Raw genomic sequence first — 115,343 nt, 5'->3', positions numbered from 1 at the left:
TAGTAAAACATTAATGTACTTGGCAAACTGTTTTCTATACTCATTGTTCTCTTCAAGTAAATGAATTAAAACAATTAAGGAAACAGGCTTTTCTTTATCTATATTATTTGGTCAGAAGAAATGAACCAGTTTGGCAAGTAAATCTACCTGCGCAGATATATTTTCCCAAGACTCATCTTTGAAATAAGTCTCAAATAGATTATTTAAATCCTGTTTTTTATCAGCCATGGTTAGTTAAAGTACTAATTTTATTTGCTTTAAAGTATAAAGCAGATAGATTATCTTGTTTTTAACCAACCAGTGATACTAAGTCGTTCTTCGTTTATGACCTCTTTTACTTCATGTTCTAGGCGTTGACTTTCAAAAATGACAACTCTACCTGGTAAAGGATGTACTATAATTTCTGGTAAGTTTTCTGGGTACAATGCTAGCTCGCCACCATTGGTAGTTTTCCAAGTGTGATCGTTGAGGTAGCAAACCATAGAAAGCTTACGTCTATCGTCATTTTGAAACGTATCTATATGTCTTTGATAAAATGTGCCTGCAGGATAAACTGCGTAATGAAATTCTTGATGTAAAAGACCCATAAAACAGGTTTTGTTCAAGTAATTTTTAAAATCGCTGATACATTCAAAAAATCTTTGTTCCACATAATCTGCTTTCTGTTCATCAATCCATTGGATATAATCTCCACGGATAGTTTTCTCTATAGATTCATTGACTTTATTACCAATAGCGGCTTTTTTTAGACCACTTTGATTATACAGAGCTTTAATTTTTTCTCTTAAAAGGTCAACCAGATGTTCTTCAATAAAAGAGTCGCAAATAGAAAATCCTTTTTCCAAAATATCAGAAATGATGTTTTCATACAGAGGATTTTCCTCAAAAGAAATAGACTCGGTCAAAAGTGTTTTAGTCATTAATAGTCGTAAAAGTTCAGTCTTTAAATTTAGCTTATAAAATAATAATCTGATATTATTTTTTCATCGATTAATTTCTAAATCAATTTTTTAAATCCAGTACCTTTGCAATAATATTTGAAATCATGGCAAAAATTAGAATTACAAAACAATTTACTTTTGAAACCGCTCACGCGCTCTACGGATATGACGGGAAGTGTAAAAACGTTCATGGACATAGCTACAAACTAGATGTGACAGTTATTGGAGAACCCATCACAGATATGGATAATGTGAAATGTGGAATGGTCATTGATTTTGGGGATCTCAAACGAATTGTGAAGACTGAGGTTGTAGACATTATGGACCATGCTATTTTACTCAATAAAAACACGCCACATTTAAAGCTTGCGGAGCATTTGAAATCTTCTGGACATGATGTTGTATTAGTAGATTACCAGCCTACAAGTGAAAATATGATAGCCGATTTTGCTAAAAAGATTTCTAGAAAACTAGATAAAAATATCATGTTACACTCACTCAAGCTGAGAGAAACAGGAACTGCTTTCGCAGAATGGTATGCTAGTGATAATGCTTAGAAATCTATTTTAAACTTTGAATTAGCATCTTCCTCTTCTTCTGATGATTCATCACAGTCAATCTGAATACTTAGGTCATCAGGTTTTTCGAACTCTTCCTTGGAAACGTTGAGACTTTCATCAGCGTAAACGTCTTTCATATACATGCCCCAAATCGGCAAAGCTAAAGTAGCTCCCTGTCCGTAAGCAATTGTTGGAAAATGCACACTTCTATCTTCTCCACCTACCCAGACGCCAGTAGCAAGGTTGGGTACCATACCTATAAACCAGCCGTCACTTTGATTTTGAGTAGTTCCTGTTTTTCCAGCGATTGGATTTTCAAAAGCATAAGGATATCCGGTCACGGCTCTCTTGTAGGCTTCCGTGTTTTTTGCATATTCAGAATCGAGTCTTAATCGTCTACCCGAGCCAAATTCAGTTACTCCTTCCAAAAGTTTTATTGTGACAAAAGCAGATTCTTCACTCAATACATCACGACTTTGAGGTTGATGTTGATAGAGAATAGTTCCATTTTTATCTTCTATGCGTTGTATAGCATAAGGTTTTACATAAACGCCTTTGTTTGCAAATGTGCTGTAAGCAGACACCATATCATATACACTTATATCTGCTGTTCCCAAGGCTATGGCAGCAACAGGGTCTATTCTTGAAGTGTCAATACCCAATTTATCAATCAAACTGATTACACTTTCTGGCCCAGTTTTATTTATAACTCTTGCAGTAATGGTATTGATAGATTCTGCGAGAGCCTGTTTCAAAGTTTTTACACCACCATAATCGTCACCACTATTGGAAGGTGTCCAGTCCTCCGTTACTCCGTGTCTCCCTTTTGGAATGGTAAAAGGAGTATTAGGATATTGATCACAAGGAGACAGGTGCAATTGATCTATAGCAGTTGCATAGACAAATGGTTTGAAGGTAGAACCGACCTGTCGTTTAGCTTGTTTAACGTGCTCGTATTTAAAAAATTTATAATTCACACCGCCTACCCAGGCTTTTATCTCACCAGTTTGTGGTGTCATGGACATCATCCCAGTATTCAGGAATGATTTATAATATCTAATTGAATCTTTTGGCGTCATCAATGTATCAATAGGACCTTCCCAGGAAAACAGGCGCATCTCTCTTTTTCTATTAAAGGTTGCCATAATAGAATCTTCTGCTATTCCTCTTCGTTTCATGGTTTTGAAACGATCAGAGTTTTTCATTCCTTTCTGAAGAATCTTTTCTATTTCTGAAGCATCAATATCTCTAAAAGGAGCTGTTGTATTATTCTCATTTTGACGATTAAATTCCTTCTGAAGTTTTTTGAGATGTTTTTCAACTGCTGTTTCGGCATAAGTCTGCATTTTGAAATCTACAGTTGTATAAATCTTCAATCCATCTCGATACATACTAAATGAACTTCCGTCTGGTTTTGGATTATCGTCTATCCAGTCTTTCATAAATTCTTGAACGTATGCTCTAAAGTAAGTAGCAATACCGTCATCGTGTTGCTCTGGAGAAAAGTTGGTGCCAAGAGGTAACTTTTGTAATGAGTCTTTTACACTTGTAGTTATAAACTCATTTTTCTCCATTTGTCTTAATACCTGATTTCTTCTTTGTTTAGAATTATTTTTAAATTGATCTTTAACAGGATTATAGAGAATTGGATTTTTCAACATTGCTACAAGCGTAGCAGATTCTTCTAATGTAAGGTCTATAGGTTCTTTTGAAAAATAAATTCTAGAAGCAGAACGTATTCCAACAGCTTGATATAAAAAATCAAACTTATTGAGGTACATGGTAATTATCTCATTTTTAGTATATTGTTCTTCCAGTCGAATAGCGATTACCCATTCTTTTACCTTCTGTATAATTCTATTGAAAGTCCCGCTTTTATTAGGGTCTGTGAATAGAAGTTTAGAAAGCTGTTGAGTAATTGTACTTGCGCCACCTTTCTCTCCAAGATAAATAGCAGCTCTCAAAGTTCCTCTTGCATCTATTCCGGAATGGCTATAAAATCGTTCATCTTCTGTTGCAACTAGTGCGTTGACCAGATGATCTGGCAGATCTTCATAATTTATGGGCGTTCTATTTTCTTTAAAATATTTACCAAGAGTTTGCCCATCTGCAGAAATCACTTCGGTAGCCAGATTGGTTTCTGGATTTTCAAGCTCTTCAAAAGTCGGCATTGGGCCCAATGCGCCCCAGCTAGCTAGAAGAAAAATAAAAACGATACTTAGAATTCCTATAAAAAACAATATCCAAAAGCCAAGAATATATTTTCTGAATCCCTTTTTTGGTGATGATGTTTTACTCATAATAATTTAAAAAAAGCATTAATTTTCAGCCTGTTTGGTTGTCTCCAAATGTATGCCAAAGTCCATTATTCCCTGCAACGTATCTAGCGCTTCTGTTTTTCCAAATTTACGCATAGCGTGCTTTACTTCTACTGTGTAGTTCCCTTTTTCAGTAAAAACTACATTTGATTTATACCATAATTTACTCTCTTTTACACTTCCAAAACCATTACCCATGAGTTTTCCGTCGGGATAGGCCATTTCATATTCCAAAGTGTCTCCAATCTGTTTTCCATTTGGAAAAGAAATATTTGCAATTAGGTATAAATTACTGAATTCGTAGTCTTGATTCACTCTGGTATTAAAAAATAAATGATAAGGTTTTATAGTGTCCGGTGCTTTAAAGTTAAAGACCAAAGTATCCGATTTTGACCAGCCATCGGAAAAACTTTCATATTCTGAAAATATTATATTTTCCTTACAACCAACAAAACAAATACAAAAGCCAACTAGGAGATATAATTTATGAGTTCGCATTGTTCTTTTTCGACTTCTTATGTTTACTAGATTTTCTTTTGTTTTTCGTTTTTTTTCGTTTTGGTTTATCAAAACGGGTTAAACTATCTTGACCAAATGAATTAGAAAACTCTGTCTTTTCAGTAGCAACTTCAGAGGTAAATTCCTCTAGACTTGCCACAGGGTTTTTCTCTCGTTGTGCTTTCAAAATCACTTTTACAGCGTCTGTATCCAGCTCAATCCAGTTGTTGTATTCTTTTTCGTAAGCGTACCAAAGTTTTCCTTTAAAAATGTCAATTTTCTGACAAACGGCATCACCTTTCTGGGTGGTTAATTTTTGATCTTGTCTTGGAAAATCTTTCAATGCTTCAAGATAAGTATCTAATTCATAATTGAGGCAACACTTTAATTTTCCACATTGTCCAGCAAGTTTAAGTGGGTTTAGTGATAATTGCTGATATCTTGCTGCAGAAGTTTTCACGGTCCTAAAATCAGTTAACCAGGTAGAACAACAAAGCTCACGACCACAAGAGCCAATGCCTCCAAGTCTCGCTGCCTCTTGTCTAAATCCAATCTGGCGCATCTCAATTCTGGTCTTAAATTCGTAAGCAAATTCTTTAATCAGTTGTCTAAAGTCCACACGCTCTTCTGCTGTGTAATAAAAAACAGCCTTGGAACCATCGCCTTGAAATTCGATATCGCTTATTTTCATTTTCAGATTGAGGCGAATAGCGATCTGCCTGGCTTTCACCTTCATTGCATCTTCGCGTTCTCTGGCAGTTTGCCAAACGTCAATATCCTTTTGAGAGGCTTTTCTATAAACTTTGCCCACTTCATTAGAAGTAGGATCTGTATTTTTCTTTTTCATCTGTACTCTTACCAATTCTCCGGTAAGCGTAACAATGCCAATATCGTGACCTGGAGAAGCCTCAGTGGCAACTATATCTCCAATGGAAAGCGTCAAATTTTCTGTGTTTCTAAAAAATTCTTTTCTACTATTCTTGAATCTAACTTCGACGCAGTCAAAAGCTACCTGATCTCCAGGCAGCTCTACATCAGATAACCAGTCAAAAACCGTTAGTTTATTACATCCATCTGTTCCGCATGTCCCGTTATTTTTACAGCCTTTAGGTTGGCCATCCTTTCCGGTCGAGCAACTGCTACATCCCATAAATTATATATATTGAAGCGCTTCTTAAATTAAAACGCTGAAGATTAATTATTCTTATTTAGAAATTCAAAGATACCAAATAATTACTAGAGACATTATAATGCTTTTTCCGACTTATTCTGAATTTAATAGCGTGTAGATTTAGTTTTTTCGATCTTTGCTTCAAAAATTAAATTAGCTTGAAACACCCCATATACATCAACGGTTTCGGATCCATTTCTGCTTTAGGTCATGATCAAGAAACAATCTTGGAGAATTACCAAAATGACTCTACCCACTTTTCAAAATTGGAATGGGAAAATACCTCTGTCCTAGGCGCAAGTCTTTTTGTATCTTCTTCAGAAAAAATCGAAAAACTCTCTCAGGAAAACACCAGATATAAAGATTTGGATAAGTCTGTGCTCATGGCGATGCATTCGGCTAGAAAAGCGATTGCTGGATTGAAATTTCAACCCCGATCTACGGGAATCAATATTGGTTCGTCTCGTGGTGCTACAGCCTTATTTGAAAATCATTATAAAGATTTTCTGGAAGGTAAAAAACTGTCACCATTGACTTCTCCTACGACGACTTTGGGAAATATTTCATCTTGGGTAGCTCAAGATTTGGGTGTCGATGGCCCTAACATAAGCCATTCTATCACCTGTTCTACAGCTCTGCATGCCATGCTCAATGCCAAAGCCTGGTTGGAAGCCGGAATGTGCGATATGTTTTTAGTAGGCGGTTCTGAAGCGCCACTTACAGAATTTACAGTTGCTCAAATGCAAGCTTTGAAATTATATTCAAAACTTGAAACTGAATTTCCATGTGAAAGTTTAAAGTTGGACAAACTTGAGAATTCCTTGATTCTTGGAGAAGGTTCTGCGACGGCTGTCATGTCAAAAAATCCAGAAAACGCTTTGGCTCAAATCACAGGGTTTGGTTATGCTACGGAACAAATCACTCACAATATTTCTATTTCTTCGGATGCTAAATGCTTTCAGAAATCTATGAAAATGGCATTGGAAGAAGCTGGGAAAACTGACGTAGATGCTGTGGTTCTTCACGCTCCAGGCACCAAAAAAGGAGATCAGGCAGAGGTGAGTGCCATTCAAAAAACATTTCAAGAAGTTCCCTTACTCACCACTAACAAATGGAAGCTAGGTCACACCTTTGGTGCTTCAGGAATGTTGAATATCGAAATGGCTTTACTGATGTTGAACACAGGCGAATTTTTCGAAAATCCATTTTATAAACAACCCAAATCTTCAAAACCTATTCAATCCGTTTTGGTGAATGCCGTAGGATTTGGCGGGAATGCAGTGAGTATTTTGCTAGAAAAACCTAAAATTTTATAATTAATTTGACTCAAATATTTTTCAGAATAGATAATACAACTAGTTTTTTCTATTTTTGAATCATTAAATAATATACCATGACAAGAAACGACTGGACTAAGGAAGAGATTTTAGACATTTACAATAAACCTTTAATGGAGCTGCTATATGATGCAGCAACCGTACATAGAAAACACCACGACCCAAATAAAGTGCAAGTTTCAACTTTGTTGTCTATTAAAACTGGCGGTTGTCCAGAAGATTGTGGCTATTGTCCACAAGCGGCTCGTTATCATACAGATATTGAAGGAAATGATTTGATGAGCGTTTCTCAGGTGAAAGCGCAAGCTTTGAGAGCAAAAGCTTCAGGTAGTTCTAGAGTTTGTATGGGTGCGGCCTGGAGGAATGTGAAAGATGGGGAAGAGTTTGACAACGTTCTGGAAATGGTGAGAACTATCAATAAACTAGACATGGAAGTTTGCTGTACTTTGGGAATGGTGACAGAAAATCAAGCACAACGTCTTGCTGAAGCTGGACTTTATGCTTACAATCATAATTTAGATTCTTCAGAAGAATATTATAAAGAAGTAATTTCTACAAGAGGTTACCAGGATAGATTGGACACAATCGGTAACGTCAGGAAAAGTAATGTGACTGTTTGTAGTGGAGGCATTATTGGTATGGGTGAATCTCTTGATGATAGAGCAGGCATGTTGGTCGCTTTGGCAACTTTGAATCCTCAACCAGAATCTACACCGATTAATGCACTGGTACCTGTTGAAGGAACGCCTTTAGAAGAACAACAAAAAGTATCCATCTGGGAAATGTTGCGTATGGTAGCGACGACTAGAATTGTAATGCCAGAAACACAAGTAAGACTTTCTGCTGGCAGAACTGATATGAGTAGAGAAGGTCAGGCGATGTGCTTTTTTGCTGGTGCTAATTCTATTTTTGCAGGTGATAAATTATTGACCACGCCAAATCCTGATGTAAACGAAGACATGGAAATGTTCAAATTATTAGGACTTGAGCCTCAAAAACCATTTGAGAAAAAATCTCAGCCACAATCGGTTTCAGCAGAAGAATCACAATACCAACCTCTTGGCGAAAAGCCAAAATGGTCAAGACCAGGTCATACGATAGAACGTAATGTCGAGGCAAAACAAAAGGCTAAGACTAAAATTTAGTTTTTTTTAAACCTATTTTTAAGTTGCAATAAGCTTCATTTTGGTTAATCCCAAAATGAAGCTTATTTTTGTATATTATGAAGTCTAACCAAAAACTCAATCTTCAGGCTGTCGATAGAGTAAAAACCATTTCTCCAAAGGATTTTGTAGAGAAATACGTAAAGCCTCAAAAGCCTGTCGTAATAGAACAACTTACCCATGAGTGGCCGGCTTATAAGAAGTGGTCGCTGTCTTATCTTAAGGAAATAGCTGGTGAAATTGAAGTGCCTTTGTACGATAACAGACCAGTATCCGCAAAGGATAAATTCAATGAGCCTCATGCCAAAATGAAGCTGAAAGACTATGTAGATCTTTTAAAAAAAGGACCAACAGACTATCGGATATTTCTTTTCAATATGATGAAAGAAGTTCCTGAACTACAGGAGCATTTTAAGATGCCAAATCTTGGAGTCAATTTCCTGAAGAAACTGCCTTTTCTGTTTTTTGGTGCAGAAAACTCTTCAGTTTTCATGCATTATGATATTGATTTTGCCAACATTCTTCATATTCATTTTGAAGGAAAAAAGCGCTGCATTATTTACCCACCTTCAGAAACTAAATACCTTTATAAAGTACCAAATGCGCTCATAAGTCTAAACGAGATCGATTTCAATAATCCAGATTTAGAAAAATTCCCAGCCTTAAAATTGGCGAAGGGTTACGAAGCTTATCTGGAACACGGTGAAGCCCTATATATGCCAGAAGGTTATTGGCATAACATGACTTACCTTACTCCAGGATTTTCTATGAGCTTAAGAACTTTACCCAGAAGTGCTAAGAATTTAAGTAAAGCAGTTTACAACTTGACCATTATGAGAGGTTTTGAAAATATAATGCGAAAACTTAAAGGTGATCAATGGATAGAGCATAAAAATAAGGTGGCTTATACTCGACAAGAGAGAAGGATAGAGAAAGAATTACATGGGGAGTAAATCATTGATAACATCATAAATCAACTCAGTTTCGTAGCCTTTGTAAGCTAAATGCTGGTAAAGTTTTTGCCTTTTCTTGTAGTCGTTAGGATCTTTTAATGTCCTTAGTTTTTGCTCAGATAATTTCCTCAAAGTCTTGAGGTAATCATCTTCATCAATCTCAGATAAACCTGCTTTTAGGTTGTAGGCAGAAATATCTTTAGCTTTCAATTCTTTTGTAATTCTTAATCGGCCATATTTTTTTATTCTGAATTTGCCACGGGCATAACTTCTGGCAAAGCGTTCTTCATTAAGGAAATCTTCTTCAATGAGTTTGGTGATGATGTAGGCTTTAGCATCTTCATACATTTCAAGATCGTAGAGTTTTTGCTCCACCTCTTGGTGACAACGATCCTGGTAAACGCAGTAATTCATCACTTTGAGCAGGGCTTCATCTACTGTAAGGGATTTCTTGGGTTTGAAGTTTTCTTTTGGCATTTTAAAATAATGTGTTTGCAAAAGTACAAAAACAAAAAACCCCATATTCTCAATGGAATATGGGGTTTTAAAAATTATATCAACAACTTAAACTTTGATGACTGATCCGTCTTGGTCATAAAAATGATATTCAAGGTAATTGTAAGCATCTCGTGGTTGGATTTTCACCCATTTTTTGAAATCAAAAAACCACTTGCTTCTTGGAGAAGGAAACCCTTTCATAAGATAGGCTGCTATAAAAGGATGTGCTGTGAGCGTTATCTTTTTATTTCCTTTTTTCAAGATCTTTTGTAAATCTGCATTTATTTTGTTTACAATTACAATAGGAGCTTCAATCTCCCCGTCGATATTTGGATCTTTTTCACGAGTTTTTATGTTCATCTCTGGACGAACACGCTGCCTTGTGATTTGGATTAACCCAAATTTACTTGGAGGTAAGATTTTATGTTTTGCTCTATCATCGCTCATCTCATCTTTAAGATGTTCGTAAAGTTTTCTTCGGTTGTCTGGGTTGTTCATATCGATAAAATCTACGACTATGATTCCCCCCATGTCTCTTAATCTCAACTGACGCGCTATTTCTGTTGCGCTTATCATGTTGACTTCGAGTGCTGTATCTTCTTGATTTTTTGCCTTATTGCTTCTGTTTCCACTATTTACATCTATCACATGCATTGCTTCTGTGTGCTCTATAACTAGATAAGCTCCTTTTTTCATGGTTACGGTTTTACCAAAAGACGTCTTGATTTGTCTTTCTATGCCATACTTTTCGAATATGGGAACGTTAGAATTATAATGAGAAACAATAGATTCTCTGTCTGGAGATATTTTTCCGACATAATCTTTTATTTGTGTAAATGTAACATCATCATCTACACTTATAGATGTAAATGAGTCGTTGAACATGTCTCTTAATATTGATGAAGCTTTATTAAGCTCACCCAAAACTTTAGAGGGTTGATGTGCTTTACTTAGCTTTTTGCACATATTCTCCCATCGTTTCATCAAATTTTGAAGGTCTTGGTCAATTTCAGCGACTTTCTTGCCTTCTGCAACAGTTCTGATAATGACACTAAAACCTTTGGGTTTAATACTTTTTACTAATCGCTTGAGCCGATTTTTTTCTTCTTTGCTTTCAATTTTTTGCGAAACTGAAACTCTATCCGAAAAAGGGACCAAAACGATATAGCGCCCTGCAAGAGAAAGTTCACTGCTTAATCTCGGGCCTTTTGTAGAGATAGGTTCTTTTACTACTTGTACAAGAACAGATTGATTGGAGTGTAGCGTATCTGCTATGGATCCGTTTTTATCGATTTCTTCTTCAAAAGGAAAATCCCTCAAAGAGAAACTTTTCAATTGATTGGAGGTCGCTTTTTTTACAAACTTCAACATTGTTTTGACGTTTGGGCCTAGGTCATGATAGTGTAAAAAGCCATCTTTTTCATAGCCTACATTTACAAATGCAGCATTGAGACCTGGTAAAGCTTTTCTTATTTTTGCTAAGAAAATATCACCAACAGAGAAATCGAATCCTTCTGTTTCTTTATGGAGCTCTATAAGCCTTCCATCTTTTAATAAGGCAAAATCTACAGCGTCGGAACTAGAACGTACTATTAATTCCTTATTCACGCTTATTAGATTTTAGGAGTCTATAATAATTTACAGACTAAAATTATACATAAGTAATCCTAACAATTCTTTTCAGAAAAAGGATTACAATTAAAATAATATAGAAATTCAAGGAGTTGAACTTCGATGTCAAAGAACGTATCGAATAAGAAAAAGTAGTTGAAGAACTACTTTTTCTTGTGACGGTTAGCTCTACTTCTCTTTTTTCTTTTGTGAGTGGCTACCTTATGTCTTTTTCTTTTCTTACCGCTTGGCATAGGCCTTGTTTTTTTAGATTATTAAATTTATTTTATTTCAACGTTTTCTTTAACTCCATCTACAAATACTTTTGCAGGTTTAAATGCTGGAATATTGTGAGCTGGAATTTTAATCGTAGTATTCTTTGAGATATTTCTACCTGTCTTTTCTGCTCTGGTCTTTACGATAAAGCTTCCAAAACCTCTTAGATACACATTATCTCCACCTTCTAAAGAATTCTTTACCTCATCCATAAAGGTTTCTACAGTAGCTTGAACTTCATTTTTCTCTAAACCGAGTTTTTCCGAAATGTTAGCTACAATATCTGCTTTCGTCATAATTCAAAAATATTTATTCAGGATTAATCTTATATTTTTTTGAGTTTGCAAATATAAGTAATTTATCCGCAATATATAAATACAATGCTCTAAATAGTAGGCGGATATGAATTATACTTGCAAAAAACTTGAAATGAATTTCTCTAAACGTCTGCTAAATTGGTACAAGGTTGAACACAGGGATTTGCCATGGAGACATACCAAAAACCCTTATATTATTTGGTTAAGTGAAATTATATTACAGCAAACCCAAGTCAAGCAGGGTCTGCCATACTTCCAGAAATTTGTATCGAGATTTCCAACGGTTCATGATCTAGCAGATGCAAGTGAAGATGAGGTTTTAAAATTATGGCAGGGTTTGGGGTATTACTCAAGAGCGAGAAATCTTCATTTCACCGCTCAGTATGTTAGTAAAAACTTAAATGGAGATTTTCCTGATAATTTTAAGGAGCTTAAAACATTAAAAGGAATAGGTGATTATACAGCTGCCGCAATTGCATCATTTGCTTTTGAAGAACCTGTAGCAGTAGTTGATGGAAATGTGCAACGTGTCCTCTCTAGGTATTTAGGAATTTATACTCCAATCAATTCTACAGAGGGTGTAAAAGAATTTAAAACTAAAGCTCAAAAATTACTAGACTCTTCAAATCCTTCAATTTATAATCAGGCAATAATGGAGTTTGGAGCCTTACACTGTAAACCCAAATCTCCAAAATGTATGTTTTGTGTTTTTCAACACGACTGTACCGCTTTTCAGCAAGGTATTCAAGATGAATTACCAGTTAAGCTTAAGAAGACCAAAGTGAAAAAACGATATTTCAATTATTTGGTACTTTCAGATTCAGAAGGAAATACAATCGTAAAAAAAAGAAGGGGAGCAGGAATTTGGCAAGGCCTTTATGAATTTCCTCTTATCGAGTCCGAAAATCCACAAGAAATTCCTACTTCTGAAGAAATAAATGAGGCGACAGGAATGCCTCTTGCAAGGATTGAGAAAATAAAGATTTATAATGAGGAGCCCGTCATTCATCTTTTATCCCACAGAAAAATACTGTCGACTTTTATTGAAATTGAGATCAATGGGCAATTATCCGATTTGAAATTTTCAAATAAATTTGAAATTTGTAAAATAAAAAACTTGAGGCAACTTGCTGTGCCAGTGCTAATTCAAAATTTTATAGAATCTGAATTTCCTATTGCATAATTCTTTTTCTTACATTTACATAAATTTAAAATTATGGCAGGAACACTCAACAAAGTTATGCTTATTGGCCATACAGGCGATGAGGTGAAAATGCATTATTTTGAAGGCGGAAACTGTATTGGACGTTTTCCTCTGGCCACGAATGAAGAGTACATCAATAAAGCGACTAACGAAAAAGTAAGCAATACCGAATGGCATAACATTGTTGTGAGAAATAAGGCTGCTGAAATTTGTGAAAAATACCTCAAAAAAGGAGATAAAGTTTACATCGAAGGACGCATAAAAACTCGTAAATGGCAAGATGACAAAGGTATGGACAGGTATTCTACAGAAATACAATGTTTAGAATTTACCTTTTTGACACCAAAAGATGGTGCTAATTCTGAAAGCGCGGGAAACCCCCAAGCTTCTCAACCTAAGCCTAATCCGAAACCTTCACCAGCTCCTAAAGCAATGGAAGAGGAGGAAGACGATTTACCTTTTTAAAACAAAAATTCTTTAAATTTTGGAACCCGGTCCCTCGAGTTACATCTTATTTTCAGTAATTGAATTTACAGATGTATTCAAAATAATATTTTTCTTTATTCTGCTTGTATCTTCTGCACTTATTTCAGGTTCGGAAGTCGCACTTTTCTCCTTGAAGCCATCAGATTTTGATGTTAAAGAAGGAAATGTGTCGAAGCAAGAACAGATCATTATTAACTTATTAGATAAACCCAAGAAATTATTAGCTACGATTTTAATAGCTAACAATTTTATAAATATCGCTATTGTTCTACTTTACGCCTCAATTAGTGAGACTTTTTATGGAGATAGTAACACCTTGTTTTTTGGCATAAGTCTCAAGTTCCTTATTGATGTAGGTTTAGTTACCTTTCTCATCTTGATGTTTGGTGAAATATTGCCCAAAGTTTATGCCAACAGAAATAATGTAGTTTTTGCTCATTTCATGTCAGTGCCCTTGAGTATTCTAGATCGACTTCTTACACCACTAAGCGTCCCAATGCGTTCCGTAACCAATTTGATACAAAATAGATTTGGTAAACAAAAAACCAATCTGAGTGTTGATCAGTTATCTCAAGCTTTGGAACTCACAAGTGAAGATGATACTTCAAAAGATGAGAAGAAAATTCTTCAAGGGATTGTATCTTTTGGAAATACAGATACCAAACAGGTCATGCGTCCCAGGCTTGACATTTTTGCGCTTAATGTGGAGCAAACTTTTCATGAAGTGGTAGAAGAAATTATGGAAAATGGATATTCTAGAATTCCTGTTTATGAAGATAATGTAGATAATATCACAGGAATATTGTATATCAAAGATTTATTACCACATCTCCAAGAAAAGAATTTTGAATGGCAAAATCTAGTTAGAGAGCCTTACTTTGTTCCAGAAAACAAAAAATTAGATGATCTTCTTGCCGATTTCCAGGAACAAAAAAACCATTTAGCCATTGTAGTTGATGAGTACGGAGGAACAAGTGGTTTGATATCTTTGGAGGATATTATCGAGGAAATTGTAGGAGATATTAGCGATGAGTTTGATGATGAGGATGTGATTTATTCTAAAATTAATGAATCCACCTACGTGTTTGAAGGAAAAACACCACTTAAAGACTTCTATAAAATATTAAAGCTAGATGACCTTAAAAGTGAAGAATTTGAGTCCAATAAAGGGGAGGCTGAAACTCTTGCTGGTTTTGTACTTGAGTCTTCAAAGGGCTTTCCAAAGAAAGGGCAAATCATTGCTTTTAGTAATTTCGACTTTACCGTTGAAGCTTTGGATAGCAAACGAATAGTTCAGCTTAAAGTGAAGATCAATAAAGATAAAATTGCAGAAAATGCGTAGTTTTTTTCTAATTCTCTTTTCAGTTTTTATATCCTCTTGTAGCGATTCTACTCAGCCTAAACCATCTGGTTTTTTAGCCTTAGATTATGAAGATTCTAAATATAGCAGAGTGAATCTCGATTGTCCCTTTACTTTCGAAAAAAATGACTTCTCAAACCTGGAAAAAAACAATCCAAATCAACCCTGCTGGTTAAATCTTGATTATCCTAGGATGAATGCCAAAATCTATCTGACCTATTCTCCAGTTGAAAATAATTTAAGAGAATTGCTTATCGATGCCCAAAAACTACCTGAAAAGCACACTATAAAAGCGGATATGATAGAAGCTAGTGTTTATCAAAACGAAAAAAATCAGACCTTCGGTAATTTCTACGAGGTTGAAGGTGACGCCGCCTCGCAAGCTCAATTCTACATCACCGACAGTACGTCTCATTTTCTTACAGCCTCTTTATATTTTGAAGTAAAACCTAATTACGACTCTATTCTTCCTGCAGCTAGCTACCTGAAGAAAGACATGAGACACCTGATTGAAACACTGAAGTGGAAATGAGGACCTACATTAGCTAAAATAATTGTAATTACAATGCTCTGTCAATCAGCTTAATTTAGATTTATCCAAAAATATTTAAAAAATGAAAACATCAATACTATGCTTAGCCTTGAGTTTAATTGCTTTTGTAGGCTGTAAAAACTCAAACTCTAATGAAAAAGAAACTGAAAAAAAAGAAATAGCTCAAACTTCAGACCAGGCAATTACTGAATTTGATATTACTCCAATTTCCCATGCTACAGCAGTTTTCGTAATCGATTCAACTGTATTTTATATTGATCCTGTTGGAGGTGCTGAAGCTTTTGAAGGTCAGCCTTCACCAGATTTGATTTTGGTCACTGACATTCATGGGGATCACTTCAATCAGGAAACACTTGAAGCGGTTGCAACTTCGGAAACCAAAATCATTGTGCCACAGGCTGTAGCAGATCAAATTGAAGGAGAACTTCCTAAACAGTTAATTATATTAAATAATGATGAGGCAAAAAGCTTAAATGGCTTCAATATAGAAGGCATAGCTATGTATAATCAGGGCGATGAAGACAAAGTATATCATATCAAAGGTAGAGGCAACGGTTATGTCATTGAAAAAGGAGAGATGAGAATATATTTCTCTGGTGATACTGAAGGTGTACCTGAAATGAGAGCTTTGAAAAATATTGATAAAGCCTTTGTGTGTATGAATCTTCCTTACACTATGGATGTGGAAGCCGCTGCAAAAGCCGTGTTAGCTTTCCAGCCTACTGAAGTTTATCCTTACCACTACCGCGGACAAGGAGGTTTGTCTGATGTAGAAAAATTTAAATCTCTCGTAAATCAGGGCAATGAAAACATCCAGGTTAATCTTTTGAATTGGTACCCTTCGGTAGACTAGAACTCACGATCATATAAATTAATTTTCCAGGCTTTGATTCTCATCAAAGCCTGGAAAGTTTTAACCCGATTTTATTAAAAGTGTTAAAGAATAAAACTCACTTTTGCAAAAAAAAATGGTTTGAATGCAAATTCCTTAAAGTGGATTTTTCTTTTTTCTCTAGCACTATTGTGGGGAAGCTCTTTTATCCTCATTAAAAAAGGCTTAGTGGGTTTGTCCCCATTACAGCTCACCGCTTTACGAGTCTTGATTACAGGTGTTTTTTTAGGTATTATTGGCTTTAAGAAAATTAAGCAAATTCAAAAATGGCAATGGAAATGGATTGCTATTTCTGGCTTCATTGGCACCATGTTTCCCACCTTATTATTTTCTTATGCTGAAACTGAAATCGATAGCGCTATTGCTTCTATTCTGAATTCAACAGTGCCCTTGCTGGCACTAGTGACCGGAATTCTATTTTTTAGCAATCAGTTTATCAAAAAGCAATTTATTGGAGTAGTTATTGGCTTAGCGGGTTCTGTGCTTTTGATTTTAGCAGGAGCTTCACTTAATCCCAATCAGAACTATTGGTTTGCTGTTTTACCAGTAATAGCTTCTCTTATGTATGCTTTCAATGCTAATATTTTAAAATCCTACTTAGAAAAAATTTCAGCACTCGGTATCGCTACAGGTTCTTTTCTGATTTTAATTCCGTTTGCCCTTGGGATATTAGCTTTTACGGGATTTTTTAATGTAGAGTTTCTAGCCCAGGAAGACGTACAAACCTCTTTACTTTATGTGACCGTTTTAGCGCTTTTCGGAACGGCGCTTGCCAAAATTATATTCAATCGGCTTATTCAATTATCCAATGCTGTATTTTCCACATCTGTGACTTATCTTATTCCGGTAGTAGCTTTATTTTGGGGATATTTGGACGGAGAACAATTCAACCTTTTTCAGCTTGCCGCTGGTGGCGTGATTCTACTTGGTGTTTATATTTCTAACCGGAAGAAGAAAGCTAAGAAGACGAAAGTTTTTGATAAGACTTAAAACCATTTTTTTTTGATAATCAATATGTAGAATTCAGTACATTTTATCTGCTTGAATAGGCACATTGATTTTGATATAACTATTTTTTGGCTAAAATTTTGAAGCAAATACCACTTTTCCCTTTGGTTGATGATATCCTTTTTATTTCAAAAATGGAATCCTGGGCACATATTTATTTCTCTTTCCTTTTTGACTTTTACGGACATTTATAATAATCAAAACTAGATTATACAGGTAAAGTATTTTTAAAACTATGCCTACTAAAGAAAAATCTACCAGTAAGACCGGTAAAGAGCTTAGGGCTTTAAAATTTAATGGAACATAGGATCCTCCCGATGCTATTATTACAACAATAAATAAAGTTAGGGTCCAGGTGATTTGAAAGCTGATTAATTTCTTACCTGTACCCTCTACCCATTTTATTTTTTCTCTTTTTAGAATCCACATCACCGTAGGTATGATGATTCCCAGAAAGGGCTGAATAAAAACGCTAAGCGCACTTAAATTCATAAGAGTTAAATACCCTTTATCTTCAGCCTCTGTCCATTCCAGCACATCATCTGGTGTTACACCGAGCGCCTGGGTTAATTTTATTAAAGTATCACCCCTGGGAATGGATTCTCCTTTTTCGATTCTTTGAATTGTTCTTAAACTCAACCTTGATTCTTCTGATAATTGCTCTTGTGAAAATCCTTTTCGGGTTCTTAGATCTTTAATCTTGTTTGCTAAGTTTTGATTGTTCATGTTTCTTTATTTAATTGTTCTTAGCAAATTTATCAGTTAGTCTAATTAAGCCTTGCGTCAATAGGGTGACAATCTTATGACACTTTTGTCTTAGTATAGCAAAAGGGCTTATTTAAGAGCTTGCCTTTGATTTTGTGGCGGAAAACTTCAGGGATTTTTTCTCTCATATTTTCAACATATGCCTTCTGCGAAGTTGGATATAGCTATGCTCCTGAATTTCGTAATTGTGTTATGTCACCTTTATAAACTTCGTTTAAATATTCGTTATAGGGATCATTTCTTTTATAACTAAAATAGTTTTCAGCTTTGTCTAAATGAAGTTCACTTTTGGTCAAGTCTCCATTTTCTAAATAAATTTTAGCTAATCCTAGATGCGCTTCTACGGTATATTTTGATTGGTTTAATGCTTTTTCAAATTCTATTTTTGCTTTGTTGTAATTCCCTAATTTATATTCTGAAAGTCCGGTGTAAACAAAAGTCTGAATATCAACCCAGTCTTCTCCATGATTCTCTATACTTCTTTCGAAGCATGTCATCGCTTCATCATATTTCTGTAATCCGTAATATGCTTCTCCTCTTAAGAAGTCAATATCTTCACCCCAAGGTGTATCTATAAAACTTGGAGTTAATGAATCCAAACGATTAAAATCCTTCAAAGCGCCATTAAAATCTCTTAGGAATCGAAGTTTCATATAGCCCCTGTAACCTAAATGCATTATAGGATCTAGCTCTACAGCTTTGTCGAGAAGTTGGAAACCTTGCTTATAATAGCCCCGTTTGTTAAAGGGAACTGATTGCTCAAAATAAATTTGATGATTAGACGGGTCCTGATATTTAAGAATTTCGAACATGGATTGAGAAAGATAAACTCCCTGAAAATGTGACGCAAAATCATATCTCTTATCTTTTGCTGAAAAAACCAATAGATAGATGACTGTAAGAGAAAATAAAGTTAGTAAGGATGCTAAAATTAACTTGAGTATTTTGAAAAACTTTTTCATTGGCTAGAAAATATCTATGATCTGATGATTTCTTATTTTAAAGTTCAATACATAATAACTATCGTAGGAACTATATTCATTTTCTGCGGGGTTCCAGTCTTCTAAACTAAGCATAGCCTTTTCTATACTTTTAAGTTTTTCTAAATTGGTTTCAACCTCTTCTAAATTTAAATCAGTTGACAGAGATCTGAATCTGCCTATTTCTCCTTTACAATTCACAATAAATCGGAACGTTATAAGTCCTGAACTTTCAAATTTCAGGTTTTGTAAGTCACTAAGAAGTTTACTTTTGATCGCTTTTTTTCCTCCTTCGTAGTTGGTATTCATTCCATAATAATTTGAAATTATATCTTCATTACAAACTTTGAAATCAGGATCAACCTCGCTATTGGCGCTTAATTCTCCTATAGTATGCGACATTTGGTAAACAACCCAGCATGTCATTATAAAAGCTATGACAGCGCTAGTTAATAGGAAAATATTTGTTTTATTTTTCAAATGATAAGTTTTCGCTTTTAGTCATAGTTGGGTAAATCAGTTATGGTAAGTAGCAGGAGTAAGGATGCGGATTTGTCTTTTTAAGCTTTTATTTTCTGGTTTATAAAATTACACTTTTTCGATAAACCCTTATTTCAGATGAAACGATGTTAACTTTAGTTTCTCTAATTCAAATTATTTATTTCACTATGTAAGAGTATTAAATGATTAATAGACATATCAATTAATGGTTCGAACATAAATGCATTAAAATGAATATTTTCAGGAGTCATCAGGTTAACCTTATCTAAGGTTCTAATTGAAGGGCTATTGGGATTTTTTTTACAATATTTTCCATACAAAAATTGAGTCTGATTTTTTTTGATTTCATTTAAATCAACTTCTGGTAAGTTATCGATTAGATATTTTTCTGCTTCTAGTCTAATTGCAATTGCTAAACAAATTTTATTTTCAAGAGCAATTTCATCAACATCTTCTTTTGTAATTGAATTTGCGGTATTGATAATAAAATCGATTAGATTTTCATCCCTAAAATCTATTTTTTTATCATGCAGTTTTGCTAATCTATTTTTAAAAATATCGAAGATTTGTCCCACATCTAAATTATCTGATCCTTTCTTTCTATGAAGACAACCTGTAAGAGTCAAATATTCTTCATTCTTCTTAGATTCACTGTATTCAATTAGATTTCTAACGAAAGGTATCAATCCAATAAAAAACTTTGGTTTCCGGTAATTTTTAATGAAGAGATCAAAAATATCATTCACATATTGCCCTTCATGAAGTGTAACTTCATTCATCAGATTTTTAGTGGTCATGAGAACTTCACTTTTGTCTCTGTTCAAGTGTAATCTAGAAGCAACCGTACGATAAAAATCAAAATTATGAGTTAAAATAATTGTCTTAAAAAGTCCTTGTTCATGTATTTCTCTTATATATTCAATTATTGCAAATTTATTTTTGTAATCGAAAGAGTCTGCAACATCATCAAAAATCAACAAGTTTTTATTAGTGTTTAATTTTCTAGCTTCAATCTCAAATAAAAAATGAAGTAAAAAATATGCTCTTTGCTCACCTTTACTTAATATTGTAAGTAAACTTTCTCGATTTTGTTCAATAGCATCTTCTCCTCTGTCCGAGTAATCAAAATTTAAATTAGCAGTTTCTTCTTTTAATATTATATCTTCTTGATTTTTAATTTTGACCTTAAATGGAACGTGGAATCTAGAATTAAAAGTTTTAATAATCTTTGTCCAGAGTTCAAACTCTTTTTTTGAATCATTAACAATTTCTTCTAATCTATTTTTTTTGCCTTCATATTGAACTATTAATTCTTCTGCATCTTCTTTAATTTCGGAAAAGTAATTAATCCACATTTCTTGTTTAAACTTTTCGTATTGCTTCAAATTAACAAGAATTAGATTGTTTTTTTCGATTACTTTTTTAAAGGATCTTAGCTCAGCATTAGACCCAATCGCTTTATCTACTTTTTCGAAAGATTTTTTAAGTTTTTCATCATCTAAAATTTGCTGAACTTCTTCTTCAACTAAGTTTTTCAAATTTTCAGCATTTTTAATTTCAGTACCGTCTTCTAAGATAAATTTATGACCTGCATCAAAAAAAGAATTATCTTCAATTGATTTTATAATAATATTTGCTTGGTAGGTGCCAAATGTGTTATTTACAGATTCTTTAAAAAACTTGGACTTCGATATGATACTTTTGTAATCACTAACGTACTGATCTAGAATAACTTCATTTTTATCAAGAAATTTTTTTACGTTACCTTTTTTATCAAAAACGTCGTTATATCTAAACTCATATTTTTCAAACTCAATTTTGAGGTTTCCAATTTGATTATTTAATACTTCAAAAAAATTATAATTTTCATTCTCTGAAAACGTATTAATAAACTCAGATTCACAATCTGTACTTTGGGAGATTACTTTTAGTTTTTTGATGAACTCAACCTTAGAATCATTTAATTCCTTATATATCTTATCATATTCTTCCTTTAAATCTTTACTTGCTAAGAAACTGCTTATTTTATTTGATGCATCAAAGCTATCGTCCTCAGCATTTATAACTAGTATATCGCTTGGTTTTACTTCAGATTCATCATTTAAAATTTCATATCTAGAAACTCTCGATTTATAGATTCTATCACATGGCTTCTTTTTGGGATCATCTTTTGAAATAAGCTCAAAGGTTTTTGCAAAAGATGTTTTCATTGTGCCATTCGGAGCATAAATCAAATATGTATTACTTTCTTCAAATTCAAATTGATGATTTAATTTTCCTATTCCAAAGCAATTTTCAAAGTTAATTTTAAGTTGTTTCATTCAAGTATTTTTGTCGGAAATTACCGTTAACACGTTATACCTCCCTAAAATACAATTTTATTTAAAACAGTTACGAATTATAGGAGCTTTGCTAGTTTTAGTCATTTAAGAGAAAGGGTTTAAATTAGTCACTTCACCTTCAGTAGACCTTCCTCATCAAACTGGAGGTTGAGGCTAACTATAATGCACTAAGAAATGTATTGTAGAAACTTCAATGCATCTTAAAACAAAATCCCCCTAAACCTTCAAAAGCTTTAGGGGGGACTTATAAGTAAACTGATAAAGAATTTTTATTTAAACTTCAGGACCGGTGAGCGGCCTTTTTTGAATTTCTTATTACCAGCGGGTCTACCGGATCTTAAGCGTTTTTGTTCTTCGTAAGGCAATTGGATGATGTCTTTGCAGTCGGTTGAGCAGCAGCCTTGCATTTCCTGGGCGCAGTCCTCGCATTGAATAAACAACAAATGGCAGCCGTCGTTGGCACAGTTCACGTGCGTATCGCAGGCTTTTCCACACTGGTGGCATTTGGCAATGACATCGTCGGAAATCTTCTCGCTACGGCGATCGTCAAACACGAAGTTTTTGCCAAAGAACTTGTTTTCCAGATTCTTATCTTTTACCTGTCTGGCGTACTCGATGATGCCGCCCTCGAGCTGATAGACTTTTTTGAAGCCCTTGTGTTTATAGTAGGCACTGGCTTTTTCGCAGCGAATGCCGCCGGTGCAATACATCACCAGGTTTTTGTCTTTTTTGTGGTCTTTGAGGTCAGCTTCGATGATGTCCAGCGACTGGCGAAAGGTGTCCACATCGGGAGTGACGGCATTTTTGAAATGACCGATCTCGCTTTCGTAATGGTTACGCATATCGACTAGAACCGTGTTGGGATCTTCGATAAGCTCATTAAATTTCATCGCATCGACATGCACGCCTTTGTTAGTGACATCAAAAGTGGAATCATTAAGACCATCGTGAACGATTTTGGGTCTGACTTTTATCTTTAGCTTTAAAAAAGCTTTGTTGTAGTGTTCAATGGCAATGTTTAGTCGAACATCCTTCAAGAAGTCAATACTGTCTAAGAATACTTTAAACTCCTCAAATTTTTTGGCAGGAACAGAAAGCTGAGCATTGATGCCTTCGTAGGCAACATTAATTCGACCCAGGACATCTAGTTTATTCCAGTTGACAAATAGAAAATCTCTAAACTCTTTAGGATTCTTGAGTTGGTGATACTTGTAAAAAGAAAGGGTAAGACGTTCTTCACCAGCTTGTTCTATAAGCTGTTCCCTTTCTTTTGAACTTAGTTTATTGTACAGTTGCATGCTATACTAATATTAAGGTTAAAAGAAATGATTTAAAAATACAAAGGTATGATTTTTAGGATTTATGATATCCGATTTCTGATTAACGATTGTCGATTTCTGATTTATGAATGATGATTTGAAACTAAGAATCTTGTTATGAGGTAGATTATTGCTTGGTGTTGACACCCTTTGCCTTCGGCATTTCCCTCGAGGGAAAAAGTTACAATGATACTTAAGGTTTATTATTTCTAGTGTGTTTTTCTTCCCTTGAGGGAAGATTAAGATGGGTGTTTTTTGATGTGGTAGCTTTTAATTTTGTGATCAGTTAGATTTTCTTGCTGGTTAACACCCTTTGCCTAACGGCATTTCCCTCGAGGGAAAGGACCACACTTGATTACATAAACATTTTTTTTTTGAATTAAACCTCTTCCTTTGAGGGAAGACCGAGATTGGTGTTCAACGCGTGATAGAAAAAGATAAATAACCTTAATGCTTCGAAAAAACAACCTTAGCCTCCGGCATTTCCCTCAAGGGAAACTTTAAATTAGAATTTCTTTTATTCATTTTGAGTTAAGTTCTCTTCTCTTGAAGGAAGATTATGATGGGTGTTTTGAAAGAAATATTTAAGTGTTCAACTCATCAATCAACTTTTTTAGATGCTGAATGACCTCGGGTAAATTACTGAGAATTTGGTCATTTTTATACCGAACAAATCGAACGCCTAGCTTTTCAATTCTGGCTTGCCTTAAGCCATCTTCTAAAGCTCTATTATTATGACTGCTCCCATCAATTTCTATGGCAAGGCCAATCTCTTTAATATAGAAATCAACAACATAATCTAAAATTGGCATTTGTCTCCTTACCACAACACCGAGTTTAGAACCTTTCGCTGCACTCCATAGCACCTTCTCCGCTGGAGTCATATTTTTCCTCAATTCTTTGGCAAGTTCTCTAGAAGCTTTAGTGTACGGTAAGATGTTATGATTTCTCATGGTTATCAAGGCTTACATTTTAAAGATAATTCTTTTTTGAAACACCTTTTTCTTTAAGCAATTCCTTGAAGGAAAAAAGTCAAAATTAAATTTCAGGCCTTTTATTTAGAGTCAGAGTTTCTTCCCTTGAGGGAAGATTAAGATGGGTGTACAACGCGTGATAGAAAAAGCTTAATAACTCTAATGCTTCGAAAAGCACCCTTTGCCTTCGGCATTGCGCATCTATACCTCTATGATAAGATAAGAATCAACCGGTCTTAAATGAGGCTAGTTAAAACTAGTATGTTTTAGTTTTAGCCCCTCGACCTTACTAAGGATAAACTTAAAAGGAGAACCAGCTTAATTATTATAAGTCGAAGCTTTTAAATAGATACCTATCCTCTCGAAGACTTAAATAGCCAAGTATAACTCTATTGTTAAAATATGTAATACTTTCAACCTTTATATTCCTTTCGTTCACTTCCTTATAGTCATCAATTCTATCAAAAACATTTTTTTCAATCTCACCTTCACTATGATTAAACTCTTTATCAAACAAGCATTCAATTCGAGTTGATCCTGTGTTTGAGTAGAGACCATAAGCATAGAATGTAGGATTAAAACTTACAGTCATTGCTCCAAATGTACCCATAGGTACTGCTCCAAACCCTGGCATCATCATACCTCCACCAGAGGTTTGTTTTCTTATTCCTCCAATGGTTATATGGTATTTATCCTTATTTCTGTTTATTGAAATTCCGTTGTCTTGACTGGACATTTTTCTAAGAAGTTTTGAAGTTTTTTCCATTTTTCTGGTACTACCAAAGCTATACATAGAACCCTCTTGCAGAATTTGAGAGTTTTTGAACTCAATTTCCTCTTTTTTACCTACTCTTAATGTTTTAATAAGATCTTCAGGTTGTTCAATGGATTTAATGTCAACTATCAATTCCTTATTATTTGACATGACCTGTGCAATTTTGTCCTCAAATAAAAATGAATTGGATTTTCCTCCCCATTCATTTTTTAACCTAGATTTTTTAATGATTCTAACTTTTGGTTCAAATTCTGGATAATCGAAATTGAGAAGTATCGTATGTTCTAAATCACCATCTAATGTCCATACAAATCCATTTTCATATTCATACATTTTATTTGGATTGGCCGTGATTTCAATATTATTTGGTATTTTATTGTTAACTTTTACCAAATCTATATTCGAAGTGAAACCCTTTGCTTCAATAATATAAGAGCTTAAATAATTATCTTTTATTCCACTCATTCTTAATTGTTTGGTCAAAAAGATTTCTTTTACTGAAGACTTACCATCAATTTTATACTCCCATTTTTTTAAACTGTTATTATTACTGATATCTATAGTATAAATAATACAGCGGTCTGAAGTACAGTAGCTTTCTACAAATCTGTCTGTTCTTTTTTCTATATCGTATTCTGCTTCCTTTGTTTTTCCTGTTGTGAAATCGTATTGTATATAAGCAAACTTATTTCCTTTATCATTTTTTTGAATGAGTAACAACTTATTATTCTTAATAATGTGTCCAATAATTTCTTTGTACTTCCTCTTTAAGCCTTCAGAAGTAATTCGATTCACAAGTGTTCCTATACTATCAAATTTAAATCCGTGGGTTACTTTATCTTCTTCAAGTATGGCATAATAGGAATTGGTTTTTGAATCTTCAATAAGATAAGCGTCTTGAATCTTCCATCTTGACTGGATATCACTCGCATTAATTTCCAGGAAAGGATATTGACCAAAACAGGTATTCACAAATAATAACAGTAGAATAAAGTTAGCTTTCATTTAATTAAATTTAGTGTCAACGTTTTAAGAACTACCTCGAAATACAACAAGGAATTCCAGTGCTAAAAATATATTTTACAACTTAAACACCACAATATTTCTAAAAGTATTTGTGAAAGTTTTTTAGTATTTGACATAACCCACTAGAATCGCCAATAATATCTTATTAATAATCATTCAACTCAAATTTCTGAAAAGCAGTCAATTTGAAGCTTAGACATTCTTTTTCTTTTATGTGTTGCTAATCAGAAAACACAGCCATAAACACTTCAGCCTTGGATCGTCCTACCTGTGCTTTTAATTCGTCTACTGAAATTTTTCCAATTTTATACTGAAGCTGATCCTGAATGCCTTCCAAAATATCTGTGTTGAATTGAAAAGTGTCAAGGTCTTCTTTAGCATAAGACGAGATATAAACTTTGATAAGCCTTTCAGAATCAAACTTGATGGCGTGCTTTTGATTGGCTTTTGAATACGGATACGCATAGTTTCTTAGCAATGACGTCAAATCTGAAAGCACAGCACTAGCCGTAGGAATGCTTCCTGCTCCTTTGCCTTGTAGAATTTGTTGTTGTGCAAAATCAGCATTGATTTGTATAGCATTATTTTCAAACTCTATAGTCGTCATCGCTTCTTTATTTGGTATGAACTGAGGAGCTACATACGATTCAAGTTTTCCGTCTTCAATCTTGGAATGACCAATCAATTTGATGCTGAAATTCTTTTCCTTGGCAAATTCAATATCTTCAGGTTTAATATGGCGTATGCCTAAATTCAAAATATCCTCTGGAGTGTTCAAAACTCCAAATGCATGGTAATTGCTAATGATAAGTTTGAACTTAGAATCCCAGCCATCGATATCTAAAGTAGGATCAGACTCTGCGAAACCGTGCTTTTGAGCATCTGTAATAACCTCATCAAAAGGCTGTGGATTTTGAAATAAACGCGTCAGCACATAATTGCTGGTCCCATTGCTTATGGCTTTCAGTGACGTTAAGGGGTCGTAACCGAAGGACTCTTCCAAAGTTCGTATAACAGGAATACTTCCACAAACTGAAGCTTCATAAAGCAAACTCACGTTCTGTTGTTGAGCTAAAGTGATGAGTTCTTCAAAATGCTCAGCAAGCATTTTTTTGTTGGCAGTAACTACATGTTTCTTTTGTTCTAAAGCTTGTTTCACTATAGAATACGCAGCTTTTGAGTCGTCTATCAGTTCCAGGACAACATTGATATTTTTATCATTCAAAATATCTTCAGCGTTATAGCTAAAGTATTTTGGATCGATAGATCTTGGTTTGTTTGGTTTTTTAACGACGATGGTTTTAAGTTCTATTTCTGGACTAGCTTTTTTCTTGAGAACATGGTATATTCCAGAACCTACGCTCCCAAATCCAAACAGTCCAATTTTAAGTTGTTGTGGCATTGGTTATAGTTTAAAATGTTTTTTTTAGTAATGATTTTATCTTTTTTACTTCAATAAGAAATCCGTCGTGGCCATAAATAGAGTCGATGATTTCTAAGGCACTATTGCTTGTGTGCTTAGCTAAAAATTTCTGTTCTTCTACTGGAAATAACAAATCACTTTCGATCCCGATGACCAGCGTTTTGGCTTTGATCTTTGCTAAAGCCTTTTCCTGACTTTCTCTGTTTCTGCCCACATCATGACTGTCCATAGCTTTGGATAAATACCAATACGATTTCGCATCAAAACGTTTCGAAAGCTTTTGTCCCTGGTAGTTTTGATAGGAAGATGCTCTAAAATCGTCTGTCGTATTTTCTTTATCAATTTGAGTTACTTTATACGTATTGTAATTTCTGTAACTCAATAAAGCAATAGCTCGTGCCGCTTCCAAACCCTTTTTACCAGAACCTTTTTTATTTTCAAAAAATGTAGAATCAGATTCTATTGCCATACGTTGAGTCTCATTCAAGGCTATTCCCCAAGACGAGTGCCTGGAGCTAGTTGCGAGTAAAATCAAATTCTTGATTTTACTGGGCTCTTGGATAGCCCATTCCATGGCTTGCATTCCTCCCATAGATCCACCTATCAGGTATTGAATTTTTGATATTCCAAGATTTTCTCTTAAGAGGTCCAGACTTTTGGTAATATCTCTAATGCTAAATTTTGGAAAATCCAATCCGTAGGAAGTCTTTGTTTCTGGGTTGACGCTTTGTGGGCTGGTACTTCCATAACAAGAACCTATAATGTTTGCACAGACGACAAAATATTCATCCAGATCAATTCCTGTTTCCTTATCAAAAATACCTGCCCACCATTCTTCGGGATGGGCATTCGCCGTCAAGGCATGGCACACCCAGATGACGTTGGATTTGTCTGCATTGAGTTGACCTAAGGTATTGTAAGCCAACTTAAACTCGGATAAAGTCTGACCGTTTTCAAGCTTGAAAGTGTGTTGATATATGAAGGTTTTATGCATAAACTTCCTCCTTATAGGATGAGGTGTTGATGTGATAGTGTATTGGAGTCTCATTGCTCAAATTATCGTTGATAGGACATCTTTTCTTTACGTTTTTCAGCAGAAAATCAACGCTTTCCTGTGTGGCGTTCGTCACAAAGTTGATTTCGACATCCAAAGATTGGAAACCAGCTCTACCGTCTTCGCTGTGACCCAGGAATTTTGCTGCATCAATATTTCCGTTGATATTAATTTTGAAATCGTAAAGTTTTATACCCAATTCTTTAGCTACCAGATTGATAACTACATTGAGGCAACCTGCGTAACCTGCCAATAGATATTCCACAGGATTAGCCGCCAAATCTTGACCGCCAAGTTCGTTGGGCTCATCTACTAAAAAGTTGAATTGTCTGGAAGCTCCTTTGTATAAAGTTGAGTTGATACTAGATCCGTTTATTGAAAAGTTTGAAATACTCATTTTTTAATGTTTTTAAAGTTGTGAAAATGCCTGATCCAAGTCAGCGATTATGTCGTCTATATGCTCAATTCCTACTGAAATTCTGAGCAATCCTGGAAATACTCCAGCCGCTTTTTGTTCAGCTTCATCGAGCTGTTGGTGTGTGGTTGAAGAAGGATGAATAATCAAAGTTTTAGCGTCACCTACATTGGCCGTGTGTATGATGAGCTTTAATGAATCTACAAGCTGGTCTGCTTCTTCTAAAGTCGCCTTCAGCTTAAAAGATAAGACTGCTCCAAACCCGCGCTGCAGATACTTTTTAGCATTTTCATGATAAGGTGAGCTTTCCAGTCCAGGATAGTTCACGTATTCTACCTTAGGATGTTTTTCCAGATATTTGGCGAGTTTTAAAGCGTTTTCAGAGTGGCGCTCGGTTCTTAGGGATAAAGTTTCCAGCCCTTGGAGAAGTAAAAAGGAATTAAAAGGGCTTAATGCTTGGCCAAAATCTCTTAGACCTTCCACTCTGGCTTTAATGGCAAAAGCGACATTAGGCAGCCCTAGTTCGTTGTCTTCACCAAACACCTCCCAGAATTTAAGTCCGTGATAACCTTCAGAAGGCTCAGTGAATCCAGGAAATTTGCCATTACCCCAATTAAAGTTTCCTGCATCTACGAGAATTCCTCCTATGCTATTGCCGTGCCCGCCAATCCATTTTGTCGCAGAACTCGTGACGATATTGGCGCCGTGTTTTATGGGTTGAGAAATTGCTCCGCCAGCCCCAAAAGTGTTATCTACAATAAGAGGGATCTCGTGTTTTTGAGCAATTTTAGCAATCGCTTCAAAATCTGGGATGTTGAATTCTGGATTACCTATAGTTTCCAGGTAGATGGCCTTGGTTTTATCATCAATCAAAGCCTCAAAAGAGCCTGGCTCATCTCCATTGGCGAAACGAGCATCAATTCCAAGTTTTTTGAAGGTAACATTGAATTGGTTGAAGGTTCCACCGTAAACATAGGAAGTAGAAACAAAATTATCACCAGTTTGTAACAGTGTGGTTAGAGCCAAAAACTGAGCGGCAATACCAGAAGATGTAGCCACTGCAGCAACACCGCCTTCGAGAGCAGCAACCCTCTTTTCAAAAACATCTGTAGTTGGATTCATGATTCTCGTATAGATGTTTCCAAACTCTTCCAGTCCAAACAGCTTAGCTGCATGTTTTGAATTTTGGAATTGATAAGAAGAGGTTTGATGTATTGGCACTGCAATAGAACCCGTTGTTGGATCAGATTGTTGACCTGCGTGAAGTTGTAAACTTTCAAATTTTAAAGTAGTAGGCATTTTTATTGGTATTAAAAAGATTATAAAATTGATATACTCGAATCACCTTCAGAAGTAAAGGGTTGAGTTAGATAGAAATCTGTGGGAGTGAGCCTATGCGCACATATAAGAATAGCACGACATAGGCGTGTGCATTCGCATTGTAGATGTACAAGGAAGTAATGTTGAAATTAATTCAAAATTGAATTGAATAGATACCGCGGTGTTTAAAAAATACAAGTTCATTTTCTTATAATTTATATGTCCCTACTTGGGCAGGAATTAGCACCTTTTCAACACTTTGTTGAGGTTGCCGAGGGTCGCGGAGCCTGTCTCTCGCCTCTTCTTTATAAATCATACACCAGAAAAATGGTAGATGATGATGCAAATATAATTCAAGCTTTTGAGATTCAACTATTAAAAAAGGCCTGACATGTTAAAGTATGTTAAAATAATAGTCGTTAATTTTTTGAAATGAAAAAAGCCCCGTTGTGGGGCTTTTTCTAAAAAGTTGTAAAAAACAACAAGGTTTGGCTAATTCGTTGTTATACATTTTTAATCTTTTGTAATTAATCAAAAATTAAACAACGTCAGCCCCCGTCGATTTTACAGCTGGACACAGTCATAAATGAGACTGAGATACCATGTGTATTAGTTATAGATGTTTTTATAAGAAATTTCAAATAATAGTCTTTAATAGATAGATACGCAAAACTTGGAATGGTTGCGTAAGTTAAGTTCAATATTAAAAAGAAATACTATTTTTACAAAAACGAATTCAATATAAATATGGCAAAAGAGAATAGCGAGAAAGATGCAAAGTTAAAAGCGCTTCAATTGACTTTGGACAAGCTAGATAAGACTTATGGAAAGGGTACAGTTATGAAAATGAGCGACCAAGCTGTACAAGATGTAGAGGCAATTTCTTCAGGTTCTTTAGGTTTGGATTTAGCTTTAGGTGTTGGTGGGTATCCAAGAGGTAGAGTTATAGAAATATACGGGCCGGAATCGTCTGGTAAAACAACGTTGACGCTTCATGCTATTGCTGAGGCTCAAAAAGCTGGTGGTATAGCAGCTTTCATCGATGCAGAACATGCTTTTGACAGAGCTTACGCTAAGAACTTGAATATAGATATAGATAACCTTATTATATCACAACCAGACCATGGTGAGCAAGCTCTAGAAATTACCGAAAACTTAATCCGTTCTGGTGCTATCGATATTATTGTAATTGACTCTGTAGCAGCTTTAACTCCAAAAAGCGAGATTGAAGGAGAAATGGGAGACTCCAAAATGGGTCTTCATGCAAGGTTGATGTCTCAAGCTTTGAGAAAAATGACATCTACTATTAGTAAAACCAATTGTACTGTGATTTTCATTAATCAGTTGAGAGAGAAAATTGGTGTAATGTTCGGAAATCCTGAGACAACAACGGGTGGTAATGCTTTAAAGTTCTATGCCTCTGTACGTCTAGATATAAGACGTTCTACTCAAATTAAAAATTCGAATAGTGACGTAATGGGTAACAAAACTCGTGTAAAAGTTGTCAAAAATAAAGTAGCTCCACCCTTTAAGATGGCAGAATTTGATATCATGTACGGAACTGGAATTTCAAAAATTGGTGAAATAATTGACATTGGTGTTGATTATGAAATCATAAAAAAAGCAGGATCCTGGTTTAGTTATGAAGACACTAAACTTGGTCAAGGTAGAGATGCAGTTAAAACATTACTTCTAGATAATCCAGAACTTATGGAAGAACTAGAGGTCAAAATAGTTGAAGCTATAAGAGTAGCAAAATCTGAAGACTAAATTTACTTTTATATAATTTTAAAGCCGATGACATGTCATCGGCTTTTTATTTGTTTAACAATGACGCAACCTTACTATTGAAATAACATCTTTTATGAAATATAGTAAAATGAAAATATCAGGTAAGTTATTCATTGCCATTTTTTTAGGTTCAATTATCTTGGTAAGCTGTGATGTAAACGATGATGGGTTTTTTCAATCCACTCAAGTTTCGAGAATTTTAAGCGCCGATGTTCCTGACACTATGGTGGTTGGCGAAACCTATACTTTGGGTATTGCTTATGAAAAAGACTCAAATTGTCATACGTTTTCTAACTTTCAGACTGTAAATCAAGGAGATAGTTTGTTTTTTGTACGAGCAATTACTACTTTCACACAAAATGGTAATTGTAACCTAGATCCTGAAGAAGCTTTAAGAGAAGCTGATTTTACAAATGATTTCGAGTCTAACTTCACTTTTAAGTTCTTGAAAGATAGAGATAGTTTAGGGGACTTTATTTATTTAAACAAAGAGGTGATCGTGATAGAAGAATAAATGGAATTAAAGAATCTAATAAAGCGTTGTAAACAAAACGACATAGCTTCCCAAAAGCTTTTGTACGAGATTTTTGCTGATGTGCTTTTTAGTATTTCTTTAAAGTATTCAAGAAATTATTCTGAAGCTGAAGATAACTTACAAGATGCTTTCATTCAAATTTTTGAAAAAATCCACCAGTTTAAACATAAAGGTTCTTTTGAGGGTTGGCTGAAACGTATAACTATCAATATATGTCTACAGCGATATAGAAATCAGAAAGTATTTGAACTAGTGAATGAAGAAGCTTTGAAAGCTGAAGATGTTTACGTAGAAAATAACAACTATTCTTTACAGTTTCTATTAAGTTGTATACAAAGCCTTCCAGACCGATATAGAATGGTATTTAATTTATACACGCTTGATGGATTTTCCCATAAAGAAATTGCTTCTAAACTCCAGATTAGCGAAGGAACTTCCAAATCAAATCTTTCTAGAGCAAAAGATATTTTAAGACGAAAAATAACTCAGGCAAATATCGATGGGGTTTATTCCCGAAAAGTTGATCATAATTAAATGAAATCTTCAAAATCCATAGAGCGATTATTTCAAGAAGGTCTTAAGGACTTTCAGGCTTCTCCATCTCATAAGGTATGGGATGGTATTGAAGAGAAATTATCAGGAAAAAAGAAACGTAGACGATATTTGCCTTTTTGGTGGCAAGTAGCATCTGTAGCTGCAGTTTTATTGATTTTCAGTTCCATTGGTGCTTTCTATTTTCACTCTTTCGAAACTAAATCACCAGTATCATCTAAAGAAAATTCAAAAATCAGAAAAACACCAAACTCTTTAGAAGTTATCCCAACCCAATATAGATTTTCGTCAATCAATAATAATTTATCAACTTTTGAAAATTCAATTGAGAATAGTTTTGCCTTTCAAATATTAGAAACAAAAACAGTCAATCAGACTACTAGTCTAAGACAGACGCCAGACTCATTTATAAATAACAAACTTACAGAAAGGTCATTCTTAACAGTCAATCAATTGAAAAGTTCTGAAATAAACCGCATTTCAAATTCTTTGATGGCATCAACACTTCTTGAAAATGAATCGAAAGATAATTTATTTTTCTATGACAATACTGAAGAGAAAGAATCCTTGTTTGATATTTTAGAAGAACATAATGTTTTAGCAGTTGAAGATGATGAGTCAATTGATAAGCCTTGGGAGGTGAAGCCAAATGTAGCTCCGGTTTTTATGAATTCCTTAAATGGCGGAAATCCTATAGAACCAAGTCTTCAAGGAAAGACAGCTAGTAGCCCAAACGTTTCTTATGGTGTAAATGTAGCTTATTCCATCAATAAAAAAATTAAAATAAGAACAGGAGTTAACCAGGTAGCAATGGGTTATAATACTCAGGACGTGATTTTAACCACAACACTGACGCCATTTGCAGCTAACAATTCAAGTTACATCAAAAATAATTTCATAGGTGAAGTATCCTTGATATCTGCTGTCAATGACAGAACGCCTATTAGTGAATCTACAAACTCGCTTAGAGTTCAAGCGATGGAATATAGCCCTGTTGGATCAATCAATCATGAGCTAGGCTTCTTGGAAGTTCCTTTGGAAGTGGAATACTCAATAATAAATAAGAAGTTAGGAATTCACTTGTTAGGTGGGGCTAGTACTTATCTGCTAAATAATAATGAAATCTTCTTTGAAGAAAACGGACGTTCTTCAAGTATTGGTGAAGCAGAAAATCTTAACAATTTAAGCTTTAGTGCTAACTTTGGCTTAGGAATGGATTACAATTTTTCTGAAACTTTATCTTTTAATATAGAGCCTAAGTTTATGTATCAAATCAATACATTCCAAAACACCAACTCCAGCTTTCAGCCCTATTTCTTCGGAATTTATTCTGGTATAAAAATTAAATTTTAGAATTTATTTTTCAAAATAGATGTAGCTTGTTGCTTATGTAAGTAAAAAAATTAACTTTGTTTTTATGAGAGTAGAAGAGTATATAAAACAATTACTATACAGATATGATTGCGTTATCGTACCTGAATTTGGAGCTTTTATAATCCAAAAAAAAACTTCAAAATACTATTCTCACGTACACAAATTCACACCTCCTTCCAGAAAAATCACTTTTAATAAGGCTATTCAAAATCATGACGGACTTTTAGCAGAAGCAATTGCTAAAGGTGAATCAATGGATTTTGAAAGTGCTAAACAAAAAATACAAAATTTCGTAGATGATTTTGGATCTGCTTTAAAAGCAGATAAAATGATACAAATTCCTGAGTTAGGACAATTCAATCTTAATGAAGAAGATAAACTGTCTTTTGAGCCCAATCAAAATATAAACTTCTTTACTGACTCGTTTGGCCTTGAAGAATTTACAATCGATAAAATTTCTGAAACAGAACACATACAAGAGCCGATTGTTGATGAAAAAATAAAGACCTTAAGCACTCTACAGGAAAATTCAGAAGAAAGGAGGCGCAGACCTTATCTCAAATATGCAGCAGTAGGAATTATTGCTATGGGTATAGCTGGCTTTGCAGGTATATATCAGTATAATAATTATATCATCTCATACAATGATTCTGAAGCTCAGAAAGCTGAATCACTTTTACAGGAACGAATTCAGAGTGCAGAATTCAATTATACTCTCACAGAACTCCCTCTCGATGCTACTCAAATTGAAACAGTAAAGCCTAAATATCATGTTGTAGCAGGTGCTTATAGAGTTGAGTCTAATGCATCTAAAAAAGTAGAGCTTCTTAGAGAAAAAGGCTATGAAGCATCTATGATCGGAAAAAACACCTATGGTTTGTATCAAGTTGCGTTTGCGAGCTTTGTTGACAGAGGAAAAGCTTTAGCACAGTTAAGAAAAATTAAAGCAATTGAAAATCCAGACGCGTGGCTTTTTGTCAATCAATTTTAAGCTTGGGTTAACACTACAAATCCTATCTTTGTAAAAAATATTACATGGAAGTAAAATATCCTGAAGACTCCAAAACCACACTTACAGATTTAGTTTTGCCAAGTGAAACAAATCCTCTTAATAACTTATTTGGGGGTGAATTACTAGCTAGGATGGATCGTGCTGCAAGTATAGCTGCAAGAAGGCATTCAAGGCGAATTGTTGTTACTGCCTCAGTAAATCATGTTGCTTTCAATAAAGCTGTGCCTTTGGGGAGTGTTGTTACTGTAGAAGCTAAAGTTTCAAGAAACTTCAAAACTTCTATGGAAATTTTCCTTGATGTCTGGATTGAAGATAGAGAAAGTGGAAGAAGATCTAAAGCCAATGAAGCTATATATACTTTTGTTGCAGTAGATGATACCGGTAATCCAGTCCCAGTACCTCAAATTGAACCACAAACAAAACTTGAACAAGAAAGATACGATGCCGCCTTGCGGCGCAAGCAATTAAGCTTAGTTTTGGCAGGTAAAATGAAACCTAAAGATGCAACCGAGCTCAAAGCTCTGTTTGTAAACGATAAATAAATATTCTATGTACGAAGTAATACAGATTGTTCACTCTTATTGGGCTTATTTAGTTGTTTTAGTCCTTGCACTAGCAACTTTTAATGCGATCATCAAGACATTAGGCAAAAAACCATTTGGTCCTCAGGATTTTAGGATTTCCTTATTCACTCTAATTGTATCGCATTTGCAGTTGCTTATAGGGCTTGTTTTGTATTTCGTTAGTCCGTATTTCAACGCGTTTTCTGAAGTTGGGATGAAAGGTGTTATGCAAGACAGCACATTAAGATTATACCTTGTTGAACATCCGCTGACGATGATCATAAGTATTGTTTTAATTACAGTAGGTTACAGCAAGCACAAAAAGAAACTAGCTTCTAATAAGAAGTTTAGAACCATTGCTATTTTTTATGCATTAGCCTTGTTGCTCATGCTTTCAAGAATTCCTTGGAATGCTTGGTTTTAAATCAATACTATTATTAAGGTCCTGATTTAAAATTAAGGAACTTTTCAAAAGAAAGACATTTACACGATTTTAGTTGAAGAAGTTTTAATTGAATTTTTAGTATACTATGATGAAATTGTATGTTTTCTAATATATCTCTGTTTAGTAATTACTAAGTAATATAAGTAACTAAAAAAGCCCTTTAAAATTAATTAAAGGGCTTTTGTTGTATAATAGAAGTTTACTACTACTTAAGCGTCAAATGGAGTGACATATACAAATGACTTATCGTCTTTTGTTTTCTTGAAATGTACTGTTCCATCTACTTTAGCATGTAATGTATGGTCTTTTCCAGCATATACGTTGTCGCCTGGTTTGTGAGCAGTTCCTCTTTGTCTCACAATAATATTACCAGCAACGGCAGCTTGTCCTCCAAAAATCTTCACGCCTAAACGTTTTGATTCTGATTCTCTTCCGTTTTTTGAACTTCCAACACCTTTCTTATGTGCCATGATGTTTAGTTTTTGTAATTATTTTACTTACTTAATGCTTCAATTAACTCAGCTTTTTTTAAAGCGGAGTACCCTTCTAGACCTCTTTCTTTGGCCATTTCTTTAAGCTCAGCAACTGTGTGCTTGCTCAAGTCAGCTGTTTCTTCTTTAGTTTCTGCTTTCTTAGTTTCTTTGGTATCTTCTTTTTTCTTAGAAGATGAAGCAGTTTTTGAAGAACCTCCAGAAACAGATATGTCTCCAATTTGGATTTCAGTAAGATACTGGCGGTGACCATTTTTCTTACGGTATCCTTTTCTTCTTTTCTTTTTGAAGACAATGACTTTGTCTCCTTTCAAGTGCTTAACGACTTTTGCGCTAATGGAAGCACCATCTATAGCCGGGGCGCCTAGAGTAATGTTGTCTCCGTCTGCATGTAAAAGAACTTTGTCAAAAGATACATCTGCACCTTCTTCTTCTTTCAAACGGTGAACAAACACTTTCTGGTCTTTTGCAACTTTGAATTGCTGCCCTGCTATCTCTACAATTGCATACATAGTGTTTAGTTATTTAATTTTTACTAAATAGTTTGCAAATATAGTATTTTAAAAATAAAGGGGCAATCAAAATTTTAAATGAAAATATTAGTCTTTCAGTTTGTGTTTAAATAACTGCATAAAGGAAAGTGTTAAGACTACAGTGGTTGCAAATCCTGATAGTAATACAGTAAAACTAAAAATACCAACACCAATATTATATGACTTAGAAAAGGTTTCAGCAATATTACTTATGAAATTTGGATCTACTTCTGTGACATACACAGCCATAAAAACAGTAAAAATAACTGTTGCTAGAAATCCTGTAACTATTCCAGCTTGAAATCCTTCTGTATAACTATAATTAGATTTTAGTTCAATTCTTTTATATCTAATGGCTTCATAGATAGCAAAACCAGTAATTACTCCATTAAATAAACTAAAAAAAGGATTGGTGTGCAAACCAAATAAGGACAAAACCAAAAAATAGGCTATTAAAGAGGAAGCCAAAGCTATTCCAAATCTTACAGAGAGTACAAATCGATTCATATGTATGTTTTATTTGCTAATATATTAAAATTACTAATGTTAAGAAATTTTCTTCTTGAATTAATAAAGTCTTAAGGCTTTTAAAAAAAATAAAATTGAATTCATAATTGTTGTAACAAATTATCTATTTTTAGACCTACTAACTATAATCTAAACAAATAGAAAAATGACTAAGACTATTATGTTATCAGTTTTTGTATTTTTTATCACGCTGGCGCAGGCCCAGAAGGTAGAATTTACAGAATATGACTTGGACAATGGTTTGCATGTGATCTTACATCAAGATAATACAGCGCCAGTTGTTACCGTTGGAGTAATGTACCACGTTGGTGCAAAAGATGAAGCTCCTGGAAGAACGGGTTTTGCACATTTCTTTGAACATCTTCTCTTTGAAGGAACCGAAAACATTGAAAGGGGTGAATGGTTTAATATTGTTTCTGCCAATGGTGGAAGTAATAATGCGAACACTACGCAAGACAGAACTTACTATTACGAAACGTTTCCTTCCAATGCTTTAGAATTGGGATTATGGATGGAGTCTGAAAGAATGTACCATCCTGTAATCAACCAAATAGGGGTTGATACTCAAAATGAGGTAGTGAAAGAAGAGAAAAGATCTAGAATAGACAACGCTCCTTATGGAAAAGTTGCTTATTCCACAGGAATTAATCCTTATATGTTTGACAAGCATCCTTACAAGAACTCTGTCATAGGTACTATGGCTGATCTTGATGCTGCAGAACTTGATGAATTCAAAGCTTTCTTTGAAAAATATTATATTCCAAACAATGCTACTCTTGTTGTAGCTGGTGATATTGATATTTCTGAAACCAAAAAAATGGTGAAAGATTACTTTGGACCTATCGCTTCAGGACCTGAAGTGGAAAGAGTTGATATCACAGAAGATCCAATTGAAGAAAAAATAATCGCAACAGATTATGACAGCAACATTCAATTGCCACTTACAGCATTAGTTTACAGAACACCTTCTATGAAGGATAGAGATGCTTATGTATTGGATATGATTTCTTCAGTGTTAACTGACGGAAAGAGTTCAAGAATGTACAAAAGAATGGTAGATGACGAGAAAATAGCTCTACAGGTATTAGCCTTTGCTAGAAGTCAGGAAGATTACGGTACTTATTTAATTGGTGCTTTGCCACTTGGTGATACTGAACTTTCTAAATTAAGAGACGTGATGGATGAGGAGATTGAAAAGCTTCAAACTGAATTAATTTCAGAAAGAGAGTATCAAAAACTTCAGAATAAATTTGAAAATAGATTTGTGAATTCAAATGCTAGCATTCAAGGCATCGCTTCTTCTTTAGCAACCTATCAAATGCTTTATGGAAACACAGATTTAATCAATGAAGAAATTGATATCTATAGAAGCATCACTAGAGAGGAAATAAGAGAGGTAGCAAAGAAATATTTGCAAGAGAACCAAAGACTTGAATTAGATTATTTACCTGAACCAAATGAATAAACATATCACAATGAAAAATATAATTGCAATACTATTAGTATGCTTGGTTGGCACTAGCATGTCTGCTCAAATTGACAGATCTCAAATGCCTAAACCAGGGCCTGCTCCAACCGTAAACATTGGAGAGCCAGATACTTTTACATTAAAAAATGGCTTAAAAGTATTAGTTGTAGAAAACGATAAACTTCCTAGAGTGTCTGCTAGACTTATTATAGATAATAGGCCTTTTACAGAGAAAAAACCCGGAACACAAGCTATGGTAGCGAGTCTTTTAGGAACTGGCACTGAAATGACAAGTAAAGATGAATTTAACGAAGAGATCGATTTTCTTGGAGCTAGTATAAATTTTGGTGCAGAAAGTGCTTATGCTAGTTCATTATCAAAATTTTTTCCTAGAATTATGGAGTTGATGGCAGAAGGTGCCTTAAAACCAAAGTTCACTCAAGAAGAATTTGAAAGCGAAAAAGCAAAACTTATTGAAGGCTTAAAATCAAATCAAAAAGATGTAGGAACTATTGCTAATAGACTTAGCAGTAGCTTAGCTTATGGCTCTAATCACCCTTACGGACAATATACATCTGTAGAAAGCGTAGATGATATTACTTTGGAAGACGTTAAAAATGTTTATAAAAACTATTTTGTTCCAGAAAATGCATACTTGGTAGTTGTTGGTGATATCACTAAAAAAGATGCCAAGAAAATTGTAAAAGAAACTTTTGGAGATTGGAAAAAGGCAACACCGCCTAGTACTACAATTCCAACAGTTAAGCCTGCTCAATACACTCAGATTGACTTTGTAGACATGCCAAATGCAGTACAAAGTGAAATTATAGTTCAAAATACTGTAGATTTAAAGATGGCAGACGAAGACTATTTCCCTGTATTGGTTATGAACCAAATTTTAGGAGGTAGTTTTGGTAGTTACCTCAATATGAATTTGAGAGAAGACAAAGGCTATACTTACGGAGCTAGATCTAATGTTGGTGCGAATAGATATGCTTCAAGATTTAGAGCTTCTGCAAGTGTAAGAAATGCTGTAACAGATAGTGCTGTTGTGGAATTTGTAAAAGAAATTGATAGAATTCGTAATGAGAAGGTAGATGCTGATAAGCTGGAAGATACCAAGAAGAAATTTGCAGGGTCTTTTGTGATGAGGCTAGAACAGCCTTCTACGATAGCTAATTATGCTCTCAATATTGAAACTGAGAACCTTCCGGAAGATTTTTACGAAACGTATCTTGAAAAAATCAATGCGGTAACGCAGGAAGATATTCAGCGTGTTGCCAAAAAATATTTGAAAACAGATCAAATGCAAATCGTTATTGCTGGTAAAGGTTCTGAAGTAGTTGAAAATCTTGAAAAAGTTGAATTCAAAGGAAAGAAAATTCCTGTGTTGTATTTTAACAAAGAGACAGAGAAAGTAGACAAGCCAGAGTTCAAAAAAGAACTGCCGGAAGGCTTCACCGTTGAAACTGTTTATAACGACTACATCGCTGCTATTGGTGGTGAAGAGTCAGTTTCTAAAGTGAATACGATGATGATGAAAGGTAATGCTAGCTTTCAAGGGATGGCACTTACGCTCATAAGAAAATTGTCTAAGGAAGGAAAAACTGCCGAGGTTGTTCAGATGAATGGGAACACACTGAGTAAACAAGTATTTGACGGTGAAAGCGGTTATGCCGTTGTTCAGGGTCAAAGAATAGATCTTAATGAGCAGCAAACTAAAGACAGCAAAGTTACTGCTGGTCTTTTTCCTGAACTTAACATTTCAGAAGGAGCAGAACTTGTAGGAATTGAATCTGTAAACGGTGAAGATGCTTACGTTATTAAACTGACAGACAATGTGAGAGAGTTCTACAGTGTAGATACTGGGTTAAAACTTGGTACTGAAACTACTGCAGAACAAATGGGTCAAAAAATGACATCTATGATTTCTTATGTAGATTATAAAGAAAACAATGGTGTTTTGGTACCGATGACATTTAGTCAAAACTTAGGACCGCAAACTGTTGATTTTAAAATGGAAGAAGTAAAGTTCAATGAAGGGGTTAGTCCTGCTGATTTTGAGTAAATTTTAAGTCTTTTGAATCTTTAATCCCGCTACTCAGCGGGATTTTTTATTTTAAAAGCTTCACCACCTTCACAATCACACTTTCTACACTGGTTTTAGTCGATACAAAAACAGATTCAGAATAGAGTTTTGCTTGCCTGGCAGTAGTTTCTCCGATGCAAATCACTTGAGATTTTGAAGAGGGGTTTCCTTTAAAAAAACTATCCACTCCGGAAGGACTAAAGCATAAGACTGCATCGAATGTTCGGTTGAAGGGTTTAGGTATTTTTATAGTCTTGTAAACGAAAATCTCTGTTAGGTTGATTTTTGCTTTTTCAAGTGCTTTAGAAAGTTCAGGCCTTCGTTGTAGGCTTCCAAAAAAAGTAAACGAAAGTTCTGGATGATTTTCAATAAGTTGTTGAGCTAAGGCGTTTCCATTTTCAGCAATGATTTTGACATCAAATCCAAGAGATTTTAGCTTTAAAGCTGTTTTTTCACCAACACAAAAGCAAGCTCCTATTTTAAAATCTTTGATTAACTCCACCGTTGTCTGACTGGTGATAATGACATTCTGGTAACTTTCTTCGGAAATTGATGTTGGTAAGTCTAATGCTTTAGTTTGTATGGCATTGTATTCAGTAAGACTTAGGCCAGCATTCAGTAGCAGGTTTTTTTGAGAGGGGCTAAGCAGTTTTGTAGAGAGAACAGAAGGCATCTTATAAGATTTTCCGAAGTTCTTTCATCAATCGGTCACCGCCTTGTTTCAATACCAAATCTGCACAGTGTTTTCCAAAACCATCCACGTGGTCTAAAGCTATAGATTCTTCGATTATGTATTTTTCTTTTCCATCAAGGCTAAAAAGCCCAGCTTTTAGTTTTAGTTCATTCCCTTTAACTGTAGCTAAAGCTCCAATAGGAGCTGTACAGCCGCCTTCTAGAGTTTTCAGAAACTCCCTTTCCACTTTGACCGCCAAAGCAGTTTCAGAATGGTTTATAGGAGTTAAAGCAGTTTTGCAAACAGAATTTGAATCCATTGTTACCACCAGCATCGCACCCTGAGCTGGCGCAGGAATCATCCAGTCCAGTTCGATGTGGTTTTCTGGTTTCAAATTGATACGTTCAAGACCAGCCGCCGCAAATATGGCTCCAGTCCATTCATTATCCTCAAGCTTCTGTAAACGTGTATTTACATTTCCTCTTAAGTTTACTACTTCATGCTTAGGATATTTACTAAGCCATTGTGCTTTTCTTCTCAAACTTCCTGTAGCAATAGTTTTTTTTGTAGAAAAATCTTTCAATCCTTTATGAATAAGTATGTCGCTGGTGTTTGCTCTTGGCAAAACTGCAGCTTCTACAACGCCTTTTGGTAAAGCAGTAGGAACATCTTTCATCGAGTGTACAGCAATGTCAATATCCCCTTTTATCAAGGCGACGTCTAGCGTTTTAGTAAAAATTCCTGTGATTCCCATTTCATAAAGCGGTTGCTCAAGGTTGAGGTCTCCAGTAGATTTGACTGGTTTAAGAATCGGGTTGTAGCCTTCACGTTCTAGAAGTGATTTTACTTTGTGAGCTTGCCATAAAGCTAGCTCACTATCACGAGTTCCTATTCGTATAGTTTTTGACATAAAGAAATTGAGTTATAGGAGAGTAATTTAAGCTTTATCAGAATCAGTTTCCAATTCGAAGACTTTTTTAAGTAAAGCGATGCTGTCCTCAGTAGAACCATTGGCGTTTCTCAAGTGACTTGCGAAACTTCTAGTAATTTTATGAATGACGCGATCACTTATGAGTTCGGCTTGTTCCTTATCAAATTTACCATTCTTCTTCCCTTGGTAATCTAATTCTTCTTCTTGGAAAATTTTGAATTTTTCTTTCAAAGCTTTTATAGTAGGAGCAAATTTTCTTGTGTCCAACCACTCATCAAATTCCACTTTCACCTCTTCAATAATAGCTTCTGCATCAGGGATAAATGCCTTTCTTTTAGACAGGTTTTCATCGGTGAGTTGTGATAGATAATCTAAGTGAAGAAGCTTTACATTAGCCATTCCTTCCACATCTTCAGCGACATTTTTTGGTATGGAAAGATCCAAAACCAAAAGGTCTTTTTTAGGATAAATCAATTCTTTAGTGATGGTTGGAGATTGAGCTCCAGTGGCCACAATAAGAATATCTGTAGAACGTATTTCTGATTGTAATTCTGAAAAATCTTTAACTATCAAATTGAATTTGCCAGCGATTTCTTCAGCCTTATCTTTAGTTCTGTTGATTAAAGTTATATTTTTATTGCTGGTATGTTTTACTAAATTCTCACAAGTATTTCTACCGATTTTACCTGTGCCAAAGAGTAAAATTTTTCTATCCGACACATGTTCAATATGATCAAGAATATATTGAACTGATGCGAAAGAAACAGAAGTTGCACCTGACGAAATTCTAGTTTCATTTTTAATCCTACGGCTAGCCTGAATAACAGAATTGACTAAACGTTCCATAAAATGATTAATCATTCCTTTTTTCTTGGATAATATAAAGGCAGATTTTATCTGACTAATAATTTCAAAATCACCAAGGATTTGACTATCAAGCCCACCGCCAACTCTAAACATGTGGTTGATCGCAGCTTCATTTTTTAAAACATAACCATTTTCAGAAAACGTTTCCTGATCGCCAATACTAAATTCACATAGTAAATCAATAAGTACATCTTGCTCATCTGCAAAAGCATAAATCTCCGTTCTGTTGCATGTAGAAGAAGTGACTACAGAGATGAGACCAATAGATTTAGCCTTGTCTAGCAAAGCTTTTCTTTGATCAATATTTAAATTGAATTTACCTCTAGTCTTTGCATCAGCTTTTTGATAGCTAATACCTATGACGTAAAAGTTTTTATGTTTAGAGACGTTATATTTCTGCATTCTTTGATTCCAAAAAATATGGTGTACAAAATTAGAGCATAAGTGTAGTTAAAAATAACGCTAAAAGTTCCTTTTTTGTCGTTTGACGTATTTTTATCCTAAATGTGATAAATATCAGTTCAATTAGGTATTTTTGTAACAATAGTAACCAATTAGAGCTATGCTAATTAGAATCGTTCTAAATAAAATACAATATTAAATGGCACTAATGTCTGATAAAAATGTCGCTGGAGGTTCAGAGAAATTTATTGAGATAGAAGAAGGGATATCCATCTTATCGATTAAAAATGATTCTGACCATGAAGAATGTATTACACATAATATAAGTGCAGACTTTATTCAATTTCATTTTTGTGTAAAAGGTGAAATAAAATTCAATTTTAATGAAGGGCGTTATGCTTTAAATATAAAAGAAGACAGTTCATTATTACTTTACAATCCAGAAAGAGATTTACCGATTAATCTTGAAGCTATGTCAGAATCTTGGTCGGTTTCTATTTTAATATCAATTAAAAAACTCCACACTTTGTTTTCGGCTGAAGCCAATTATATTGATTTTCTTACTGAAGATAATCGCGATAAGAAATTCTACAAAGAAGTTATGGTTTCACCAGCTATGGCCGTGATTTTAAGTCAAATATTGAATTTCAATTTACATCCCTCAGTCAGAAAAATATATCTAAAGGGGAAAGCTTATGAATTAATAGGGCTTTATTTCAACCGACCTGCAGAAGCAGATATCGAACAATGTCCATTTCTAGATGATGAAGACAATGTGAAGAAGATAAAGTTGGCAAAAACCATCATCTTACAACGTATGACAGAGCCTCCAACTCTGCAAGAACTTTCTGATGAGGTAGGATTAAGTTTAAAGAAACTGAAAGAAGGATTTAAGGAAATTTATGGAGATACGGTTTTCTCTTTTCTGTTTGATTATAAAATGGATTACGCCAGAAAATTGCTTGAAAAAGGTCAGCATAACGTGAACGAAGTCGGGCTAAGTATAGGTTACAGTACTGCAAGTCATTTTATTTCTGCTTTCAAGAAAAAATTTGGGACTACACCCAAAAAATATATTCAGGGGTAATCACTTAATAAGTAATCGTTTGTTGGTGACTTCAAATCCTGAAAGGACATCCCTACAAAATCTGTAGCCCTGCAGGTCAATAAAAAATGTTTCTACAACTGTGCCTTTTAAATCCTTTAAACTACCCAGCAATAAAAAATAAACTGATGGTGAAGTGTACAAAGGGATTTCAGTTCTAGTACTAGTGTTCACAAGAATATTATAAGATTCAAATCGATGAGCTAATGTATCTTTTGGTTCGATACGAATGTGCTTTAATTTCTTATTATCTACAATCGTATCTTTTACTTTATCCATTCTGAATTTACTTCTAGCTTGTTTTATGGATTCTGAAATGTTTGGGACCCCTTCTCTAAAACCCATCATGATATTATTCGCTCTCAAGAAATCCGTTTTTACAAATTGATTGACTGCTATATAATTTCCATAATTAGTTAATTCCACGGATATAACTTCGTTTTCAGTATTATTAAAATTCAGAAATGATGTATTGTCTGTATTGTTTCCATAAAAGGCTTTGTCGTAAATTACTGTTCCGATGGGATGCTCACATTCTTGATGTTCGAAGTAATGTATCCTATTGAAAAATAACTTGTCTTGGCTATACATCTTACTGTTCAAAGGAATTATAAGAATAAACGCAAGGATGAGTTTTAATTTCATAAGTAATTATTTTACTGAAACAAATTTAGAATCTTTATTGTAGAATCTCCAGGGTAACTCTGCATCTTCTTCTGCATAATCTATACCAATTCTCGTTGTTTCTTTAATACTTGATGGTTTAAACTTCATATCTTCTATCCAAATGTAATCACCTGTTATGCTAAATGTATTATGTGATTTTGAAATTCCTAATGCTTTGGAAACATTTCCAGGGCCAGAGGTCAGCGTTTTATCCACTTTGGCTTTTCCTCTACGCTCTTTCATTGTTTCAATGCCCTGATTTGGCTCAATAGCTCTTACTAAAATAGCATCAGCATTTCCTTTAGTATTAGTAACGATATTAAATAGGTGATGAATACCGTAGCATAAATACACATATGCTATTCCACCAGATTCGTACATGACTTTTGTTCGCTTGGTAAATCTGCCGAGATGAGCGTGGCAGGCTTTATCTCCCTTTCCAGCATAAGCTTCAGTCTCAGTGATAAAACCGGAGGAAAGAACTCCATCAATACAAGTATTTAATTGCATACCTATTAAATCTTTTGCGAGAAAAACTACATCGTCATTTTCAAAATAAGTTTTGGAAAGTGGTTGGGGCATAAATCTAATTTTAATTTTAAAATAACTAAATTTCGAACTCAAACATTGACTTCCTATGAAAACTTTAATGTTCTGTTTTATAATGATGATAACTATGGTACAAAATTTAACTATTTACGATTTTGAAGAAAACAAAAATCTATCAGATTGGATAATTGTGAATGATAGAGTTATGGGTGGAGTTTCACAAAGCTCAATTCAACTTAATGAAGATGGAAATGCGGTTTTTTCTGGTCAGATCTCTTTGGAAAATAATGGCGGATTTGCTTCAGTTAGATATGAAACAACGATTAAAAATGTTCAGAATTATTCCTATGTGAATCTTAGAGTGAAGGGTAAAGCTTTTACTTATCAATTCAGAATTAAGAAAAGCCAAGGTGAGACGCACTCTTATGTTCAGGAATTTGAAGTGACTCCAGAATGGAAAACTGTTCAATTAAAACTTTCAACCTTTTACCCAAGATATAGAGGTAGAAGTTTAAATTTGCCCAACTTTGAAGCTGATGTAATTCAGGAAGTTGCCGTATTGATAGGAAACAAAAAGAAAGAAGAATTTCAATTAGAAATCGATAAGATCTATTTATCCAAATAAAAATTTATGAACGAAGCCGATAAAAAATTTGTTGACAACTGGGAGAAAATTAAAAGTCAAGGCAAAGCAAAATACATCATCAAACACGGTGTGGGATTTGGAATTTTGATATTCGTTGTCAACTTAGTTATAAACTATTGGGACAAATGGGGACAGTTGAGTAATACCGACTTTTTTGTACAACTAGCCATTTCAATTTTTTTAGGAGGTGGGATTTATGGTATTTTTTCCTGGACCTTGAATGATTATATTTATCGAAAGAAACTGAAGGATAATTGAGGTTTCCTATAAGATTTCACCTCGTGCACAGTTTTTTTTAGGTTGAACGCACTAAATGTCAGGTCGAGCGCAGTCGAGACCTTATTTTACTTAGAAAACTTAAAAAAACCTCTCGACTGCGCTCGAGGTGACACTTAATCATTATTATACTTGGAATGTGTTGCGTTCCTGCATTCTGATAAAATTTGCAACAAGTCAAAATCTCCATTTGCCAAAGCATATTTTTCTTTGCACTCCATTTCTTGATTTTCTTCTCAAAATATATAGCTTGATCTACCTCATTAAATTCCTGTTGGAAAATAAGTTTGACAGGTCTTCTTTTAAAAGTAAAACAACTCATATTTAAACCTTTTTGGTGCTCTTCTACGCGTCGGCTCAAATTATTGGTTATTCCAGTATAAGTTTTGGAATCAGAGCATTGTAATATGTAAACATAGTATGTTTTCAACTTTTTAATAAATATTAAAAGTAGCTAACTTGAAAATCAACATCTAATTTAAATATAAAGTTGAGAATCCTGAAAATTAATTAAACAACTAAATCTCACTCTGGAATCATAGCTTTCAAATCTTCCAAAGTATTAGCATCTTCAATTTTTTTGTCTTGTCTCCAGCGAAGAATTCTAGGAAAACGAGTGGCGATACCACTCTTGTGACGTTTGGATTCGGCGATGCCTTCAAAGGCAATTTCAAACACGTGCTCATGTTCCACACTTCTCACGGGACCAAATCGCTCAATGGTATTTTTCTTGATCCAGGCATCTACTTTTTTAAATTCTTTATCGGTAAGCCCGGAGTAGGCTTTGGCAAAAGTGACCAATTCGGTTTTATCGTCATTCCACAAAGCAAAAGTGTAATCTGTAAATAAGTTACTTCTTCTGCCGTGACCCCGCATAGCATAAGTAAGCACCGCATCAATACTAAAGGGATCTGACTTCCATTTCCACCAGTCTACCTTTTTACGGCCAACCCCATAGCTGGAATCTGCTCGCTTTATCATGAGTCCTTCAGACTTGATGTCTCTTGCTTTCTCTCGCTCTTTTGCCATTTCTTTCCAAGAGGAAAACCGCATAGTTTCAGACAGGTGGAAAGGTTTTATTTGAGTGGAACACTTCGCAAAAAGTTCATCTAGAATTTCTCTACGCTTTTCAAAAGGGGTAGACCGAATGTCTTCCCCCTTGTGTTCCAAAATGTCGTAAGCCTTCAATATAACAGGTAGCTTTTTCAGAAGAGATTTGCTTATATTTTTACGACCTATTCTGGTTTGTAAATCTTTAAAATCTCCAATATCATCTCCTGGATATGGTAAAATTTCACCATCGAGTACAGTTCCATCTGGAAGGACTTCAGTAAACGCTTCAAACTCTGGATATTTATCGGTTACCAATTCTTCGCCACGACTCCACACAAAAAGCTGTCCTTTTCTCACAATCAGTTGCGAGCGAATCCCATCCCACTTGTGTTCAGCGATCCACTCTTCTGGATTTCCAAGTTCTGACGCATCCTCTTCAATAGGGTAAGCCAGATAAAAAGGATAAGGTTTGGACAAGTAATCTGCTTCATTCTCTTCTAAAATCAATTCAGAATAAGAGATTTTATTCGGATCCCAGTTTCCCATTAGTTTGAAGGCTAGAATATCTTCATCGATTCCTGTTGCTTCGGAAAGTGCGCGTGTCATCAACTTCTGACTTACACCTATCCTGAAACCTCCAGTTATTAATTTGGTAAATACAAAACGCTCATAATAATTCAGCTGACTCCAATTCTCAATGAGGTATTCTTTTTTTTCTTCTTCTGATTTTGGTTTGAGTTGAATTATTTCTTGTAGGTAATGGCTTAAACTTTTTTCGGTAGTTTTTACTTTTTCGGGAACGACTAAAGCGATGGTTTCTGCAAGGTCACCAACAATGTGATAGGATTCTTCAAAAAGCCATAAAGGAATATCTGCCAAATCTGAAGCATAACCTCTTATTAAAGTACTGTTGACAGGTCTTGGAGGTCTTCTGTGGGATAAAATGGCAATGGTCCAGACCTTGTCAGAATCTGAAGCTTTTTGAAAGTATTCACTCAAGGCTTCCACCTTTCTATTGGTTTTGTTCGTACTATCTATCGTTTTTACCAATTGAGCAAAATCCTTCATACACCTTTAATCTGTCGTCTGGTCATCTCCTGATTTTGATTTTAGAAGTCTATTGATGTAAGAATCATTTTCGTTAGAAATTTTTTCAGCAAGATCACTTCCAAATAATTGTCTAGCCATGGTAGCCTTTAGATACTTTTCTAATACATGACTCGTGCTTCCGAAATTGTAATTCATATTGAAGTCGCCCAGATATTGAGTATATTGATCTAGAACTTCTTCTGTAATGAGGGTTCTTTCCAAAAAATCATCTTGAGAAAGTGAATTGTAAAATTTTCTATTTTCATCCAACAAGTCAAAAACAAATCGGTCCATCACTCCGCCCTCATACATGAATTTTATGTCTTGAATGGCTTGAGAAGAGTTCCTAGGCACAAAAATATCTGGGATTATTCCACCACCACCGTAAACAATCTTACCTTCTGGTGTTTCATACCTTAGAGAATCATCAGTAGCGATGCTATCTTTACTTAAAAGCTCACCATTGGAATAGCGTTCCATGTATTTAGAGTAATATGCATCGCTATTACCATTTTCGTATGGTCTCTGTATAGAACGACCTGTAGGAGTGTAATATCTGGCAACAGTTAATCTTACAGCGCTTCCATCACCTAGGTTCATCTCTCTTTGTACGAGACCTTTACCAAATGAACGTCTGCCTACAATAGAACCTCTGTCGTTATCCTGAATAGCGCCAGCAACTATTTCACTCGCTGAAGCAGACTTTTCGTCTATAAAAACAATTAAGTTTTGATTTTCATATTCGCCCCGTTCACTGGAAAAAGTCTCATTTAAGTCACCGTTTTTGTTTTTGGTGAATAACAGTAATTTTCCATCTGCAATAAATTCATCTAGAATAAGGGTCGCTTGTTTTAAAAACCCACCCCCATTACTTCTAAGGTCCAATATGACACTCTTCATTTGTGGAGTGGAAAATTGTTTCATTTTAGACTTGAATTCAGTGTAAGTAGATTCAGCAAAGCGATTGATTTTTATATAACCCAAAGTATCATTGACCATGTAGCCCGCATCAACACTGGTGAGCGGAACAACACCTCTATTGATTTCAAAATCAAGTAAATCGTTTTCTCCGAGTCGTTTTACTTTTAGGTTGACTTTAGAATTGGCGGGACCTTTTAAAATGCTGGTCAGCGAATCGTTACTCATATCATTACCAAACAAGGGAATAGCATCAGCATATAAAATTCTATCACCAGCCTCCAGCCCTGCCTTTTCTCCTGGACCTTTTTCCAAAGTTCTTATAACGGCAATCGTGTCCTTGATGGTATAAAAACTGATACCAATTCCAACAAAATCGCCGCGCATATTATCCTGAACATAGTCATAGTCTTGACTAGAGATGTAAGCAGAATGCGGGTCTAAGTTTTCTAAAATGGAATTGACTGTGATATCTACAATGCTATCTGTATTGACTTCATCCACATACTCTTTGTCGATGAAATTGATGAGTCTATTTAATTTCTGTTGTTTGGAGGAAGAATTGGCAAAGGAATTTTGTTGGAAATTCAAAATATCTCCAAGTAATATTCCAGCTACAAATACTACTGAAATAAGAATCGGTAGCATTATTTTCATTCCTCTATTCATTCTTCAAGATCTTCAATGTGTTCTAGTTTTACTCCGGCTTTTCTTAAAAAATCTAAACCAGAATTATCTTTATATACCACTTGATAAACAACACGAATTATGCCAGCTTGATGTATCAATTTGCTACACTCTTTACATGGTGACAAGGTGATGTAAAGCGTAGCGTTTTTGGAGGATTGCGTGGAAGCTGATACTTTCAGTATTGCATTTGCTTCCGCATGTAGTACATACCATTTGGTAATGTCTTCATCATCTTCACAAGAGTTATCAAAGCCACTCGGTGTACCATTGTAACCATCAGAAATGATCATGCGATCCTTTACAATAATGGCTCCCACCTGTTTACGCTTGCAATGGGATAATTTTCCCCATTCTCTAGCGATTCGCAAGTAAGCTTTATCAAATTTGAGTTGTTTTTCTGTTGTCATTCGGAAAATAAATTCGAATATAAAACTTATGGGTCTTTACAAGCGTTAAGAAGCTGCTTAAATTTACTTAAACTCTAATATATTGATTCTGATAATGTTTAGAAAATCCAATTGTCAATAAGAATTGGTAGTGTCACGCCCAGAACCAGAGAGGAAATGACCAAAATCCAATCTCTCTTTGAAAATCTAAAAACATTTTGAACTATAAAACTTAAGAGCAGTACTACAAAAACTACCAAAATTTGTGCTAGTTCTATACCGAGGGCAAATTCTACCAACATGAGAAAAATATTATCCGCGCTTTTGGCAAGCATATTGAAATAGGTGGAAAATCCAAAGCCATGAACCAAACCAAAAAAGAAAGTCACAAAATAAAGGAAGTTAATTTTGCTTTTACCTTTTGATTTTCCTGCAGTAAAAATATTGTAAATCGCAGTAAAAATAATACTTACAGGAATTAAAAATTCGATAATATCACTGTTAATCCTCAAAATATCATAGGCTGATAGAGCCAATGACAAAATGTGACCTATAGTAAAAAGAGTCACTAGCCAAATCACCTTTTTGCTTTGTTGAAATGTATAAGAAGCGACTAAAACCGTAAGAAATAGCACATGGTCATAAGCGTTCCAGTCTAAAACATGATCAAAACCCAGTTTGAGATATAGCCAAAAATCGTCCATTTAGTAAAAATTATGTTTAGTTGATAAAAATATATAAAAATTGCTTCTGAACTTGCTTTTGAGAATCTAAATGCAAAAATAGTAGACCTATGATTTCTACACGTCTCAAATTTGTTTATTTTTGTTGTCAATGGGGGATTAGCTCAGTTGGCTAGAGCGCCACGCTGGCAGCGTGGAGGCCATCGGTTCGAATCCGATATTCTCCACCAAAACCACTTCGAAAGAGGTGGTTTTTTTGTTTTTAAAATAAGACGTAAATTTTCCAAGAGCTTTGGAAATAGTTCGTTACTATGCAATATTTTACTTACATATTAGAATCTTTGAAGGACGGCCGATTTTATATCGGCCAGACTCAAGATTTGAACAAAAGACTTGAAGAGCAGAACAGGGGGTTTTCTAGATGCACTAAACCCTACAGACCCTGGAAGTTAATTTGGCAACAAAGCCTTAACACCAGAAAAGAAGCATATCAACTTGAGCAAAACTCAATCAACGTACATCCCATTTAAATAGTCTTTTTCTACAGGGAGTCTTTTAATTTCCATTTGTATAGGAATACTATCGTTTAGAGTTCCGGTGATGAATGTATAGTCTTTGAATTGAGCATCAATATATTCGATGGGATGATTGGTTGTCGACCAAAACCTCATAAATAAATCCTCATTTTCAATAGTATAGCTGCCATAATGAATGCTGTCGTTGACTGATAAAACAAGTATATTATTTTTTTCAAAAAACAGCATAGGTGTAGAACCAAGTGTTCCTTTCTTAAATTCAATAGTTTTGTTTTCAATTTCCGTATTCTTAATCTCATAACTTCCAATAAGATTGTAATCAAACGAAGAAATGACCACGAAGGAAAATATGAAATAGGCCACTGGAAAAAGGATGACATAACCAATGCGAAGTTTTTTCCAAATAGTATTTTTAACCGAAAAGGCTTCTCCACTTAGTTTACCACCCAATTCTATAAAAAATTTATACAAATCCTTTCGGTACTCAAATAGTAAGGCTATAGTCAATACTAAAGTCATGGTGATATGTCTTTTAACCTCATACACCATATCAAATTCAAAGTTTATAATGAAAACATTTAAGCACACCCCTAAAGAGATCAGAAGCCCAAGTAGTCTTGTTCTTTTAAAGACTATCAAAACACCTACTGCCAATTCTGTAAGCCCTATAAAAATATTGTAAGCATACGACCTTCCAAAGAAGGACATCATAAGTTCTGGTTTAGGTAGTTCTGCTAAGGGGACAAAAGCTCTGTAGTGAGACATTCTAAATTGCATCTGAAGCAGCTTTGGTATAGCAAGCACTATCATATCTATGGACAGCAAAATAATAGCCAGATATTTAGCGAATGTGATGACTTTTTTAAGGGTGATGTTTGTCATTTTATATAGATCAATTGTTATCGATTTTTATAGGTTTTTGAATTTGATTTAATCAGCAAATAGGGTATGCCTAGAATCAAAGCTAAACCTAAAGCGTAAAATTCATAATCTGAATTACTCGTCCAATAGGCTTCTACCAACCCGGTAATTACAATAAAAGCCATTCCAAACATTACGTTATTCATCAAATTTGCAATGCCTTCTACATCGTACTTTTCTTTTTCTTGCTTGGTCATGGTGTTGTAGCCAGCAATCAAGGAATACATTTTTCCATACTTTATCAAAATGCCAAGAAGGATAAACACTATAGGAACTGCAAGCATAAGCTGATGTTTTAAAGAACTAAACAAGAATTCTCTGATTTAAATATATAGATTGAATAGAAATATAATTCTATAAAGATCTAATCTACTAAAATTTGACTTTTAAAACTAAATTATTTTAAGCCTGTCAAAATCCTATCTTTAGCCCTTCAGAAAAAACCATGAACAGAACCTTAGCAAGATACAGACAGACTGCCTTTGGTCAATTTGTAGTTCGGCATCAAAAGTACGCTCCTGTGCTTTTCTTTATCGGAGGATTTATTTTTGATACGCTTACTTTAGGACGAATAGACCGCACCTACGATACGGTCGTGCTTTGCTCTCACATGATTTTTTTATCCCTCACCCTATATTTATATAATTTAGTAGATGATGGTAAATGGAGAGACACCTTTATAGATCGTTTTTCTGAATATTTTCCGCTGGCTATACAGTTTTTCTTTGGAGGGCTTTCCAGTGCATTTGTGATTTATTTTTTTAGAAGTGTATCCATGTCCAAAACTATGGCATTCTTTATTTTGCTGGTTCTGCTCTTGTTTGCCAATGAGTTTCTAAAAAAGAAAATATCCAACAAATACCTTCAGTTTAGTGTTTATTTCTTTATAAATTTTACATTTTTTGCCTTTATGATTCCTATGTTGATAAAAGAAATGAACACTTTTATTTTTATCATTTCTGGATTTATAAGTTTTGCTAGTACGCTTGCACTCATTACATTCATTTACACTTCAAGCCCAAGTACAAGGCTGGAAATAAGCTTAAAAAAATTGATAAGTCTTATTCTCGTTTTATATGTATCCATCAACGTGTTTTACTATTTTAGTTTAATTCCTCCGGTCCCACTAGCGATGGAAACTGGACTGGTGGCTCATGATGTCCAAAAAAATGATAATGAATATAGCGTCACCTATGAAAAAGAGGACTGGTATATATTTTGGCGATCACACCAGATCAATTTTCATCGTGAAGCTGATGAACCTGTATACGTATTCACTTCCATTTTTGCCCCAACCGACTTAAACAAATCAGTTTTTCACCGGTGGAAATGGTACAATCCTGAAACTAATAACTGGGAGGTAACAGAAGATATTGGATTTGAAGTTACTGGCGGACGTGGCCGGGGTTTTCGTGGATATACTTACAAAAACAATGTTAGGGAAGGGCAGTGGAAGGTTCATGTCATTACTGAAGAAGAATTGTTAATCGGTGTTGTTGATTTTGTGATTAAAAACACATCAGAATCTCTACAAAAAGGTCTGATAGAAAAATCATTTTAAAGAAATCTAGCTAATAATACCTTTATAAAATTTTCAAATCAATGGCTCATTTTTGGTGACTGTATTTAATTTCTCAAGGATTCAATGGCATACCATAATCTTTGCTGCGCTTGATCCTGAGAGCCAAAAATACTCCTGTATTGGTTTAAGCTTTGACCCAATACAATCCAATGTGGTGTGCCTTTGCATTCGAAGTAGTTATAAGCTTCTGCTTTAGGGCCCATGTAAATGTCAAAAAAGTGAGGCTTTGGTGGTGAAAATGTCAAGCATTTCTGTTTTAGGAAACAACTGGTTTATAAGATTTTATTGCTAGAGAATCATTTTTTTAAAAACTGAATGTTTTGATCCACAAATTTTCCAACGGAGAGTCCTTGTTTTTTTCCCTCATATATTGCGGATTTATAATGAATGCCTCCGTAAAGCCTGCTAATAATAGCTTCATCTGCAGCAGATTTAAAAGATTTAAATGATCTGGTTGGCAGACCATAAGACACTTCTGTCGAATCTTCAAATTCAAAATTATCCCCAAAAATTGTGGTTAGAACTTCTGCAGATGCACTGGAAACAACAGAGTGTCCACTCGTATATTCTGGAAATGGAGGGGTTTGTAAAATCGGTAACCATTCTGGGTCTATCTGTTTATTAATAAGCGTTTCTGGTCTTACCAGATTGCTTCGGTATTTTTCGTCCCAACAGCTTATAAAAGCATCAGCTATACCGATAGATGTTTTGGTCTGTGTATATACGGTCTTTGCAAAATTTGCATCAGTTTTTTCATTAGCAATTTTACAAATGCCAATCCAATGTGCTCCAGGTGTTATTTTTTTTTCAGCAAACATAAAGTGCCCTTTGTTTACGGACACAAAAGGATTGCAGTCCCAAAATCGGGCAATTGCAATTTCTTCACTATCATCTCCTTTTTCCCTAATGTCATTATTAATTTTATATACAGACATGACTTCTTTATGAAATTGAGAACCAGGGTCCATTGAAAATTCTGGGGGTCTAACAGGTTTAAACTGCGATGCAGAGTCTAATATAAAAGGCCTTAATTTATTCCAATGCGGCTCAATCCCCTTCATATATGCTGGCGGAGTAGGTTGCCAGACCGAAGGATCATCAGAATATATGTTGTATTCTGGCATGGTACGGGTTTCAATATAACCATCTTTGTTCATCCATTTGATGATCTGTTCGGAGATTTCTAAACCATAATTTTTAGCTGCTTCAAACTCTTTTGGGTTTGTACCTTTCCATACCTCATAAAGACTATCTCTGTAGCTGATCATCATTTCTTTAGAAAAAACCAATTCTTTAGACACATTAAAATGAGCTATTAAGGCTGCAAGATTGAGGTTAATTTTATTTTCATCAGAATTTATTTTAAGTGCTTTTAAGCCGTTCAATTGTGATGTGAGAGTTTGATAATCTTTACTATTTTGATTAAGCGTTTCGTAAGCTGCTATATTTGGATATACATAAATTCTACTGGCTACAGGTGGAGAAAATATATCGTGAACCATAATTTCAGTAAGCTTATCAATTGCATTGTGATAATCTTGTCTTTTTATGATTATAGACTTGTCCTCTTTTTGGCAAGAAGATAAACAACAAGTTATTACTAAAAATATGCTAAGAATTATTATTCTCATTTTCGAAACTCTTTATTTATATGAATAACATTTAATTGTACCGTTATTGGGCACAACAATCAGTAATTTAAAATTCTTCATACTCAAATTTTCAATCTCTTTTATCTGATTATTGAACGGTTCTATACCTAGATCAGAAACAAAATCATAGTTGCTTTCATGTTCAGTCAAAAGACCTTTTAAAGCAGTGTAAGCTCCATGGTATGTATTTACCCGTAATGAATTACCACCCACCATCAACTGGTTTTTAGCATTGAGTTGTAATTCAGAAAAGCTTGTTATGGGTGCTAACTGAAAGTCATCTGAAAAAGGAATAAATCTATTAAATTCTCCATTTTCGTTTAATAGATAGCCCGAAGCTAGGGTTTCAACCTTATAACTTTCAGCTTCTTTTAATGAACCACTAGTCATAACTTCTTCGATGTTTTTCCCAGCCATACTCTTGTGATCTAGAAACCTTTTGCTCATCACATTCATTTGTGAAGCAAGCTCATCCTTGGTGTTTAATGGATAGTATTCACCATCACTATTATATGCTATAATAACTTCTTCTACACCATTTTTATCAAAATCTGAATAATACATCATCAACGGCCCATCAAAGTTGAGGTTGAATTTGGTGTTTAATCCCCAATTTCCAAATAAAATATCTTCATCTCCGTCTTTGTCAATATCAAAAAATGTCGCCGTTTGCCATAAGCCATTGAGCTTTTCTGGGAGCTTCATTTCTTTCAATTTTCCGCCATTATTTATGAAGATGTACGGGCGATCCCATTCTGTTGTGATGACTAAATCTTTTGTACCATCTGCATTGACATCATACCATTTTGCATCTGTTACTTTAGAATTTAGCTTGAAATTCTCATCTTTTGTAAAATGACCCTTTCCATCATTTTTTAAGATGTAAGAGTCTACCATTTCACCAAAATTTCCCAATTGAGAATAATTTCCAACAAAGAAATCTTGATCTCCATCTCCGTCATAATCATAAGCGATTACTGTTGAGGTTATAAAACTATCTTTAGGAATATTATTTTTTGCTTTTATGAAAATACCGTCATTATTTATATATAGACGGTCCGATTTATAGTTTGGATTTTTATTAGCTCCTGAGGCTACATATAAATCTAAATCTCCGTCATTGTCCACATCACCCCACACTGCAGCATTGTCTTCAAAATTCATATCTTCAATAAACGCTGGCTGATCTGACTTTTCGAAACTCAAGCCATTATTCAATAGCAATTGTGCTGGTTGACCTGCAGCATTGCCTAAGAAAACATCTTCATAACCATTATTGTCAACATCGGCAATAGCAACAGCAGGGCCAAGTGTAGATACTTTGTAAGGAATAAGTTTCTCCTCAGCAAAGTCATTATAATTATCTTCTTTGTGAGTGAAATTTATGAGGTCAACTTTTTTGAATAGGTTATTTTTTTCTTGATTATCATAATTATAAACCTGTCCACCTTCTTGGAAATTTACAATTAGCGTGGAGTTTATTTCTGGCTGAGTAATAACTTGATAGTCATTATTAGGCCAGATGACTTTAATAGAATCAACTTCCACGGTTTCACCAAGACCAAAATGCAATTTGGCTTCTACGGAAGATAGGAAGCCTCTGGATTTAAATAACTGTTTGAGTTGAGTTTTTCCGTTGCTGTATACTATTGCTTTAGAACCAACACCTTCTTTATTTCCTGCTAAATAGTTCAATTTTAAGTTGAGGTAATTTGCTTTTTCATTAGTCGTATTTTCAAAAATGGAAGCCGTTTGGTTAAAGTTGTTTGTGACCAAATCCAAATCTCCGTCCAAATCTAAATCCACATAAATGGCACCATTAGAAAGTTGTGGTTCATTTTTAATCCAATTTCCAGTCCGGTTTTTGAAAGTTTCAGAATTACCTTGAAAAATTTCATTGGCTACATTACCACTAGGCATTTTATCAATGGAGTTATATAGCCATTTCAAGCCTTCGTTTTCGCTCCTTCCTTTAAAGGCACTTGATACATATTTTTTAAAATCTAAACTGTTTGGCCTGCGTAAAATACCGTTTGAAATGAATAAATCCTGATGGGTGTCGTTGTTAAAATCAGCAAATAGGGGTGCCCAACTCCAGTCTGTATCAGCGACTTCGTTCAAAAGAGCAGTTTCTATGAAATAGTCTCCATTTTGATTGATCTGAAGCATATTTCTTGAGAATTGATCTTTGTAACCTAGTTTTTTAAGATGTGCTTGCATATTGAACATAGCATCATCGCCTTCAGTTTCTTTCAAAAGATGTTCTTCTTTAGGCAGCATATCCAAGGTTATCAAATCCTGATACCCGTCGCCATTAATGTCTGCAGCATCGCTCCCCATTGAAAACCTGCTTATCGTCGTGAAAGCTTTATCAAGACTTTCTTTGAATGTGCCATCCTGGTTATTGATATAGTAATAATCATCTTCATGAAAATCATTACAAACATAAATGTCGTCCCAGCCGTCGTTATTAAAATCTGCAATCGTAGCACTAAGGCCATAGCCATTGACACCTCCAAAAATATTTGCTGATTCGCTTACATCTACAAATTTACCGTTATCATTTCTGAGTAAAACATCACCAACATTTGGCGCGCGTTCGTTTCTTAATTCTGCTCTACCGTGTGATAAATTGGTGTGGACAGCATGATTTACAATGTAAACATCTAAATCAGCATCTTTATCGTAATCGAAAAAGTAAGCTTGAGTAGAGTAGCCTTTAAAATCTAAACCATAAGATTTAGCATCTTCTGTAAAGGTACCATCGCCATTATTTATAAAAAGTTCGTTATGTCCAGTAAAGTCCAACAATCCTGAAACAGCACAAACATAAATATCAAGTAAGCCATCATTATTGATGTCTACCATAGTTACACCTGTATTCCAGCTTGCGTTTCCTTTAATATTAGCTTGCTCTGAAACGTCTTCAAATTCTAGGTTCCCTTTGTTTAGATATAGTTTATTCTCACCTGTATTAGCTACAAAAAACAGATCTGGTAAACCATCACCATTTACATCACCTGTTGCCACACCTCCTCCATTGTAATAATAAATATAGTTGATGATGCTGTGCTCAGCATCTTCTGTGACCGTATTTTTGAAATTGACACGGCTTCTTTTTACAGGGACTTCTTTAAATAAAAAGTTGTCGTCAGATTTATTTCTGCAACTCCAAAAAAGGATAATGGAGAATAATAATGTTAAGTTAAATTTCGCTTTAATAATAGTTATATTTTAAGTCAAAATTATGAATTATTTTTTTTAAAAACAAGCGTGTTTAATCAATAAGATGAGAATCAATTCAAAGGAAAGTAAATTTTTTCAACTATTGGTAAATTATAAAACTTGGACTAAAAATTTGATTTACAATATTTTATAAATGATAGTCACTCTTACTTTGATAATAATTTACCTGAGGATTGACTTTTGATGATAGAATTAAAGGTGTTTAGGAGGTTAAAGAAGTCATTAAATCTGTAAATATGAAATTATGATTTAAAACCAAAATATATCTTAATTTCTCAAGGATTCAATGGCATACCATAATCTTTGCTGCGCTTGATCCTGAGAGCCAAAAATACTTCTGTATTGGTTTAAGCTTTGATCCAAAACAATCCAGTGTGGTGTGCCTTCGCATTCGAAGTAATTATAAGCTTCTGCTTTAGGGTCTATGTAAATTTCAAAAGGTGAGGCTTTGGTGGTGAAAATGTCAAGGATTTCTGTTTTAGGAAAGGATTGATTTCCAAAATTGGTATGAATGACAATCAAGTTTATTTCAGGAAATTCACGAGTTAATTCATAGGCAAAAGGAATGGCTCTTCCAGTACAACCTAAGCAATAGGTATTGTAGAAAAGGATAAGGTTTATTTGCCCTTCCTTTAGTAGATTATGAATAGAAAGTATTTCATTTTCTAGTGATTCGAGTTGAATTTCCATTTTGAGTTTAATTGAAGTGCTTTTCTTTAAAAAAAGAACAAATTTACGACGTTCACTAATTTATTTAATAACTTTAAAACCTAGCTTAATTTAAATTTTAAATAAACCATATCAGAATGAACATCAAAAAAGTTTTAGTTGCCAACAGAGGAGAGATTGCTATAAGAATTTTTCGGGCTTGTACAGAAATCGGTATAAGAACAGTTGGAATTTACACTTATGAAGATAGATATTCTTTACATAGATACAAAGCCGACGAATCTTACCAAGTTGGTGATGATAAAGAACCCCTGAAGCCTTATTTAGACATCGACGAAATTATTCGTGTTGCCAAAGAAAACGGTGTTGATGCAATACATCCTGGTTATGGTTTTCTTTCTGAGAATGCAAAATTTGCCCAAGCTTGTGAAGATAATGATATTGTTTTTGTAGGGCCTAAAGTAGATGTTCTGAAATCTTTAGGCGATAAAGTAACCGCTAAAAAAGTAGCTATCGAGAATGAGGTTCCCATCATTGAAAGCAACAAAAAGGATTTGACCTCTCTAGAAATCGCTACAGAAGAAGCAGAACGAATTGGTTTTCCTTTGATGCTGAAAGCCGCTTCTGGTGGTGGAGGTCGTGGAATGCGAGTCCTGAGAAGTATGGATGAGCTCGAAAATGCTTACGGCGAATCAAGACGTGAAGCCAAAAATGCCTTCGGTGATGAAACGGTTTTTCTTGAAAAATTCATAGAAAATCCAAAGCATATCGAAATCCAGATTGTTGCCGACAATCATGGAAATATCCTTCACCTTTTTGAAAGAGACTGCTCTGTGCAGCGACGCTATCAAAAAGTAATTGAATTTGCGCCTTCCAAAGATTTAGATGAAACGGTCAAGGACAATCTTTATAAATATGCTGTTAAAATTTGTAATGCGGTAAACTATAACAACATTGGAACCGTAGAATTTCTTGTGGATGATGACGGAAGTATTTATTTTATTGAAGTGAATCCACGTGTCCAAGTTGAACATACAGTGACTGAAGTGGTGACAGGGATAGATCTGATTAAAACTCAACTTTATATTGCCGATAATTACAAACTATCCGATGAAGAAATAAAGCTCCCTAACCAAGAATCGGTTTCTATAAATGGATATGCAGTTCAATGTAGAATTACTACAGAAGATCCTAAAAACGACTTCAAGCCAGATTATGGGACAATTACGACTTACAGAAGTGCTTCAGGGTTTGGAATTCGCCTAGATGCCGGAAGTGTTTACCAAGGGGTGAAGATTTCACCATTCTTCGATTCGATGCTGGTGAAAGTATCTGCAAGCAGCAGAACTTTGGATGATGCTTGTAGAAAAATGCGTCGTGCCTTGGCAGAATTTAGAGTGCGTGGGGTGAAAACCAACATGGCTTTCCTCGATAATATATTGAAAGATGCGACTTTTCGTGAAGGAAAAGTAACAGTGAATTATATTAAAAACACACCTGAACTTTTCAACATCAAAGAGCCTAGAAACCGAGCTACCAAAATGGTTCATTTCTTAGGCGATATAACGGTCAATGGAAATACAGACGTAAAACATACTGTTGATAATCCGAATTTTTTAAAACCTGAAGTTCCTAGAACAGCTAAGACAGAGCCTCATCAAAAAGGCACAAAAGATTTATTGACAGAACTTGGCCCAGAAGAATTTTCGAAGTGGTTATCTAATGAGAAGAAAATTCATTTCACAGATACAACTATGCGAGATGGACATCAGAGTTTGCTGGCAACACGTATGCGAACTTATGACATGCAAAAAGTCGCAGAAAATTATGCTAAATCTCATCCTGAAATTTTCAGCATGGAAGTTTGGGGCGGAGCGACCTTTGATGTTTGTATGCGATTTCTGAAAGAAAATCCATGGGAGCGACTCAAACTTTTAAGAAAAGCAATGCCAAATATTTTATTGCAAATGCTTCTAAGAGGTTCCAATGGTGTGGGTTATACCGCTTATCCAGACAACTTAATAGAGCGATTTGTGACAGAATCCTGGGAAAATGGTATCGATATCTTTAGAATTTTCGATTCTCAAAACTGGATGAAATCTATTGCTCCCTGTATAGAATATGTGAGAAAAAATACAGGTGGTTTAGCTGAAGCTTCGATGTGCTACACGGGTGATATTATGGATCCTAACCGAACCAAATACACTTTAAAATATTATACTCAGTTAGCTAAAGATCTTGAAAATGCTGGAGCCCACATCTTGGCAATAAAAGATATGGCTGGATTGCTCAAGCCAAATGCAGCGAAGGAATTAGTGTCTGCTTTAAAATCTGAAGTCAAGATTCCTATTCATTTGCATACTCATGATACTTCGTCAATGCAAGCGTCTACATATCTCAATGCTATTGAAGCTGGTGTAGATGTCGTTGATGTTGCGCTTGGAGGCTTGTCTGGATTAACTTCGCAACCCAATTTTAATTCTCTGCTCGAAGTGTTGAAATATCACCCAAGAGAAAATAAAATGGATACCGAAAAGCTCAACGAATACTCTATCTACTGGGAACAGGTGAGAACTTACTATTACCCATTTGAGTCTGGATTAAAATCTGGAACGGGTGAAGTGTATAAGCATGAAATTCCAGGAGGGCAATATTCCAATTTGAAGCCACAGGCAGAATCATTAGGTCTTGCCGATAGATTCCATGAGATCACAGATATGTATGCTAAGGTGAATGAGCTTTTCGGAGACATCATCAAGGTAACTCCAAGCTCTAAAGTGGTTGGTGACATGGCTCAATATCTAGTCAGTAATAACCTAAGTATTGAAGATGTTTTAAAAGATGGGGAGAATCTTTCTTTTCCACAGTCTGTGGTGAGTTTTTTCAAAGGAGATTTGGGTCAGCCAGTTGGTGGTTTTCCTGAGAAAATACAGAAGATCATTTTAAAAGGAGAAAAGCCATACACAGATAGACCTAACGCACATTTGGAGCCAGTTGATTTTGAGAAAGAATTCAAAGAATTTCAAAATATATTTTCGGACGACATGGATAGAGTGTTAGAGTTTACAGACTTTTTATCTTATAAATTGTATCCAAAAGTATTTACAGAAGCTTACAATCATCACCTTAAGTATGGTAGTGTTTTTAATATTCCAACCAAGAATTTTTTCTACGGAATGGAACCAGGAGAAGAAATTGTTGTAGAACTTGACCGCGGAAAAACTTTGCTGATTACGCTTGTTTCTGTAGGAAGAACTGATGATGATGGAATGGCTACTGTTTTCTTTAAGGTTAATGGACAAACGCGAAATATCCAGGTTAGAGATGAAAATGTAAAAGTTGAAAAGGTTTCTCACAAAAAAGCAGATAAGTCTGATGAAAAACAGATTGGGGCGCCGCTTCAGGGCTCACTTACAGACATACTTGTGAAAAAAGGGGATAAGGTGAAGAAAAACCAACCCTTATTTATCATCGAAGCTATGAAAATGGAAACAACCGTTACTGCCAATGCGGAAGGTGAAGTGAGTAATATTGAGCTTAAACCTGGAATTATGGTATATGCAGATGATCTGGTTGTCGAACTTAAGTAATTACAGTTTAATTTTATTTACAAAGCCCTTTCAAATTGAAGGGGCTTTTGTATTTAATTTATTCAAATCTCTAAGCATTAAAACTTATTGTAAAACCTTCAGTTGAATCTTTAAAAACAGGACGTAAGTTTCAAGTGATTATTTAGTTTGAAGTTAACTTGCTTTACATTTTTAATCTATGTAAGCCCAAAATCACCAGAAATCAAACATTTAAAAAAGATTTACAGCCACTTGTAAAGCACCATAATCCTGCAGACTGTTCCACATGACTGTTGCAGAAACTGGGATGGAATACCGGTCAAAGACCTTTAAGGTTTTGGAATAGGTAGCGCCATAATTATTGAAGCCAGTTTTATCTCCATAAAAATGATTGTCACTTACAAATGAAAAGGCTGCACCAACGTAAAGGCTAAGGTTCCAATCTTTACCATCTGTTACTATATAGGAAGCTTCCACATAATTGGTAAAGGCATTTCTTAAGTCTCCGCTGGAATTGACGTAAGTGTCCCTTCCCTGTACGATAGTGCTCCATGAGGTTTGTAGTGGGAAATTCTCAAAAGCATATGTAACAGAAACATCGATGAAGTGTGAGGTTTCTGCTCTGTCATAATTAAAAATTTGTGCATCAGGAAAATCTGTGTAGTTATTGATATCCCAAATGGCAAACGTCCAGGTTTCGTGGCTGAAGGATATGTAGTAATCAAACTCAGTATAATTTCCTGCGAAACCAACACCACCCCAAAGTCCAGCTTCAAACTTCCCGCTTTTTGAAGTGTAATATACATTTGCTGCTGTCATGGCTTCATCTGTTACACGATAGCCTCTCCATAAATGCATGTTTTTGACAGTGAGATTGAATTCGAAAGGGCGATATTTATCCTCAGTTTCTAAACTATCCTTCGGAATCAAATCTGGAATTGATCGATCATCTCCTTGTGCATAAACCGAAGTAAATGCAAAGAGGAATCCAATCAGACTGTATTTTCTGATATTGTACACCATAAATATATCTTTTAACTTAGGATTAAATGAAGAAATGTGGCAAGGGCAGCCCCTATAAAAGGACCAACAACTGGAATCCAACTGTAAGACCAGTTACTATGCATTTTTCCATTAATAGGAAGTATAAAATGCATGATCCTTGGACCTAAATCTCGGGCAGGATTTATAGCATATCCTGTTAAGCCTCCAAGAGATAAACCAATACTCCAAACCACAAAAGCGATGGGAATTGCACCAACAGCGCCTAATCCCACCGGAACGCCTTCTTCACTTTGAATTTCTGCTCCTGTGATAAAAAAGACAGCGATAATAAGAACAAATGTCCCTATAATTTCACTTAGTAAATTCCTAAACCTATTGGGTATAGCTGGATCTGTACAAAAGATGGCGCGTTTTCCAGCAGGGTTGTCTGTGGCGTCAAAGTGATCTTTAAAAAGCACATAAACAGTTCCAGATCCTAACATGGCTCCTATCAGCTGAGCGATAATATATACAGGCACTTCTTGCCAAGGAAAACTTCCTTCTATCGCCAGCGCCAGAGTTACAGCGGGATTGATATGTGCTCCACTGTAAGGTGCAGAAATAAAAACGCCAATAAAAACACCCATAGCCCAGCCTGTGGTTATCACCATCCAACCAGATCCGCTACTTTTAGTATCCTTCAATACAGAACTGGCAACCACGCCTCCTCCTAAAAGAATTAGAAGTCCTGTTCCTAAAATTTCAGCTATAAATGGAGTCATAATTATTTGGATTTACTCCAAGATTGCAAGGCATCTATAGCTCTGTACCAGCCTTTGATTCCTTCCTGGATGTCGTTTTGATTTTCTGTAGGTTGAAACTTGATGTCTTCTCTCCATATGGATTGAATTTCTTCCATATTTTGCCAAAATCCAACCGCCAGTCCTGCGAGATAGGCGGCACCTAAAGCGGTGGTTTCTGTTATTTTTGGCCTTATCGTTGTAGTGTTTAAAACATCAGATTGAAATTGCATCAACATATTGTTGACCGTTGCTCCACCATCTACTCTCAATTCTTCTATATCGATTTCGGAATCAGCTTCCATAGCTTTTAGGATGTCCATAGTTTGGTAGGCGATGGCTTCCAAAGAAGCTCTCGCAATATGGGCATCTGTTGTTCCGCGGGTAATTCCAAATATGCTTCCTTTTGCATCTTGGTCCCAGTACGGGGCTCCAAGTCCAGCAAACGCAGGAATAAAATACACACCGTCAGAGGATTCTACAGAAGTTGCTAGATGTTCTACGTCGTTAGACCTTTTGATGACTCCTAAGCCATCGCGTAACCATTGCACAACAGCACCTCCTATAAAAATGCTGCCTTCCAAAGCGTATTGAGTCTTGCCATTAATTCTCCAAGCGACTGTGGTCAATAATTTGTTTTTTGAAATAATGGGTTGATCTCCAATATTCATCAACATAAAACATCCTGTACCGTAAGTGCTTTTTACCATCCCTTTTTCTGTACACATCTGTCCGAACAGCGCTGCCATTTGGTCCCCAGCAATTCCCGCAATAGGAATTTTTGATGCAAAAACGGTGGTTTTGGTATGACCATAAACCTCACTTGAGTCCTTCACTTCTGGAAGCATAGTTTTAGGAATATTAAATAATTCCAATAAATCATCATCCCATTCCATAGTATTGATGTTGAAAAGCATGGTTCTGGAAGCATTAGTCACATCGGTCACATGCAATTCTCCTTTAGTAAAATTCCAGATAATCCACGAATCTATTGTTCCAAGGATGAGGTCGCCAGCTTCTGCTTTTTCTCTGGCACCTTCTACATTATCCAAAATCCATTTTACTTTAGTGCCAGAAAAATAAGCATCGATGATTAAGCCTGTTTTTTCCTGAATCATTTTTTCTTTACCTTCAGCTTTAAGCTGATCGCAATATTCTGAAGTTCGCTTGTCCTGCCAAACGATAGCATTGTATATAGGGTCGCCTGTATTTTTATCCCATACCACAACGGTTTCACGTTGATTGGTGATTCCCATTGCAGCTATATTTTTCCCATTTAGCCCTTTTTTGGTAGTTGCTTCAGCAGCAACACCTGCCTGTTTGGACCAGATTTCTAATGGGTCGTGTTCCACCCAGCCTGGCTTAGGAAAATATTGGGTAAACTCTTTTTGGGCAACAGAATATATTTCTCCTTTTTTATCGAAGACAATTGCCCGACAACTTGTTGTACCCTGGTCTAAAGCTAAAATGTATTTTTCCATAAATGATGATTTTTAAAATTTATACTGAATTTGATACTGCCAGCTTGAAGGATGGTTATAAACTATAACCTTTAGCTAGAGTGTTATAGTCGTCAATCTGTTGGTTGATCCATTGCTTGTCTTTGTTGAGTTCCTTAGCTAAAATTTCAGCTACTTTTGGCGCCATTTCGATAGATTTTTTGGCATCTAAGAACAGAACTCTTACCCGTCTAGCTAGCACATCTTCTACGGTTCTTGCCATTTCATGTCTGGCTGCCCAAAGCACTTCCACATTCAAATACTCCAAGTCAGGATGAACCTTTTCACCTAGACTGGAATCTTCTGAGATCAATTTGTGCAGATGAGCCTGATCGGTTCCATAAACATAAAGGTGATTATTTCTTTCCTCAGTTTCCATGGCGCCATGAATAGAGAGCGTTTCCGTTACACAAGCTTTTTTAGATAGTTTACCTAATTCGATAACTTTATCTAAAGTATCTTCCGCCATTTTTCTATAGGTTGTCCACTTTCCTCCAGTAATGGAAACCAAACCCGTGTCGGATACCAAAATTTTGTGCCCTCTCGAGATTTCTTTCGTCTTACCAGTTTCATCTTCTGGAGCAGCGAGAGGTCTTAAGCCCGCATAAATACTTTTAATATCTTCTCTTGTTGCCTTCTTCTCAATAAATCTATTGAAAGTTTCAAGGATAAAGTCAACTTCATTTTCAGTTGCATTGGGCTCTGTGGAGTGCTTATCTACCATTAAATCTGTAGTTCCCACAATAACCTTATCGTGCCAGGGCACAGCAAAAAGTACTCTGCCGTCATCTGTTTTTGGAATCATAATAGCGTCTTCACTTGGAAGGAAACTTTTATCAAAAACAAGGTGAACCCCTTGACTGGGTTGAATTCTTTTTTTCGCACCAGGCTTATCCATCTGTAAAATGTCATCTGCAAAAACTCCAGTAGCATTTATTACTGATTTACCTTTAAATGTATGCTCTTTATGAGTTTCTTGATCGATGGCAATAACGCCAGATACTTTATCATTTGTATTTTTGGTTAGATTATTTACTTTAAAGTAATTCAGTAGTGAGCCACCTTTTTCTATCGCAGTTTGTGCAATATTGATAGCTAATCTGGAATCATCAAATTGACCATCTCGATAACTTACACTTCCTTTAAGTTTATCCTTTTGAATTGTGGGTAGCTTTCGAATTGTTTCGTCTTTGCTAACGTGTTTAGATGCACCAAGACTTAATTTTCCTGCAAGAAAATCATAGGCTTTGAGACCGAGAGTGTAATAAGCACCTTCCCACCATTTATAGTTAGGAATTAAAAAGGTTTGATTTTTAACGAGATGGGGCGCATTTTGTTCCAATAGACCACGCTCTTTCAATGCTTCTGTAACTAATGAAAAATTGGCCTGTGCCAAATATCTAACACCGCCGTGAACAAGCTTCGTGCTCCGGCTTGAGGTGCCTTTGGCATAATCCAACTGCTCTAGAAGTAATGTTTTGTAACCTCTAGTTACACTATCTAAAGCAATACCTAGGCCTGTAGATCCTCCGCCAATCACAATAACATCAAATTCGTCTACCTGTTTTGCTTCATCTATAAGGTTTTTTCTGTCAAAAATTCTCTCCGCTTTCATTTTGTTTTATTTCGAATACATAACAAATGTAATAAAAATATAACAAAACGAAAGTAAAATGACAAAAATAATAATAAATCGAAATATAAATAAGATGAGTTTTTCATAAAAGCCTTGTTAAGCCATTAAACCCTTGCATTATCTTTCTATATTTGTTGCAACAAAACGAAACAAAAGTGAAACGCCATAAGTCAATATTAGAACAGCTAGACAAAGACAACTATGTAAGTGTGCAACATTTATGTGACTTATTTGAAGTCTCCGCTGTAACGATAAGAAAGGATTTGAAATTTCTTGAAGACAAGGGTTTATTATTTAGAACACATGGTGGAGCTACTTCTCAAAATCCTTATATCATTGACAGGCACGTTAGTGAAAAGGAGAAACTTAATGTGACCGAAAAAGAAGCTATTGCAAAAGCGGCTGTAGAGTTGATCAAGCCAAATGACTCTATTATGATTGCTTCTGGTACTACAATGCAAGCCCTAGCAAAAGCATTGACCATTGAAGAACAGCTCAATATCACCACATCATCTTTGAATGTTTCTTTGGAATTAACCAAATCCCCTTATTACGATATTTTACAATTGGGTGGAACAGTAAGACACAGCTCGTCTTCTGTGACGGGACATTTTTCTCAAGCTGTGCTTGAAAATATCTCTTGTAATCTTTTGTTTCTAGGCGTCGATGGAATTGATATTAATCATGGCTGTACCACTACTAGTCTTGAAGAAGCGATGCTGAATAAGAAAATGATAGCATCTGCTCAAAAAGTGATTGTCCTTGCCGATTCTTCAAAGTTTAATAGAAAAGGCTTTGGTAAGATTTGTGATCTTTCAGAAATACATCACATTATCACAGATTCCGGAATCAGTGATACTTTGGCTCAGGAGATTAAGAAGTTAGGTATTCAATTGACTTTAGTTTAAAAACGTATTTTTTATCGAAAACTCAGAATCAGTAATTCCCTTCTCCTATCCTAGAAAGAATTAAATGGGTAGTAGGTTCACCAAAATTCACGAGTTTATCTATAAACTGTTGCAGGTGAAGCTGGTCTTTTAAGGCTATCCTGATGTACAAATTATGCTGTCCCGTAATTCTAAAGGCTTCCTTAACTTCTGGATAAGACTCAATTTCAACCAAAACTGCCTTAAGCCTTCCGCTAAAGATTTTTAGCATAATGAAAGCTTCCAGATTGTTGCCTATAAGACTTTGGTTAAGCTGGAGCGTGTATCCCTTTATCAATCCTGAATCTTCCATCTTTTTCACTCTTTCTCTTACAGAAGAAGGAGAAAGGGAGATTTGTTTTCCAATTTCAGCGTAAGAGAGTCTTGAGTTTGTTTTTAAAACATCGATTATCTTGAAATCTATTTCGTCTACCATTGAATCTAGTGTTTTAGAGTAAAAATACTTGTTTAATTCGATAATCAATTGGCTTAGCCGTTGATTCGCTTTCACAAAGCAAGTTCGATAATTTAAATTTGCGCTTTTAGAAAAAACGAGAAAAGATTTGGAATTATACGTCTTGATTATCCTCGCCATTGCGATATTTTGCGGGTTTTTTGTTCAGTCTTTAGTCGGTTTTGCAGGTTCTCTGGTGGCTTTGCCTATTCTTCTTTTTGCGGTAAAATTGCCGGATGCTATCGCCTATGTTTCTATTTTTTATTTATTTTCAAGTTCATACATGGTGTACAAAGAATGGCGCAACATAGATAAAGATGCCATTGTGAGGCTTATTCTGGCGTCCTTGATAGGCGTTGTCCTGGGAATAGTAGTGCTTACGTATTCCAAACCTGTCATTTTGCAAACAGGACTAGGTGTTTTTATTCTACTATACGTTGGATATGTACTCCTCGGAAAGAAAGAGCTAGCTTTAGGTAAAAAAGCTAACTGGACTTTTGGGATGATGGGTGGATTTTTCTCTGGTGTCTTTTCTACTGGGGGTCCGCTTTATGTTATCAGTGTAAAAAACACAGTAAAGGAAGCCAAAACGTTTAGAGCAACCATGATTGGCGTATTAGCTTTAATCACGCTCATCCGGATTCCTGCATTGAGCGTCAGCGGTGCTTTAAATCTGCAGCATTTGCAAATGAGTGTAATGGTTTTGCCAGTTTTCTTTTTAGCTCAATTTTTGGGTATAAAATTCTTTCCAAAAATCAATGAAGTACAGTTTAAAAGAATGTTGCTAGTCATCTTATCGCTTTCTGGATTGGCGTTGATTTTTTAGTTTATTACAATGCATTGTTGCCCGTAATTGAGCTACTATCTATATATGTCATGTTTAGGTTCGAGTACTTCAATACTTCAGCATAAACTCAGTCGAGAACAAGCCACATCTCGATACTTCGACTATCGATCTATAAAGATATGGTTATGGCTAAAATTTAAGAAACCTTACAAACACTTTTTTTAGAATTAAATGTTTTAGAGCCTTTACTAACAAAACTTTCAATCCTATCGCAAACCCTTCAGTTGAAACTACCTGCCCAGCTAGAGGTTAAAGTGATTTGAAGGCTTTAAGCTAGCTTATTCTAAACATTAACCTACCAAAACCCAAAATCAGAAAAAATCTTATTCCGCCTACTCTTTATAGCATCGTGAATTTGAGTAAATTTGTAACTTAAATTTGAATTATGTCTGAAGAGAAAAAATCTTTGAATTTCATTGAGCAAATCATTGAAGAGGATTTGAAAACCGACTATACCGTAAGCGACTTGAAATTTCGCTTCCCTCCTGAGCCTAACGGTTTTTTGCATATTGGACACGCGTCTTCGATTTGCCTGAACTTTGGTTTGGGTCTCAAATATAATGCACCCGTCAATTTAAGATTTGATGATACCAATCCGTTGAAGGAAGAGACCGTGTATGTGGATTCCATCAAAAGTGATGTAAAGTGGCTGGGCTTTAAATGGGCGGAGGAATGTTATGCTTCAGACTATTTTCAGCAGTTGTACGACTGGGCGGTAGAGTTGATAAAGGCTGGTGATGCGTATTTGGATAGCCAGTCGTCTGAAGAGATTGCCGCTCAAAAAGGAACACCAACACAACCAGGAACGGCGAGTCCTTACAGAGATCGCTCTGTGGAAGACAACTTACAGCTTTTTGAAGCCATGAAGAACGGAGAAACTGGCGAAAAAGCCCACGTGCTCCGTGCTAAAATTGATATGGCTTCGCCCAATATGATTATGCGGGATCCTGTGATGTACAGGTGTTTGCACAAAGCACATCACCGCACAGGAAACGACTGGATGATTTACCCGATGTACGACTGGGCCCATGGCGAATCTGATTTTATTGAATCGGTATCTCATTCGTTTTGTACGCTGGAATTTTTACCCCACCGCGAGCTTTATAACTGGTTTGTAGAACGCTTGAGCAAGCCAGGAGAACTAGTTCCCAAACAACGCGAGTTTGCCAGACGTAACTTGAGTCATACCATTGTAAGCAAACGAAAGTTAGCTCAGCTTGTGGAACAAAATATTGTCACCTCTTGGGATGATCCCAGAATGCCAACGATTTCCGGATTGAGAAGACGGGGTTATACGCCAGAATCCATCAGAACTTTTGCGGATAGCATTGGCATCGGCAAACGTGAAAACATGATAGATGTGGCGCATTTGGAGTTTTGTGTGAGAGACGATCTCAACAAAAAAGCGCCGCGAGTGATGGGTGTTATGGATCCTTTGAAAGTGGTCATTACCAATTATCCCGAAGGCAAAGAGGAGTGGCTCACTGCCGAAAATAATCCTGAAGATGAATCTGCAGGCGAACACGAAGTTCCTTTTTCCAGAGAATTGTACATCGAGCAGGAAGATTTTAGAGAGGAAGCCAATAGAAAGTTTTTCCGATTGAAATTAGGTAAGGAAGTTCGATTGAAAAACGCCTACATCATCAAAGCTGAAGATGTTATTAAAGATGAAAACGGTAAAGTTCTGGAAGTCCATTGCACTTACGATCCTGAAAGTAAAAGCGGAAGCGGCACGGAAGCCTCTAAGCGTAAGGTGAAAGGCACTTTGCACTGGGTGTCTATTCCACATGCTGTGGAAGCTGAGGTAAGACTGTACGACAGATTGTTTACAGTGGAAGATCCCACTGCCGATAAGGATAAAGACTTTTTAGACTTCGTCAATCCTGAATCTTTGGAAGTCAGTAAAGCTTACGTGGAGCCTTATTTAAAATCGGCGAAGGCTGAAGATAAATTTCAGTTTCAACGCATTGGGTATTTCTGTGTGGACAGAGATTCTACATCAGAGAAGCTAGTGTTTAATAGAACGGTAACGCTGAGGGATAACTGGAAGAATAAGTAAAGCTTTAAAAGCTTGCTAAAAACTCTTTTGAAGTTAAGACAGGTAGTTTTGAGCTTTTAAAATCCTTTTTGTTTCTAGTGATGATTACATCAACATCATTTTCTAGAGCTGAATAATATTGAAGTCCATCTTCAAAATCAGGAAAGCTTTCATCGCTGAGGGCAAGCTCTGTGATTTTATCATTCAATGGCAAAAGTTCTACTAGTACCTTAAACTTTCGTAGTATTTCTTTGGCGTCTTTCGTAGATCTCAACTTGCTCAGTATGTAATTTGTGTTTGCAAAGGTTAACGATAATATGGTTAACTTAAGCTTGTCCTGATCTGCTTTAGAAAATAATTGAGCAGCATCGTCATCAAATCCTTTTCTTTTAGAGAGTAAATCAATAACGATATTGGTGTCAATCAATAGCTTTTTCATTTATATTTCTCTATTAAAAAGCGAGTATATTCTTCCTTTTCGTCAAAATTATCATCTATTGAAATGACTCCACTAAGGCTTTCTACGAGAGGTGTAATCTCTGACGGTTTAGTTTTACCTGATAGAGAATTTAAATAAGATTCTATGAGTTTGGAAAGACTGGTTTTATTTGACTTTGCGTAAAGCTTTGCAGCTTCAATTATACGTTCATCTAAGCTTAAAGTTAGTTTCTTATCCATATAAACCATATTTTACGTACAAATATAAAATATGTTTACGTAAAAAGCAGTTTTGAAAATTTATCGACTTACATTGATTTGAAACGTATAGGTCTTAGTTTCAAAAACCTGGTTTCCGTTTCTATCAGTAGGGGCAAGAATTTCAACATAATCTTCGCCGAGGTAGCCTTCTTCGGGTTGGTATGTATAGATAATCTCACCAGTATCTGGATTTCTGTCTAGCTCACTTATTTTGAAATTTTGAGCTTGTATTTTAAAACTGGAGCTTTGGTCATGACGGTATTCTCCTAAACTTGTCTCGACTACATTATTACCAAAACCAGAGTTTGAATTACCTACGTTAATTTCATAAAAAGTAGCAGGTTCCCCGGTATCTGGATAATCAATATCATCGTCCAGGAATAGCTCTGAGCAAGATGCCAAGCTGATACTTATAACTAAGAGAAGAAAGATTCTTTTCATGAGATCGGTTTTAATATCAAGTGTTGGAAATACCTCTCCTCTTGCATCCGACGAGCGGAGCGAGAGGAATGCATAAGGCTAGAACTGCCTTTTTAAGGCAGTTCTGGGTGAGGCTTATTTTTCCACCAAACTCCCGTCGGCAAATAAGGCAAAACGGCCACTGTCGCCATGAGTGAATTCAGCTTTTGGCCAGGGCCAGCCACCAAAATGCGTGCGCTGGTATTCGCCGATGATGCCATTCATTTCTTCACGTGTATTGGCTACAAAAGGGCCTTGTTGTACCACAGGTTCGTTGATGGGTTTTCCTTGAAGTAAAAGCAATTCAGCTTTTTTATTTCCGTTGACTAATTTCAATTCTTGTGAGGCGTCCAGGTCTAACGAATGTCCTTCAGGAATTTCAAAGCCTTCCGTTTTTAGCTCTTCACCTTCATAGAAAAACAACACCCGATTGCTATCGGCATCGCCAGCAGGAAGGGTGAATTCAGCACCAGCTTCCAAGGTGATTCTCCACACCTGGATGTCGTTTTTATCTTCTGCTGCCAGAGAATCTGGAGTCGGTTCTAAGGCTTTTTCAGACTTATAACTTCCAGCGATAACTTTGACTTTGATAGCTTTTCCGTTCTCGTCCTGTTCTTCAACTATCGGAATATCCTCATGCCAGAGCATCTTGTAATGCGGCTCTACTTTTTTAGAACGCTTGGGTAAATTCAACCAAATTTGAAACAATAGCAACGGATTTTCTTTGTCCTGATGCACCAATGGAAACATCTCAGAATGTAGCACGCCTTTGCCAGCGGTCATCCACTGCGCATCGCCCTGTCCGAAGCGGCCTTTGGCGCCCATAGAGTCAGAGTGATCGGCATAGCCTTTTTCGACCAGAGTTATGGTTTCAAAACCAGCATGTGGGTGGTAAGGAAAGCCAGGCACTTCCTGTCCGTGATACATTCTCCAGCCGTCTTTTTTTTGAAAATCGTTGCCGAGAAACCGGCCTTTCAAAGCCTCTTTGGAAGGGCCTAAGTTAGCTTCGCCTTTAGGAAACTGGTCCTGATGAAAGGCACAAAACATAAACGGATCTTTGGTTTCCCACTGGAAGCCAAGTTCTTTTATTTTTAAAATGGGGTTACTCATAGCATCAAATTTTATTCAAAGTAATAAAAAGCATCTTCCAAATGCTCTATACGTTTTCCTAATTTATTTTTAATAATGGCCACAATATCAAATCTTACTTCCAGGTCCAAACCTTTCTCATTCACATAATAATCAACAGCTTTTACTAGGCGTTTAATTTGTGCTGGTTTTACAAAATCCTGAGGGTCGCCAAAGTCTGGTGTGCTTCTTGTTTTTACTTCCACTACGACCAAATAATCTCCAGATTTGGCGATGATGTCGACTTCAGCTTTATCGTAAACAAAATTGGTTTCCAGGATGTCATAGCCCTTATTTCTAAGGAAATTGACCGCGTCTTTTTCACCGCTTTTACCCAATTCGTTATGCTGTGCCATTGGTAATACAACATTTAAATTCAGTTCTAAGATACTTAAAGATAAATTAGTATGTAAAATTTGCTTTGTAATAACTTCACACAAGGAATAAGAGGGAAAAAGTCTTATGAAATGGTAGGGTGAAGTTTATTAAAATATATACAGAGACGATAATCTAAATCAATGTAAATCGGTATTAAAAAAAAGCTCGAACAATTTGTTCGAGCCTATGAAGTATACTATTTAGTCATCGATTTTATCAATGGCCTTGTCAATTTCGTCATTGACTTTAGAATCCACTTTTTCTCCTGCACGTTCTATCGCTCTCTTCGTTTCTGTGGTTTCAACCTTAACTTCTTTAGTCTCAGTTTTAGTGTCGCGACAAGACGAGAACATTATACTTGTAAAAAACAGAATAAGCATTCCTAACATTACATTTTTCATCATAGTGTTTAAGAGTTTATAAGACGAAGGTATTGCTATTTTTCAATTAACAACAAGCTTTAAACTTTTATTATTCAATAAGTTAGACGCCGATTAAAACCTTAAATTTACTCGACTGGAATTCACCTTGAGGTGTGCCTTTTGCCCTAAAATGAGAGGTAAGTTGGTGTGAACATGACCTGCAGGAAAATTAAAAGCCACAGGAATATTGAGGTTTTTCACCGCTTCAAAAATGATGTCTTCAGCCGTTTTACCAAACGGAATGGTGTTGTCATTCATGTCGGTCATTCCACCCACAATCAGTCCAGAAATTTGACTCAATAGTCCGCTACGTTTCAAATTTTGCATCATCCTATCGATGTGGTAAAGGTATTCGTCAAGGTCTTCGATGAACAAAATCTTATTTTTAAAACTCGGCATGCTTTGACTTCCAATTACTGAATATAATACCGATAGATTACCGCCCAGTACTTCTGCTTTCACTTCACCGTTCACTTGATTCGGATGTCTGGAAACGTATTCAATATGAAGTTTTTTACCAAACAAAGCTTTTTTAAGTTCATCTGAAGTTGAAGCCGAGCGGGTTTCGATGGCAGAAGCCATTTGTGCATGAAGACTGGCAATGCCCAAACTTTGCAAGTGCAAATGAATCGCAGTCACATCTGAATAGCCAATGAGCCACTTAGGCTGGGTTTTTAGTTTTGAAAAATCAACTAAATCCAATAGCCTGATCGATCCATAACCACCTTTGGCAAACCAAATGGCTTTGATGTCGGGGTCATTGATTTGATTTTGAAAATCTTCAGCTCGCTCAAAATCACTTCCTGCGAATTGATGGTCTACCAAACCAACACTAGTTCCTAAAACAGGTATCAAACCCCAGGTTTTTAATACCTCCACTGCAGGTTGCAGATCTTTTTTAGTAATGAATCTTGCAGTAGCAACAATCGCAATTTTATCGCCTTTTTGAAGTTGAGGAGGTTGGATCATGGTTTATAGTTTGGTTGGCTAAAATACTTAAATCCTATAAATCCAACCCAATTCTTAGGTGGATGTCGGCAGTAAAATTACCTTTTGTACCTGATGCAAATATACCGCCTTGATTATTTAAAGCTGTTCCATTTATATAACGCACATACCCAAAACCAATTCCAGCTTCATAATTAAAATGCTTACCTAGACTTCTGCGAATTCCCCATTTTGGTATGAAACTAATTTGATCAATACTTCTTAATCTGTCGTTACTTGTAAATGATACATCATCAAAATTACCCAGGATATAAAAGGATAAGAAGTTTCCACTATTACGATCAATCGACTTTCCTTTTTCAAGTCTTTTCTCTAGATTATAATACCATCTGGGTTCTAAGCTTAAATGTAATATGCCATAAATATCATTATTTGGTCCAGCAGATTCAAACTGTCCAACACCTTCAATTCTAAAATCAAATCCCACCTGACTCCGCAAGGCAAATTCATCTGCCAGTCGACTTTCATTGTATACCCAAGCGCCTAAAAATCCAGTCTGGATGCCATAAATGGATTTTTCGACGCTTATTTGGGAAGCCTCACTTTGGTCTTGAGCAGAAATTTGGAAAGTTAGAAATAGCAGGAGAATTAGTGTGTAATGTACTTTTACCATAAGAATTTTTGTTTATTCTACTCTTAATAACACCTGAGTGTATGGTTCGTCTTCAGTTTCAGGACTTGGGAGAAGCATTCTATCATCACCTTCAAACTGAACATCTGTAACTCTATCAAAAGCTGGGCTTTCAATTTGACTATTTCCCAGGTAAGACCATGTGTCTTCAACTGAACTTTCAATGCACTCTCCTGGATTGTTATCGTCATCTACAGAATAATCAGCCAGAAACTCATTGTTTTGTGTAAATTCAAAAGTGGTGTTGGTGATACAACCCTCATTTTGGAATTCCTCACCATCTTCAATAACTGAATAGATTCGCCAGACGCCAACAATCTTAGATTTGAATTCTTCTTCTGAAAGTGAATTTGAATTGTCGATGTTATCATCATCGTTGCTACACGACAAAATCAAGGTGGAAGCAAATGCGATGAGCAATGTTTTGTGGATAAGTTTCATAAGAGATTTTTTAGTTAGGCTCAAATATATATATATATAGAAAATTGAAAGTTTTTATTGAATGATATTATACAATATCCTTTGTCTTTTAATGTAACAGCGTTTATTACATTTGTGGTTAAGAATATTTAGACTATGAAAAATCCAAAACGCTATACGATTACGGCTGCTTTGCCATATACCAACGGCCCTATACACATTGGCCATTTGGCCGGCGTGTATGTGCCCGCAGATATTTATACACGCTACTTAAAGCTGAAAGGTGAGGATGTGGTGTTTGTTTGTGGTAGTGACGAGCACGGTGTGCCTATTACCATCAAAGCTAAAAAAGAAGGCGTTAGTCCTCAGGATATTGTGGATAAATACGATGCTATTATCAAACAGTCTTTCCAGGATTTCGGAATTCAATTTGATAATTACTCCAGAACTTCAGCTCAGGTTCATCATGATACCGCCACTGAGTTTTTTCAAAACATGTACGATAAGAACAAGTTCATCGAAGAAACGACTGAGCAATTGTATGATGCCAAAGCCAATCAGTTTTTAGCCGATCGGTTTGTGACGGGAACCTGTCCAAAATGCGGGAACGAAGAAGCTTACGGAGATCAGTGCGAAAAATGCGGATCATCTTTAAATGCTACCGATTTGATCAATCCAAAATCGGCGATTACGGGTGATGTGCCCACCATGAAATCCACTAAGCATTGGTTTTTACCCTTAGATCAATACGATGACTTTTTAAAAGACTGGATTATAAAAGGTCATAAAAAAGATTGGAAGTCCAATGTTTACGGACAGTGCAAATCCTGGATTGATGAAGGTTTACGTGCCAGAGCTGTGACGAGAGATTTGGATTGGGGCATCCCTGTTCCTGTAGAAGGCGGTGACGGCAAAGTCCTTTATGTGTGGTTTGATGCACCAATTGGTTATATCTCTTCCACCAAAGAATGGGCAGAGCGTGAAGGCAAAGACTGGGAGCCTTACTGGAAAGATGAAGACACTAAGCTGGTTCATTTTATTGGGAAGGACAACATCGTCTTCCACTGCATCATTTTCCCTGTGATGCTTAAAGCGGAAGGCAGTTACATCTTGCCGGACAATGTCCCCGCCAATGAATTTCTGAATTTGGAAGGCAGAAAATTGTCTACTTCCAAAAACTGGGCGGTTTGGTTGCACGAATACCTGGAAGATTTTGGAGGTAAAGAAGATGTGCTGAGGTACGTCCTTACCGCCAATGCTCCCGAAACCAAAGACAATGATTTCACTTGGAAAGATTTTCAAACCAGAAATAATAGTGAGTTGGTGGCGATTTATGGCAACTTCATCAACAGAGTCGTGGTGCTTACTAATAAGTATTACGAAGGCATGGTACCTAAAGCTTCAAGCTTTACCGAGACAGATTTAAAAGTTCTCAGCGATATCAAAACCTTTCCGCAAAGCATTTCAGATTCTATTGAAAAATACCGTTTCCGCGAAGCTCAGGGCGTGATGATGAATCTGGCGCGTCTGGGAAATAAATACTTAGCTGATGAAGAGCCATGGAAACTGCAGAAAACAGATCCAGAACGCACGGCTACGATTATGTATGTAGCGCTACAAGTCGCTGGAGCCTTAGCCGTCATCAGTGAGCCTTTTGTGCCGTTTACAGCTCAGAAGCTAAAGAATATGCTGAATTTTGAGTCGTTTTCACATCCATTATTATGGGGCGATATTTCAAAATTAGACGAATTAATTCCTGCGGCACATCACATCAATTTAGCTGAATTTTTATTCAGTAAGATTGAAGATGAAGACATTCAAAAGCAGGTCGATAAACTTGAAGCTTCCAAAATGGCAGGTTCAGAAGAAGAAACAAAACTAGAACCCCAAAAAGAAGAAGCCACGTTTGAAGATTTTTCAAAACTGGACTTGAGAGTAGGAACTATCATTTCAGCAGAGAAAAAAGCTAAAACTAAAAAGTTGATGGTTCTGAAAGTCGATACAGGAATTGATGAAAGAACCATCGTTTCAGGTATTGCAGAACACTATAAAGCTGAAGAATTAATCGGTCAAAAAGTAAGTGTTGTGGTGAATCTTAAACCGATTAAGCTAAAGGGAACATTGAGTGAAGGCATGATTTTGATGACACAGGATGCTTCAGGAAAATTAACTTTCTTAAACCCCGATTCTGATAAATCTGTACCGAATGGTACTGTCATCAATTAATTTTATATTTGTTGGATAACATAAAACTATAAACAATGGAAAATATTTCAATGGATGGTATTGGTGAATTAGTCAGCGTATTTTTAGATAAAGCTATATCTTATTTGCCAAGTGTGATTGCTGCTCTGGTTATTCTCATTCTTGGGTTTTGGGTCATTAAATTAATTGTTGGTCGTGTAAGAAAGGTAATGGAGAAGCGAGAAGTGGATCCGGGAGTAAGAGGTTTTACAACCAGTATTCTAGGCATCGTCCTTAAGATTGTACTCTTTATAGTTGTAATTTCAAAATTGGGAGTAGAAACTACATCATTTGCAGCTATTTTAGCGGCTGCAGGTTTAGCTATTGGTCTGGCTTTACAAGGTTCTCTGTCTAATTTTGCTGGTGGGGTTTTGATTATCATTCTAAAACCATTTCGAGTAGGGGATTTCATCGATGCACAAGGAGAATCTGGAACTGTTACAGAAATCACTATATTTTATACTTATCTAACTACAATCGGTAACCAAAGAGTCGTAATCCCAAACGGGCAGCTTTCTAACAATAAGGTTGTCAATTATTCTTTTGAACCTATACGAAGAAATGCTATGGCAGTGGGCATCTCCTATGATAGTGATATTAAAAAGACAAGAGAAGTCTTATTGGATATAGTTAATTCTGATGAGCGAACCTTAAAGGATCCAGAACCAGCTGTTGTTGTTACTGGATTGGGGGATAATTCGGTAGACTTATCTTTAAGGTTTTGGGCCAAAAGAGAAGATTACTGGGCATTAAATTTCGACACCATGGAAAAACTCAAAACTGAATTGGAAGACGCTGGAGTTTCGTTCCCTTTCCCACAAAGAGATGTTCATTTGTTCGATATGAGTAAAGAAAAAGAATCTTAAAGATTATTTACTTACAAAATCTTTGAGGTAAAACGGCTCAAAATAAGCCACATCTTCAAAGATCTTTTCATCAAACTTCCGTTTAGCTATAAAGAATTGTTCTTTGGCAGACGGAAGTTTTTTATGGTGAAACACTGCATGAGGGTGATTACAAATCGCTTCAAACTTTTCGACTCCAGTTCCAATAAAGTGCACTTTACCAAGCTCTAATTCATCCTTAAAAGAATGTTTATCCAAAATTTCAGCTTTAATTTCTCTTTTGGAATTAAAGTCAGCGTCAAAAATTTCAGAATACACTTCCATACGCCTTGCATCGATCATAGGTAAAATTAAGCCTTCTGTGACATCGACTTGCTTAGCGAGGCTGAGCAAAGTAGAAACAGAAATTAAAGGAATATCCAAGGCATAGGCTAAACCTTTAGCGGCAGAAACACCAATTCTAAGTCCTGTGTAGGATCCAGGTCCTTTGCTAATGGAAACCGCGTCCAAATCTTTTGGTCTTAAATTTTCTTGAATTAATAATTCATCAATGAAGCTATGTAATTGTTCAGAGTGTGAGAAACTCTCACTGTTTACTTCCTTGAATGTCAATATAGAGTCTCCTTTGCCAATACTTACTGAGCAATTGGTAGTTGAGGTTTCCAAACATAAGATTAAGCTCAAAGTAATTTATTTTTAATATTCAACGACTCTTATTCCAAAGTACAATTCTAAAACTTTTAAATTGAAAATATAGTCGTATTTAGCATTGATTAATCTGTTTTGAGCATTTGTAAGTCTGAATTTAGATTGACTTAATTCAAAAGCATTAGAAACTCCAACTTCAAAACGTTGTTGGGCATATTCAAAAGCCAATTCCTGCGACTCTACAGCTTTTATTGCAGCTTCATAGGCTTTTGCAGATCCTTGAGCATCAACATAAGCTTGATAGACATTTGCTTCAAGATCTAGCTCTGTCTGGTCTAATTGAAATTCAGCTCTTTTAGCCGCTACTTCTGCTCTTTTTATTTGATTGCGAGTAGTAAATCCGTTGAATATTGGCACATTGAGTTGTACTCCATAAGTATAACCGTCATTTCTGGATAATTGATCAAAAAAACTACTCGGTCCCGCTGTCTCTACTCTAAAGTTTGGAGCAACCACAGTTTGTCCAGTTGCTTCAACAATACCTATTTCACGAGTAGGTTCATTTGGGTCAATTCCACCACCAACTGTTCTTCCTCTATCAGATTCTCTTGTGTTATAGTTCACGAAACCATTAAGAGTTGGATAAAGTTGACTTCTTGCAATTTCAATATCTTTTTCTGCAATTTCCAAGTCTTGCTCAGCAACTTTTACTTCATAACGCTCTTGCTTTGCTCTGGCAACAATCTCCTCTGGAGTATTAGATAAAATATCTGTTAGAGGTACATCATACTCTTCATCTGCAATATCAAAGTTTTGGTAATTTTCTAAAAGTAGAGTTTGAGCTAAGTTAATTTTTGATATTCTAAGATTATTTTCAGCAACAATAATTTGCTGTTCTTCATCTGCATCTGTAGCTTCAATTTCTAGTAAATCTCCTTCTGGAGCAGTACCAATTTCTACCGTTTTACGAGTAAGTTCAATTTGGTCTTTTGTAACATTATTTTGTTCTATCAATACTGCTAACTGTTGCTTATTAACTAAAATTTGCAAATAAGCATTCGCTACAAATAACGCAATATCATCTTTCATCAATTGCAAAGAATATTGACTTGCAAGCTGTTCTAATTTAGCTTTTTGAAATGTTCTGAGATTTCTTAAACCATCAAACAAAGTCAATCCTACTGTTGCATTTGCGGAGAGGTTTCTTACTGTTTGATTTTCTAAAATCCCTGTAGTTACATTTTGAGTAAGTCCAGAATTCCAAGAATTACTAATGCTACCGTTTAGGCTTGGTAAGTAATTTCCTATAGCTTCGCTTCTACTTATGTCTGCATTTTCTTGATTTAAACGGGACTGTTTAATGGAAATGTTATTATCCATTGCGTATCTGACACAAGCTTCCAAAGTCCATTGAGATGGAATAGATGTATCTTGAGCTTGAACTTGTAAACCAAGACATAAAACTATTGTTACTAAAGTAAATGATTTAATAGATCTCATATTTATCTTCTTCTAGGATTACCTGCAACAGGTGCTTCAACTCTATTCCAAACTTTAATTTTATCTCCTTCGCTCACTCCAGACTTTACTTCTACATTAATTCCATCGCTTAAGCCAAGCTCAACCATTCTTTTTTCAAACTGCTGTTCTCCAACTTTCACTTCTACATACGGCTCTTGAGTATCTTTTTCAAACTGAACCAAAGATTCGCTTATTGCTAAAACATCTTCAGATCTTTCTAAAATTATAGACGCATTTGCGCTTAAACCAGCCCTTATAAAAATGCTATCGTTTAGTTTTAGGCTTCCTTCAATATCAAATTGAACCGCTCCATTTTCTTCGGTTCCTTTTGGAGAAATATAGTCCAAAGTAGCATTAAAGGTTTTATCTTCTATTGCTCCAACAGTAATTTCTAAAGGAAGTCCTTCCTTTATTTTTCCAACTTCAGATTCATCAACTTTTCCCTGAAAAATCATATCGTCAGTTTTGGCAATAGTAGCGATAGTAGTTCCTTCGTTGAAGTTGTTGGCTTCAATAACTTGATTTCCAACTTCGACAGGAACATCTAGAATCATCCCAGATATTCTTGCTTTTATCTGTGTTGTTGCAGCATTACCTGCATCTTGAGTAGTACCTGTTTCAATGATTTCTAAATTTTCTTCAGCAGCTTTCACGTTTTGTAAAGCATTGTCGTAAGCATTTTTAGCTAAATCGAAATCATTTTCAGAAATCACTCCTTTTTCAAAAAGCTCTTTTTGTCTATTGAAAATTTTCTTTTCGTTTTCAAGATTGATTTTAGATTGTCTTACTTGGTTTTTTGCTGAATTTAAGCTGGTAATATTTGGTACCACTTTAAGCTGAGCTATCATATCGCCAATCTCAACACTCTCTCCAGCTTTTACAAAGAGCTTATCTACTACTCCAGAAATGTTAGGTTTTACATCTACTTCCTCTCTTGGGAGTAGTGTACCAGTTGCCATTGTTTTCTTCACAATAGTTTCTGTAGTAGGCTCTTCAGTTTTAAAAACTTCCGGGCTTTCTTGGTTTTTTTGATAGAGGTAAAATAAAGATCCCCCAAATAAGACTACAATGACAAGTAGAATAATGATGGTGATTACTTTTTTCATGTTTAAATTTCTATTAGGTAATGGTTGTTTTTATTCGGTTCTTAAAGCGTCAACTGGTTTTACGCGTATGGCGTTTTGTGCAGGAATAAAACCTGCAAATAGTCCAGAAACTATCAATATAAATAAAGCGATGATAACGGTAACAAGATCAACACTTGGATTAGCAAATGGAATGTCAGAATCTTTAGGTAATAGTGCATTAATTACAGCCAAAACCCCAGTAGCAAATATAATTCCTGTCATCCCAGCAACAATGGTAAGGAAAACAGATTCAAAAAGAATTTGCCCTCTTATTTGCCAAGGAGTTGCCCCCAAGGCTCTACGGACACCTATTTCATTGGTTCTTTCCTTGACGACAATCAACATGATATTGCTAATCCCAATAACACCAGATAGCAATATCAAAATGCCTACGAAATAGGCTACAGCATTTAAAGCTATGAATAAGCCTGATATTTTTGAAAATTGTTCAAATAGATCAAAATTTCCAATCGCTCTATCATCTTCTGGAGCTATATCGTGATTTTCTTTAACGATATCAAAAATTTGAGTTTTGAGCTCTGTGATTGAGTTATTATCGTCTGCCGTAATTGCCATCCATCCGACTGTTTGTCCCATATTAAAGGCTTGAGAATATGCTGTAAAGGGTACAAATATCTGCTTTTGCTCTTCTTCTGCATTTCCTCCGCCGAAGCCTTTCTTTTTGTAAATCCCAATTACCATAAAGTTAACCCCTTGTACTTTTATATAAGTGCCGATGGGGTCTTCATCAAAATCATAAAGCCCTTTAATGACGCCTTCACCTATCACGGCGACTTTTCTTTTAGCTTCAATGTCGTTTTGATTTAAAAATCGGCCTTTAAGTATTTTCATAGGTTCCTGAAACTGAATGTCAGGATAATCCCCGTATACATTAAAAGCACCACTTTTAAGACCTCTCACCACATTATTGTTGCCTCCAAAACCTCCTAGTTGATTTCTTGGGGAAACGTATTTTAGTCCATTAACCTCTCTTTTTATTTCTGCAACATCACTTAAGTCAAAATTATATCGACGCCCTTTTGGCAAACCATTGTATGATTTTGAAATGGGTTGCGACCACATAAACATAGAATTTGAGGAGATGCCATCAAATAATTGTTTGACTCCACTTTCAAAACCATTTCCAGCTGCTAATAGGATGACAAGAATAAATATTCCCCAAAACACGCCAAAAGCAGTTAATATGGTTCTAAATAAATTTGAAGTCAATGACTCAATAACCTCATTCCATTTGTCTCTATTGAACATATTACTCGTCTCTTAAGGCATCTATAGGTTTAATTCTTGCTCCTCTCCATGCAGGAAAGAAACCAGCAATTGCACCAGCTGCGATTAATAATAATAAGGTGGAAACAGCAATATTGAAGTTGACACTCGGATTTTTAATGAAGTCTAGCTCCACCATAGGGCCAACTATCTCCAGTAAAACGAGTCCGAAAATCAATCCAAAAAGTCCAGATATTGAGGTTACGAAAATAGATTCGTGCAAAATCATACCTACTATAGATAATGGTTCTGCCCCCAATGCTTTCCTAATCCCGATTTCTTTGGTTCTTTCTTTTACTATGATGAGCATGATGTTACTCACGCCTATAATTCCAGCTAATAAAGTGGCTAAACCAACTCCCCAGAAAAATAATCTCATTGCACTTATAAGAAGATAAATTTCCTTAGTGTTTTCGATATTATTGCTAATAAACAAAGCACTTTCATCTTTAGGATCTATTTGAAGTTTATTTTTCAGCATCCTTTCTATTTGAGCTGCAAAGGCATTGGACTGTTTTAGGGCAAGGTCATAATTTTCTTCTTTGGGAAGTGTAAATCCCATAGATCTGATATCAGTTCCAGCTCCAAATACAATTTGTGAAGTAGCTATGGGGACATAAACCCTGGATTCTTCTCTATCACCCCCTGGATCTGTGAAAACTCCTATGACTTTAAAATTCAAACCTGAAATTTTTATTTGTTTACCCATGGGAGACTCCCCTTTGAATAAGTCTTTTTTCACTCTATTTCCTATAACAGCATACTTTTCCTTTGCTTTATTATCGTTCAGATTAATAAATCTTCCCTCTATGATATCTGCTTTTTCCAAAAACTGATAATCTGGAAGAATGCCTTCTACACGGTAGTTTCCAGATTCATTTCCGTGAGAAATAAGACCTGCAAAAATCTGATACATGGGAGATTGAAACTCTATTTCTTGTTTGGAATTTTCTGTAACTATATCAAAGTCTTCATTTGTTAATTGGATTCTTCGTCCTTTATTGAAGCCTTCAAAACTTACAGCCGTTCTTCCTGGATAAACATTAATTATGTTCTCTGCATCATTTTGAAATTGACTTTCGATCCCATTTTGAAATCCTACACTCACGCCAAGTAAAATCACAAGAATAAAAATCCCGGATGCAACAGAAACTCCCGTAAGAAAGGTTCTAAGTTTATTTTTAGAAATGGTCTCAAAAACCTCTTGCCAACGTTCTAAACTAAACATTTTGTATAGCTCTTACTTGATTTATTTTTCTGTCGTCTATAATCACTCCATCTTTCAGGTTGACAATACGTTTAGACATTTGAGCAATATCTTCTTCGTGAGTTACAATCAAAATGGTTCTTCCTTCATCATTTATCTGTTGAATAAGATCCATAATTTCATAGGAAGTTTTGGAGTCCAAAGCCCCAGTCAACTCATCAGCAAGAAGAACTTTAGGATCACTTGCCAAAGCCCTTGCTATTGCAACTCTTTGTTTTTGACCACCAGAAAGCTCGTTAGGCTTATGATCTGCCCAAGCTGCAAGACCAACTTTTTCAAGATATGCCATGGATCTTTCCATGCGCTCAGACCTTTTTACTCCTTGGTAATAAAGAGGTAAAGCAACATTGTCAAGCGCAGATTTATAGTTAATTAAGTTAAAGGACTGAAAAATAAAACCTAAAAATTTATTTCTGTATTGAGCAGCCAGCTTTTCATTAAGATTTTTAATTGGCACACCGTCCAAAGTGTACGAGCCTTCATCAGCCTCATCTAGCATTCCCAGGATATTAAGTAGAGTAGATTTACCAGAACCAGAAGACCCCATGATAGAAACCAATTCACCTTCTTCAACACTAAAATTAATTCCCTTCAGAACATGAAGAGAGTTTTTTCCCATTTTGTAGGATTTGTGCAAATCTTTTATTTCTATCATAGCATTTATATAACATAAAGTAAGACCATTAAAATTCAGAATTGTTACAGTGTTACTTGTTACAAAATTGTTAAAATTTAAATAAGATTTATGACTAAGAGTTCCTCGAAGTGCGTTTTGGTATATAGTCTGGTTTATATTTGCCTTAAAAAAGGAATTGGATACGATTAGCCTAAATAATATACGTGTTTATGCCTATCACGGCTGTTTGCCAGAAGAAACTAAAATAGGTAGTGATTATAGGATAGACCTTAGCGTAGAAGCGAATTTAGATCTTTCTGCTGAGTCTGATGTTTTGTCTGATACAGTAGATTATGTTCACCTCAATAAAATTGTAAAAGATGAAATGTCCCAACCTTCGAAACTTCTGGAACATGTGGCAAAAAGAATTTTGGATAGAATCTTTTCTGAATTGAGTCCGGTACAAGCTTCAAAAGTGAAAGTTGCAAAGCTCAATCCTCCGTTGGGTGGAGATGTAGAAGATGTAAGCATCACCTTGTCTAGAAAACGAGATTAAATCTTATTTTCATAATCCTGTTGAGGATTGAAATAATTTCATAAATTTGCATTTCCAAAAAATGGTGTCGTGGCCGAGTGGCTAGGCAGTGGTCTGCAAAACCATCTACAGCGGTTCGAATCCGCTCGACACCTCAAAAGTTATGTCTTAAAGCCTGATTCATGTGGAATCAGGCTTTTTTTATTTTCAATCTATCATTTTAGAATTAAAGAAACTAACCCTATCTGTATCAAAATTATTTTCAATCTCTTCTATTTTTTCAGGCATTATACCTCTTAGCATTAAGATTAAACCAAAAATTATAAGTAAAAAGCTAATTCCCTTTTTGAAAAATGCAATTCTAGTGGGAGTGAGTTTTTTATTTAATTTTTTAGCGAGTAGTATTTTAAAGATATCGATGACAAGGTAAGTCACAATAATGGTTGTAAAGAACACAATAAGCCTGGAGCCTTCCATTTCTAAAGAAGGACCAAAAATAATCAATAAACCAAGCCAAAAACCAAGCACGCCAATATTGATAAAGTTGAGTAAAAAGCCTTTGACAATAATTCCAAAAATATCTTTCCGTTTTAGCTTCTGAACTTCAAAATCTGCTTTTGTATAGGTTGCTCTTTTGGCTTTTATGTATGCAATAAGACCATAAATAGTAAGTATACTACCTCCAAATATAAAAAGTGCAGGATCGTCTTTGATGCTTCTCAGCAATTGATTGGTGCTGAAATAAGCTATAAAAATGAAAACTATATCAGCCACAATTACACCCATGTCAAAGGCAAATGCAGCTCTAAATCCTCGCATTGCAGCCGTTTCTAGCAAAACAAAAAAGGCTGGCCCTACCATAAATGCTAAAAAAAAACCTAGTGGAATTCCTGAAAGTATGTCTTGTAACATGAAGCCTTATTCAGTTTGTGAGTCAAAGTTAAGGATTTGTAACTAATTCGATTCTTTGATGTCTTTTAGATTTAGCTGAAGCGAAGTCGTTCCATTCCATTCGTTTTCTTCAATGGTGAAAATAATATCAAAAGGTTCGTTTAAGTCCATTATTTCCTTTTTATTTCCCAATCCAAAACCAATTGCCGTTATAACAATACCATTTTGTAATAGATTTGTTTTTAAATGAAGACCTTCCTCGCCAAGAGCTTTTACAAAACCAGTGGTCGACACATTTTTAGAAACGAACGTAGGTTTCATATTTCTAGGACCAAAAGGAGCAAACTGCTTTAAGATTCTAATGAATTTTGGAGTAATATCTTGAAATTGAATTTCAGAATCGTAAGTAATTTCTGGGGTAAGTAAATCTGGATTTATACTTGATTTGACGACTTCTTCAAATTTTGTTTTGAACTTTTCAAAGTTATTTTCTTTCAGTGTCAGGCCAGCAGCGTATTTATGCCCCCCAAATTGTTCTATAAATTCTGAAGAGCTTTCCAAGGCATCATACACATCAAACCCTTTGACAGACCTTGCAGAAGCGGCTAATTTATCTCCGCTTTTTGTAAAAACTAAAGTTGGCCTATAGTAAGTTTCGGTAAGACGAGAGGCAACGATACCAATCACTCCTTTGTGCCAATGGGATTGGTAAACCACCGTTGTAAATCGTTCTTCTTCTTTGTAATCTTTTATAAGCTGAATCGCCTCTTCAGTAATACTTCGGTCTGCATCTTTTCTACTGGCATTATAAAGTTCGATGTCTTGTGCTAAAGCTTTCACCTTTTCAAGATTGGTTTCACAAAGCAATTCGGTGGCAAGTAAGCCATGTTTCATACGGCCAGCAGCGTTTATTCTCGGTCCTATCATAAATACCACATCGGTAATGGTGAGTTCTTTTTTCTTGGTTTGCTCCAAAATCGCTTTAAAAGCAGGCCGCCTTCTTGAGTTGATTAGCTTTAAACCAAAATGAGCAAGAATTCTATTTTCACCTGTGATAGGTACAATATCAGAACCAATCGCTGTCGCAACAAGGTCTAGATACTTATAGATTTCTTTTTGTGGCTTCTCTAATTTAATTTGTAAGGCTTGTACGAGTTTAAAACCAACACCGCACCCACAAAGCTCATCATAAGGATAGTTACAATCTTCTTGTTTTGGATCCAAAACAGCTATAGCATCTGGGATTTGATTCCCAGGTCTGTGGTGATCGCAAATGATAAAGTCTATACCTAAGTTTTTTGCATAATTTACTTTTTCAATCGCCTTTATACCACAATCCAAAGCAATGATAAGGTCTATGCCATTTGCTTTCGCATGATCTATTCCTTTATAAGAAATGCCGTAACCTTCATCGTACCGATCTGGAATGTAACTCAAAACCTCAAAACCTAAACCTCTTAAGTAAGTACTCATGAGAGCAACGCTAGTGGTTCCGTCCACATCATAATCACCAAAAACCATGACGGGTTTCTTTTCATTACGTTTTTGAAGAATTAAATCACTAGCTTCTTGCATCCCTTTCATTAAAAAAGGATCATGAAGTTTGTCTAAACTTGGTCTGAAAAAGTTTTTGGCATCTTCAAAAGTTTCTATTCTTCTTTTGACAAGAAGTTCTGCAATAGGTTGATCAACACCAATTGATTCTTGTATGTGGTTTATTTTTGTAGGATCTGCTTTTTCGATTAAAGTCCAGCGCATAAGCTATTTGTTCTAAACAGGTTTTTCAGTAAATGGAATTTCCGAATTTAATATTTCCAAAATTAGAGTTTCCAATTCAATTTTAAACTCTCCTACCATTTCTTTCAAATTTAAGTTTGAATCTGAACATGTCATGAAACCTGTCTTAAGATTTTTAAATGAGATAATTCCTGCTTCAGCATTTTCACCCAAATTGTCTTCTTTCAAAAGCACATAGAACAAAACTTGAAATGCTTTCGAATATTTGTAATCTTCAGTAAAATCTAGCCAGTTTTCAGGTATTTTAAGCTGTTTTGCTTCTACCTTACCTGTTTTATAATCAATGATTCTCATTTTATCATTAAATAAATCAACTCGATCTACAGTACCTTTCAGTTTGATTTTGAATTCTATTCCATCAAGGTCAAGGTATTTTTCACCAACTTTTTCTAATTCTACTATTTTGATTTTATTATTTTTTACACTCTTTCTTTCTTGGAGGAGAAATCGCTTGACCTGTTGCTTGGCTATTTCAAAATCAATAAGATTTTTTCCATTTCTCAAAGCTTCCTCTTGAAATTTCTTCTCAAAGAGTAAAGTTAATGTTTTTGGGTAGTTGTCGAGCATCCAGTTTATGTTAGGCTCGGTCAGAACTTTACCTCTATAATTTCTATATATCAGGTCTAAGCAATCGTGAATAACTGTACCTAGAGTTTTATGAGAAATATCCTCTTCTATCTCTTCAGTTTCCTGCAATCCTAAAACATACCGGTTGTAAAAGTCAATAGGATTTCTAATATATGTTGTAAGAGCAGAAGGAGAAATACCACTGGTAAACAAAGACCTAAGGTGTGCCATCATTTCTGGAGTTTTTTCTACACTTTTTAGAGATAATTTATCGGCTTCGGTGCTAGAAGATACTGCATAATTTATAATGGAATGCTTAGTCATGCTAAATGTTTCTAGCTGTGTTAGAAATCTACTTTTTTCTGCTTTTTCTATTCCAGAAGTAGAGTTGTTATAGGTGAAATGACAATTCTCTGCTCGTTGTATTAACCTAAAGAAGTGATAAGCATAAATCGCATCCTTTTCTTTAAAGGTTGGAAGTTTATATGCTTTCTTCAGATCAAAAGGGATAAAGCTGTTTTGAGATTTTCCAGAGGGTAAAATCCCTTCATTGACAGATGTTATGATGATGTTTTTGAAATCAAGAACCCTTGTCTCCAGCATTCCCATTATCTGAAGGCCTTCATGTGGGGAGCCCTCAAAGTCTAAAGTTTCAGAAGAAAGTGTATCTAGGTATATTTGATAAAAGACTTTAAAATCATTTATTAAATCTGATTTTGCTAATAAATTTTTTAACTTATTAAATAGCTTCTTGAAGCCAAATAAATACTCGAGCGATAATTTCTCTTCTAAGAAATTTGCTTTTAGTAGTTCGATTATCTCAAGACAATTATTAAGAAATTGATCAACTGAAATGTCATGATTACTTAAGCTCAATTTAAGTATTTCGATCAACGAGTCATCTAATTCTTTTATACTGTATAAAAAGTCTTTTTTAGACTGAAATACAGTATTGTTTTCGTTTAAGCTTTTTTTAATGGAACGGATATCTTCACTGAAACATTTTTTAACTGCCGGGTGTTCAAGCAACTCAAATATTTGTTTGTAATGTAAATCAACCTGATTAGAGGTCCTTATATTGAAAAGGGTATCAAAAAAAGAAGCAAAACTGGTACTTCCTAAAGGTAATCCCATAGTAACATTAACACCCGGTATATTTTCTGGTAATGAATTTAGGATAGGTTGAAGTAAGGTTTCGTCGCCTAGAATTAAAGCAGTTTCATTTAATTCGTGATCAGGTATCTTTGAAAGAATATCACCCACAAGTTTAGCCTGACCGATTTTTTTTGGAACACCATAAAGACTTATATTTTTTTTATTTCTAAAGCTGTTACTTGAAGCTTCAATTTTTTTCGAGGAATAAAAGGGCCAACTCTTGGAATAAGCTCTCATGAACATTCCAGCAGAATTCTCTTTTAATAGATGATCATCAATGTCCCAAAATATTTCACCTCTTTTCTTTGCTAGGATATATTGAAATATTGTCTCCTCACAAGAGTTTAGAGCATTAAAGCCAATAAAATAGAATTGCTTATCACTTAAATTGACATAACTTTCGATCTTCGATACAGCCTCTCTATAAGCCATACCTTGGTAAGCTTTTTTATCTGCTTTTAATTTAATTTTTAGCTCATTATGATATTTAGGCAAAGTTTCCCAGAAGTCAATGTAGTTTTTTACTAATTCTGTTTTGATTTCTGATTTTGACCAATGTTCAATATCTTTAATGGCTTTCAGATTACCGAAAAATTGTTCTGAATCAATTTGATAACGATCAATTTCATTAAAATCTTGAATAATGTACTGTCCCCAATTATAGACCTGCTCTAAGGGTTCTTGCTTATTAGGATTTGTATTTTCTTTATATATTTCATAGAAATTGAACAAAGTTTCTAAACTATCTATAAGATTTACTTCAGATACTTTTTCGATAAATTCTTCAATGCTTTGTATAGGGGGGACCAAAAAACTTTCATTTTGATCTTGCAAAAGTTCCTTTGAAAAGGCTTGAGCTGCTCTCCGGCTTGGTAATATAAAGTGACTTTTGTTGAGGTCATTAATTTTAAATTTTGCTACAACCTTTGATATAAAACTTTCCATGGGTTAAAAATAAAAAAACACCCCTATTTGGGGTGTTTTAAAAAATATTAATTTGAAGAATATTATTTTTTCAAATTAATTTCAACTCTTCTGTTTTCGGCTCTACCAGCTCTTGTATTGTTAGTAGCCACAGGTCTTTCTTCTCCGAAACCTGCTGATGATAATCTAAATTCATCTACACCGTTTTCTACTAAATATGATTTTACAGAAAGTGCTCTAGCTTCAGAAAGTCTCATATTATTTTGAGCACTACCAACACTATCGGTATGACCTTCAACTGTAAACTTAGCGTTTGGATATTCATCTAAGATTGCAATTATAGCACTTAAAGCTTCTTCAGAATCTTTAGTAATAGTTGTTTTGCCAGTATCAAAATTGATAGTTTTAGCATACTCATTCAATTCTTTTTGAACTTCTTCAGTTACTTCTGGGCAACCGTTATTTGCTCTAGTACCAGCAACATCTGGACACATATCATCTTTGTCTAATACACCGTCACCATCTGTGTCTGGGTAAGGACATCCATTATTTGCTTTTGGCCCAGCTTCATTAGGACACTCATCATTTTTATCTGCTACTCCATCATTATCTGCATCTGGGCATCCTTTTAAAGCTTTAGTTCCAGCTTCATTAGGACATTCATCGTTTTTGTCTGCAATACCATCACCATCACTATCTGGACAACCGTTAAACTCAGCTAATCCTGCAGTGTCTGGGCACTCATCTTCTTTATCTACAATACCGTCACCATCTGAATCTGGGCAACCATTAAATTCAGCTAAACCTGGAGTATCTGGACACTCATCATCTTTGTCATAAATACCGTCACCGTCTGTGTCAGTACCACCGAAAGAAATAGTCACACCAGCAGTATGTTGAAAGTAATCGTAGTTGTTATCTTCAAAAGCAGTATTGTATGAAGATTTAAGTGTTAAAGCAATATTGTCTGAGAACCAGAAATTCATACCTAGACCAGTATCAAAAGTTGCTGCACCACTATCATCAAGCCAGTAATAACCAGCACCAACGCCTAGGAAGGGATCAAACACTTGACTATTTAATAAATTTTTGAAATTATATTCAACTCCTGCCCCTAAATTGTAGAAACTTAGGTCACCAGCGGGAACATTGCCTAATTGATCAATCTGGTTTATAGATCCACTCAATCTTGCAGAAAAGCCATCTCCAACATATCTTTTTACTTCAATTAAAGATATCGAAGGAATAAAATTCCAGTTATCAGCTAAGTTGAAATATTCATCAAAAATTTCTCCGCTACCAATTACTCCTGGTGAACTATCATTGCCGGCTGCATAAAAATCTACTGCGTTAGTACCGATAACTACAGCCCAAGGGTTGTTTTCATCTTGTGCTTGCGTAGTTGCAACTCCTAATGTGAGTGCAAATAGCAAAAAAAGTTTGTTTAATTTTTTCATGTTTTTTTGTTTTAGTTTACTTAAATATATTCAATAATTAACAAATGTAAAATTAAAATTGCTAAAAAAGTTAATTTTCAATAATTTTTAAGTGTTTACCGACCTTGATAAAGGCTTCAATAGCTGCGTCTAAATGCTTTTTCTCATGAGCAGCAGATAATTGAACTCGTATTCTAGCTTTTCCTTTAGGTACCACAGGGTAGAAAAATCCAATAACATAAATACCCTCTTCTAGCAGCAATGACGCCATTTCCTGAGATAATTTTGCATCATAAAGCATAACTGGTACAATTGCAGATTCTCCATCTATAATATCAAAACCTGCTTCTTTAATATGTCTCTTAAAATAAGCTGTATTGTCTTTCAGTTTTTTTCTTAAAGTATTGTCTTTTTTTATGATTTCAAATACTTTTAATGATGCTCCTACAATTGAAGGAGCTAGAGAATTTGAAAATAAATAAGGCCTTGATCTTTGTCTTAAAAGATCAATTATCTCTTTTTTGCCTGTTGTGTAGCCTCCCATAGCTCCTCCAAGTGCTTTTCCTAGAGTTCCAGTAATAATATCGATCCTATCTAAAACGCCTTTTTCTTCTAATGTACCGATACCCTTATCACCTATAAAACCAGTTGCATGGCATTCATCTATCATTACTAAGGCTTCATACTTCTCAGCAAGGTCACAAATCTCATCCAAAGGAGCAACTAATCCGTCCATAGAAAAAACACCGTCAGTAACAATTAATATATGCCTTGCTCCGTCTTCTTTCGCTTTTTTAAGCTGCGCTTCAAGATCTGTCATATCCCCGTTCTGATATCTATATCGTGCCGCTTTACAAAGTCTTACACCGTCAATAACAGAGGCATGGTTCAGTGAGTCCGAAATTATTGCATCTTCTTTGGTGAGCAGTGGTTCAAAGACTCCTCCGTTAGCATCAAAACATGCTGCATAAAGTATTGTGTCCTCTGTACCATAAAAACTAGCAATTTCTTTCTCTAACTCTTTATGTATATCTTGAGTACCACATATAAATCTTACGCTGGACATACCAAATCCATGACTATCTAAAGTATCTTTTGCCGCTTTTACTACTTCAGGGTGAGAAGAAAGCCCTAAATAATTATTTGAGCAGAAATTCAGAACACTTTCGCCTGAGTCTAAAGTGATTTCTGCACCTTGTGGAGAAGTAATAATTCTTTCTTTTTTATAAAGACCTTCATCCTTAATATTTTGAAGTTCTTCTTTGAGTTGGTTTTGTAATTTATTAGAATACATATATTTCAATTTTGTACAAATTTAAACAATCTTTACTTCAATAGAATTGTTTACGTAAATGAGCAACTTCTTCTTAACATTATATTTTAAACCGCTTAATGCTTCAGCGTATTCATTGATTTGTTGTGTATGTTGATTGGAGGGGAGTCCAGTTTTATAATCTATTAAGAAAGCATCCCTTCCTTTTAAGTTAACTCTATCTGGCCTCAATAGTTTATTTTCAAAGTAAATATCTCTCTCATTCCAAACTTCATAATCTCCATTGAAAAATTCTGATAATTCCTCGTGAGATAGGATTGAATTTAATAAATCTGTAAAATAAGATTTCTCATTTTCTGCAATATATCCATCTTCAAAATGTTTAGTAATTGAATGTTCAGAATCTCTTTTGTGTTCAATTTTGGACAAAATTGAATGAATCAAATTTCCTTTATCTAGAGCTTCTTCTAGTTCTTTGTTCCACAACCTACCTGCGGTTGTGACAAGATTGAGGTTAAGATCGGGTGATGGAGAGTGGAATTTTAATTCTTTATTTTTAATTTCTTCATTTATATTTATTTGCTTTTTGGGAGATGTAGTCTTACCCCAGTTATATTCAGTATCAGTTTCGATCTCTACATTTTTAGTTTTTTCAAGAAAAGTCATAAAAAGACCAGAAAACGTGTTGAGTTTTATATTACCACTTTTAGTTCTATCATCTTCAGAAATAATAAAAAGTTCATCGGCGGCTCGGGTTAGAGCTACATATAGAATATTTATATTTTCCATTTCTAGGTTATTAATTAGATCGAGATAATTTTCAGAATAAAAAGGATGATCAATATCTTTGCCTGGTTTTGTGATTAACGCAAATGGAAGTTCAAACCTTTCAGGAAGATTCACCCAAATATGACTATTTAACGTATAGTCTATTTGCTGTTTTGCGTAAGGAAAAATTACCACAGGAAACTGCAAGCCCTTACTCTTATGGACAGTCATGATCTGAACAGCATTTTCATTTTCAGTACTAATAATACTTTTTGATTCTCCCTGAAGCTTCCAATACTCTAAAAATGCATTTATACTACCCTGGGTTTTCATGGTAAAATCAAAAATTTCATCTAGGAAAAATTGTAGATACGCATTTGCTTTTTTATCTAATTCAAGTTTAGGAATTAAATATTCTACAGCGTCGTAAAATGGTAGTGAATGAAAATAATCTGGATCTATCGTAAATCCCAAATCACTGAGGCTTTGCCAAAAAATCTCTTTTTCTTTATTTAGGTTATTCTTTAAAAAAATAAACTGTTCTTCTGCTGAAAAATCAAGTCTTTGAGTAATGGCATCCATAACTTCAGCTTTAGAGACTTCATCTGAGTCATCGTTCAGTATATTTAAAAGACTTAGAATCAAACGGACTTGTTCATCAGAATTGATGAGTAAAGTTTCCGATGAAATAATAGGAATTTGGTGCTGATTCAAAAATTCTGCAATGGCGATTCCTTCATTTTTTTTTCTTACCAAAATGCAGATATCACCAAGCTTAAAGCCTTGCTCTTTCTTACTAGAGATTATTTTTAAAACTTCTTCGGGGTAGATTTCATCTCTTTCTTCATTGGTTTTGGCATCTATAAATTTTAAGTTAACATAGCCGTCAGAAGTTTTTTTAGCTTTTTGTAATAGGCTTTTACCGCTGAAAAGATTTTTTAATCTTGTATCACTAAGCTGTTGCCCGACGTGTTCAAAAAATTTATTGTTGAATTCTACAATTGCTTTGCTACTTCTGAAGTTTGTATCTAAAGTCTCAAGCTTAGGCTTTGATGGAAATGGGGAATTTCCTTCGGATAAAGCAATAAATTGATGAGCATCTCCTCCACGCCAAGCATAAATAGATTGTTTTGCATCTCCAACAAGCGTTATAGTTCCCGGAGTTTCTCCTTCAAACATGGAGGCTAAAGCATTTCCTGTCAATGGAATTAAATTCTCCCATTGCATACGAGATGTGTCTTGAAATTCATCTATAAAATAATGCTGAAATTTTTCTCCAAGACGTTCAAAAATAAAAGGTGCAGGTTGCTTTTTTATCTCATCGCTTATTTTCTTGTTGAAATCTGAAATCAACATGATGTTTTCCTCTTTCTTAATAAGTTCCATTTCATTGCTTATAGCTCCAAGCAAGGATAGTTGAGTGATGTTTTTGTAGATCTTTTCGAAAAACTTCCTATCTGAAAATAGCTTTTCACTCAGTTGAAACTTTTCAACAATAAAACTTTTCATGGAGAAAACAAATTGTTTTTTGTCTTCATCTTGATTTTTGGTGACATAAGATTCTTCATTTTCAATATCGAGTTGCCATTTAGCATCAAACTTTATCGCAGAATTATTTTCACTCAATTTTTGAAAGAACTTTGGCAAATACCCTCCTTTAAAATCTTTATATTCTATTGCTTTATTTTCAAGTTCTTTTAGAAAGTCTTTTCCAATTGAAATCAATTGATTGGTAATAGAATCAATCTCCTTTTTAAGTTGATTTTTAAATTCAGAAAAATCCTTCAGACTAAAGTCTCTCAAGGAATTTATATAAACTTCATCTTTCTCATTCAGTAAAAGGCTCGAAGCTTCGAAGATATCTTGGCTTATGTTACCACTTTTGTCATCATTCACTTTCTCAAGTGCAAAATCTATCAAGACATCTGTCAATTCTTTTTCTTTTCCTGCTTTTTCAATTACTCGTTCAACCGCTAGTTGGAGAACTTTTTTGGTATCCATCTCAATATCAAAATTCATGGAAAGTCCTAGATCTTTCGCGAATGTTCTTATGATTCTATGCGTAAAAGCATCTATAGTGGAGATTTCGAAAGCCGCATAGTTATCCAGAATTTCTTTTAAAATAAAGTAGGATTTCTTCTGAATTTGATCCGAAGATAAATTTGTACTTTTCTTTATTAACTGGAACATAGCGTCATCTTCCAGGTGTGGTCTACCTTTAGAAAAAAGAGTGAGATACTCCAAGACTCTAGACTTCATTTCACCAACAGCCTTATTGGTGAAGGTAATAGCCAGAATATTTTGAAAACTCGTGTTTTTAGGGGACGAAAGAAGCAATGTAAGATAGCGTTCTGCAAGCTTAAAGGTTTTGCCAGAACCAGCAGAAGCACTATAAATAGTGAAATTGTGGGATTGTTGCATTCTAAAATTTTACAGGAAAGGTAACAAAACTCATCGTAATCTCTGTTTCAAAAAAGGAGCTATTGAAACTCAAATTATATTTTGTTTTAAGTAAATAATAACATCAAATTTTTCAAAAACAAAGTCTTAATAGTTACTTTTGATGATAATAAATTAACAAAAAATACAAATTATGGCTTTTGAATTACCAAAATTAGATTACGCTCATGATGCTCTTGAGCCACATATCGATAAAAAAACAATGGAAATTCACCATGGTAAGCACCATGCTGGATACACTAGCAAATTGAATGCTGCAATTGAAGGCACAGATTTGGAAGGTAAAACCATCGAAAATATATTAATCAATTTAGATTTATCAAACACAGCTGTTAGAAATAACGGTGGTGGTTTTTACAATCATAGTTTATTTTGGAAAGTAATGTCGCCAGATGGCGGAGGTAAACCTTCTGGAGAATTAGCTAAATCTATTGATGAGTCTTTTGGTTCTTTTGATGCTTTTAAAGATGCTTTTTCTAAGGCAGCCACTGGACAATTTGGATCTGGATGGGCTTGGTTAACAGTTCACAATGGTGGAAAAGTTGAAGTTTGTTCAACAGCAAATCAAGATAATCCATTAATGCCAAACGTTGGTGCAGGTGGAACACCAATTTTAGGAATTGATGTTTGGGAACATGCATACTACCTAAATTATCAAAATAGAAGACCAGATTATATAGATGCTTTCTTTGAAGTAATCAACTGGGAAGAAGTATCAAAACGCTTCTCTGAGAATAAATAATATTCAATACATATTTTTTAATAACTGCCCAATTGGGCAGTTATTTTTGTTTTAGACCAAATTCAACTTTACTTTTTGTAAGACTTCTTCTGGGTCAATATCATGCATGATTTTTTTGTACCCTTTCTGTTTTTTGTTTCCATAAATGGAAGTCGGTAGGAGAGGATGTTTTTCAAGATTTGGTAAGAGTTGTTGCTCTGTGGTTTGACCAAAAGGAGCGAAGCCAGCGTAAGGATGTGTCGATCCCCAGATTGTAATGACATCTACTCCAAATATTGCTGCTAAATGACCATTTCCGCTATCCATAGATAGCATTACATCTAGATTAGAAATCAATTGTAGCTCTTCAGAGAAACTAAATTTCCCAGCTATATTTTCACAGTTTTCAAAGTTTTTAGCTAGCTCATTAAGTTTTTTAATTTCTTTCTTTCCTCCTCCAAATAAATAGATTTGAATATCATGTTCTTTACTTAATTTTGAAATGACTTTTTTCATCATTTTCAAAGGGTATTGCTTAGGGGAATGTGCTGCAAACGGAGCGATACCAACCCGTTTTTTTGAATCATCTAGATTTAAATCTGATTTAACTTCAGAAGAAAGAGAAAGTTTTGTTCTTGGTATGTCAAATTTTTTATCCAGAGGTAGATTCAGTTTTCTGAAAACTTCTGCATAGCGTTGATGAGTTGTCTTTAGTGGCTTCAGGACTTTATTTTTTGGCCTGGTTAATGCTTTTTTCTCTGCACGACCTTTATCTATTCTGAAGTAATCGTGACCAAGAATTTTGATGAACCCGCACAATATTCGAGACCTTAAGACATTGTGTAAATCTGCAATTGAATCGATTTTGAGCTTATGAACTTGTTTTGCTAGAATCCATAAGCCAGAAATGCCTTTATGTTTAGTTTTAACCTCGGCTTTAACGACATTAATTCGTTCAATATGTTCAAATAAATGAGTAAAAAATGGCTTGGTAAGCACTGTGATTTTTACTTTTGGATAAGTCTCCAATAAGTGCATAAGAACGGGAATTGTCATAGCTACATCACCCATTGCAGATAACCTTATCACAAGAATGTGGCTAGGATGCTTCATCTTAGCTTTTGCTTCTTAATACTGGATTCATTTCGTCATCATTGTACATTTTCATCTGTTTGTAAACTTTCATGTATTTATCACCAACTTTAATGTCTTCAAGAAGTTGATCAATAGCAAGAGATAAATCTTTTTGCTGTTCCAGTAATACGTTCAGTTTTGCTTTACAAGCCATTTGGTGTTTTTCTGAAGCGTCTTCTCTGTTAGCCTCTTCATTCATATGGTAAATCTTTAGGGCTAAGATGGATAATCTATCAATTCCCCAAGCTGGACTTTCTGTATTGATCTTTGCGTTTGGTTTTGGTTCAATTGTATCAAAAAGATCCAAAAAATAACTATCGATATATTCTACAGTATCTGTTCTATCTTGGTTTGAGGCATCAATTTTTCTTTTTAAGATTAGCGCATCTTCTGGAGAAATGTTTGGATCGCGGATAAGGTCTTCATAATGCCATTGTACAGTATCTATCCAGCATTTTCTGTAGAGTAGATGTTCGATGAGCGTTTCTTTTTTATCAAAAGGATTATTGAATTCTTGTTCAACATTATCTTTTATATGATAAGTCTCAATAACGCTCTGAAATATTCTATTTGCTTTTTCTGAAAACATGATTTTTTATTTTGTGTGTATGCAAATATACCAAGTGTTTTTAAAACTGACTTTTATTATTGATACAGCCTTATTAATAAAGAGCTGAAAATATTACTCCTGCTATAAACATTATGTAAAGGGTCTCTTTCATCCATTTTTTGGTGGACTTCAATTGAAAGTAATTCCCTATCAAGATAGAAATAGGCAAAATCAAATAAATTGCATCCTTAGCTAAAAGCGTATTGTTTAATATAAGCATTCCAATCGAAACAAGCATAAAAAATAATACTACACTTAAACTTTCATTTTCATGAAGTTTTGCTCTATTGTAAATGTTAGGTAATTGAAAGATTATCCAAATCAGTATAAAGAGAAGAAAAACCAGTAAAACACTATATTTTAAAGTGTCAAAAAACGAGTCAATACCATTGAATTCTGGCAAATAGAAGGAAAGATCAACCCATGTGTTTTTTGAAATCAGGAAATAGGAAATATGCAAGACAAAACCAACTGCTAGACCAACAAGAGGAATAATAAAATGCCTGTAGTTTTGAGACGCATACATGATGACTCCAAAATATATAACGAATAGAAATAGCCAGTGAAAAGGCTCAAACCAAATGGAAATAGAAAGCAACAAGCCAGAATCGAATATTTTCTGTTTTATCTTGGTGTTGGTTTTTAGGCTTAAGATTCTTCTGAAAGAAAGCAACAAAAAAAAGTAGCTCAAAACAAATTCTGTCGACCTTAAAACCTCAGGAAAGGCTATTGTAAGGAGAGCAAAACTTGAAACAGCGTATGTATGTTGTTGATGAATTTTGTTGCGCTTTACTATAAAATTCAGTAGAAATAAAATCAGCAGAAAAACGATCAAAACCCCTATTTTTCGGAAGATCAAAGGTGCATTTACCTCAACGGTTGAAGAAATAAAATTTTCTACAAAAAAGGCCACGACAAATAAAATGCTTAAAACAGCAAAAGCAATGGGTTTTGAATGACTAAAAAGCCTTGTTAACATGGTCTAATTTATTACTTTTGCAAAGTAAATATAATATAACAGAGACATGAAGGATTTTTTTGAAGGTATTGCAAGTTTATTTGAAGATGGTTTGTTTTTACCTTTAGATGCTCTCAGAGAATTGCAGGATGATTCCTGGTGGGCAGCCAATGGCTTAAATTTTGTTTTTGTACTTATTGTTTTCGTTGCTTTCCTTTACTGGATGAAGCAATTGAAAAGTTTTGATGAAAACGATCAAGAAGACAAAAGCGTTAAAGCACATTCATTTTTAGGCAAAGATGCAGAATTAGACTAAGTCTTTTCCTAAATCTTTTCTATAGAATTTTTTATCAAATTCGATATGCTCCGCATTTTGGTATGCCTTTTCTAAAGCATTTTGATATGTATCTCCAAAAGCAGTCACAGCAATTACACGACCTCCGTTTGTAAGAACCTGGTCGTTTTTACTTTTGGTGCCTGCATGGCAGATGAATATATCAGAACTCTCATCAACTTTATCTAAGCCAGAGATAACTTTATTTTTTTCGTAAGCTTCGGGGTAGCCACCAGATACCATCATAACCGTTGCCGCGTGTTTCGAGTCTACCTCAAGTTGAATCTCCTGCATTTTACCTTCAGCGGTTTTAGACAGGACTTCTAGTAAATCATTTTTAATTCGAGGAATCACCACTTCAGTTTCTGGATCTCCCAGTCTTACGTTGTATTCCACAACAAAAGGTTCATCACCAACTTTCATTAAACCAATGAAGAGAAAACCTGTAAAATCAATAGCTTCTTTATGTAAGCCGTCAATGCTTGGTTTTACGATTTTTTCATCTACTTTTTTCATAAAAGCTTCGTCTGCAAATGGAACAGGGGAAATGGCACCCATTCCTCCAGTATTAAGACCTGTATCTCCTTCTGCAATACGTTTGTAATCTTTAGCATTTGGAAGTGTTAAGTAATTCTTTCCGTCGGTAAGTACAAAAACACTCAGTTCAATCCCGTTCAAAAATTCTTCAATGACAACTTTTTCTGAAGCCTTTCCGAATTTGTTGTTGGTTAACATATTTTCAAGTTCGTCTTGAGCTTCTTTCAAATGCTTCAAAATTAAAACTCCTTTACCTCCAGCAAGTCCATCTGCTTTGAGTACATAAGGAGGGTGCATGGTTTTTAAAAACGCTTTCCCAGCCTCTAGAGTCTCTTTACTAAAACTTTGATAAGCCGCTGTAGGAACTTGGTGAGATCTCATGAATTCCTTAGCACGCTCTTTACTTCCTTCTAGCAAAGCTCCACGCTTAGAAGGGCCAATGATTTTTAAATCTGAAAACTCTTCTCTGTTGTCGAAATAATCTTTGATACCTTCCACGAGAGGGGCTTCGGGGCCAACGATGAGCATATTTATTTCATTCTTTTTGATGGTTTCTGCAACCTCTTCAAAATTGAGAATATCTAGATTAATATTTGTAGCACAAAGCGAAGTTCCAGCGTTGCCAGGAGCAACAAAAAGATTTTCGCAATCTGTGCTTTGAGAAATTTTATGAGCTAAAGTATGTTCGCGTCCACCGCTTCCAAGTATTAAAACGTTCATGAGATTGTTTACTAAGATTATGCTTCAAAAGTAAATGTTTGTAAATTGCTTCACTAATGAAAACATCGAAAATTCTGTGAATCGATTTAAAAACATTTTAAGATTGAAAGGTTTTCCAATAGAAAAGGCTCAAAAAGACCTTGATTCTATTTTGAATATTTCCGATGCTGATTTTCAAGATTATAATGATAATAGGAGACAAGCTATTTTAGATTTTCATCTGAAGAATAATTCAGACTATTCTAAATTCATACAGAAGACTCATTATAATACATGGGATGAAATCCCTATAATGACTAAGGCAGAATTACAGAAACCTCTGAAAGAGAGACTGAGTAAGGGCTATAAATCGTCCACAGTTTTTGTGAATAAAACATCTGGTTCTAGCGGTCATCCCTTTATTTTTGCAAAAGATAAATATGCACATGCGTTAACCTGGGCGCATATCATTTGGCTATATCAACAACATGGTATTGATATGAATTCCTCTTTGGAAGCTAGATTTTATGGAATTCCTAAAGATGTTGTAGGCTATAAAAAAGAACGATTGAAAGATCTTTTGGCCAACAGACACCGGTTTGATATTTTCGATTTATCTGAGAGTAATCTTCACAAGTTTTTGGATTTATTCAAAGAAAAACCTTTTGATTATATCAATGGTTACACTAGTTCTGTCGTTCTTTTTGCGAAATTTCTGAAAGAACAAAACGTTGTTTTAAAATCGGTTTGCCCTACTCTAAAGATTTGTATAACAACCAGTGAAATGCTTTTTGAAGAAGATAGAGAATTACTTAAAAATCAGCTAGGCGTTATAGTCGTTAATGAATATGGAGCTAGTGAACTGGATGTGATTGCTTTTGAAAATGCTAAAGGGGAGTGGCTGTTAAACAATAAAACACTTCATGTTGAAGTAGTTGGTGACCATGGCTTTCCTCTTCCGAATGGGAAAGAAGGTAATATTGTGATTACCTCTCTATATAATAAAGCTCATCCATTTATTCGTTATCAAATTGGTGACAGAGGCATAATTGATGAAAAATCAACAGCCAGAACACCAATTTTAAAATCACTTACAGGCAGAACCAATGACTTTGCAGTTTTACCAAGTGGTAAAAAAGTTCCAGCTCTTAGTTTTTATTATGTTACTAAATCTGTGATTGAAGACTCTGGGCTTGTGAAGGAAGTAAAGATTATTCAGAAAGAGTTATCAGAATTCACAATAGAATATAAAGCTGAAAATGAATTGAATCAAATTCAAAAGCAAAAGATCATAAATGCTGTTGAAACCTACCTAGAGAAAGGATTAGTAATTACCTTCGAAAGGAAAGATGAGCTCGAGCGCTCAAAGAGCGGAAAATTAAAACAGTTTACTTCCCAATTGGATAGTTGAAGCATACGGCTATTTACTTAAAAGGCTAAACTGTATCAATTTCAGAATAAAACTTTAAAATCAAAATTTTTGAAACTTAATTACGGAAATAAAGAATTTATAATGCATCCCAGTGGTTGCCTGTTTTGGCCATCAAAAAACGCACTTTTGATTGCAGATGTGCATTTTGGCAAAGTCGATCATTTTAGGAAAAATGGAAGTGCTTTACCAAGTCAGGTGGGTTTGGAAAACTTCAGAAAATTGAATCAAGTCCTTGAAGAATTTCAGTTAGAAGAGGTCATTTTTCTTGGGGATTTATTTCATTCCACTCAAAATAATGACTGGGATAGATTTACGGCTTGGGTAAATCTGCAAGATGTAAAAATGACCCTTATTGTAGGTAATCATGACATCATTCCTCCTTACAGATTCGAGGATCTTGGACTCAAAGTAGTCTCAGAATTGGTTAATGGGGATTTGTTTTTAACACATCATCCAGAAAAAAGAGAGGGGTTTTTTAATATCTGCGGTCATTTGCATCCTGGCTACAGACTAAGAGGTGAAGGCCGCCAGCAGTTGAAGTTATCTTGTTTTTACAAGAAATCTCATCAGCTCGTTTTGCCAGCATTTGGAGCGTTTACAGGTCATTTTTTGATCGAACCAAAAGAAGATGAAGATGTGTTTGTAGTATCCGAAGAGTTGGTTCTTTCTATTAGATAGAGCTTAAAGTTTCCCTTCCCATTCTTTGTAAAACTGGTCTAGATATTTTTCCATAAACTCATGGCGTTGAGAGGCAATTTCTCTAGCGGTTTTGGTGTTCATTTTATCTTTAAGAAGCAGTAGCTTCTCATAGAAGTGATTTATTGTTGGAGAATTGGACTTTTTATATTCTTCCTTGCTTTGATTTGGATTTCCAGGTACTTCTGGATCGTAAATAGGATTGTTTTTGAAGCCGCCGAAATTGAAGGTCCTGGCAATTCCTATGGCTCCTATAGCGTCAAGGCGGTCTGCATCTTGGACAATATCCAATTCGATGGAATGGAAATCTCCAGAATTGTGGCCTCCTTTGTAGGATACATTTTTAATAATATTCACTACATGTTTTAGAGTTACAGGATCAACAGACTGTGTTTCTAGAAAAGCTTTTGCTTTCTTAGCACCAATTTCTTCATCGCCATTATGAAATTTTGAATCTGCAATGTCGTGAAGTAGACTTGCCAATTCTACAACAAATCCATTGGCAGTTTCTCTGGATAAAATATTTTTGGCATTGTTATAAACTCTCAAAATATGAAACCAATCGTGACCACCTTCAGCATCTTTTAGGGTTTCCTGGACAAAGACTTTAGTGTTCAAAATGATTTGTGATTGTTCCATAAGCTTTAGTCCAGTCGAACGTTTTCTGTAATTTTCTTTTCCATGAGTTGAATCAATTCTGGGATTTCGAAGTTCTTGACTTCAAGGGATTGTAGAACCTCGAGCTTCAAAAAAGCCCCTACACCTAAAGGGAACATTCCATAACGCTGAAGTTTCCACGAGTTGTTCACGCATACGGGAACTACTACAGCATCAGGACAGGCTTCAAATAAAGTTCTAAGTCCGTTGAAAGCAAATTGCTTGGGAATCCCTGTTTTACTTCTAGTTCCTTCAGGAAAAATAACTGCTGCTCTTTTAGTTTCCGAAATATACTTGCCCAGTTTTTTGATTTGACCAAGAGCCTGTTCAGGATTTTTTCTATCGATCAATACCGATCCTCCGTGTCTTAAATTATACGAAATGCCCGGAATGCCTTTGGCCAGTTCTTTTTTGCTGATGAATTTAGGATGTAATTGGCGCATGTACCAAATAATAGGAGGAATATCAAACATGCTTTGATGGTTGGAAACTATAATGTGTGGTCTGTTTTTATCAAAAGTAAATTTGTTGTTATACTGAAACCGGGTTCCTACAAGATTGAGACAGCGTAACAGAAAAAAATTGAAAAGATCTACACTTTTTTTGTGGGCCTGGTAACCAGAAAGATTGAAAGATAACCACTGAAGACCATGAAAAATGACAAGAGTTAATCCAAAGAAGAGGTAAAATATGACAGAAAGAGGATACGATAGGATTTTTTTCATCTGTTGTATGTGATCAAATTTTCATTTACTGAATCAGACTACAATTTACTTATAATTTTAAAGCTATCCTTCGAATATTGACCATAAAAAAAGCCGCTTTTAAGAAAAAGCGGCTTAATTATAGTTTTGATTTCTAGCAGTGCTCATTATAAGCATCCATAAGATTATCTGCAATCATCTCTGCAGGTCTTCCTTCAATATGATGTCTTTCTAGCATATGGACCAGCTCTCCATCTTTGAAGAGTGCCATAGAAGGCGAACTTGGAGGAAATGGGACCATTTTGGCCCTTGCCTCATCAGTAGCTTCTTTATCTACTCCTGCAAAAACGGTTACCAGATGTGTTGGTGTTTTTGCGTTTTGAAGTGATTTTATAGCTCCTGGTCTTGCGTTTGCAGCTGCACAGCCACAAACAGAATTTACGACTACCAATGTTGTTCCTTCCTTAGCTAAAGCAACATCAACATCAGCTTTGCTTTTTAATTCATCAAAACCTACAGCGGTTAATTCTTGCTGCATAGGTTTTACTAATTCTGGTGGGTACATATATTTTGATTTTTATTTAAACTGAATATAAATACAAATGTATAAAAATGTCTTTTATCTACTGTGTTCTTAACATAATGATTTCAATTCTATTGGCTATCGTTTAATCTATCTTAAAAACCACTTGAATATCGAATTAAACCGTTTGATGCTTTTATATTTGCAGTTAAAATTATTTGATTTGAAGTGGATTGGTGCCATTATTGGCTTTTTTTATATGCGTTTTGGTGGCGCAATCTTAGGATTTATTATTGGCTCTATTCTTGACAGGATTTTCAGAGGTTCTTCTTCCAGCAGTGGTGGAGGGTTTGGAAAAATATTCCAAGAACAATCAGCGCAAGTTTCTCCAGGAGATTTTGAACTTAACCTGCTTTCCTTGTCTTCTTTGGTTATAAAAGCTGACGGCAAAGTGACTCAGCAAGAGATGGATTATGTGAGAATGTATTTTGTACAGGCTTATGGTAAAGAAAAAGCTAATGCTACTTTCAAAACCTTTAATGAAGTTATTAAAAGCCGTGAAATCTCTGTAACACGTATCTGTGAGTATTTGAGGCCTAGAGTACGATATGAGGTCAGGCTTCAAATCCTTCATTTTCTGTTTAACATTGCCAACGCAGACGGTCATGTTTCTGATGCAGAATTAAGAACCTTACTAAATATTTCTCAGAATCTTCGCATAGCTAATTCAGATTTTGAAAGCATCAAAGCGATGTTCTTTAAATCTGCAGACGATGCTTATAAAATTTTAGAAATCGAGAAGTCGGCTAGTGATTCAGAAGTTAAAAAGGCTTATAGAACTATGGCTAAAAAATTTCATCCAGATAAACTTCAACATATGGATGAAGCATACCAAAAAGGAGCTCAAGAAAAATTTAATAAAGTTCAAGAAGCCTATGAACGGATTCAGAAGGAAAGGGGATTGTAACTAAAAAATCTGCTGCAGTACTTCAAGTGATTTGGGTTTTTTGAAGCCTTGTAGGTGCAATTCATAATATAACATCATAAAGTCAAGAAAGTTTTTTCGACCTTCTTGATTGAGCTTAATTTGGTTGGCTTCGCTGTAATCTGAATAATTCATCAGTGCTTTGAGTAATTCTGAATTTGAATTATTAAAAGAATAGGAGTTGAGCTCTTTCAGTTGAAAAACTCCATTCAGCATATCGAAGTAGGGAAAGTCAACACTTTGACTGTCCGGATAAAACCCAAGAAACTGAGTTAGTTTTACAATAAAATGGAGGTGGAAGTTTTTGATAGATTCTGCTTCATCCAGGTATACAGAACTGTCTTGTAGAAAATAAAATAAAGCTTCATTTCTTTCTTCTTCCTGAATGCAACTTTTCAAAACTTCAGCCAGAAACATCACCATTGTAGATTTGTAAACATTGTACTGTAAGCTTTGGTAAGGATGAAAAACCTTGACTTCTTTTAGGTATTGAAGGTTTTTATTTTCTTTATGAAAAGCTTCAATTTCCAAGAGTGAGAGGTGTTGAAACATAGACATTCTCAACTTTCCTTTTTTGGATTTACGGATGCCTTTCAGCATGTAAGAAACCAAACCTTTCTCTAAAGTAAAGCATTTGGCGATGACATCTGCTTCACCATATTTTATGCTTGAAATAACAATGGCTTTTGTTTTGATTTGCATCAGCGTATGATCATTAATTTGCCGACATTCGTTTCAATTTGATCTTCACCAGTAACAATAATTAGGTAAACTCCTGAAGCTACTTTATGCTTTCCGAAAGCTTTAGTATCCCATAGAAGAGTGCCGCCAGAAGCAAACTCTTCAAACACAAGATTTCCTGTGACATCGGTTATTTTTACATTAGCGCCATCTGTAAGACCATCTATGGTAACAAGTCCATTATAATTTGGTCTCACAGGATTGGGGAAAGCTCTCAAATTTTCTAAGTCATCATTTTCGGAGGTGATTCGACTAGAATAAGAAAGGAGGCCTCTAGTTGTCCCGAAAAACACTTCACCAGTTGATGGATTGATGGAGACAGTTCTTACACTATTGGTAGGAAGTGGGGAATTTTTTTCATTAAAAATATTAAGGATTTCTCTTCCATTAGGAGACACTTGAAACACCCCAGAATCAGCTGTAGAAATCCATTTATTATTCGCACCATCTACTGTAATATCTGTAATGAATTGTTCAAAAAGTAATTCTTGTGGTAAACCATCTACATCTTCAATTATTATCGGAGAAACAATTATGGACGAATTTTGATCAAATACCGAAGAAGGATTTGGCATTACTCTTAAACCTTCATCAGTACCAATCCATAATCTTGAATTTTGATCTATTTCTAGAGCAGTTATATTTGGATTTACGTTAAAAGAATCTGGAAAATCTACACCATCAACATTACTCGTGATGGCTCTTGACGTGTTAGTACTGCTGTAGTATGCAATAATTCCACTTCTAAGCGTACCAGAAAACACGTTGTTATTTTGGTCTACAACTAAATTTGCTGAGTGAGTTTCTGTAGGATTTGAGGTCCCTTCCGAAGTGTCGGGGAGAGAAAAATTTCCGTCAGCACCTAGTCTTTTAATTTGATGTTCTGTGAGCGAGTTTGAAAAAAATAAATTCCCTTGACTATCGAACCCGCTGGAACCAATACGATTATCATTAATATTTTCAGGAACACCTTCAATGATACTGTTTGAAGAATCATATTTTTGAATTAGCTCATTGTTTTCGATTTCCAAAAGTCCATCAAAAAAACTGCTTACAAAAATACGATTTGGATTTTGAGGATCAACTGTTACGTGCGATAGCTCTGCAGCATTTCCAAGATTCTCTGGCTTTATATTAATCCAACCTTCCTCAGAAAGCCTGCTTAAGCCTCTTATATTTATTGGGAACGGGTTATAGAATTGACTATATTCTCCAAAAGTGACCCACAAATCTGTAGGTGTAGCCTTAAGGCTAAAAATTCTATTTAATAAAGGGCCCTCTGGACTTAATTCTGAAAACGTCTGAGTGGATTCAGATTCCAAACTCAATAAACCTAAAGTTGCATGTCCCAAATAATACGCACCATTGCTGGCAACCGAAGTGTTTACGTTGAATTCTGCACCTTGAAGTTGGTTGATGAATACGTCCAAATTTAACTCTGGATTGTAAGCTAAGACCTGGTTGGCAGCCGTGATAACAAGTCGATCACCGCTCACATTAAACCCTGTTACATTGGATCCGATCGCTTCAAAAACAGATGAATTACCATTTTCTAACTTGAAAATGCTGTTGTTGTTTCTTAATCCAAATATACTATTGGAAAACGTTAGCACTCCTTTCCAGTTTCCACCATATTCCGTTTGCCAATTCCGAAAATCAACAAGGTTTGGATTATTTAGACTTGCTGTTTTTATTCCTTCACTTGTAGTTGCAGCATATATTTTTCCGTCTGAAACAGTTATTTGATTTATCTGAATTTGATCTCCGTTATCACCAATAAAGAAAGAATCCCTAAACTCTAAGTTTTTTAAATCATATTCAGCAATGCCAAAATCTGTAGAAATAAACAAACTGCCTTCAAATTCATAAAAATGATTGATTCGTTTTCTGTTTGGAGAAATGGAAATTTTATCTCTTATATCAACAATAGTAAAAATGTTTAAGTTATTATCCATTACAATTTGAATAAGACCATTTTCGTAGCCTACGCAAGTAAGTCCAAAAGTGCTTGAGTGATAAATTTTCGAGACCTGATCACCTGATAAACCTTCGATAGATGTTACTTTTTCAATAGACTGTGAAAGAACTTCGTAGATAAAGTAAGAGTTTTCCGAGGCTACATAAAGCTTGTTATCACTTTCGTGTAAATCTGTAATGTTATAATAAGAAAAGTAGCTTTTCCAACGGTCAGAGAAGTCTTGTCCTAAAAGCAAACAGGGTAAAAGTAATATTAAAAATGAAAAATTCTTCATGCGATTGTTCTCTTAATTAAGAACTAATTTAAAGATGATTTTATTATAAACTGGTAAGCAATATTAAAAAAGCCAGTCAAATTAATTTGACTGGCTTTTAATAATTGTAAATTATAAAATTTATACTGCTCCTTGAGCAATCATAGCATCAGCCACTTTCACAAATCCTGCAATATTTGCTCCTTTTACGTAATCCACATAACCACTGTCATCTTTTCCGTAAGTAACACAAGCTTCGTGAATATCGTTCATGATTTGTTTTAGTTTAGTATCTACTTCTTCAGCTGTCCAGTTATATCTCATAGAGTTTTGAGACATTTCTAAACCAGAAGTTGCAACACCTCCTGCATTGGAAGCTTTTCCAGGTGAGAACAAAATTTTGTTTTTAAGGAAAATTTCAATTGCTTCTGGAGTACAAGGCATATTGGCACCTTCTCCTACAAGAACACATCCATTATCAACAAGAGCCTGAGCATCCTCTTTTAAAAGTTCGTTTTGTGTAGCACATGGCATAGCGATATCACCTTTTTCATTCCAAGGCGTTTTTCCTTCTTCATACTTTGCACTTGGATATTGATCGAGGTATTCTTTGATTCTTCCTCTTTTCACATTTTTCAAGTCCATGATAAATTTTAGCTTTTCGCTATCAATACCATCTTTATCGAAAATATAACCGCTGGAGTCTGACATAGTTAGAATCTTTGCGCCCAATTCAATCGCTTTTTCCGCAGCAAATTGAGCTACGTTTCCTGATCCTGATATCAGAATGGTTTTTCCCTCAAGCGTGTCGCCCTGAGTTTCAAGCATGTTTTTTGTAAAGTATACATTACCATATCCAGTAGCTTCTGGACGTATTAGTGAGCCTCCAAAAGATTGCCCTTTTCCGGTTAAAATGCCTGTAAATTCATTTTGGATACGTTTATACTGACCAAAAAGATAACCTACTTCACGACCTCCAACTCCAATATCACCAGCAGGAACATCAGTATCATTTCCTATGTGTCTGTATAATTCTGTCATAAAGCTTTGACAGAAATTCATAACTTCATTATCAGATTTACCTTTAGGGTCGAAATCAGATCCACCTTTACCACCTCCCATAGGAAGTGTTGTAAGACTATTTTTGAAAACTTGTTCAAAAGCTAAGAATTTCAGAATACTTAAATTCACAGAAGGGTGAAATCTTAAACCACCTTTGTAAGGACCAATCGCTGAGTTCATCTGTACTCTAAAGCCTCTGTTTACTTGGATTTCACCGTTGTCGTCTACCCAAGTAACTCTGAACATTATGACACGTTCTGGCTCAACCATACGTTCTAATAACTTATGGTTTTTATATTTTGGATTTTGTTCCATAAACGGTATGATAGCTTCTGCTACTTCATGGACTGCTTGAAGAAATTCGGGTTGGTTAGGATTTCTCTCTAATACGCTGTCAAGAAATCCTTTTAGGTCTTTATTCATTTTATTATTCTTATTTATGAGTTCTTTTTTTAATAGTATCGCAAAGATATAATTTCAATTTTAGAGATAACTTAAAAATTGATTAATATTTGTTTGAGTTCTAATCATTTACAATGTCATATTTTAAAATTATCATCAATATATTTTTTTGTTTTTCTATATTTGTTTTTACTAACCTTTTTTTATGAAATTCAGGCATTACCCTATCATAGTTTTATTACTTCTCTCTATATTAGGAGTGCATAATAAATCCGTAGCTCAAGTTTATCATGAGGTTGGTATAATGGCGGGTCCTGTTTCCTTTAGAGGAGATTATGGTTTGCGTGGTGATAATGAAACTATAAATAACAATATAGGTTTAGGATTTGGAATTAATCATCATCTGAATTTTGCATATACGAATTTTATCACTCAGTACCCTAGGCAGCATTTCAAAGTCAGGTCAAGCTTGATATATCATTCTACTAGCTTAAATCATTATGGAGCTATAGCTGAGAAAAACAATGAAGCTGGATTACAACTGCGTTCAATGTATGGCGAAGCAAATGTTCTTGAAATTGGATCTGGTTTAGAGTATTACTTGATGAGAATTCGTGATTTTGAAAGAAATGCAAATACATTTACTCCTTATGCCGGTATAGGTTTAAACCTTGTTTACTATTCGCCTGTAGCAGAT

General features: G+C 35.1%; 111 protein-coding genes, 2 tRNA genes and 1 riboswitch (2 of these 114 only partly in view). Of the genes, 39 read left to right on the top strand and 74 right to left on the bottom strand.

The annotated features are described in order from the left end of the window. Together ACFQ0R_RS04285 and ACFQ0R_RS04280 are read right to left on the bottom strand one after the other, a co-directional pair. Positions 1–75, bottom strand: partial view of a recombinase gene (locus ACFQ0R_RS04285; RefSeq protein ID WP_379657442.1) — the 5' portion only. 1,827 nt of this gene lie to the left of the window's left edge; the window shows 75 of its 1,902 coding nt (coding positions 1–75); it begins with the start codon at positions 73–75; its stop codon lies beyond the left edge, outside the window. A 203-nt stretch (positions 76–278) separates the two neighbouring features. Continuing rightward, positions 279–920: a 2OG-Fe(II) oxygenase gene (locus tag ACFQ0R_RS04280; RefSeq protein WP_379657141.1), complete on the bottom strand. Its 642-nt coding sequence runs from the start codon at positions 918–920 to the stop codon at positions 279–281. 125 nt (positions 921–1,045) lie between these two features. Between ACFQ0R_RS04280 and ACFQ0R_RS04275 the strand changes: the two genes are divergently transcribed. Continuing rightward, positions 1,046–1,498: a 6-pyruvoyl trahydropterin synthase family protein gene (locus tag ACFQ0R_RS04275; protein ID WP_379657140.1), complete on the top strand. Its 453-nt coding sequence runs from the start codon at positions 1,046–1,048 to the stop codon at positions 1,496–1,498. On the opposite strand, the gene ACFQ0R_RS04270 is transcribed toward ACFQ0R_RS04275, so the two are convergent. From ACFQ0R_RS04270 to ACFQ0R_RS04260, 3 genes are read right to left on the bottom strand one after another with little or no spacing between them, the layout of a single operon-like run. Continuing rightward, positions 1,495–3,801, bottom strand: a complete 2,307-nt coding sequence (locus tag ACFQ0R_RS04270; protein WP_379657139.1) for a penicillin-binding protein 1A — start codon at positions 3,799–3,801, stop codon at positions 1,495–1,497. The genes ACFQ0R_RS04275 and ACFQ0R_RS04270 overlap by 4 nt on opposite strands. Before the next feature lie 18 nt (positions 3,802–3,819). Further along, complete coding sequence (locus tag ACFQ0R_RS04265) at positions 3,820–4,317, bottom strand: gliding motility lipoprotein GldH (protein WP_379657138.1); 498 nt, start codon at positions 4,315–4,317, stop codon at positions 3,820–3,822. Then, on the bottom strand, positions 4,304–5,467 hold the full coding sequence (locus tag ACFQ0R_RS04260) for a PSP1 domain-containing protein (protein ID WP_379657137.1): 1,164 nt from the start codon (positions 5,465–5,467) through the stop codon (positions 4,304–4,306). The genes ACFQ0R_RS04265 and ACFQ0R_RS04260 overlap by 14 nt, the downstream gene beginning before the upstream one ends. A gap of 179 nt (positions 5,468–5,646) precedes the next feature. On the opposite strand from ACFQ0R_RS04260, the gene ACFQ0R_RS04255 reads away from it, so the two are divergent. The 3 genes from ACFQ0R_RS04255 (at position 5,647) to ACFQ0R_RS04245 (ending at position 8,941) form a co-directional block, all read left to right on the top strand. Next, positions 5,647–6,804, top strand: a complete 1,158-nt coding sequence (locus ACFQ0R_RS04255; RefSeq protein WP_379657136.1) for a beta-ketoacyl synthase N-terminal-like domain-containing protein — start codon at positions 5,647–5,649, stop codon at positions 6,802–6,804. Between the two features lie 77 nt (positions 6,805–6,881). Beyond that, a complete protein-coding gene (gene bioB, locus ACFQ0R_RS04250) occupies positions 6,882–7,970 on the top strand; it encodes a biotin synthase BioB (protein ID WP_379657135.1) in 1,089 nt (362 codons plus the stop codon). 77 nt (positions 7,971–8,047) lie between these two features. Beyond that, complete coding sequence (locus tag ACFQ0R_RS04245) at positions 8,048–8,941, top strand: cupin-like domain-containing protein (protein ID WP_379657134.1); 894 nt, start codon at positions 8,048–8,050, stop codon at positions 8,939–8,941. On the opposite strand, the gene ACFQ0R_RS04240 is transcribed toward ACFQ0R_RS04245, so the two are convergent. The 3 genes from ACFQ0R_RS04240 to ACFQ0R_RS04230 all read right to left on the bottom strand — a co-directional run bounded on the left by ACFQ0R_RS04240 (position 8,927) and on the right by ACFQ0R_RS04230 (position 11,622). After that, complete coding sequence (locus ACFQ0R_RS04240; protein ID WP_379657133.1) at positions 8,927–9,418, bottom strand: regulatory protein RecX; 492 nt, start codon at positions 9,416–9,418, stop codon at positions 8,927–8,929. The two genes, ACFQ0R_RS04245 and ACFQ0R_RS04240, sit on opposite strands and share 15 nt — an antisense overlap. A gap of 87 nt (positions 9,419–9,505) precedes the next feature. Next, a complete protein-coding gene (locus tag ACFQ0R_RS04235; RefSeq protein ID WP_379657132.1) occupies positions 9,506–11,047 on the bottom strand; it encodes an Rne/Rng family ribonuclease in 1,542 nt (513 codons plus the stop codon). Between the two features lie 284 nt (positions 11,048–11,331). Beyond that, the gene (locus ACFQ0R_RS04230; RefSeq protein WP_379657131.1) at positions 11,332–11,622 is read right to left on the bottom strand and encodes an HU family DNA-binding protein; all 291 of its coding nucleotides are present in this window, start codon (positions 11,620–11,622) and stop codon (positions 11,332–11,334) included. Between the two features lie 133 nt (positions 11,623–11,755). Between ACFQ0R_RS04230 and mutY the strand changes: the two genes are divergently transcribed. From mutY to ACFQ0R_RS04200, 6 genes are all read left to right on the top strand, one after another. Continuing rightward, on the top strand, positions 11,756–12,826 hold the full coding sequence (mutY, locus tag ACFQ0R_RS04225) for an A/G-specific adenine glycosylase (RefSeq protein ID WP_379657130.1): 1,071 nt from the start codon (positions 11,756–11,758) through the stop codon (positions 12,824–12,826). Positions 12,827–12,859: 33 nt separating this feature from the next. Next, positions 12,860–13,312, top strand: coding sequence for a single-stranded DNA-binding protein (locus ACFQ0R_RS04220; RefSeq protein ID WP_379657129.1), 453 nt, complete (start codon positions 12,860–12,862; stop codon positions 13,310–13,312). 19 nt (positions 13,313–13,331) lie between these two features. After that, positions 13,332–14,675, top strand: a complete 1,344-nt coding sequence (locus ACFQ0R_RS04215; RefSeq protein ID WP_379657128.1) for a gliding motility-associated protein GldE — start codon at positions 13,332–13,334, stop codon at positions 14,673–14,675. Further along, a complete protein-coding gene (gene gldD, locus ACFQ0R_RS04210; RefSeq protein ID WP_379657127.1) occupies positions 14,668–15,225 on the top strand; it encodes a gliding motility lipoprotein GldD in 558 nt (185 codons plus the stop codon). Before ACFQ0R_RS04215 ends, gldD begins: the two co-directional genes overlap by 8 nt. 82 nt (positions 15,226–15,307) lie before the next feature. Further along, positions 15,308–16,099: an MBL fold metallo-hydrolase gene (locus ACFQ0R_RS04205; protein ID WP_379657126.1), complete on the top strand. Its 792-nt coding sequence runs from the start codon at positions 15,308–15,310 to the stop codon at positions 16,097–16,099. A 120-nt stretch (positions 16,100–16,219) separates the two neighbouring features. Further along, complete coding sequence (locus ACFQ0R_RS04200) at positions 16,220–17,128, top strand: DMT family transporter (RefSeq protein ID WP_379657125.1); 909 nt, start codon at positions 16,220–16,222, stop codon at positions 17,126–17,128. Between the two features lie 141 nt (positions 17,129–17,269). Here the strand turns inward: ACFQ0R_RS04200 and ACFQ0R_RS04195 are convergent, their stop codons facing one another. The 11 genes from ACFQ0R_RS04195 to ACFQ0R_RS04145 form a co-directional block, all read right to left on the bottom strand. Next, entirely contained in the window at positions 17,270–17,872 is a 603-nt protein-coding gene (locus ACFQ0R_RS04195) for a DUF4870 domain-containing protein (RefSeq protein WP_379657124.1), read from the bottom strand. Between the two features lie 203 nt (positions 17,873–18,075). Further along, on the bottom strand, positions 18,076–18,873 hold the full coding sequence (locus ACFQ0R_RS04190) for a tetratricopeptide repeat protein (RefSeq protein ID WP_379657123.1): 798 nt from the start codon (positions 18,871–18,873) through the stop codon (positions 18,076–18,078). Positions 18,874–18,876: 3 nt separating this feature from the next. Then, a complete protein-coding gene (locus ACFQ0R_RS04185; protein WP_379657122.1) occupies positions 18,877–19,371 on the bottom strand; it encodes a hypothetical protein in 495 nt (164 codons plus the stop codon). Between the two features lie 164 nt (positions 19,372–19,535). Beyond that, positions 19,536–21,713 carry a hypothetical protein gene (locus ACFQ0R_RS04180; RefSeq protein ID WP_379657121.1) on the bottom strand — a complete coding sequence of 726 codons (2,178 nt, stop codon included), beginning with the start codon at positions 21,711–21,713 and terminating at the stop codon, positions 19,536–19,538. Positions 21,714–22,003: 290 nt separating this feature from the next. Continuing rightward, the gene (gene trhO, locus ACFQ0R_RS04175; RefSeq protein WP_379657120.1) at positions 22,004–23,032 is read right to left on the bottom strand and encodes an oxygen-dependent tRNA uridine(34) hydroxylase TrhO; all 1,029 of its coding nucleotides are present in this window, start codon (positions 23,030–23,032) and stop codon (positions 22,004–22,006) included. A gap of 605 nt (positions 23,033–23,637) precedes the next feature. Then, positions 23,638–24,006 (bottom strand): endonuclease domain-containing protein, encoded by a 369-nt coding sequence (locus ACFQ0R_RS04170; RefSeq protein WP_379657119.1) that lies wholly within the window; start codon positions 24,004–24,006, stop codon positions 23,638–23,640. 346 nt (positions 24,007–24,352) lie between these two features. Beyond that, entirely contained in the window at positions 24,353–25,807 is a 1,455-nt protein-coding gene (locus ACFQ0R_RS04165) for a hypothetical protein (protein WP_379657118.1), read from the bottom strand. A gap of 241 nt (positions 25,808–26,048) precedes the next feature. Further along, the gene (locus ACFQ0R_RS04160; RefSeq protein ID WP_379657117.1) at positions 26,049–27,230 is read right to left on the bottom strand and encodes a homoserine dehydrogenase; all 1,182 of its coding nucleotides are present in this window, start codon (positions 27,228–27,230) and stop codon (positions 26,049–26,051) included. Between the two features lie 10 nt (positions 27,231–27,240). Continuing rightward, positions 27,241–28,245, bottom strand: a complete 1,005-nt coding sequence (locus ACFQ0R_RS04155; protein WP_379657116.1) for a homoserine O-acetyltransferase family protein — start codon at positions 28,243–28,245, stop codon at positions 27,241–27,243. Further along, complete coding sequence (locus ACFQ0R_RS04150; RefSeq protein WP_379657115.1) at positions 28,238–28,702, bottom strand: OsmC family protein; 465 nt, start codon at positions 28,700–28,702, stop codon at positions 28,238–28,240. The genes ACFQ0R_RS04155 and ACFQ0R_RS04150 overlap by 8 nt, the downstream gene beginning before the upstream one ends. A 12-nt stretch (positions 28,703–28,714) precedes the next feature. After that, positions 28,715–30,019, bottom strand: coding sequence for an O-acetylhomoserine aminocarboxypropyltransferase/cysteine synthase family protein (locus tag ACFQ0R_RS04145; protein ID WP_379657114.1), 1,305 nt, complete (start codon positions 30,017–30,019; stop codon positions 28,715–28,717). A gap of 233 nt (positions 30,020–30,252) precedes the next feature. Beyond that, a riboswitch (SAM riboswitch) is annotated at positions 30,253–30,354 on the bottom strand. Positions 30,355–30,787: 433 nt separating this feature from the next. Here ACFQ0R_RS04145 and recA point away from each other — a divergent pair. The 7 genes from recA to ACFQ0R_RS04110 all read left to right on the top strand — a co-directional run bounded on the left by recA (position 30,788) and on the right by ACFQ0R_RS04110 (position 36,291). Further along, positions 30,788–31,810, top strand: a complete 1,023-nt coding sequence (gene recA / locus ACFQ0R_RS04140) for a recombinase RecA (protein ID WP_379657113.1) — start codon at positions 30,788–30,790, stop codon at positions 31,808–31,810. A gap of 109 nt (positions 31,811–31,919) precedes the next feature. Beyond that, the gene (locus ACFQ0R_RS04135; RefSeq protein ID WP_379657112.1) at positions 31,920–32,345 is read left to right on the top strand and encodes a hypothetical protein; all 426 of its coding nucleotides are present in this window, start codon (positions 31,920–31,922) and stop codon (positions 32,343–32,345) included. After that, positions 32,346–32,900, top strand: coding sequence for an RNA polymerase sigma factor (locus ACFQ0R_RS04130; protein ID WP_379657111.1), 555 nt, complete (start codon positions 32,346–32,348; stop codon positions 32,898–32,900). Beyond that, on the top strand, positions 32,901–34,271 hold the full coding sequence (locus ACFQ0R_RS04125; protein ID WP_379657110.1) for a hypothetical protein: 1,371 nt from the start codon (positions 32,901–32,903) through the stop codon (positions 34,269–34,271). It begins immediately after the preceding gene. A 64-nt stretch (positions 34,272–34,335) separates the two neighbouring features. Next, positions 34,336–35,283: an HU domain-containing protein gene (locus ACFQ0R_RS04120; protein ID WP_379657109.1), complete on the top strand. Its 948-nt coding sequence runs from the start codon at positions 34,336–34,338 to the stop codon at positions 35,281–35,283. A 44-nt stretch (positions 35,284–35,327) separates the two neighbouring features. After that, positions 35,328–35,846: an acyl-CoA thioesterase gene (locus tag ACFQ0R_RS04115; RefSeq protein ID WP_379657108.1), complete on the top strand. Its 519-nt coding sequence runs from the start codon at positions 35,328–35,330 to the stop codon at positions 35,844–35,846. 7 nt (positions 35,847–35,853) lie between these two features. Continuing rightward, entirely contained in the window at positions 35,854–36,291 is a 438-nt protein-coding gene (locus tag ACFQ0R_RS04110) for a hypothetical protein (RefSeq protein WP_379657107.1), read from the top strand. 230 nt (positions 36,292–36,521) lie between these two features. Here the strand turns inward: ACFQ0R_RS04110 and rpmA are convergent, their stop codons facing one another. The 3 genes from rpmA to ACFQ0R_RS04095 form a co-directional block, all read right to left on the bottom strand. After that, entirely contained in the window at positions 36,522–36,782 is a 261-nt protein-coding gene (rpmA, locus tag ACFQ0R_RS04105) for a 50S ribosomal protein L27 (protein WP_379657106.1), read from the bottom strand. A gap of 23 nt (positions 36,783–36,805) precedes the next feature. Next, the gene (gene rplU / locus ACFQ0R_RS04100; protein WP_379657105.1) at positions 36,806–37,315 is read right to left on the bottom strand and encodes a 50S ribosomal protein L21; all 510 of its coding nucleotides are present in this window, start codon (positions 37,313–37,315) and stop codon (positions 36,806–36,808) included. 87 nt (positions 37,316–37,402) lie between these two features. Then, positions 37,403–37,843 (bottom strand): DUF4199 domain-containing protein, encoded by a 441-nt coding sequence (locus ACFQ0R_RS04095; protein ID WP_379657104.1) that lies wholly within the window; start codon positions 37,841–37,843, stop codon positions 37,403–37,405. Positions 37,844–38,009: 166 nt separating this feature from the next. Between ACFQ0R_RS04095 and ACFQ0R_RS04090 the strand changes: the two genes are divergently transcribed. Both ACFQ0R_RS04090 and ACFQ0R_RS04085 read left to right on the top strand, forming a co-directional pair. Beyond that, entirely contained in the window at positions 38,010–39,329 is a 1,320-nt protein-coding gene (locus ACFQ0R_RS04090; protein ID WP_379657103.1) for a M16 family metallopeptidase, read from the top strand. A 10-nt stretch (positions 39,330–39,339) separates the two neighbouring features. Then, positions 39,340–41,400 carry an insulinase family protein gene (locus tag ACFQ0R_RS04085; RefSeq protein WP_379657102.1) on the top strand — a complete coding sequence of 687 codons (2,061 nt, stop codon included), beginning with the start codon at positions 39,340–39,342 and terminating at the stop codon, positions 41,398–41,400. 46 nt (positions 41,401–41,446) lie between these two features. Here the strand turns inward: ACFQ0R_RS04085 and ACFQ0R_RS04080 are convergent, their stop codons facing one another. From ACFQ0R_RS04080 to hemA, 3 genes are read right to left on the bottom strand one after another with little or no spacing between them, the layout of a single operon-like run. Then, on the bottom strand, positions 41,447–42,094 hold the full coding sequence (locus ACFQ0R_RS04080; RefSeq protein WP_379657101.1) for a uroporphyrinogen-III synthase: 648 nt from the start codon (positions 42,092–42,094) through the stop codon (positions 41,447–41,449). A 1-nt stretch (position 42,095) separates the two neighbouring features. After that, positions 42,096–43,004 (bottom strand): hydroxymethylbilane synthase, encoded by a 909-nt coding sequence (hemC, locus tag ACFQ0R_RS04075; protein WP_379657100.1) that lies wholly within the window; start codon positions 43,002–43,004, stop codon positions 42,096–42,098. A gap of 27 nt (positions 43,005–43,031) precedes the next feature. Then, positions 43,032–44,294 carry a glutamyl-tRNA reductase gene (gene hemA, locus ACFQ0R_RS04070; protein ID WP_379657099.1) on the bottom strand — a complete coding sequence of 421 codons (1,263 nt, stop codon included), beginning with the start codon at positions 44,292–44,294 and terminating at the stop codon, positions 43,032–43,034. A 199-nt stretch (positions 44,295–44,493) separates the two neighbouring features. On the opposite strand from hemA, the gene ACFQ0R_RS04065 reads away from it, so the two are divergent. Further along, complete coding sequence (locus ACFQ0R_RS04065; protein WP_379657098.1) at positions 44,494–45,381, top strand: AraC family transcriptional regulator; 888 nt, start codon at positions 44,494–44,496, stop codon at positions 45,379–45,381. Here the strand turns inward: ACFQ0R_RS04065 and ACFQ0R_RS04060 are convergent, their stop codons facing one another. Then, entirely contained in the window at positions 45,382–46,044 is a 663-nt protein-coding gene (locus tag ACFQ0R_RS04060) for a hypothetical protein (RefSeq protein WP_379657097.1), read from the bottom strand. It lies immediately after the preceding gene. Positions 46,045–46,050: 6 nt separating this feature from the next. Continuing rightward, the gene (locus tag ACFQ0R_RS04055) at positions 46,051–46,647 is read right to left on the bottom strand and encodes a DNA-3-methyladenine glycosylase (protein WP_379657096.1); all 597 of its coding nucleotides are present in this window, start codon (positions 46,645–46,647) and stop codon (positions 46,051–46,053) included. 94 nt (positions 46,648–46,741) lie between these two features. On the opposite strand from ACFQ0R_RS04055, the gene ACFQ0R_RS04050 reads away from it, so the two are divergent. Further along, a complete protein-coding gene (locus ACFQ0R_RS04050) occupies positions 46,742–47,239 on the top strand; it encodes a CIA30 family protein (protein WP_379657095.1) in 498 nt (165 codons plus the stop codon). A gap of 6 nt (positions 47,240–47,245) precedes the next feature. Then, complete coding sequence (locus tag ACFQ0R_RS04045) at positions 47,246–47,518, top strand: hypothetical protein (RefSeq protein WP_379657094.1); 273 nt, start codon at positions 47,246–47,248, stop codon at positions 47,516–47,518. A gap of 58 nt (positions 47,519–47,576) precedes the next feature. On the opposite strand, the gene ACFQ0R_RS04040 is transcribed toward ACFQ0R_RS04045, so the two are convergent. From ACFQ0R_RS04040 to ACFQ0R_RS04020, 5 genes are all read right to left on the bottom strand, one after another. Next, a complete protein-coding gene (locus ACFQ0R_RS04040) occupies positions 47,577–47,897 on the bottom strand; it encodes a GIY-YIG nuclease family protein (RefSeq protein WP_379657441.1) in 321 nt (106 codons plus the stop codon). Positions 47,898–48,061: 164 nt separating this feature from the next. Beyond that, on the bottom strand, positions 48,062–49,657 hold the full coding sequence (locus ACFQ0R_RS04035; RefSeq protein ID WP_379657093.1) for an ATP-dependent DNA ligase: 1,596 nt from the start codon (positions 49,655–49,657) through the stop codon (positions 48,062–48,064). A 6-nt stretch (positions 49,658–49,663) separates the two neighbouring features. Continuing rightward, complete coding sequence (locus tag ACFQ0R_RS04030) at positions 49,664–51,265, bottom strand: S41 family peptidase (protein WP_379657092.1); 1,602 nt, start codon at positions 51,263–51,265, stop codon at positions 49,664–49,666. Continuing rightward, positions 51,262–51,693, bottom strand: a complete 432-nt coding sequence (locus tag ACFQ0R_RS04025) for a deoxycytidylate deaminase (protein WP_379657091.1) — start codon at positions 51,691–51,693, stop codon at positions 51,262–51,264. The genes ACFQ0R_RS04030 and ACFQ0R_RS04025 overlap by 4 nt, the downstream gene beginning before the upstream one ends. Before the next feature lie 98 nt (positions 51,694–51,791). Further along, positions 51,792–52,376 carry a HupE/UreJ family protein gene (locus ACFQ0R_RS04020; RefSeq protein WP_379657090.1) on the bottom strand — a complete coding sequence of 195 codons (585 nt, stop codon included), beginning with the start codon at positions 52,374–52,376 and terminating at the stop codon, positions 51,792–51,794. Between the two features lie 132 nt (positions 52,377–52,508). On the opposite strand from ACFQ0R_RS04020, the gene ACFQ0R_RS04015 reads away from it, so the two are divergent. Next, positions 52,509–52,585, top strand: a tRNA-Ala gene (locus ACFQ0R_RS04015). A gap of 81 nt (positions 52,586–52,666) precedes the next feature. Next, positions 52,667–52,885 (top strand): GIY-YIG nuclease family protein, encoded by a 219-nt coding sequence (locus tag ACFQ0R_RS04010; RefSeq protein ID WP_379657089.1) that lies wholly within the window; start codon positions 52,667–52,669, stop codon positions 52,883–52,885. On the opposite strand, the gene ACFQ0R_RS04005 is transcribed toward ACFQ0R_RS04010, so the two are convergent. Together ACFQ0R_RS04005 and ACFQ0R_RS04000 are read right to left on the bottom strand one after the other, a co-directional pair. Beyond that, positions 52,862–53,773, bottom strand: coding sequence for a hypothetical protein (locus ACFQ0R_RS04005; RefSeq protein WP_379657088.1), 912 nt, complete (start codon positions 53,771–53,773; stop codon positions 52,862–52,864). The two genes, ACFQ0R_RS04010 and ACFQ0R_RS04005, sit on opposite strands and share 24 nt — an antisense overlap. 17 nt (positions 53,774–53,790) lie before the next feature. Continuing rightward, positions 53,791–54,096 (bottom strand): DUF3784 domain-containing protein, encoded by a 306-nt coding sequence (locus ACFQ0R_RS04000; protein WP_379657087.1) that lies wholly within the window; start codon positions 54,094–54,096, stop codon positions 53,791–53,793. Between the two features lie 161 nt (positions 54,097–54,257). On the opposite strand from ACFQ0R_RS04000, the gene ACFQ0R_RS03995 reads away from it, so the two are divergent. Further along, positions 54,258–55,373 carry a DUF2914 domain-containing protein gene (locus tag ACFQ0R_RS03995; RefSeq protein WP_379657086.1) on the top strand — a complete coding sequence of 372 codons (1,116 nt, stop codon included), beginning with the start codon at positions 54,258–54,260 and terminating at the stop codon, positions 55,371–55,373. Between the two features lie 65 nt (positions 55,374–55,438). Here ACFQ0R_RS03995 and ACFQ0R_RS03990 read toward each other — a convergent pair whose 3' ends face one another. The 4 genes from ACFQ0R_RS03990 to ACFQ0R_RS03975 form a co-directional block, all read right to left on the bottom strand. Next, entirely contained in the window at positions 55,439–55,639 is a 201-nt protein-coding gene (locus ACFQ0R_RS03990; RefSeq protein ID WP_379657085.1) for a hypothetical protein, read from the bottom strand. 51 nt (positions 55,640–55,690) lie between these two features. Next, complete coding sequence (locus ACFQ0R_RS03985; protein WP_379657084.1) at positions 55,691–57,025, bottom strand: vanadium-dependent haloperoxidase; 1,335 nt, start codon at positions 57,023–57,025, stop codon at positions 55,691–55,693. A 12-nt stretch (positions 57,026–57,037) separates the two neighbouring features. Further along, positions 57,038–60,076, bottom strand: coding sequence for a VCBS repeat-containing protein (locus ACFQ0R_RS03980; RefSeq protein ID WP_379657083.1), 3,039 nt, complete (start codon positions 60,074–60,076; stop codon positions 57,038–57,040). Positions 60,077–60,559: 483 nt separating this feature from the next. After that, the gene (locus tag ACFQ0R_RS03975) at positions 60,560–60,982 is read right to left on the bottom strand and encodes a TlpA family protein disulfide reductase (protein WP_379657082.1); all 423 of its coding nucleotides are present in this window, start codon (positions 60,980–60,982) and stop codon (positions 60,560–60,562) included. 116 nt (positions 60,983–61,098) lie between these two features. On the opposite strand from ACFQ0R_RS03975, the gene ACFQ0R_RS03970 reads away from it, so the two are divergent. Next, positions 61,099–64,551, top strand: coding sequence for a pyruvate carboxylase (locus ACFQ0R_RS03970; RefSeq protein WP_379657081.1), 3,453 nt, complete (start codon positions 61,099–61,101; stop codon positions 64,549–64,551). A gap of 210 nt (positions 64,552–64,761) precedes the next feature. Here ACFQ0R_RS03970 and ACFQ0R_RS03965 read toward each other — a convergent pair whose 3' ends face one another. Genes ACFQ0R_RS03965 through ACFQ0R_RS03950 form a run of 4 tightly spaced genes read right to left on the bottom strand, consistent with a single transcriptional unit; the run spans position 64,762 to position 69,428 of the window. Continuing rightward, positions 64,762–65,553, bottom strand: a complete 792-nt coding sequence (locus ACFQ0R_RS03965) for a hypothetical protein (RefSeq protein ID WP_379657080.1) — start codon at positions 65,551–65,553, stop codon at positions 64,762–64,764. An 11-nt stretch (positions 65,554–65,564) separates the two neighbouring features. Continuing rightward, the gene (locus ACFQ0R_RS03960; RefSeq protein ID WP_379657079.1) at positions 65,565–66,296 is read right to left on the bottom strand and encodes an MIP/aquaporin family protein; all 732 of its coding nucleotides are present in this window, start codon (positions 66,294–66,296) and stop codon (positions 65,565–65,567) included. 2 nt (positions 66,297–66,298) lie between these two features. Then, positions 66,299–67,795, bottom strand: a complete 1,497-nt coding sequence (gene glpK, locus ACFQ0R_RS03955; protein WP_379657078.1) for a glycerol kinase GlpK — start codon at positions 67,793–67,795, stop codon at positions 66,299–66,301. 55 nt (positions 67,796–67,850) lie between these two features. Continuing rightward, positions 67,851–69,428, bottom strand: coding sequence for a glycerol-3-phosphate dehydrogenase/oxidase (locus ACFQ0R_RS03950; RefSeq protein WP_379657077.1), 1,578 nt, complete (start codon positions 69,426–69,428; stop codon positions 67,851–67,853). Positions 69,429–69,604: 176 nt separating this feature from the next. Between ACFQ0R_RS03950 and ACFQ0R_RS03945 the strand changes: the two genes are divergently transcribed. Then, positions 69,605–70,357, top strand: a complete 753-nt coding sequence (locus ACFQ0R_RS03945; protein ID WP_379657076.1) for a DeoR/GlpR family DNA-binding transcription regulator — start codon at positions 69,605–69,607, stop codon at positions 70,355–70,357. A 28-nt stretch (positions 70,358–70,385) separates the two neighbouring features. Here ACFQ0R_RS03945 and ACFQ0R_RS03940 read toward each other — a convergent pair whose 3' ends face one another. Continuing rightward, a complete protein-coding gene (locus tag ACFQ0R_RS03940) occupies positions 70,386–70,811 on the bottom strand; it encodes an Lrp/AsnC family transcriptional regulator (RefSeq protein WP_379657075.1) in 426 nt (141 codons plus the stop codon). Positions 70,812–70,938: 127 nt separating this feature from the next. Here ACFQ0R_RS03940 and ACFQ0R_RS03935 point away from each other — a divergent pair, with 127 nt between their 5' ends. After that, positions 70,939–71,655: a sulfite exporter TauE/SafE family protein gene (locus tag ACFQ0R_RS03935; protein WP_379657074.1), complete on the top strand. Its 717-nt coding sequence runs from the start codon at positions 70,939–70,941 to the stop codon at positions 71,653–71,655. A gap of 406 nt (positions 71,656–72,061) precedes the next feature. Beyond that, positions 72,062–73,735 (top strand): glutamine--tRNA ligase/YqeY domain fusion protein, encoded by a 1,674-nt coding sequence (locus ACFQ0R_RS03930; RefSeq protein ID WP_379657073.1) that lies wholly within the window; start codon positions 72,062–72,064, stop codon positions 73,733–73,735. Between the two features lie 4 nt (positions 73,736–73,739). Here ACFQ0R_RS03930 and ACFQ0R_RS03925 read toward each other — a convergent pair whose 3' ends face one another. From ACFQ0R_RS03925 to ACFQ0R_RS03885, 9 genes are all read right to left on the bottom strand, one after another. Beyond that, the gene (locus ACFQ0R_RS03925) at positions 73,740–74,153 is read right to left on the bottom strand and encodes a type II toxin-antitoxin system VapC family toxin (RefSeq protein ID WP_379657072.1); all 414 of its coding nucleotides are present in this window, start codon (positions 74,151–74,153) and stop codon (positions 73,740–73,742) included. Continuing rightward, positions 74,150–74,392, bottom strand: coding sequence for a DUF6364 family protein (locus ACFQ0R_RS03920; protein WP_379657071.1), 243 nt, complete (start codon positions 74,390–74,392; stop codon positions 74,150–74,152). The genes ACFQ0R_RS03925 and ACFQ0R_RS03920 overlap by 4 nt, the downstream gene beginning before the upstream one ends. Positions 74,393–74,452: 60 nt before the next feature. Continuing rightward, complete coding sequence (locus ACFQ0R_RS03915; RefSeq protein WP_379657070.1) at positions 74,453–74,854, bottom strand: hypothetical protein; 402 nt, start codon at positions 74,852–74,854, stop codon at positions 74,453–74,455. Between the two features lie 114 nt (positions 74,855–74,968). Then, on the bottom strand, positions 74,969–75,982 hold the full coding sequence (locus ACFQ0R_RS03910) for a pirin family protein (RefSeq protein ID WP_379657069.1): 1,014 nt from the start codon (positions 75,980–75,982) through the stop codon (positions 74,969–74,971). A gap of 11 nt (positions 75,983–75,993) precedes the next feature. Further along, the gene (locus ACFQ0R_RS03905; protein ID WP_379657068.1) at positions 75,994–76,356 is read right to left on the bottom strand and encodes a YraN family protein; all 363 of its coding nucleotides are present in this window, start codon (positions 76,354–76,356) and stop codon (positions 75,994–75,996) included. A 222-nt stretch (positions 76,357–76,578) separates the two neighbouring features. Beyond that, positions 76,579–76,782, bottom strand: a complete 204-nt coding sequence (locus tag ACFQ0R_RS03900; protein ID WP_379657067.1) for a hypothetical protein — start codon at positions 76,780–76,782, stop codon at positions 76,579–76,581. Positions 76,783–76,872: 90 nt separating this feature from the next. Then, on the bottom strand, positions 76,873–77,769 hold the full coding sequence (locus ACFQ0R_RS03895) for a S66 peptidase family protein (protein WP_379657066.1): 897 nt from the start codon (positions 77,767–77,769) through the stop codon (positions 76,873–76,875). A 34-nt stretch (positions 77,770–77,803) separates the two neighbouring features. Beyond that, a complete protein-coding gene (locus tag ACFQ0R_RS03890) occupies positions 77,804–78,421 on the bottom strand; it encodes a hypothetical protein (protein ID WP_379657065.1) in 618 nt (205 codons plus the stop codon). Between the two features lie 12 nt (positions 78,422–78,433). Next, positions 78,434–78,880: a lipocalin-like domain-containing protein gene (locus ACFQ0R_RS03885; RefSeq protein ID WP_379657064.1), complete on the bottom strand. Its 447-nt coding sequence runs from the start codon at positions 78,878–78,880 to the stop codon at positions 78,434–78,436. 135 nt (positions 78,881–79,015) lie between these two features. On the opposite strand from ACFQ0R_RS03885, the gene metG reads away from it, so the two are divergent. After that, on the top strand, positions 79,016–81,085 hold the full coding sequence (metG, locus tag ACFQ0R_RS03880; RefSeq protein ID WP_379657063.1) for a methionine--tRNA ligase: 2,070 nt from the start codon (positions 79,016–79,018) through the stop codon (positions 81,083–81,085). 35 nt (positions 81,086–81,120) lie between these two features. Then, positions 81,121–81,969: a mechanosensitive ion channel family protein gene (locus tag ACFQ0R_RS03875; RefSeq protein WP_379657062.1), complete on the top strand. Its 849-nt coding sequence runs from the start codon at positions 81,121–81,123 to the stop codon at positions 81,967–81,969. A 3-nt stretch (positions 81,970–81,972) separates the two neighbouring features. Here the strand turns inward: ACFQ0R_RS03875 and tsaB are convergent, their stop codons facing one another. From tsaB to ACFQ0R_RS03845, 6 genes are read right to left on the bottom strand one after another with little or no spacing between them, the layout of a single operon-like run. After that, positions 81,973–82,632 (bottom strand): tRNA (adenosine(37)-N6)-threonylcarbamoyltransferase complex dimerization subunit type 1 TsaB, encoded by a 660-nt coding sequence (gene tsaB / locus ACFQ0R_RS03870; protein WP_379657061.1) that lies wholly within the window; start codon positions 82,630–82,632, stop codon positions 81,973–81,975. 12 nt (positions 82,633–82,644) lie between these two features. Beyond that, a complete protein-coding gene (locus tag ACFQ0R_RS03865; RefSeq protein ID WP_379657060.1) occupies positions 82,645–84,096 on the bottom strand; it encodes a TolC family protein in 1,452 nt (483 codons plus the stop codon). A 2-nt stretch (positions 84,097–84,098) separates the two neighbouring features. Continuing rightward, the gene (locus ACFQ0R_RS03860) at positions 84,099–85,223 is read right to left on the bottom strand and encodes an efflux RND transporter periplasmic adaptor subunit (RefSeq protein WP_379657059.1); all 1,125 of its coding nucleotides are present in this window, start codon (positions 85,221–85,223) and stop codon (positions 84,099–84,101) included. A 30-nt stretch (positions 85,224–85,253) separates the two neighbouring features. Then, complete coding sequence (locus ACFQ0R_RS03855) at positions 85,254–86,513, bottom strand: ABC transporter permease (RefSeq protein WP_379657058.1); 1,260 nt, start codon at positions 86,511–86,513, stop codon at positions 85,254–85,256. A 1-nt stretch (position 86,514) separates the two neighbouring features. Then, positions 86,515–87,759, bottom strand: coding sequence for an ABC transporter permease (locus ACFQ0R_RS03850; RefSeq protein WP_379657057.1), 1,245 nt, complete (start codon positions 87,757–87,759; stop codon positions 86,515–86,517). Continuing rightward, positions 87,752–88,453 carry an ABC transporter ATP-binding protein gene (locus ACFQ0R_RS03845; protein WP_379657056.1) on the bottom strand — a complete coding sequence of 234 codons (702 nt, stop codon included), beginning with the start codon at positions 88,451–88,453 and terminating at the stop codon, positions 87,752–87,754. Before ACFQ0R_RS03845 ends, ACFQ0R_RS03850 begins: the two co-directional genes overlap by 8 nt. A gap of 157 nt (positions 88,454–88,610) precedes the next feature. Here ACFQ0R_RS03845 and folB point away from each other — a divergent pair, with 157 nt between their 5' ends. Beyond that, a complete protein-coding gene (gene folB / locus ACFQ0R_RS03840; protein WP_379657055.1) occupies positions 88,611–88,970 on the top strand; it encodes a dihydroneopterin aldolase in 360 nt (119 codons plus the stop codon). A 63-nt stretch (positions 88,971–89,033) separates the two neighbouring features. Next, positions 89,034–89,104, top strand: a tRNA-Cys gene (locus ACFQ0R_RS03835). Between the two features lie 52 nt (positions 89,105–89,156). On the opposite strand, the gene ACFQ0R_RS03830 is transcribed toward ACFQ0R_RS03835, so the two are convergent. From ACFQ0R_RS03830 to ACFQ0R_RS03805, 6 genes are all read right to left on the bottom strand, one after another. Continuing rightward, complete coding sequence (locus ACFQ0R_RS03830; RefSeq protein ID WP_379657054.1) at positions 89,157–89,861, bottom strand: LysE family translocator; 705 nt, start codon at positions 89,859–89,861, stop codon at positions 89,157–89,159. Between the two features lie 42 nt (positions 89,862–89,903). Continuing rightward, positions 89,904–91,598, bottom strand: a complete 1,695-nt coding sequence (recJ, locus tag ACFQ0R_RS03825; RefSeq protein ID WP_379657053.1) for a single-stranded-DNA-specific exonuclease RecJ — start codon at positions 91,596–91,598, stop codon at positions 89,904–89,906. Positions 91,599–91,610: 12 nt separating this feature from the next. Next, positions 91,611–94,304, bottom strand: a complete 2,694-nt coding sequence (locus tag ACFQ0R_RS03820) for a PD-(D/E)XK nuclease family protein (protein ID WP_379657052.1) — start codon at positions 94,302–94,304, stop codon at positions 91,611–91,613. A gap of 62 nt (positions 94,305–94,366) precedes the next feature. Next, positions 94,367–95,740 carry an OmpA family protein gene (locus tag ACFQ0R_RS03815; RefSeq protein WP_379657051.1) on the bottom strand — a complete coding sequence of 458 codons (1,374 nt, stop codon included), beginning with the start codon at positions 95,738–95,740 and terminating at the stop codon, positions 94,367–94,369. A 70-nt stretch (positions 95,741–95,810) separates the two neighbouring features. Then, positions 95,811–97,013, bottom strand: a complete 1,203-nt coding sequence (kbl, locus tag ACFQ0R_RS03810; RefSeq protein WP_379657050.1) for a glycine C-acetyltransferase — start codon at positions 97,011–97,013, stop codon at positions 95,811–95,813. A gap of 21 nt (positions 97,014–97,034) precedes the next feature. Beyond that, positions 97,035–100,181, bottom strand: coding sequence for a UvrD-helicase domain-containing protein (locus tag ACFQ0R_RS03805; RefSeq protein ID WP_379657049.1), 3,147 nt, complete (start codon positions 100,179–100,181; stop codon positions 97,035–97,037). Between the two features lie 172 nt (positions 100,182–100,353). Between ACFQ0R_RS03805 and ACFQ0R_RS03800 the strand changes: the two genes are divergently transcribed. After that, entirely contained in the window at positions 100,354–100,962 is a 609-nt protein-coding gene (locus ACFQ0R_RS03800; RefSeq protein WP_379657048.1) for a superoxide dismutase, read from the top strand. A gap of 51 nt (positions 100,963–101,013) precedes the next feature. Here the strand turns inward: ACFQ0R_RS03800 and ACFQ0R_RS03795 are convergent, their stop codons facing one another. The 3 genes from ACFQ0R_RS03795 to ACFQ0R_RS03785 form a co-directional block, all read right to left on the bottom strand. Continuing rightward, positions 101,014–102,054, bottom strand: a complete 1,041-nt coding sequence (locus tag ACFQ0R_RS03795; RefSeq protein ID WP_379657047.1) for a glycosyltransferase family 9 protein — start codon at positions 102,052–102,054, stop codon at positions 101,014–101,016. Position 102,055: 1 nt separating this feature from the next. Next, entirely contained in the window at positions 102,056–102,664 is a 609-nt protein-coding gene (locus tag ACFQ0R_RS03790; protein ID WP_379657046.1) for a DUF4254 domain-containing protein, read from the bottom strand. A gap of 73 nt (positions 102,665–102,737) precedes the next feature. Further along, complete coding sequence (locus ACFQ0R_RS03785) at positions 102,738–103,664, bottom strand: DUF6427 family protein (RefSeq protein WP_379657045.1); 927 nt, start codon at positions 103,662–103,664, stop codon at positions 102,738–102,740. A gap of 46 nt (positions 103,665–103,710) precedes the next feature. On the opposite strand from ACFQ0R_RS03785, the gene ACFQ0R_RS03780 reads away from it, so the two are divergent. Beyond that, positions 103,711–103,959, top strand: a complete 249-nt coding sequence (locus tag ACFQ0R_RS03780; protein WP_379657044.1) for a DUF6341 family protein — start codon at positions 103,711–103,713, stop codon at positions 103,957–103,959. Here the strand turns inward: ACFQ0R_RS03780 and purD are convergent. Beyond that, positions 103,951–105,234: a phosphoribosylamine--glycine ligase gene (gene purD, locus ACFQ0R_RS03775; RefSeq protein WP_379657043.1), complete on the bottom strand. Its 1,284-nt coding sequence runs from the start codon at positions 105,232–105,234 to the stop codon at positions 103,951–103,953. The two genes, ACFQ0R_RS03780 and purD, sit on opposite strands and share 9 nt — an antisense overlap. Positions 105,235–105,268: 34 nt before the next feature. Between purD and ACFQ0R_RS03770 the strand changes: the two genes are divergently transcribed. Further along, a complete protein-coding gene (locus tag ACFQ0R_RS03770) occupies positions 105,269–106,624 on the top strand; it encodes a phenylacetate--CoA ligase family protein (RefSeq protein ID WP_379657042.1) in 1,356 nt (451 codons plus the stop codon). Positions 106,625–106,693: 69 nt separating this feature from the next. Beyond that, on the top strand, positions 106,694–107,323 hold the full coding sequence (gene pdeM / locus ACFQ0R_RS03765; protein ID WP_379657041.1) for a ligase-associated DNA damage response endonuclease PdeM: 630 nt from the start codon (positions 106,694–106,696) through the stop codon (positions 107,321–107,323). 3 nt (positions 107,324–107,326) lie between these two features. On the opposite strand, the gene ACFQ0R_RS03760 is transcribed toward pdeM, so the two are convergent. From ACFQ0R_RS03760 to ACFQ0R_RS03750, 3 genes are all read right to left on the bottom strand, one after another. Beyond that, the gene (locus ACFQ0R_RS03760) at positions 107,327–107,980 is read right to left on the bottom strand and encodes an HD domain-containing protein (protein WP_379657040.1); all 654 of its coding nucleotides are present in this window, start codon (positions 107,978–107,980) and stop codon (positions 107,327–107,329) included. A gap of 5 nt (positions 107,981–107,985) precedes the next feature. Then, the gene (locus ACFQ0R_RS03755) at positions 107,986–108,723 is read right to left on the bottom strand and encodes a lysophospholipid acyltransferase family protein (RefSeq protein ID WP_379657039.1); all 738 of its coding nucleotides are present in this window, start codon (positions 108,721–108,723) and stop codon (positions 107,986–107,988) included. A 133-nt stretch (positions 108,724–108,856) separates the two neighbouring features. Next, positions 108,857–109,267 carry a BrxA/BrxB family bacilliredoxin gene (locus tag ACFQ0R_RS03750; RefSeq protein WP_379657038.1) on the bottom strand — a complete coding sequence of 137 codons (411 nt, stop codon included), beginning with the start codon at positions 109,265–109,267 and terminating at the stop codon, positions 108,857–108,859. Positions 109,268–109,415: 148 nt separating this feature from the next. Between ACFQ0R_RS03750 and ACFQ0R_RS03745 the strand changes: the two genes are divergently transcribed. Continuing rightward, a complete protein-coding gene (locus ACFQ0R_RS03745) occupies positions 109,416–110,192 on the top strand; it encodes a TerB family tellurite resistance protein (protein WP_379657037.1) in 777 nt (258 codons plus the stop codon). Here ACFQ0R_RS03745 and recO read toward each other — a convergent pair whose 3' ends face one another. The 3 genes from recO to gdhA form a co-directional block, all read right to left on the bottom strand. Continuing rightward, positions 110,193–110,912 (bottom strand): DNA repair protein RecO, encoded by a 720-nt coding sequence (gene recO, locus ACFQ0R_RS03740; protein WP_379657036.1) that lies wholly within the window; start codon positions 110,910–110,912, stop codon positions 110,193–110,195. Next, positions 110,912–113,203, bottom strand: a complete 2,292-nt coding sequence (gene porZ, locus ACFQ0R_RS03735) for a type IX secretion system anionic LPS delivery protein PorZ (protein WP_379657035.1) — start codon at positions 113,201–113,203, stop codon at positions 110,912–110,914. The genes recO and porZ overlap by 1 nt, the downstream gene beginning before the upstream one ends. A 120-nt stretch (positions 113,204–113,323) precedes the next feature. Then, positions 113,324–114,667, bottom strand: coding sequence for an NADP-specific glutamate dehydrogenase (gene gdhA / locus ACFQ0R_RS03730; RefSeq protein ID WP_379657034.1), 1,344 nt, complete (start codon positions 114,665–114,667; stop codon positions 113,324–113,326). 184 nt (positions 114,668–114,851) lie between these two features. Here gdhA and ACFQ0R_RS03725 point away from each other — a divergent pair, with 184 nt between their 5' ends. After that, positions 114,852–115,343 carry the 5' portion of a THC0290_0291 family protein gene (locus tag ACFQ0R_RS03725; protein ID WP_379657033.1) on the top strand. 288 nt of this gene lie beyond the right edge of the window, so the window shows 492 of its 780 coding nt (coding positions 1–492); it begins with the start codon at positions 114,852–114,854; its stop codon lies off the right edge, out of view.

Origin of the sequence: Psychroflexus salinarum, from assembly GCF_042677225.1 — a bacterium.
Lineage (GTDB): Bacteria > Bacteroidota > Bacteroidia > Flavobacteriales > Flavobacteriaceae > Psychroflexus > Psychroflexus salinarum.
Note: the sequence above shows the minus strand (reverse complement) of the source record. Positions and strands in the feature narration are given on the sequence as shown.

Coding starts and splice junctions, on each gene's coding strand:
- ACFQ0R_RS04280 (WP_379657141.1), bottom strand. CDS start 920: ATGACTAAAACACTTTTGACCGAGTCTATTTCTTTTGAGGAAAATCCT.
- ACFQ0R_RS04275 (WP_379657140.1), top strand. CDS start 1,046: ATGGCAAAAATTAGAATTACAAAACAATTTACTTTTGAAACCGCTCAC.
- ACFQ0R_RS04270 (WP_379657139.1), bottom strand. CDS start 3,801: ATGAGTAAAACATCATCACCAAAAAAGGGATTCAGAAAATATATTCTT.
- ACFQ0R_RS04265 (WP_379657138.1), bottom strand. CDS start 4,317: ATGCGAACTCATAAATTATATCTCCTAGTTGGCTTTTGTATTTGTTTT.
- ACFQ0R_RS04260 (WP_379657137.1), bottom strand. CDS start 5,467: ATGGGATGTAGCAGTTGCTCGACCGGAAAGGATGGCCAACCTAAAGGC.
- bioB (WP_379657135.1), top strand. CDS start 6,882: ATGACAAGAAACGACTGGACTAAGGAAGAGATTTTAGACATTTACAAT.
- ACFQ0R_RS04245 (WP_379657134.1), top strand. CDS start 8,048: ATGAAGTCTAACCAAAAACTCAATCTTCAGGCTGTCGATAGAGTAAAA.
- ACFQ0R_RS04240 (WP_379657133.1), bottom strand. CDS start 9,418: ATGCCAAAAGAAAACTTCAAACCCAAGAAATCCCTTACAGTAGATGAA.
- ACFQ0R_RS04230 (WP_379657131.1), bottom strand. CDS start 11,622: ATGACGAAAGCAGATATTGTAGCTAACATTTCGGAAAAACTCGGTTTA.
- mutY (WP_379657130.1), top strand. CDS start 11,756: ATGAATTTCTCTAAACGTCTGCTAAATTGGTACAAGGTTGAACACAGG.
- ACFQ0R_RS04220 (WP_379657129.1), top strand. CDS start 12,860: ATGGCAGGAACACTCAACAAAGTTATGCTTATTGGCCATACAGGCGAT.
- gldD (WP_379657127.1), top strand. CDS start 14,668: ATGCGTAGTTTTTTTCTAATTCTCTTTTCAGTTTTTATATCCTCTTGT.
- ACFQ0R_RS04205 (WP_379657126.1), top strand. CDS start 15,308: ATGAAAACATCAATACTATGCTTAGCCTTGAGTTTAATTGCTTTTGTA.
- ACFQ0R_RS04195 (WP_379657124.1), bottom strand. CDS start 17,872: ATGAACAATCAAAACTTAGCAAACAAGATTAAAGATCTAAGAACCCGA.
- ACFQ0R_RS04190 (WP_379657123.1), bottom strand. CDS start 18,873: ATGAAAAAGTTTTTCAAAATACTCAAGTTAATTTTAGCATCCTTACTA.
- ACFQ0R_RS04180 (WP_379657121.1), bottom strand. CDS start 21,713: ATGAAACAACTTAAAATTAACTTTGAAAATTGCTTTGGAATAGGAAAA.
- trhO (WP_379657120.1), bottom strand. CDS start 23,032: ATGCAACTGTACAATAAACTAAGTTCAAAAGAAAGGGAACAGCTTATA.
- ACFQ0R_RS04170 (WP_379657119.1), bottom strand. CDS start 24,006: ATGAGAAATCATAACATCTTACCGTACACTAAAGCTTCTAGAGAACTT.
- ACFQ0R_RS04165 (WP_379657118.1), bottom strand. CDS start 25,807: ATGAAAGCTAACTTTATTCTACTGTTATTATTTGTGAATACCTGTTTT.
- ACFQ0R_RS04160 (WP_379657117.1), bottom strand. CDS start 27,230: ATGCCACAACAACTTAAAATTGGACTGTTTGGATTTGGGAGCGTAGGT.
- ACFQ0R_RS04155 (WP_379657116.1), bottom strand. CDS start 28,245: ATGCATAAAACCTTCATATATCAACACACTTTCAAGCTTGAAAACGGT.
- ACFQ0R_RS04150 (WP_379657115.1), bottom strand. CDS start 28,702: ATGAGTATTTCAAACTTTTCAATAAACGGATCTAGTATCAACTCAACT.
- ACFQ0R_RS04145 (WP_379657114.1), bottom strand. CDS start 30,019: ATGCCTACTACTTTAAAATTTGAAAGTTTACAACTTCACGCAGGTCAA.
- recA (WP_379657113.1), top strand. CDS start 30,788: ATGGCAAAAGAGAATAGCGAGAAAGATGCAAAGTTAAAAGCGCTTCAA.
- ACFQ0R_RS04135 (WP_379657112.1), top strand. CDS start 31,920: ATGAAAATATCAGGTAAGTTATTCATTGCCATTTTTTTAGGTTCAATT.
- ACFQ0R_RS04130 (WP_379657111.1), top strand. CDS start 32,346: ATGGAATTAAAGAATCTAATAAAGCGTTGTAAACAAAACGACATAGCT.
- ACFQ0R_RS04125 (WP_379657110.1), top strand. CDS start 32,901: ATGAAATCTTCAAAATCCATAGAGCGATTATTTCAAGAAGGTCTTAAG.
- ACFQ0R_RS04120 (WP_379657109.1), top strand. CDS start 34,336: ATGAGAGTAGAAGAGTATATAAAACAATTACTATACAGATATGATTGC.
- ACFQ0R_RS04115 (WP_379657108.1), top strand. CDS start 35,328: ATGGAAGTAAAATATCCTGAAGACTCCAAAACCACACTTACAGATTTA.
- ACFQ0R_RS04110 (WP_379657107.1), top strand. CDS start 35,854: ATGTACGAAGTAATACAGATTGTTCACTCTTATTGGGCTTATTTAGTT.
- rpmA (WP_379657106.1), bottom strand. CDS start 36,782: ATGGCACATAAGAAAGGTGTTGGAAGTTCAAAAAACGGAAGAGAATCA.
- rplU (WP_379657105.1), bottom strand. CDS start 37,315: ATGTATGCAATTGTAGAGATAGCAGGGCAGCAATTCAAAGTTGCAAAA.
- ACFQ0R_RS04095 (WP_379657104.1), bottom strand. CDS start 37,843: ATGAATCGATTTGTACTCTCTGTAAGATTTGGAATAGCTTTGGCTTCC.
- ACFQ0R_RS04090 (WP_379657103.1), top strand. CDS start 38,010: ATGACTAAGACTATTATGTTATCAGTTTTTGTATTTTTTATCACGCTG.
- ACFQ0R_RS04085 (WP_379657102.1), top strand. CDS start 39,340: ATGAAAAATATAATTGCAATACTATTAGTATGCTTGGTTGGCACTAGC.
- ACFQ0R_RS04080 (WP_379657101.1), bottom strand. CDS start 42,094: ATGCCTTCTGTTCTCTCTACAAAACTGCTTAGCCCCTCTCAAAAAAAC.
- hemC (WP_379657100.1), bottom strand. CDS start 43,004: ATGTCAAAAACTATACGAATAGGAACTCGTGATAGTGAGCTAGCTTTA.
- hemA (WP_379657099.1), bottom strand. CDS start 44,294: ATGCAGAAATATAACGTCTCTAAACATAAAAACTTTTACGTCATAGGT.
- ACFQ0R_RS04065 (WP_379657098.1), top strand. CDS start 44,494: ATGGCACTAATGTCTGATAAAAATGTCGCTGGAGGTTCAGAGAAATTT.
- ACFQ0R_RS04060 (WP_379657097.1), bottom strand. CDS start 46,044: ATGAAATTAAAACTCATCCTTGCGTTTATTCTTATAATTCCTTTGAAC.
- ACFQ0R_RS04055 (WP_379657096.1), bottom strand. CDS start 46,647: ATGCCCCAACCACTTTCCAAAACTTATTTTGAAAATGACGATGTAGTT.
- ACFQ0R_RS04050 (WP_379657095.1), top strand. CDS start 46,742: ATGGTACAAAATTTAACTATTTACGATTTTGAAGAAAACAAAAATCTA.
- ACFQ0R_RS04045 (WP_379657094.1), top strand. CDS start 47,246: ATGAACGAAGCCGATAAAAAATTTGTTGACAACTGGGAGAAAATTAAA.
- ACFQ0R_RS04035 (WP_379657093.1), bottom strand. CDS start 49,657: ATGAAGGATTTTGCTCAATTGGTAAAAACGATAGATAGTACGAACAAA.
- ACFQ0R_RS04030 (WP_379657092.1), bottom strand. CDS start 51,265: ATGAATAGAGGAATGAAAATAATGCTACCGATTCTTATTTCAGTAGTA.
- ACFQ0R_RS04025 (WP_379657091.1), bottom strand. CDS start 51,693: ATGACAACAGAAAAACAACTCAAATTTGATAAAGCTTACTTGCGAATC.
- ACFQ0R_RS04020 (WP_379657090.1), bottom strand. CDS start 52,376: ATGGACGATTTTTGGCTATATCTCAAACTGGGTTTTGATCATGTTTTA.
- ACFQ0R_RS04010 (WP_379657089.1), top strand. CDS start 52,667: ATGCAATATTTTACTTACATATTAGAATCTTTGAAGGACGGCCGATTT.
- ACFQ0R_RS04005 (WP_379657088.1), bottom strand. CDS start 53,773: ATGACAAACATCACCCTTAAAAAAGTCATCACATTCGCTAAATATCTG.
- ACFQ0R_RS04000 (WP_379657087.1), bottom strand. CDS start 54,096: ATGCTTGCAGTTCCTATAGTGTTTATCCTTCTTGGCATTTTGATAAAG.
- ACFQ0R_RS03995 (WP_379657086.1), top strand. CDS start 54,258: ATGAACAGAACCTTAGCAAGATACAGACAGACTGCCTTTGGTCAATTT.
- ACFQ0R_RS03985 (WP_379657084.1), bottom strand. CDS start 57,025: ATGAGAATAATAATTCTTAGCATATTTTTAGTAATAACTTGTTGTTTA.
- ACFQ0R_RS03975 (WP_379657082.1), bottom strand. CDS start 60,982: ATGGAAATTCAACTCGAATCACTAGAAAATGAAATACTTTCTATTCAT.
- ACFQ0R_RS03970 (WP_379657081.1), top strand. CDS start 61,099: ATGAACATCAAAAAAGTTTTAGTTGCCAACAGAGGAGAGATTGCTATA.
- ACFQ0R_RS03965 (WP_379657080.1), bottom strand. CDS start 65,553: ATGGTGTACAATATCAGAAAATACAGTCTGATTGGATTCCTCTTTGCA.
- ACFQ0R_RS03960 (WP_379657079.1), bottom strand. CDS start 66,296: ATGACTCCATTTATAGCTGAAATTTTAGGAACAGGACTTCTAATTCTT.
- glpK (WP_379657078.1), bottom strand. CDS start 67,795: ATGGAAAAATACATTTTAGCTTTAGACCAGGGTACAACAAGTTGTCGG.
- ACFQ0R_RS03950 (WP_379657077.1), bottom strand. CDS start 69,428: ATGAAAGCGGAGAGAATTTTTGACAGAAAAAACCTTATAGATGAAGCA.
- ACFQ0R_RS03940 (WP_379657075.1), bottom strand. CDS start 70,811: ATGGTAGACGAAATAGATTTCAAGATAATCGATGTTTTAAAAACAAAC.
- ACFQ0R_RS03930 (WP_379657073.1), top strand. CDS start 72,062: ATGTCTGAAGAGAAAAAATCTTTGAATTTCATTGAGCAAATCATTGAA.
- ACFQ0R_RS03925 (WP_379657072.1), bottom strand. CDS start 74,153: ATGAAAAAGCTATTGATTGACACCAATATCGTTATTGATTTACTCTCT.
- ACFQ0R_RS03920 (WP_379657071.1), bottom strand. CDS start 74,392: ATGGATAAGAAACTAACTTTAAGCTTAGATGAACGTATAATTGAAGCT.
- ACFQ0R_RS03915 (WP_379657070.1), bottom strand. CDS start 74,854: ATGAAAAGAATCTTTCTTCTCTTAGTTATAAGTATCAGCTTGGCATCT.
- ACFQ0R_RS03910 (WP_379657069.1), bottom strand. CDS start 75,982: ATGAGTAACCCCATTTTAAAAATAAAAGAACTTGGCTTCCAGTGGGAA.
- ACFQ0R_RS03905 (WP_379657068.1), bottom strand. CDS start 76,356: ATGGCACAGCATAACGAATTGGGTAAAAGCGGTGAAAAAGACGCGGTC.
- ACFQ0R_RS03900 (WP_379657067.1), bottom strand. CDS start 76,782: ATGATGAAAAATGTAATGTTAGGAATGCTTATTCTGTTTTTTACAAGT.
- ACFQ0R_RS03895 (WP_379657066.1), bottom strand. CDS start 77,769: ATGATCCAACCTCCTCAACTTCAAAAAGGCGATAAAATTGCGATTGTT.
- ACFQ0R_RS03890 (WP_379657065.1), bottom strand. CDS start 78,421: ATGGTAAAAGTACATTACACACTAATTCTCCTGCTATTTCTAACTTTC.
- ACFQ0R_RS03885 (WP_379657064.1), bottom strand. CDS start 78,880: ATGAAACTTATCCACAAAACATTGCTCATCGCATTTGCTTCCACCTTG.
- metG (WP_379657063.1), top strand. CDS start 79,016: ATGAAAAATCCAAAACGCTATACGATTACGGCTGCTTTGCCATATACC.
- ACFQ0R_RS03875 (WP_379657062.1), top strand. CDS start 81,121: ATGGAAAATATTTCAATGGATGGTATTGGTGAATTAGTCAGCGTATTT.
- ACFQ0R_RS03865 (WP_379657060.1), bottom strand. CDS start 84,096: ATGAGATCTATTAAATCATTTACTTTAGTAACAATAGTTTTATGTCTT.
- ACFQ0R_RS03860 (WP_379657059.1), bottom strand. CDS start 85,223: ATGAAAAAAGTAATCACCATCATTATTCTACTTGTCATTGTAGTCTTA.
- ACFQ0R_RS03855 (WP_379657058.1), bottom strand. CDS start 86,513: ATGTTCAATAGAGACAAATGGAATGAGGTTATTGAGTCATTGACTTCA.
- ACFQ0R_RS03850 (WP_379657057.1), bottom strand. CDS start 87,759: ATGTTTAGTTTAGAACGTTGGCAAGAGGTTTTTGAGACCATTTCTAAA.
- ACFQ0R_RS03845 (WP_379657056.1), bottom strand. CDS start 88,453: ATGATAGAAATAAAAGATTTGCACAAATCCTACAAAATGGGAAAAAAC.
- ACFQ0R_RS03830 (WP_379657054.1), bottom strand. CDS start 89,861: ATGTTACAAGACATACTTTCAGGAATTCCACTAGGTTTTTTTTTAGCA.
- recJ (WP_379657053.1), bottom strand. CDS start 91,598: ATGCGCTGGACTTTAATCGAAAAAGCAGATCCTACAAAAATAAACCAC.
- ACFQ0R_RS03820 (WP_379657052.1), bottom strand. CDS start 94,304: ATGGAAAGTTTTATATCAAAGGTTGTAGCAAAATTTAAAATTAATGAC.
- ACFQ0R_RS03815 (WP_379657051.1), bottom strand. CDS start 95,740: ATGAAAAAATTAAACAAACTTTTTTTGCTATTTGCACTCACATTAGGA.
- kbl (WP_379657050.1), bottom strand. CDS start 97,013: ATGTATTCTAATAAATTACAAAACCAACTCAAAGAAGAACTTCAAAAT.
- ACFQ0R_RS03805 (WP_379657049.1), bottom strand. CDS start 100,181: ATGCAACAATCCCACAATTTCACTATTTATAGTGCTTCTGCTGGTTCT.
- ACFQ0R_RS03800 (WP_379657048.1), top strand. CDS start 100,354: ATGGCTTTTGAATTACCAAAATTAGATTACGCTCATGATGCTCTTGAG.
- ACFQ0R_RS03795 (WP_379657047.1), bottom strand. CDS start 102,054: ATGAAGCATCCTAGCCACATTCTTGTGATAAGGTTATCTGCAATGGGT.
- ACFQ0R_RS03790 (WP_379657046.1), bottom strand. CDS start 102,664: ATGTTTTCAGAAAAAGCAAATAGAATATTTCAGAGCGTTATTGAGACT.
- ACFQ0R_RS03785 (WP_379657045.1), bottom strand. CDS start 103,664: ATGTTAACAAGGCTTTTTAGTCATTCAAAACCCATTGCTTTTGCTGTT.
- ACFQ0R_RS03780 (WP_379657044.1), top strand. CDS start 103,711: ATGAAGGATTTTTTTGAAGGTATTGCAAGTTTATTTGAAGATGGTTTG.
- purD (WP_379657043.1), bottom strand. CDS start 105,234: ATGAACGTTTTAATACTTGGAAGCGGTGGACGCGAACATACTTTAGCT.
- ACFQ0R_RS03770 (WP_379657042.1), top strand. CDS start 105,269: ATGTTTGTAAATTGCTTCACTAATGAAAACATCGAAAATTCTGTGAAT.
- ACFQ0R_RS03760 (WP_379657040.1), bottom strand. CDS start 107,980: ATGGAACAATCACAAATCATTTTGAACACTAAAGTCTTTGTCCAGGAA.
- ACFQ0R_RS03755 (WP_379657039.1), bottom strand. CDS start 108,723: ATGAAAAAAATCCTATCGTATCCTCTTTCTGTCATATTTTACCTCTTC.
- ACFQ0R_RS03750 (WP_379657038.1), bottom strand. CDS start 109,267: ATGTACCCACCAGAATTAGTAAAACCTATGCAGCAAGAATTAACCGCT.
- ACFQ0R_RS03745 (WP_379657037.1), top strand. CDS start 109,416: ATGCTTTTATATTTGCAGTTAAAATTATTTGATTTGAAGTGGATTGGT.
- recO (WP_379657036.1), bottom strand. CDS start 110,912: ATGCAAATCAAAACAAAAGCCATTGTTATTTCAAGCATAAAATATGGT.
- porZ (WP_379657035.1), bottom strand. CDS start 113,203: ATGAAGAATTTTTCATTTTTAATATTACTTTTACCCTGTTTGCTTTTA.
- gdhA (WP_379657034.1), bottom strand. CDS start 114,667: ATGAATAAAGACCTAAAAGGATTTCTTGACAGCGTATTAGAGAGAAAT.